Genomic DNA, 111,983 nt, shown 5'->3' with positions numbered 1-111,983 from the left:
ATGGCGGAACTCCTGGGCCTCGGCCGTGACTCGTGCCTCCAGTTCCACGGCGCCGACCCGGGCTTCCTCGGCGCCGCATGAGCCGGCGCACCGCCGGCTGGGCCGTGGGCAGTCAGGGTGGTCACGATGTCGCGAGCAGATCCCGCAGCTCGGCGGACAGGTCCGGATGGGCGGCCGTGCAAGAAGTCGTCAGTCGTTCTGCGGCCACACGGCCATGTCGTGAACGCTTGTCGGGGGGAGCGCGGGTACGACGTCCGGCGACGCGTGCCCGCGCTCACCGCGGCCTGGGAGTTACTGACTGAGGACGCTGCCCGTCCACTGGCCGGCGCGCTGCATGAAGGCGTCGTTGCTCAGGATCTGGGTGCCCGTGCCGATGTCGCCGGCCGGTGCCGTGCCGTTGTGGGAGCCGACGGTGTTGTCGTGGCCGGCGTTGAAGACGTCGTCGCCGGCGATCTGTTGGAGGTCGCCGAAGACGATCGAGTACGTGTTGTTGATCGGTGCGTAGACGGTGAAGCCGTCGTCGGCGGAGGCGGCGGACGCGCCCGCGAGGAGGATGCCGCCGGTGGCGAGGACGGTCAGGGCGCAGCGGATCGATCGCACGGGTTTCTGCCTTTCGTGGAGGGCGGGGGAGCAGTGCGAAGGTAGGCCGCGCCGCCCGGCGAACGCCCGCACCGGCCCGCGCATGGCCCGAGTCCATCCGTACGGCGCAGCCTTTCCCGGCGCGGGGGGCGGCGGAGGGGGTGCGCCGTGCCGCGACCGTCTCACGCTGGCGCGAGCCCGTCCGGCTCATCCGCACCCTCCCGGATTCCGGGACGCGCGGCTGCACCGCAGGCTGGCCCCGCAGTCACGGCTCGGCCTGGTCGACGTCGCGCACGGGGACAGCGTCGAGGCCCGGGCCCGTGCGGGCGCCGGTGCGTCCCGCTTTCACCGCGTCGGCGGCCACGGCGGCCGGCCATGCCGCCGTGCACGGTGGCTGGTACCGGACGGCGGCCCGACTCCGCGCAGGCGGAGGGTCGCAGGCGCCGGCCTGTTCCGGGGCATCGCCGCGTTCTGAGCATGAGGAGGACGCCGTGCGATGCTTGGGGCGTCAAAGGACGACTCCACCAACGGCCGTACCGGCAAAGGCTCTCCACCATGAACTCCCAGACGCGTACGGCGGCGGTCGCGGTGATCGCGGCGGCCGCGGTCCTCGCTCTCACGGCCGGCTGTGACTCCGGAACGGGCGGACCGGGCGCCCGCGCCACCAGCCGTCCGGTGGAGGAGACGAGCATCACCGCCGAGCCGGGGGAGCGCTTCACGCTCACCGTCGGCCAGAACGCCTCCACCCGCGAGTACTGGTACCTGGTCGGCCCGGAGCCCGACCGTTCCGTGCTGCTCAGCCGCGGCCAGGTCTACGCGGCGGACTCCGGCGCCGAGACGGTGGACGGTGCCGGAGGCCGGCTCACCTTCACCTTCGAGGCCAAGGGCGAGGGGACCACGCGGTTCACGCTGCTGCACTGCACGTTCACCACCTGCCAGGGCAACACCGCCTCCCGGCCCCCCGCGACGGCCGGCCCCTCGGCCCTGCCCACCGCCGCGGCGGCGCCCCCCGCGCAAGCCCCCGAGCGCATCACCTACACCGTGACCGTCGGCTGAGCCGCCGCACGGAGCCGGGGCCCGCTCAGGGCCGTTCCGGCGTACCCACCGGCGGCTCGGGGTGCTCCGAGCGGATCTCCGGCTCCAGGCCCTGCACGGGCGTGGTGCGCCGGCGTCCGACGTCCGCCCGCCAGGCTTCGAAGGCCAGGGTCGTCGCCGTCACCACGGCCAGGCCGAGCAGGCAGCCCCCCACCACGTCGCTCACCCAGTGCACGCCGAGCGCCACGCGGGTGTAGCCCACGCCGACCACCGAGACCGCCGCGAGCCCCCACGCCACCGGCCGCAGGCGCCGGGGCACCAGCGGCAGCAGCGCCAGCAGCAGCACCGCGCAGGACGTGGTCGCCGTCATCGCGTGCCCGGACGGGAAGGAGTACCCGGGAGCGTCGGCGACCGGGTCGGGCAGGTGGGGCCGGGCCCGCGCGACCACGTGCTTCACCAGCAGGCCGAGCAGGCCCCCGGCCGTCGCGGTGACGGCCGCCCACGCCGCCAGCCGCCGGGCACCCCGCAGCAGGAGCCACACCACCAGCGCCGCCACCAGCAGACGCATCGTCAACGGGTCCCAGACCACGTCCGACAGGACGCCGAGCAGCCGCACCCACGCCGGATGCTCCAGCGCGGCCGCGTGCAGCCGCTCGGCCGTGCCCCGGTCCAGCCGCGCCAGCGGCGGCCACTGCGCTTCGACCAGCACCAGGGCCAGCGCGAACGGTACGGACACCAGCGCGGTGGCCGCCACCGTCGTCAGCAGCCGCGCGCCGAACCGCGCGTCGGGCCCCGGGCGGCCGGAGAACAGCCGGGCGAGCGGACGCCGCGGGCGGGGGGAGTGTCGTGCCATGGCCGTGGTGCTTCCTCTCGGGGGTCCTTCGGTTCTTCCGCCGCGCGTCCCGCACACGCCGCCGCGCCGCGCCGTCACGCCGTCACACACCCGGGTCCTCCGTGACCGGCTCCCGCACCCCGGCCCGTACGGCCTCCAACTGCGCGGCGAAGGCCAGCCCCAGGAACAGGGCCAACGAGGTCAGGTAGGACCACAGCAGCAGCGACACGAACGCGCTGAGGGGCCCGTACACGCTGGCGAAGGAGCCGCTGGCGCCGACGTACGCGCTCAGCCCCCATGTGGCCGTCAGCCACAGCACCAGGTACACCGTCGCGCCGAAGGCCAGCCAGGTGTAGCCGGGCTGGGCGCGGCGCGGGGAGAGGCGGAAGATGGCGCTGGTGGCCAGCAGCGCCAGCAGCACCCCCACCGGCCAGCGCAGCAGGTCCCAGGCCCGGATGGTGCCCGCACCCAGGTGGTACACCTCCGCGACGGCGCGGCTCAGGTGGGCGCCGAGGACGGTGACCGCGAAGCTGAGCCCGAGGGGCAGGCCGGCCAGGACCGACATCATCAGCCCCCGGCTGTACTTGTACAGGAACGGCCGGTCGCGTTCCGTTCCGTAGATGCGGTTGGCCCCCCGCTCCACCTGGCACAGGGCGGTGGTCACGTTCACGACGGAGAACAGCAGGCCGAGCCAGAGGGCGAGCCGGCTCCCGTCCCCGGCGTGGTGACGGCTCTGCGCCAGGGCTTCGTCGACCACGTGCTGGCTCGGCCCGCTCGCGAGCCGGCGGATCGTCAGTTCGGCGACGCGGCCGATGTCCTCGGTGTGCAGCACGCTGGACAGCCCGATGACGGCGATGGCCATCGGCACGATCGACAGCACCGTCTGCAGGGCCAGCGCCCTGGAGTGGCTGAAGCCGTCGGCGTACCGGAACCGGACGAAGGAGTCCCGTACGAGGCTCCAGCCGCCGTGGCGCCGCAGCGCGGCCACCGCCTCCTCGGCGGACAGCTCCTCGCCCTCGACCTCCAGTCCGGCCGCCACGACCGCCACGTCCTTGCGCTGCGGTACCCGTGTCGCGGTTCCCATGTCCGTCACCCCCTGTCGAAGTCGTGTGCCCGAGGCCCCGGTTCAGCCGCCGACGGGGTACGCGCCCCGATCGGTGCGTCCGCGTTCCCGGCCGTGCGCGGCGGCAGCCAGATCCGCAGCGCGCCCGGCTCGACCTCCGCGGTGAGCCGGGTGCCGGAGCCGATGACGTCGCCGTCGAGTTCGCGCGGCTGCGGGCGGGCGAAGCGGATGTCGACGTGTGCGGCGCTGAAGTACTCCAGCGCCCCGCCGGCCACCGCGCCGTACTCGCCGCGGGTCTCTCCCGCCGTCCTGCCGGGCAGCATGCGCGCGCCGAGGTGGGCCGCCGCGGCGAGCCAGCCGCGGACACCGCGCGGATCGAGCAGCGCGACCTCCAGCCGACCGCTGTCGGGCCGCGCTCCGGGCAGCAGCGGCAGCCCGCCCTGGAGGGTGCCGACGTTGCCGATGACGACCATGCGGGCGCGGCGCTCCCGTGGGAGGCCGCCGTCGAGCCGGATCGACAGGCGCATCCGCGGGTCCCGCAGGTGGCGGGCGGCGGACAGGACGTACGCGGCCCAGCCGAGGCGTTCCTTCGCCCGCGCCGAGGTGCCGCCCACCATGGCGGCGTCGAAGCCGGCTCCCGCCATGACGGTGAACCGGGCGGACCCGGAACCGGACCCGGACTCGGGGCCGGGGGCCGGGCCGTCGCCCCCGACCCGGTCCACGTCGACCCGGTCCACGTCGACCCGGCCCACGTCGATCCGCGCGGTCTCCCCGGACAGGGCGGCCTCCAGCGCCCCGGCCGGATCGGCGGGCATCCGCAGGTTGCGCGCCAGCAGGTTGCCGGTGCCGCAGGGGACCACCGCGAGCGGGATCCCGGTGCCGGCCAGCACGTCGGCGCAGGCCCGTACGGTGCCGTCGCCGCCGCAGACCACCACGAGGTCGGTGTCCTCCGCGGCGATCCGCCCCGCGAGGCCGCCCGCCGCGTCCTCGGCGGTGGTCTGCGTCCACGCCTGGTCGGCGTACCCGTGGCGGCGCAGCACGCTCCGCACCCGCTCGGCCAGCTCCGCCCCGCAGCCGTGCGGGTGGCGCACCACCACGGCCCGCCGGTCCGTCCCCTCGGGCCGAGGGACCGTGTGGGCGGTGTGGGCGGTGTGGGCGGTGTTGGCGGCGCGGGCGGCGCGGGCGGTGTGGTGGTCGGTGCGGGCGCTCGGGAGGAGCCGGTACTCCGGGACCGCGCCGGATCCGGATCCGGATCCGGCGCCGGTACCCGGGAGCGGCCGGCGGGCCCTGCGCCACGGCAGCAGCAGCGCGTGCGCCACGACGAGCAGCGTGCAGGCGCCGTTGAGCAGGCCGCCGACCACGTCGGAGGGGTGGTGCATCCCCCGGTAGAGCCGGGAGAACGCCACGGCCAGGGGAAGCAGGAGCAGGGCGGTGACGACGGCGTACCGCACCCACCGGCGTGCGCCCGGCGGGCGGAGCACAGCGAGGACCGCCAGGCCGCCGAACAGGGCCACGGAGGCGCCGACGTGCCCGGAGGGGAAGCTCGAGGTCGGCGGCGCGGCGTCGAGGTGCGGCACGTGCGGACGCGACCGCTCCACCACCATGGTGACCAGGAGGAAGACCGCCGACTGCGCGGCCACCGCCACGCCGAGGAACGCCGCCTCCCGCAGCCGCCGTCCCCGCGAGAACGCCGTCAGCGCGACGAGGACCAGCAGGGTGAGGGCGATGACGCTCTGCGTACCGGCCAGCAGGGACAACCACTCCGTGAACGCGGTGAGGGGGCCGGTGCGGTGCGCGGCCAGGCCGCGGTTGACGCCCTCCTCCGCCGCCACCGGCCACCGGTGGGCCAGCGGCCCGGTGACCATCAGGCCGATCCCCGCCATCAGGACCGCCTGTACCGGCAGCAGCAACAGCAACAGCGGTCCACGAAGGCCGCCGGGTCTCAGGGCCGCGCCCCGTTCAGGTCTCATTGCCGCCGTTTAACCCGCCGCGGCCCGCTCATGCGCGCCATCGCACGGTTCGGTCCGCCCGGTGAGCGCAACGGCCCCGACGGACCGGCAGGACCGACCGGACTGGACCGACCGGACTGGACCGACAGGACTGGACCGGCAGGACCGGCCCCACGCCCCGTCAGAACCAGTGCAGGCAGTGCGGGGAACGCTCGGTCCGGAACAGGGAGTCGGCGAGGGCCGCCGCGCCCGGGTGGTGGGCCCTGACGTGACCGGCGCGCACGAGGGTGCTCGGGGCGGTGCCGCCGAGGTAGACCGAGGCCAGGTCGCTCACGTCCAGGGACAGGTCGGGCTCCCGGTCCGTCGGGACGCAGCCGGCCTTGCCGTCCCGCACGGTCAGCAGGTGGCGGCCGTGCTCGCCGAGGAACGGGTCTTCGACGTCGAGGACGATCTCGCCGTCCGCCGACCAGCCGCGCGCGGTCAGTGCCCCCGGGACGTCCAGCAGCCGCACCCAGAGCCAGTCGCCGACCCCCGTCACCTCGGCGCCGCGGAAGTCCTCGAGCTGCCAGCGCAGCGGATGGTCGGTCGGCACGTGCTTGATGGAGACCTGGCTGACCAGGTCGTGTTCGAGCAGGAACCGGGCCAGGGCCGTGTGGACGGCGTCGTCGGCGGTGACGATCTCGTCGACCTTCATCGTCCTGGTTGTCCCGGACTCGATCGTGTAGCTCGCGTACCCGTCCGGGACGCCGTCGGCGTCGCGATGGACGGCGACGTACCGCGGCGCCGGCGAGATCGGGGGCTGTCCCGCGCGCAGGGACCACCAGCGGTGCGGGCGGGACAGCGCGCCGGGCTGTGAGCGGCGGTACCGGTCGTAGACCTGCTCCAGGACCTCCCCGCAGTCGCTGCTCCGCACCACCTCGATCGCACCGCTCGGGCTGCTCGCACCGTTCGCCGCGCCCGTGACCGGCCGGCCGTTCCCCCCACGCGCCCGGGGAACGGCGAGTGCCCCACGGTGGCGCGGCACCGTCAGCCCCGCCGTGTACGTCGCCGGCCCGTAGCCGAACCTGCGGTAGATCAGGGCCTCGGAGGCCAGCAGCACGGAGAGGAACTCCCCGCGGGCGCGCAGATCGGCGAGCTGATGCCGCATCAGCGCACTGAGCGCGCCCTGGCGCCGGTGGGAGGGCAGGACGCCGACGGAGGTCACCCCGGAGACGGGTACGAGCACCTCACCGGGCAGGGTGAGCTCGAAGGAGTACGCACCGGCGGTGCCGACGCGCTTCCCGTCCGGCGCCACGGCCAACAGGCACCGGTCCATTTCGAGCGCGGACCACCACTGCCCGCCACCGTCGACCGGTGGTTCCGGGTAGAGCCCGAACGCGGCGTGCACCGTGCTGACGAAGGCGTCGAAGTCCTGGTCGGTCGCCTGACGGATCTCCACGTACGCCGCTTCCTTCCCCTGACGCCCGCCCCAAAAGCGAAAGGCAGGGAGAGCGCTCTCCCTGCCACATCCAAGCTATAGCGCACCGGGGGGCTTGCCGCAAGGCCCCTCTTCCAGCGCAGAATCATCGGCCGAAGCAACCAATTCGCGACGAATGGGGCCCACGTAGTGCGAGTGCTGCCGTTGTCGACGTACGAGCACGACCGCCCGGGAGGCATCGCGATGAACGACACGAACAACACGAACGACACGAACAACACGAACAACGCGAACAACACGGGCGACCAGTACGTGCTGGACCTCCGGGAGGCCGACGCCGCGCAGGTCGCCCTCGTCGGCGGCAAGGCCGCGCACCTGGGCGAGCTGGCCCGGATCGAGGGCGTCAGTGTCCCGGAGGGCTTCTGCGTGACGACGGACGCGTTCCGGCGGGTCCTGGCGGACGCACCCGCCGTCGAGGAGGCCATCGACCGGTTGCGGCGCGTTCCCCCGGGCGACCGGGAAGCGGTCCGCACGCTCAGCGGGGAGATCCGCCGGGCCATCGAGGGGATCCCCGTCCCGGACGGCGTCGCGGCGCGGATCACCGACGCGCTCGCCCGGTCCGGCGAACGGGCCGCCTACGCCGTGCGGTCCAGCGCGACGGCGGAGGACATGCCGTCCGCTTCCTTCGCCGGTCAGCAGGACACGTACCTCAACATCGTGGGGCCGGAGGCTGTCCTGCGGCACGTCAGCCGTTGCTGGGCCTCGCTGTTCACCGAGCGGGCCGTCGCGTACCGCCAGAGCAACGGCATCGACCACCGGACGGTCCACATGGCCGTGGTCGTGCAGCGGATGGTCCTTCCGCAGGCGGCCGGCGTCCTGTTCACGGCCGATCCCGTCACGGGCGACCGGAAGGCCGCGACCGTGGAGGCGGCCTTCGGTCTCGGTGAGGCCCTGGTGTCCGGCCTGGTGAACCCGGACGTCTTCCGGGTGCGGCACGGCGAAGTCGTGGCCAAGGCGATCGGCGCGAAGGAGCGTGCCGTCCGCGCCCTGCCCGCGGGCGGTACGCGGGAGGAGGCGGTCGACGCGCAGCTGCGGGAGCAGCCGGCGCTGACGGACGCGCAGGCCGTGGGGCTCGTCGGGCTCGGGCGGCGGATCGAAGCGTGCTTCGGGCGGCCCCAGGACATCGAATGGTGCCTGGCCGACGGCGACTTCCACATCGTCCAGAGCCGGCCGATCACGACGCTCTTCCCCGTCCCCGTCCCCGTCCCCGTCCCCGATCCCGTCCTCGATGCCGGAACCGGCGGCCACGAGACCCGGTCCCGGGTCTACGTCTCCGTCGGCCACCAGCAGATGATGACCGACGCCATGAAGCCCCTGGGGCTGTCGGTGTGGCAGCTGACCGCCATGGCGCCGATGCACGAGGCCGGCGGCCGGCTGTTCGTCGACGTCACCGGGCGCCTGGCCTCGCCCGCGAGCCGCGCGGGCCTCCTGGACATGATCGGGCGCGGCGATCCGCTGGTCAGGGACGCCCTGGAGACCCTCCTCGACCGCGACGGCTTCCTCCCGTCGCCGCCCGGGCCCCCCGAGGCGGCTCCCGGCGGGCCCCCGGCCGGCCGTGCGCCTGCGCCCGCGCCCGCCCCGCTCGACACCGATCCGGCCGTCGTCACCGAGCTGGTCGAGCGCAGTCGGCGGTCCCTCGCCGTCCTGGAGCGGGACATCCGGACGAAGACCGGACCGGAGTTGTTCGACTTCCTGTCGGACGCGTTCCAGGAGCACAAGCGGCTGCTCGCCGATCCGCTGAGCCTCCAGGTCATCATGGCGGGGATGGAGGCCACCTGGTGGCTCAACGACAACCTGCGCGCGTGGCTGGGCGAGAAGAACGCGGCCGACACGCTGACGCTGTCCGCCCCCGGCAACGTCACGTCGGAGATGGGACTGGCGCTGCTCGACGTCGCGGACGTGATCCGGCCGTGGCCGGAGGTGGTGGCGTTCCTGCGGGGCGTCGGGGGCGTCGGAGGAGTGGGGGCCGCCGGGGGCGTCGAGGACGACGGCTTCCTGGACGGACTGGCGAAGCTCCCGGGCGGGACCGAAGCGCGCGAGGCCATCGAGGACTACCTCGCCCGGTACGGCATGCGCTGCGCCGGCGAGATCGACATCACCCGGCCGCGGTGGCGCGAGCGCCCCGCCACGCTCGTACCCGTGATCCTCGACAACGTCAGGAACTTCGGGCCCGGCGCCGCCGGACAGCGCTTCGAGCAGGGGCTGCGGACGGCGCGGGAGAAGGAGCGGGAGGTGCTGTCGCGGTTGCGGGAACTGCCGGACGGGGAGCGGAAGGCCGACGAGACCAAACGGATGATCGACCGGGTCAGGACCTTCATCGGATACCGGGAGTACCCGAAGTACAACATCGTCAGCCGCTCCTTCGTCTACAAGCGGGCGCTCGTGGCGGAGGCCGAACGGCTCGTGCGGGCCGGTGTGCTCGCCGAGAAGGAGGACGCCTTCCACCTCACGTTCCAGGAGCTGCGCGAGGCCGTACGTGCGCGGCGGGTGGACGGCCGGCTCATCGAGCGGCGCAAGGAGGAGTTCCGGTCGTACCAGGCGCTCACACCGCCCCGCGTCCTCACCTCGGACGGCGAGGCCCTCAACGGCTCGTACCGGCGCGAGGACGTGCCGGCCGGCGCCCTCGTCGGCCTGCCCGTCTCCGCCGGGACCGTGGAGGGACGGGCCCGCGTCGTCCTCGACATGGCCGACGCCGACCTGGAGGCCGGGGACATCCTGGTCACGGTCTTCACGGACCCCAGCTGGTCGCCGCTGTTCGTCGGGATCACGGCCTTGGTGACGGAGGTGGGCGGGCTCATGACCCACGGCGCGGTGATCGCCCGGGAGTACGGCCTGCCGGCCGTCGTGGGCGTCGCGGGGGCCACCCGGCTGATCCGGGACGGGCAGCGGATCCGCGTGCACGGCAGCGACGGCTACGTCGAGCTCCTGGACTGACGGGCCCGACGGCGGTGCCCCGCGGAAAAATGTGCCGCGGGGGCCGTGACCTCCCCACAGGGGAATCGTTTCTCTAGGTGTCGCACGGCATGCACACCGCTCCCCCGCGGTACGCGACGCAGGGCCCGGGAAGCCGCCCCCCCGACTCCCCGGGCCCCACCGCCCGCCGGCGCCGCAGAGGGGCCGTCACTTTGAGGCGGTCCGTGCGGGGGTGGGTGTGGCGGCGAACAGCAGTGCGGCGAAGGTGAGGGGGGCGGCCGTCTGGTAGCCCATCCAGAGTTCGCCGCCGGCGCCGCTGCCGCGCCACGCCATCAGCAGCCCGGCCAGGGCCGCCAGTACCCAGCCGATGTCGTAGGCGACCATGAGCAGCGTGTACGTACGCGTCGACCGGCTGCGCACGTAGCCGATCTCGACGCCACCGCCGATCAGCAGGGCCGCCCCCGAGACGACCATCAGCCACGTCGGCGTGCCGAGCAGCCGGCCGAGCGGGGCGGCGCCCGCCATGCAGACGGCGGCGAGCAAGACCTTGAAGGCGCCATCGGCGATGGCGCCCATCCTCTGGCGGGCCGCCCGCCGTTCGACGACGACCTGCGTCATGAACGTTCCCCCTCGCATCTACAGCTCATCCCGACGTATTCCATAATGAGATTACTGTAATAATCGAGTTATGAGAATGACGAGAGCCGAGGCCAAGGAACGCAACCGCCGCGCCCTGCTGGACGCCGCGTTCGAGGTTGTGTCGCGGGACGGGTACCGGGCGAAGCTCGAAGAGATCGCCGCGCGCGCCGACCTGACCACCGGCGCCGTCTACTCGCTGTTCGGGAGCAAGAACGGCCTGGTGGTGGCCCTGGTCGCCGACCACCTGCGGCCCTACTACGAGGAGATCGAGCAGGCCGTTCCGGCCGGGCTCGATCTGCTCGAGGCCGTCGACGCCTTCGCCCGGTACTACCGGCGCGGTTGTGACGCCCCGGACGCGCTGTCCCGCATGTCACTCCAGATCACCCTGCTGGACATGGCCCTGCATGACCCGGAGCTGGGGAGCCGGCTCGCCGCGTCCGTCCGGGCGCAGGAGGAACATCTGGTCGCGCTGTTCACCGGAAGGCCGCACGGCGGGCGCTCCGTGACGCCGCGTCAGGCGCGGCGCCTGACCACCGCGCTCAGGGCGCTCTTCGTCGGCCTCAGCCAGGGCGTCACCCTCGGCCTGGCCCCCGACGCCGACGAGCAGTACTTCGCCGCCGCCGCCCGCGCCCTGGCGTCCGGCATGACCGAGGAGACCCGGGATCCGGACGGGACGACCGCCTGAGCCCGTCGCCGTCAGTCCCTGAGGAAGAACACGACGAACCCCGCCACGACCCCGACCGCCACGGCGAGCAGGGCATGGCGGGCCCGCGACTCGCGCAGCACCGGAAGGACGTGGTCGGCGGAGAAGCGGCCCGGCCCGGTCAGGGTGAGCGCGACCACGGCGGCGAACAGCACCGTCTCCAGTTCGACGCCCTTGGGAGGGAAGTACGCGTTCAGGCCCCGGACGTCGAGGACGTTGACGAAGACGCCGATGAGGGCCGCGCCCGCGAGCGGGGTGAGGAGGCCGAGGGCGAGGCCGAGCCCGCCCAGGGTCTCGGAGAGGCCCGACAGGAGGGCCATGGCCTTCCCGGCCGGGTAGCCGGCCATCGTGAAGCCCTTGGCGGTCGCGTCGAGGCCCGGCCCTCCGAACCAGCCGAAGAGCTTCATCGTCCCGTGGCCGGCCATGCTGAGCCCGACCACCAGCCGGAGCAGGAGCAGGCCGATGTCGTGGACGGGGGTGGGTGTCAGCGTCGCCGGGGCGGCTCCGAAGAGCGTCCGGTCTCCTCGTACATGCACCATCAGCGTCCGTCCGTCCGTTCGTCCGTTGGTCCCTTGGTCCGTCGCCCATGAGCGACGGCCACCCTAAGACGTCCGTCCGCGATCCCCGCCCCGCAACGGCGGCGGGTCCGGTCCTCACCCCGTTCGGCCCCGGTCCGCTCACCTGATCCGGCTCCGGCACGGCGGCGGTCATCAACCCGGAGGTGCCGCCAGCGCGCCCGCCAGCCGTCCCAGTGCGGCCTTGATCCGGTCGGGGGTGACTCCCCGTGCGCGTTGCTGGAGGAAGACCTCCGGGGCCAGGGGCGCGAGCAGGCCGTCCACGAGGGCTTCCGGGTCCGGGGTGCCGGACTCGCGCAGCAGGACGAGGACGTGGGCGCGCCAGAAGCCGTAGGCGCCGACGGTGAAGCGCTTCCCGCCGGTCTCCGCGCCCAGGACCAGATGGCCGTGGGTGTCGAGCAGGTCGACCATGGCGGCGTAGAACGCGGTGAGCCGCTCCAGCGGCGGCGCGCCGGGTCCCAGCGGGGGAGCGCCGTGCAGCAGCTCCTCCTGGAGGCGGCGTTCGTGCTCGTCGAGGAGGGCCGCGGCGATGGACGTGACGTCCGGGTAGCGGCGGTAGAGCGTGCCGCGGCCGATGCCGGCGGCCCGGGCGACGTCCTCCATGGTGACCGACCGCGCGTCCCCGGCGGCGAACAGCCCGGCGGCGGCGGAGAGCACCTTGGCCCGGTTGCGGGCGGCGTCCGCGCGTTCCCTCGTCCCCATGGTGCCCAGCCTACCGGAATAAGTGGACGCCCTGTCCGGTTGAGCCACTCGTCCGGTATAACTGGACGCCGTGTCCGTTTACTGTTCCGGCCCGGATCAGGCCGGGATCCGGCCGTACCGAGGGGGTTCCGTCATGACCACGCTGCTGCACATCGACGCCAGCGCCCGCCGCCGTTCCTTCAGCCGGGAGGCCGGCGACGCCGTCGCCGCCGCCTGGCGCGCGTCCCACCCGGGTGGCACCCACGTCCACCGCGACCTGGCCCGGACCCCGGTCCCGCAGATCGGCGAGGCCTGGACCGAGCTGTGCGACCACGTCCTGGAGCACGGGATCACCGACCCCGGCCGCTACCGGGAAGCCGTACGCACTCCCGCGCAGGAGGCGGCCTGGGCGGTGGTCGAGCCGCTGCTGTCCGAACTCCTCGCCGCCGACGTCGTGCTGATCGCCACGCCGATGTACAACTACTCGGTCCCGGCGTCCCTGAAGGCCTGGATCGACCAGGTCACCTTCCCGCGCATGTCCCTGGCCGGACGGCGGTTCGTCGTGGCGTACGCCCGCGGCGGCGCGTACGGCCCGGGCGCCCCGCGCCACCCCTACGACCACCACGAGCGCTACCTGCGCGACTTCCTCGCCGGACACTTCGCGGTGCCGGAGGGGGACATGACGTTCCTCGGCACCGAACTGGCCAACTCCCTCACCGACCCCGCCCTCGCCGGCCGACGGACGGCGCACGACGCGTCCCGGGCGGCCGCGCTGGAGGCGGCCCGCACGATCGGAGAGTCCCTGTGAACTGGCTGCTCCTCATAGCCGCCGGCCTGGTGGAGGTCGCCTGGTCGCAGAGCATCAAGCCGACGGCCGGTTTCACCCGCCCGCTGCCCACGCTGCTCTGCTTCGCGCTCGCCGCGGTCGCGGTCTACCTGCTGTCCCTGGCGATGCGGGACCTGCCCGTCGGTACGGCCTACGCCGTCTTCACGGGGATCGGCGCGGCCGGCGCCATCACCCTGGGCGTGGTGCTCCACAAGGACCCGGTCACCCCGGGCCGCCTCCTGGCCCTCGCCCTGATCATCGGCGGCGTGGCCCTGTCCCACGCGACCGCCCAGCCCCAGACCTGACGACCCGGCCGAGCCGGCGTCCGGGGGACATCCCCACCCGCGTGATCCCGCTGGCCGGAGCACCGAGAGGCCGACTGCCCGGATGGATCGGTCTCTCCCGGTCGCCGAGGCTGAGCACGTCGCACCGCTCGTCCGATCGGAGAACCAGTGTTCAGCCCGAAGTCCCCGCGCCGCGTGGTGGCGCGCACCGCGGCCGTGGCCCTGGCCGGAGCGGCGTGCGCCGCCCTGATGACCGGCAGCGCCGAAGCCATCGTCAACGGAAGGGACTCCACGCAGCGATACCCGTTCATGGTGTCGATCCCGGTGACGGGTGTGGACGACCCCACCCTCAAGGGTGCCTGCGGCGGAACGCTGATCGACTCCAAGTGGGTGCTCACCGCTGCCCACTGCGTGGACCCGGCCCTCGTCACCCTGGACGGCACCGTCCGGATCGGCAGCGAGCGGAGGGCCTCCGGGGGCACGGTCCGCTCCGTGGTCAAGTCGGTTACCCACCCGGCGTACAGGAACGGCGGGGGCAGCAGCCCCAACCACAACGACATCGCTCTGATCCGCCTGGACCACCCGGTCGCCGAGAAGCCCCTCCGCATCGCCGACGCACCGGGGCGACCCGGCACCCCGACCCGTCTCCTGGGCTTCGGCACCACCAACGACGCACCCGACCCCGCCCGGTGGGTCTTCCCCGACCGCCTCCAGGAACTCGACGCGCGCAGGGGCGCCCTCTCCGAGTGCGCGCCGGGCTACGCGGACAGCACCCGCCTGTGCACGGTCAGCCAGGTACCCGACGCGATGGCCTGCAGCGGCGACTCGGGCGGCCCCGAGCTCCAGCGGGACCGCAAGGGGCGCTGGGAACTCGTCGGCGTCACCTCGGGCCCCGGCGCCCCCGGCGTGCCCTGTAGCCAAGGCCCGGGGCTCTACACCAGCGCACCCGCCCACTCGGGCTGGATCCGTGCGGTGACCGGCCGCAGGGGAGTCCAGGGAAGCGGCGGTACCGAGGTGGGCCGGGCGGGAACCACGGACGCCGGCCGGCCCGGGCCGCACACCGTAAGGCCGGCGGCCGCCCGGACGGCGGTTCCGGGGACCGTGTAGAAAGGGACCTCGCACGACCGGCGACGACCGCCCGGTCGGTCCCACACTTCCCAGGGGGGAACCACCATGCGCACGCACGCGCTCCGAAGAACCCTCGTGTCCCTGCTCGTCGTCTCCGCCTCGGCGGCGGCCCTGGTCCCGGCCGCGGCCACCACCGCCGCGGCCGCCCCGGCCCAGTGCCGCGGACCACAGAGCGGCGTCCTCGCGACGCTCGACCCGGGCCGGCGCCTGGACCCCGGCGCCCGCCTCGTGGACAGGGTCAGCACGACCGAACTGGTCATGCAGCCTGACGGCAACCTCGTGCTCTACGCCCTCGGCACTCCGGGCGGTTACAAGCTGCCGCTGTGGTCCAGCGGCACGCACGGGAACCCCGGCGCGTACGCCACCATGCAGGCGGACGGCAACTTCGTCGTCTACAAGAAGGACGGCGGCCCCACCAAGGGCGGCGCCCTCTGGCACTCCAACACGCACGGCAGCGGCCCGGGCACGGGCGTCGTCAGGGCCTCCCTCCTCGGCGGTGAGTTCCTCGTCGAGGGCCGCAGCGCCAACCCCCGCTGGTCCACCCGCAGCACGGAGCGCCAGGGCTGGCTCTGCTCCGAGTTCGCGACGGCCGCCGAGGGGTGGTGGACGGGCAACTGGGCCCAGTCCGCGACCGTGTGGCTGGTCCTCCAGCAGGACAACAACCTCGTCATCTACCGCAAGCGGGACGGCAAGGCCATCTGGAGCAGCAACACCTACGGCGGCAGCCGCCGGGTGACCCTGCAGATGGCTCCCAAGGACCGCGGGGACCTGACGCTCGTCGAGGAAGGCCGCACCACCGCCCGCTGGCGGACGGGCACGGCGAACAACCCCGGTGCCTACGCCCTGCTCCAGGACGACGGCAACTTCGTCGTGTACAAGAAGGACGGCGGCCCGACGAAGGGCGGCGCCCTCTGGCACACCGGCACCTACAACAAGGTCTGACCGGTCCGTCCGACGCACACCAAGGGGGCGGGCGGGCCCGAGCCCGTCCGCCCCTGAGGACCGATCAAGACCTTTTCAGCCGGGTGGTGTTCCGGTGGCAGGGGCCGCGCAGGACGAGGAAGGCGCAGCCGTCCGCCTCCAGGCGGGTGGCCTGCTGCCAGCCCGAGGCCAGCAGGCCGATCTCGTCCTCGTCGAGGGCGATGCCGCGCCGGTCGGCGGGAGTGCTGGCGGCGAGGGGCGTGACCACCACGACGGCGCCGCCCTCGCGCAGGCGCTCGCCGAGCGCGTGCAGGACGCGGCCGCGGTCGCGCAGGAACGCGTAGGCAAGGCGCAGGGTGATCAGGTCGTAGCCGGCGCCGGCGCCGGTGCCGGTGTCCTTGCGGTTGCTGGTGCCGTCGAGGCCGGCCGGGTCGTCGGCTTCGATGTCCAGCTGGAGCCAGCGCACGCCCTCGACCTTCCGGTGCTCCTCGCGGGCGCGGGCGATGGCGCCGTCGGAGTAGTCGACGGCGTCCACCGCGTACCCCACGGAGGCGAGGTGCACGGCCAGTTCCCCCGTGCCGCAGCCCACGTCGAGCGCCCGCCCGCCGCCCTCGGGCACGGGGGCGTGCTGGGCGAGCAGCGCCCGCTCGGCGTCGCTCAGCCGCCGGAAGTCCTTCCCGTCGGCGTAGTACTTGGTCCAGGCCTCACGGGCGGGGCGTCCCACGATGCTGCTCCTCGACTTCTCGGGGTTGGTGGAAGGTGTGCTGTTCACGGGCGGCCGCCCGCGCGGAGTCGTGACGGGGGTCGGCGTCCGCGCTCGACGGGCTCGGGGTCGCCGCGGGTGACGCCGTACCGGGTTCCGGGGACGGGCATCCAGTGGCCGGCTCGGTGAACGCCCGTACCGGCGCGGCCGATCCGGCCGCCGCAATCGGGCCGCGTCGGCCGAGGGCGACGGGTTCCACCGCCTCGACGGACTCGATCGCCTCACCGGCCGCAGGCGCCGCACCGGGCATGTGCCGCAAGGCGCGCAGCGGAGAGCGGGCCAGGACCACGCACGGCACGACGAGCAGACAGGCACCCGCCAGCAGGGCCGGCCGTACGCCCGCCCACGTGCCGAGCCCGCCCGCCAGCAGTGCACCCACAGGCCGGGCGCCCGAGGTCAGGCAGGTGCTCACCGCCTGCATCCGGGCCTGCATCCGGCTCTCGGTGACGAGCTGCCGGATGGACCGCTGCGTGGTGCCCGCCGCCCCCGCGCAGGCCAGTTGAAGGAACAGCGCCGCGCCGATCGCGACCTCCCACCCCGCGCCCGGGGAAGCGAGCAGCAGGGGGACCTGCATGAGCGGCGGGAGGGCGAGTGCGCCGAGCATCATCGGCCCGGGCCCGCACCGCCGCGCGACGGCCGGTGCGGCCAGTGCGCCGGCGGCCGCGCCCAGGGTGCCGACGCCCAGGACCACGCCGAAGGCGGTCGCGCTCATCCCCAGGACCCGCAGCAGGTTTGTTCTCGCAGAGACCGTGTCCCTCGCAGGTCGTGTCGATTTGGGCTAGAGCCGAGCCTGTGGTGCGTGTCGCACTATGACGGAGCACGGTGTCCGATTCCCCGCTGTGGGTGTGGCGAACATCATGTCTCACCGAACTCGGCGGCCGAGGAGAACTCTACGGGCGGGAGGCGCCCGGGCGGTTCGTTTCGGGGCTGCCCGCTGACGCGTTGTCTGGTGTCAGGAGATGCGGCAGGTTTCGCAGGTGCCCTGCATCCCGGCTCGCGGCCCGTGGCCGTGGAGGCGGAAGCGGCCGGGCTTGACGCAGGTGTCGCAGGCGCGTTCGGAAGCACGCTCGCCCGTTCGGCGAACTTACCTTCGCGATCACCCTCTTGAAAGCGGCCGGCGTCTCCAGTACCAGGGCACTCCGCCATCACCCGGCTGCCCGCCCGGGGCTAACGGCTCACGAGAGGCGTCGCGCACCTGACCCCAGCCGGACGGTGACGTCCTCGGAAGTCAGGGGGGTGCTCCGCGGAGCACTGGACGGTGACGTGGACCGGGGCGCCACAGTCAGCGTGAGTTACGTCCAGGACGGGGCCCGGGCTCTCGGGGCCGACGGCGTACGTCTCGCCCCACTGGCTGAGCGCCACCATGACGGGCCACAGAACGCTCTTCCTCTACGCCAAGACCAAGGGCGAGCTCCTCCTGCTCGTCCAGAACTCCCTCGACGCCGAAGCCCTCAAGCGAGGCCGGGTGGACGCCGAGAACATCCCGGACACGCTGGACGCCGTGATGGCGATCGTCCGGCCGGTCGTCGAATGCAACCGGACCCAGGTCGACAACGGGCGCGTCTACCTGCGCGAGATGGTCTTCGGCGACCCCGCCGGGCCCCACCACGGCGAAGCCCTCGCCATCACCGGGCAGACCGAGAATGCCGTCGCCGCCGTGCTGTGCCGGGACGCACAGGTCAGCGAGGCGGACGCGGCAATGGCGGCGCGCGTCGTGTCCGCCGTCACGTTCCTCGCGATGGCAGCGAGTGTGAACGTCGCCGCGAGCGTCGACGAGAGCGTGCGCGACATCCGGGAGCAGATCGCAGTCCTGCTGACGCGTTGACGTCGGCTGCGCAACTTCCACTTCACGAGCATGCGGCCCGGGGACTGACCGCTGTCCGGCGCACGGTGAGGCCGGTGCGCCAGGCGTCGGCGGCCTTCTCCCACCGCCTCCGCCCGGCCACGGACGCCTCGTCGCCCAGTGCCGTCGATGTGCACCCGCACCGCGCCCTTGATCAGCCTGCTTCGGTCAAGGCTGCGCGCGCGGCGGCGAGGATCTCCTCGGAGAGCGGGGAGCCGTTGGTGGCCCGGGACAGGACCAGCGCTCCGAACAGGGTGCAGAGGCGGACGATGCCGTCCTGGTCGTCGGTGGCGAGGAAGTCGGCGAAGTCGGCCACCCCCTCGGTGTAGACGCGACGGGCCTCACGTCCCCCGCCTTCGCGCGCGATGTCGGAGGCGAGCGCGGCGACCGGACAGCCGTCCGCCGGGCCGTCACGGTGCTCGACGGAGAGGTAGGTGTCGATCAGCACCTGCTGGGCGGCGTCGCGCCGCCCTTCATACCGCTCAAGTCCCTCGGTGTAGCGCCGGGCGAGCTCGGCGAAGGCGTGGGCGGTGGCCTCGTCGACGAGCGCCTCCTTGGAGGCGAACTGCTTGTAGAAGGCGCCGTGGGTCAGACCGGCCGCCTTCATCAGGTCGGCGACGCTGACCTGCGTGCCCTGCTCCCGGAACAACCGGGAGGCGGTGTCCACCACCCGCCTGCGATTTTCCTGCGCCTGCGCCTGCGATACGCGGCCCATGGCCACCTCCCGTTTGGATGTCGACTGGCATCTATCGTAACTCCATGTTTAGATTGATTGCGTAATCTAATTCGTGTGGGTTGCCGTCGGCACCCGTCAGGACCAGGAGCAGGCATGGAACTCAAGAACGCGGTCGCGGTCGTCACCGGCGCAAACCGGGGGCTCGGGCGGCACCTGGCAGCCCAGCTCGTCGAGCGTGGCGCGAAGGTGTACGGCGCGGCCCGACGCCCCGAGGCGGTTGACGTGCCCGGCGTCATCCCGCTGCGGCTGGACGTCACGGACGAGGCGTCGATACAGGAGGCCGCCCGCGTGGCGTCCGACGCGACACTGCTGATCAACAACGCGGGCATCTCCACCGGCGTGACGCTGATCGGAGGCGACGTGGCTGAGGTGCGCCGGGAGATGGAGACCAACTTCTTCGGCCCGCTCGCGGCGACCCGCGCATTCGCCCCCGTCATCGAGGGCAACGGCGGCGGCGCCGTACTCAACGTCCTGTCCGCCCTGTCCTGGTTCCACCCGGCCGGCCTCGGCTCCTACGCGGCCTCCAAGGCCGCCGCCTGGGCGCTGAGCGACGCGACCCGTGAGGAGCTGGCACCGCGCGGGATCACCGTCTCGGCGCTGCACGTCGGTTACATGGACACCGACATGGCCGCCGGCGTGCCTGCCGATCAGAAGGTCGCCGCCCCCGACGTCGCGGCCCAGGCCCTGTCCGGCATCGAGACCGGCCTGCCCGAGATCCTCGCCGACGAGACCAGCCGGTACGTCAAGCAGACCCTGTCCGCGGCACCCCAGCCGAACGCGGGCTGACGCTCACCCCTCCACCCCGGCGCGGCCGCCTTCCCACCCCTCAGGCAAGGACATCTCATGCGTTACACGACCTTCGGACACCGGACCGGACTGCGCGTCTCTGAGTACACGCTTGGCACCGCGAACTTCGGCACCGGCTGGGGCGCAGGCGCCGAGCCGGACGAGGCACGCCGGATCTTCGACCGGTTCGCCAAAGCAGGCGGCACCTTCCTCGACAGCGCGGACGGCTACCAGTTCGGCGAGTCGGAGGAACTGACCGGAAAGCTGATCTCCGCCGACCGCGACCACTTCGTCCTGGCCACGAAGTTCACCCTCGGCGCCGCCCCGCAGCCGGACATCTCCAGGACCGGCAACAGCCGCAAGAACATGGTCGCCTCGGTGGAGGCCAGCCTGAAGCGCCTGGGCACCGACTACATCGACCTGCTGTGGGTGCACTTTCCCGACGAGCTCACTCCGATGGAGGAGCTCCTGCGCGGACTCGACGACCTGGTGAGCGCCGGCAAGATCCACCACGCCGCGCTGTCCAACTTCCCCGCCTGGCGCGTCTCGCGCGCGGTAACCCTCGCGGACCAGAAGGACTGGGCTCCGATCGTGGGCATCCAGCACGAGTACAGCCTCGTCGAACGCACCGCCGACCGCGAACTCCTGCCCATGGCCGAGAGCCTCGGCCTGGGCGCCGCCCTGTGGTCCCCGCTCGGCGGCGGACTGCTCACCGGCAAATACCGCAGCTCCGCCGAGGGGCGCCTGAGCGACCTGGGCATGGTCATCCACACCGAGAGCACCGGCCAGAAGACCGCCGTCGTCGACACCGTCCTGGCCATCGCCGAGGAGACCGGCGTGACACCCGCCCAGGTGGCGGTCGCCTGGGTGCGCGAGCGCGCCACCCGCTCCGTGGCCACCCTCGTCCCGATCATCGGCCCGCGCAACCTCTCCCAGCTCGACAGCTACCTCGGCGCCCTCGACGTCCAGCTGACCGACGAGCAATACACCCGCCTGACCGAGGTCAGCGCGGTGCCGCTCGGCGTGCCCCACGAGGGGATCACCGCCTCCCTGGACCGCCTCCAGGGAGGCACCGCCGACCGCGTCATCGCCCCAGCCGTGCCGGTCGCCTGATGAGTGAACGCGGCTGAGGACGCAACGCGCCCGCGCCGCAGCCAGAAAGACAACACAAACTATTTCAAAAAGTACGGCGGCCATTCGGGATGCGCCCGCCGCCGAGATACCCGCCCCCCCAGAAACGCTTTGCTTAGGAGTGCTCCGTGAAGGCCTTCGTCCTCGAGAGGTACGGCTCCCCCTTGCGGGAGGTCGAGATGCCCGTACCGGTCCCCGCCCCCCATGAGGTGCTCGTGCGCATGGTCGCGTCGGGCGTCAACCATGCCGACGAGCGGCTCCGCTCCGGCGAGTTCAAGGCAATCTTCCCGTTCCGGCTACCCAAAGTCATGGGCGGTGAGCTCTCCGGCGAGGTCGTTGAGGCCGGCTCCGCGGTACGAGACGTCGCCGTGGGCGACCATGTGTACGGCTATGTCGACTTGGCGGCCACAGGCACCTTCTCCGAGTTCGTCGCGGTCGACGCCGCCACGATGGCACCCGTACCCCGGTCTGTGAGCCTGGTCGAGGCCGCGGGGCTTCCAGTCGTCGCGCTCACGGCCTGGCAGGCCCTCGTCGAGATGGGCAAGGTGAAGAAGGGCCAGACCGTCCTCATCCACGGCGGGACCGGTGGCGTGGGATCGGTCGCGATCCAGCTCGCCAAGCACCTGGGCTGCACCGTCGCCACCACCGTCTCGACGGCGAACATCGCAGCCGCCCGAGAGCTTGGTGCCGACATCGTCATCGACTACCGCCACGACGACCTCGCGCAGAGCCTCGCCGGCACGCCCGTCGACCTCGTCCTCGACACCCAGGGCGGAGCCACGCTGCAGGCTTCCCTCGGTGTGCTGCGCCCCGGCGGCACCGTCATCGGCATCACGGGCCCGCCCGACCCGGCCTTCGCGCGGCGCGTCGGCGTCAACCCCGTCGTCCGGCTCGCCATCCGGGCCCTGAGCGCCCGTACTCGCCGCCGGGCACGCGCGCTCGGGGTCACCTACCGCTTCCTGTTCATCACACCCGATAGCGCCGCGCTGCGCCAGGTCGCCGGGCTGGTCGACGCCGGGGTGCTGCGCCCGATCATCGACCGGGCGCTCCCATTCGACCAGACCCCGCGAGCTCTCGACGAGGCGCTCGCCGGCGGCACACGCGGCAAGGTCCTGGTCACCACCGACCCGAAGGCGGTGACCAACCGTGGCTGAGTCCAACGTCCGTCCCCGCCCGACCACGTGGGCCACGGCGCCCAACCGCCGCATCGTCGTAGGTTCGAACACGCTCGTATACCGCGACCTCGGCCCCGAGAACGGCGTCCCGCTGGTCCTGCTCACTCACCTGGGCGCCACGCTCGACGAGTGGGATCCCCGATTTGTCGACGCGCTCGCCCGCGACCGCCGCATCGTCGCGCTCGACCTCCCCGGGGTCGGCGGATCCACCGGCCGTGTCCCAGGCACCGTCGCCGCGATGGCGCGTGCGGCGGAGGGGTTCGTAGCCGCCCTCGGCCTGACCCAGATGGACCTGCTCGGATTCTCGCTCGGCGGCTTCGTCGCCCAGCAGGTGGCCCTCGATGCGCCGGGGCTCGTGCGCCGCCTCGTCCTGGCCGGAACCGGCCCCGCCGGGGGCACTGGCATCGACCGTCCGACAGGTGGAGCCTACGTCTACTGGGACATGGCTCGTGCCGCGATGGCCCGCACCGATGCCAAGGAGTTCCTGTTCTTTCCCCGCACTCCAGCGGGCAAGGCGGCAGCCAAGGCTTACCTCGCGCGCTTGCGCGAGCGCGTGATGGACCGTGACACCCCCATTACACTGTCGTCCTTTCACCGCCAGATCACCACCATCCGGGGCTGGGGCCGGGCTGAGCCGCAGGACCTCTCCCGCATCGGCGCCCCGACGCTCATCGCCAACGGCGACCACGACCGCATGGTCCCCACCGAGCTGTCCCACGACATGCACGCCCGCATTCCCGGCAGCACGCTGATCATCTACCCAGGGGCCGGGCACGGCGGCGTCTTCCAACACGTCGACGAGTTCGTCGACGCCGTGCGAGCCCACCTCCACACCGACAGCTGACATCGGCTCCTCCGCCCGCACCCTCGGCCTGGCCGACCTCGCCCTCCGCCGGGCCGGGGTGGGCCTGTACGACGGCGGCCACCCGACAGCAGCAAACGGCTCGGCCAGATCAACGACCTCCTGCGGCGTTGGAGCCAGGAGAGGCGGCTGGTGACGACCTGGACGCGGTAGGCGGCAGCGCGCGTCCTCGTGCAGACGAGTAGATTCCCAGAGCACACCAGAGGCGGTTGCCCGGCATACATCGGCCAGGCAGCCGCCCCCTGCATACCATTACGCTCAGCTACACGATCCGTACGGTGCATTCGCACCTGAACTGTTCGGCAGAGCACGAACATTCGACGGCGTGGCCAAGACATCGCGAAGCCGCTCGATCTCCATCCGCTGGGCGGCGATCTGCGACAGAGCCCGCTCCCTGAAGTCAGCGAGCCCCTCGATCTGCGCGTCACTCGCGGCGAGGCGTTCCTTCAGTCCGGATACCTGTTCCTTGAGGCGCTCGATCTGTGCAGCCCGCGGGTCCGGAATCACGCCCGTTTCCCGAAGCTCGGTCAACCGGCGTTCGAACTCCTCCGCCAGGTGTTGGTAGGGGCCAGGCCGCGGCGAGCCGTCTCGGTTCTTCATGTGAATGGGCCGTCGACGCGGACCTCCACTGGGGCCGGAACACGCGGTCGGCCGCTGCCACCGAGCCGGAGCTTCGGCAGGCAGGCGACCGGGTGATCATGTGCGGCCGCCTCCACCTGACCGAGGACGGCGCCGCCTGCCTCCAGATGGGCCACTGGTCCGTGCTGTTCGACCTGGCTTCGCCCATCCCCGGCAGCATGGACGAGTCCTGGGTGGAGATCAGCGCCGAGACGGAGCGCGTCGCGCTTTACCCCTGTCGAACCTGACCGCCATCAGGTTCTCGGCTCGGTCACCTGAACAGCAGGCCGGCGAGCGACCGGAACACCTCCTCGGGGTCCTGGGCGTCCACCGGGCCGCTCAGGTTCCGGCTCAGCAGCAGCGTGGCGAAGCCGTGGGCCAGGCTCCAGGCCGCGACCCCCGCCAGCCGGGCGTCGTCACCCCGTCCCGCGTCCGGCAACCGGGACACCCCCATGCGCAGTTGCTCGCCGGCGCGCTGCCTGGCGGCCGTCAGGTCGGGGTCGTCCTCGCGCAGCAGTTCCGGCTGGAACATCACCTGGAAGTGAGCCGGATGCGTCATCGCGAACCGTACGTAGCGCACGCCCCGTTCGCGCAGCGCCGGGGCGTCCGCGTCCGCGAGGGCTTCGGCGAGCAGGTCGTAGCCCTCCGCCGCGATGGCGGTGAGCAGGCCGGTGCGGTCCTTGAAGTGGTGGGCCGGCGCGGCGTGCGAGACGCCGGCCCGGCGGGCGAGGTCGCGCAGGCTCAGGGCGCCGGGGCCCTCGGCGGCGATGACCTCGAGGGCCGCGGTCAGGACGGCGTGGCGCAGATCGCCGTGGTGGTAGGTGCGCTGGCTGGTCACGGCGAACAGACTACGCCGGATCTAGTCGTTGACAAGTTAGGGCGGTGCGAGCAATCTTGTCACCGTCAAGTTCGGACCGGACCGGACCCGTCGGTGGACCTGTTGAGGAGACGTCATGTCGGACGAGAACCCCGTTCCGGCCGCGATCGAGCCCCGTCGCGTACGCCACTTGTGGCAGCTGCTGGAGCCCCTGCACGCCCTGCTCTACTTCGCCCCCGAGTCCCTCGACGAGGCGGCCGCCCTGGGCTTCGACACCACGGAGCGGTGGCCGGGCTACTTCGCCTGGCGGGCCGCACCGCTGGGCGCGGCCGGGCCCGGCCAGGTGGGGTCCGCGTTCTACAGCTTCAGCCCGGAGATGGTCGGGCGGTACGTTCCCGCCGCCTGGGACGTGGCGTCCCCCGAAGCCGTGCTCGCCGCCCGTGAGCGCGCCGTCGACCGTGCCTACCGTGCGCTCCTGGGGGACCGCGTCGACAGCCCCGAGCTCGCGGAGGCCGCCGGCCTGGCCCGCCGTGCGGCCGAGGCCGCCGACGTCGAGGGCCGCCCGCTGGCCGCCGCCAACGCGGCCCTGCCCTGGCCGAGTGCCCCGCACCTCGTGCTGTGGCAGGCCGCGACGATCCTGCGCGAGCACCGCGGGGACGGCCACGTCGCGGCGCTCCGTGCCGCGGGGCTCGACCCGGTGGAGGCGCTCGTGTCCTTCGCCGCGATCGGGGCGGCGCCGGAGGAGACCTTCCAGAGCCGGCAGTGGAGCGCACCGGACTGGGCCGCCGCGCGGGAACGCCTCGTACGACGGGGCCTGCTGGAGCCCGACGGCCCCGCGACGGCGACCGCGGCGGGGCGCGCGCTGCGCGCGAAGGTCGAGAGCCACACCGACGAGCTCGCCGCAGGGCCCTGCGAGGCGCTGGGCTCCGCGGACCTGGAACGGCTCGCGGCACTGCTCGGCGACTTCTGGGTCGCGGCGATCGGCTCGGGGCTGCTGCCCATGACCACGACGTTGGGGATGGGAAAGGTCTGACCGCCTCCGGGTCCGCGTCGTGCGCACCCCGCGCATCTCGGACGGCGGCCGGTCCAGGTGCTCGCGTCAGAGCGCCGAGATGGAGGCTGGTGCGCGTTCGGCGCGGCTGAGTGCGCGCAGGACGCTGGTGGCGCCGTGCCGGCGCAGGGCGATCCGTGACAGCAGGTCCACGACGGTCTCGACGGCAGCGGCCGGGAACTGCGGGGTCGGCAACCCGACGCTGTGCGCGAGGTCGTCGCAGTGGACGACGAGCTCCAGCATCCGGCTGGCGATGAAGTCGTCGAGACCGATCGACCACGGCCCCCACGTGGGCCGACGCACCGGGCGGTCCGGCGCGGTGGGCAGGATGCCGCGCAGTTCCCCGACGCACGCGGCGACCCGCGCGGCCAGCGCGGCCGGACCGTCAGCGGCCTCGTCCTCGCCGCCGGACCGAATGGCCTGGTTGAACGGAGTGTCAAGGTCCGAGCCGATCCAGCTGACGCGCGCGTAGTACTCGTGGATCGAGATGGCGGGCTCGGTGGGTACCGGCTCTGCCAGCACCGTGGGGATGAAGAAGACCTGCCCGGCCAGGTGACCCGCCAGCCCCTGGACGCTGAGCTTCGCCAGTGCGGAGGGCTGGTGCCAGTCGTCCGCGACCTCCGGTGCGGCCAACAGCTCCGCCGCCGTGTCCGCCACACCCAGGTAAAGCTCCCTCACCTGTGTCACCTTGCTGTTCCCCTGTCGCCGTCGGTGGGTGTCCGTGTCCGCCCGGTCAACCTCGCGGCAGGACGACGCATTCCCCGTGCGGGGGAGCCGGGCCGCGCACCTTTTTTCCTCGTAGGAAAGAAGGTGGTACTTTCCTCATGAGAAAGTAGTACGCGGAAGAACGACGACCAGGGACGCCCCCATGACTCCTCACGACGCCCAGACCGCCCTCGACGCCATACGCCACCGTCAGGAGCAGACGCTCAACGCGTACGTGCGCCACGCCTACGCGCGTCCCTACCTGGTCGTTTCGGCCCTGGGTCTGTTCACCGTGTGCTCGTCCTTCGACCTGCCGAGCCCGTGGAACACCGCCGCCGTCCTGGCGGGGAACGCCCTGGCCCTGGGCGGGCTGTTCGTGCACCAGCGCCGGGCCCCGGTCCGCCGCAAGGCCGCCGGCTCGGAGGTGCTGTTCTACGGGGTCGCCGGGGTCCTGCTCCTCGTGCTCTTCTGGACGGCGGCGGTCGCCGCCTACTTCCTCGGCCTGCCGGCGCGGCACACGCTCGCCGCGGCCGTCACCGCCCTGGCGGCCGTGGTCGCCTCGTACGCGCTGCGCCCGTTCGTCGAGTCCGTCATCCGAAGGAACGGCCACTGCTGATGGATCCCGACTTCGACGAGTTCCTGCACGTTCCGGCGCGACTGTCGGTCGTCGCACTCCTGGCTCCGGCCGACTGGGTGGAGTTCGGCTTCGTCCGGGACACGGTGGACACCAGCGACTCGGCCCTGTCGAAGCAGGTCTCCGCGTTGGCGGACGCCGGGTACGTCGAGGTCCGCAAGACCCGCGACCGTACGGGACGCCACACCCACCTCCGCCTCACCCCGCACGGGCGCCAGGCGTTCCAGCGGCACGCGTCGGCGCTGGAGAGGATCGTGGCGGCGGCACGGATGCAGTCGCAGTAGCCGCAAGCGCAGCTCCGCGCCGCCGCCCCCGCACCCCTACGGCGACTCGGGCGCCACGCCGGGGCGTTCGCGCCAGAAGGCTCCGGACCAGGCGCGCCGCAGCAGCATCAGCACCACTCCGGCGCCGGCCAGGAACAGCGCGATGACCAGCGGCGCGCCCAGCCCGAACCAGGCGGTCGAACTGGAGGCGTTGGCCGGATCGGCCATGTCGGCGACGGACTCGGCCAGCAGCCAGAGCAGCATGGCCGCGCCGAGCAGCGGGCCCGCGCCGAGCAGCAGGAAGGGGCCCGGCCCCCGCAGCAGCCGCCGCCGGTACCAGACGGCGCAGGCGATGCCGGTGAGGGCGTAGTAGAAGGCGATGAGCAGCGACAGGGCCGTCAGGGAGTCCGCGAGGGCGTTCTCGCTGATCCGGTGGATGACGACGTACCAGACGATCGCCGTGCCGGTGACCCACCACGTGCTGGTGCCCGGCGTACCGCGGCGGGCGTCGATGCGGGCGAACCCGGCGGGCAGTGCCTTGCGGCGGGCCATGGACAGGGCGGTGCGGGAGGCCGGGATGATGGTCGTCTGGGTCGAGGCGAGCGCGGAGGTGGCGACGGCGAGGAGCAGGATCCAGTCCCAGCCGCCGAGCACCTCCCGCGCGAGCGAGGCGAAGACGTCCTCCTCCGCGTCGGCCTGTCCGGCGAGGTACGCGGTGCCGGCGTAGGCGACGACCGCGAAGGCCACGGCAACGTAGGTCGCCAGCAGGACCACCGTCGACCAGATGCCCGCCCGGCCGGGGGCGTCGGCGGAGTCCTTGGTCTCCTCGGTCAGGTTGACGGCGGATTCCCAGCCCCAGTACGCGAACACGCCGAGCAGCAGGCCGCCGGTGAGCGACGAGCCCCCGGCCCCGAAGGGGTCGAGCCAGTCGGCGGCCGGGCGGACGGCGTCGAGGGATCCCGTGCCGGCGTACACGCGCCACATGGCCACGGCCGCGAACACGACCAGGCACAGGACCTGGACCAGCACGAGCGCGTTCTGGAAGCGGGCCGACACCTCGGTGCCGCGTACGCAGAGCCAGGACATGAGGAGGATCAGCAGGACGGTGAGGGCCTCGCGGACCAGGGAGTCGGCGGCCAGGCCGTCGGCGCCGACGGCGAGCAGGCCGAAGCCGACGGCGACGTCGGCGAGTGAACCGACGACGAGCACCCCCGTCATCGCGATGGCCCAGCCGCCCAGCCACCCGGTGGTGGGGCCGAGGGCGCGGGTGACCCAGGAGAAGGTCGTGCCGCAGTCGGGGTCGGCCCGGTTGAGGAAGTGGAAGGCGGAGGCGATCAGCAGCATGGGGACGAACGACGCGAGCATCACGCCGGGGGCGTGTACGCCGACCAGGGCGACGAGGGGGCCGATGACGGCGGCCAGCGAGTACGCGGGGGAGGTGGCGTTGAGGCCGATGGCGAGGGAGTCGAGGAAGCCGATCGCGTCGGGTTTGAGGGCGCCGGCCTGGGCCTGATGCGTCGTCGGTGCGGCGTTCCCGTCCGGTATCGGGGGCGCGACGGTGGCCGTGGCGGCCCGGGGGGTGGTTTCCGGCGGGGTGTCTGCGGCCATCGTCCCTCGCTGTACTGGTGCGGTGTGCGGGCCGCGCCGGGGCGGGCGCGGTGTGAACGGGGGGTGAACTGCGAAGAGGAAACCCGCGCGGGCGGGAAGGGGTCAATGGTGTTGGCATAAGGAACCCGCGCGGGGCCGGGGCCGGCCCGCGCACGGCCCCCGGGCGCGGCGGCCGGCTCAGCCGATTCAGCCCGTCTCAGCCCGCCCGCAAGGCCTGGAGCCGGGACTCCGCGCTCGCGAGCAGCATGTCCAGGGCGACCGGGTAGACGCTGTGGTTCATGCGGGCGGCGAGCAGTCGCCTGGTGGCGCTGATGTGCGGGTACTTGTCGGCCGGCAGCCGGGCGTACGTGGACTCCCACTGGCCCTCGTCGGAGGTCCGGGAAGGTTCGGACAGGGCGAGGGAGCCGGCGTCCAGGGCGGCGAAGGCCAGGCTCTGGTCGATGAAGGCGTGGTAGATCCGGACCGCCTCCGGGTCGGGGAAGCCCGCCGTGCGCAGGATGCCGAGGACCGCCTCGTCGGCGTCGATCTCCCGGGGGCGGCCGGTCACCCGGCCCGCGGTCAGTACGGCCGCCTGCGGGTGCTCCAGGTAGGCGCCGTGGATGCGGAGGCCGAGTTCCCGCAGGTCGTGACGCCATTGGCCGGTCGCGGTCCAGCCGTCGAGGGCCCGCCCGATGAGCTCCTCGCCGATGGCGAGGGTGAGGGCGTCCATGCCGTTGAAGTACCGGTAGAGGGTGCTGGGATCCGCTCCGAGGGCGGCGCCGAGCCGGCGGGCGGACAGGCCGGCGCTGCCGTGCTCGCGCAGCATGCGCAGGGCGGTCTCGACGATCAGCCGCTCGGACAGGACCACGCCCTGCCGGGTGGGGCGCCGCCGCCGGCGGGCTTCCTCGGGAACCACGGGCTTCGCCATCGGACACCTTCCCTCTCCTTGCCCCACCTTATGCCAACACCATTGACCTTGTCTTGGGGCCCCGGCTTTCATCCCTCCCACGAGGCGCGGATCTCCGCGTACCTCACCGAGAGAGGGTTTCGTCATGCGTGTTCTGCTTGTGGGCGCCGGTGGCGTCGGTACCGCGATCACCCGGATCGCGGCCCGCCGGGACTTCTTCGACCACTTCGTGGTCTGCGACTACGACCTGTCCCGCGCCGAGGCGGCCGTGACCGCGCTCGGCGAAGCCGGCGGCCGGTTCCACGCGCGCCGCGTCGACGCCTCGGACCGGGCGGCGGTGGCCGCGCTCCTCACCGAGGAGCGGTGCGACGTACTGCTGAACGCCACGGATCCGCGGTTCGTGATGCCCCTGTTCGAGGCGGCCCTCGCGGCGGACAGCCACTACGTGGACATGGCCATGTCCCTGTCCCGGCCGCACCCCGGCAATCCCTACGCGGAGTGCGGGGTCAAGCTCGGCGACGAGCAGTTCGAGCGGGCCGGGGCCTGGGAGAAGTCGGGTCGGCTGGCCCTGGTCGGGATGGGCGTGGAGCCGGGCCTGTCGGACGTCTTCGCCCGGTACGCCGCCGACGAACTCTTCGACGAGATCGAGGAGATCGGCATCCGCGACGGGGCGAACCTGACGGTCGAGGGCCACGACTTCGCCCCGTCCTTCAACATCTGGACGACGATCGAGGAGTGCCTGAACCCGCCGGTGGTCTACGAGCGGGACCGCGGATGGTACACCACCGAGCCGTTCAGCGAGCCGGAGGTCTTCGACTTCCCGGAGGGCATCGGCCCGGTCGAGTGCGTCAACGTCGAGCACGAGGAGGTGCTGCTGGTCCCGCGCTGGGTGGACGCGCGCCGGGTCACCTTCAAGTACGGCCTGGGCGAGGACTTCATCGGCAAGCTGAAGATCCTGCACGCGCTGGGCCTGGACTCGACCGAGCCGGTCACGGTCCGCGGCGCGGACGGCACCCCGGTACGGGTCTCCCCGCGCGACGTGGTGGCGGCGTGCCTGCCCGACCCGGCCACGCTGGGGGAGCGGATGTCGGGCAAGACCTGCGCGGGGACCTGGGTGAAGGGCACCAAGGACGGCCGGCCGCGCGAGGTGTACCTCTACCACGTGGTGGACAACCAGTGGTCGATGCGCGAGTACGGCTCCCAGGCCGTGGTGTGGCAGACCGCGGTCAACCCGGTCGTGGCGCTCGAACTCATCGCCGCCGGGGTGTGGGCGCAGTCGGGCGTACTGGGCCCGGAGGCCCTCCCGCCGCACCCGTTCCTGGACCTGCTGACCGCGTACGGCTCCCCGTGGGGAATCCGCGAAGAGGCCTGACCCCGGGCCCCGCCGCCGCCCGTGGCGCCGCCGCGCCGGGGCGGGATCAGGGCCCCGTCAGCCGGGCCGTCAGGCCGTCGAAGTAGCTGCGGTGGAGGGCGACCAGGTCGATCCGGTCGGGGTCGAGGAGCCAGAGCAGGTGGGCTCCCTCCAGGAAGGCGGCGACCTCGGCGGCCAGGGTCCGCGCGTCGAGGCCGGGGTGCGCGGTGCCGTCAGCCTCGGCGCGGGTGAAGAGCGAGACGAGGTGGTCCCGCAGGGCACGCCCGCGGTCGCGGAACCAGACGTGCAGGGCGGAGCCGGGGTCCAGGTTCTCGGCGGTCAGGGCCGTGTGGAGGGCGGCCAGTTCCCGTTCCGCGGCGGCGGTGTGCTCGGCGTCCCGTACGAACCAGTCGATCGCCTGCGCCAGAGAGGGCTCGGCGTCCGCGGTGATGGCGAGGCGTTCGAGGGCCCGCCGGTCGGCCTCCTGGAGCACGGCCCGGACCAGCGCGTCCTTGCTGCCGAAGTGGTGGATCAGGGCCGAGGGCGTGACGCCGGCCCGCGCGGCGACCGCGGCCACGCCGGTGCCGCGCACGCCCTGCTGCGCGAAGAGCCCGATCGCGGCGTCGACCATCGCGCGGCGGCGCTCGACGCCCCGCTTCTGCACCTGTCCCCTGACTCCTGCCATGGGGTTCAGGGTGCCCGCCGGCGGGCGGGGACGTCCAGCCGCGCCCCCCGGTGCCGCAAACCGCTGGTGGCGGGGGACCGCAGCCATTAACCTGCACGACCATGCAGGAAAATAACGAGAAGATGATCGATGCGGGCGCCGGTCTCACGCTCTGGGCGCAGGAGTTCGGGGCGCCCGAAGACCCGACGGTGCTGCTGGTGATGGGCGCGCAGGCCCAGGGCGTCCAGTGGAACGACGGCCTCGTGCGGCGCCTGGTCGAGGGCGGCCGCCACGTCATCCGCTACGACCACCGCGACACCGGCCGCTCCTCCCGGGTGGACTTCGCGGCCCACCCGTACACCGTCGCCGACCTCGCCTCCGACGCGCTAGCCGTCCTCGACGCCTTCGCCGTGGAGCGCGCCCACCTGGTCGGGGCCTCCCTCGGCGGGATCATCGCCCAGCGGCTCGCCCTCACCGATCCGCACCGGGTGCTGACCCTGACCAGCCTCTCCTCCCAGCCGCTGGGTACGGACACCGCCGGCGCGATCCAGCGGGCCATGGCCGGCCTCGCCCCCTCGCCCGGTCAGCTCCCGCCCCCGGCAGCCGAGTTGCTCGCCGTCCTCACGACCTCCTTCCCCGAGCCGGGCGCGGGCCTTGAGGGGTACCTCGCCGCGCGGCTGCCGATGTGGCGGGTGCTGCACGGTCCGGAGCTCCCCTTCGACGAGGACGAGTACCGCGCCATGGAGGAACGCGTCCACGGGCGAGCCGCGGACATCGGGGCCGCGCTGAACCACACGCTGGCCGGAGCCGCGGGGGACTCCTTCACCACGGCCGACCTGGCCTCGGTCGCCGCTCCCACGCTCGTGCTGCACGGCACGCGCGACCCGATGTTCCCGCCGCCGCACGCCGAGGCCACGGCCGCCGCCGTCCCCGGCGCACGCCTGGTCATGCTCGAAGGGATGGGCCACACCCTGCCCCTGGCCGTGGACGGGCGCCTGGCCGCGGAGATCCTCGCCCACACCGGGGGGTGAAGGGCCCCGCCGCCACGACGGGCATCAGGAAGCGTCGGAGGCGGTGTCCAGGACCGCGCGGGCCCGGCGCAGGGCCGCGGCGTCGACGAGGCCGCCGTTCGCGTCGAGCCATGCCCCCGCGCCGCCCGCCCCGGCCCGCTCCACGCTCTCCACGAGGCGCCGCGCGGCGTCGACCTCCCCGGCCCGGGGAGTGAACACGGAGTTGACCACCGCCACTTGGGCGGGGTGGACCACCGAGCGGCCGAAGAAGCCGCGCTCCCGTCCGCGTACGCAGTCCACCGCCAGCCCGTCGAGGTCCCGTACGGCGGGGAAGACGCTCAGCGGCGGCCGGGGCAGGCGGGCCGCGGCGGCGGCGAGCAGGACGCGGTGGGCGGCCGCGTCCAGCACGTCGCGGTGCCCGGTGCCCAGCTCGGCCGCGAGGTCGGCCTCCCCGAAGGCGAGGCCGGACACCATGGCGTGGCCGGTGGCGAGGGCGTGGGCGTGCTCGATGCCCAGCGCCGTCTCCAGAAGCGGTACGAGCGGCACCCCCGGCAGGAGCCGCGCGGCCTCGGCGACCTGCGCGGGCCGCTCGCACTTGGGGATGCGCACGCCCGAGACCCGGGTGCCGCGCAGGGCGGTCAGGTCCTCCTCGCCGCCCCCTCCCGGCGGGTTGACGCGTACGTACACCGGGCGCCGGTGGCCCCGGTCCAGGAAACCGGCGACGGCGTCGCGTGCGGCCGCCTTCCGGACCGGAGCCACCGCGTCCTCCAGGTCGATGACCACCGCGTCGGCCCCGCAGGCGAGGGCCTTGCCGAAGCGCTCGGGGCGGTCTCCCGGGACGTAGAGCCAGGTACGGACCACCGGGCGCGGGCGGCGGTCGCCGCCGAAGCCCGCGCCGCCCGGGCCCGGGGTGGAGACCCCCATCAGATGACCCCCGCCCCGCGCAGTTCCGCGCGGCGCCGCGCACCGATCCCCAGCCGCTCGAAGACCTCGGCGTTGTCCGCGCCCAGCGCCCGGCCCGCCCAGCGGACCCGCCCCGGAGTGTCGGACAGGCGGGCCGGGACGCCCTGCATGGCCAGGGAGCCGAGTTCGGGGTCGTCGACGTGCACGACCGTACCGAGGGCGGCGAACTGCGGGTCGGCGGCGATGTCCGCGGCGCTGTACACCGGCGCGACCGCCGCCTCGGCCTCCTCGAAGGCCGCGACGACCTCGTCCGCGCCGCGCGCCGCGATCCAGCCGCCGACGGCGGCGTCGAGCTCCTCGACGTGCTCGGCGCGCCCCGATCCGGTGGCGAACCACGGCTCCTCGATCAGGTGGGCACGGCCCACCAGCCGCATCACGCGCTCGGCGACGGACTGCGTGCTGGTGGAGACGGCGACCCAGCGTCCGTCGCGGCAGCGGTAGGTGTTGCGGGGGGCGTTGTGCGGCGAGCGGTTGCCCGAGCGCTCCTGGACGATGCCGAGTTGCTGGTGGGCGGAGATCTGCGGGCCGAGCAGGTGCAGGATCGGCTCGATGAGCGCCGTGTCCACGACCTGGCCGCGGCCGGTCGTGGCGCGCGCGTGCAGGGCCACCATGGTCGCGTACGCCGCCGTGACCGCGGCGACGCCGTCGGCGAGACCGAACGGGGGCAGGGTCGGGGGTCCGTCCGGCGTGCCCGTGCAGTGGGCGAAGCCGCTCATCGCCTCGGCGAGGGTGCCGAAGCCCGCGCGGTGCCGCATGGGGCCGACCCGGCCGAAGCCGCTCACGCGGAGCATGACCAGCCGCGGGTTCAGCTCGCGGAGCCGTTCGTAGCCGAGGCCCCACCGCTCGAAGGTGCCCGGCCGGAAGTTCTCCACCAGCACGTCCGCGTCGCGCACGAGCGCCCTGCAGATCTCCTGGCCCTCGGCGCGGCTCAGATCGAGCGTGACCGTGCGCTTGTTCCGGGCGACAAGCTTCCACCACAAGCTCTCGCCGCGGACCTGCGCGCCGTGGCGCCGGGCCGGATCGCCCCTCGGATGCTCGATCTTGATGACGTCCGCCCCGAAGTCACCCAGGAGCGTCGCCGCGCCGGGCCCCGCGAACAGGGTGGCGGCGTCCAGCACCCTCGTGCCCGCTAAAGGGAGGTCTGTCGTCGCGTCCACAGCACATCACTCCAGTCCAGTCCAGCCCAGTCCGGTCCCGCAGGCATTTCCGTAAGCCTTACGGTAACGGTCACCGTAAAATGGCCCGCGGTGGTCCGCAAGAGCGGCCTCCGGCCACGGCCGGCCAACGGGCCGGTGAGGGGGGAACGATGGCGAAGGATCCGCGGAACACGGCGCCCGCAGCGGCTCGCAGACGGCGCCGCGGCTCGCTGTCCCGGCCGCAGGTCGTGGCGGCGGCGCTGGAGCTGGCGCGCGAGGAGGGGCTGGCGGCGGTCAGCATGCCGCGGCTCGCACAGGAGCTGGAGTGCGGGGTGATGTCGCTCTACGGCCATGTGGAGAGCAAGGAGCACCTGCTCGAACTGCTGGCCGCGGCCGTGCTGGAGGACTTCCCGCTGGAGCTGGCGGACGACACCCCGTGGCAGCCGGCCCTGGAGCGGTTCTCCGCGTCCCTGCGGCGCAGGATGCTGGAGAACGGGGCCCTCGCTGAGCTCCTGATCACCCGTCGCATGTGGAGCGCGGGCCTGGCCGAGGTGTTCGAGTGGCTGCTGGGCAGGATGACGGAGGGCGGCTGGCCGCTGCGTGAGGCGGTCCGGGCGTACCACTCGGTGCAGACCTACACCCTCGGCTTCGTCCTGTACGAGATCCGCCGGACCACGCCCGCGCACGAGGAGGAACACCGCGCGTGGTGGCGCCACACCCTCGCGGACCTGCCGCCGGCGTCGTTCCCCCTGCTGCACGCCGCGGCCGGGTTCGCGCCGGAGGGGGCGGGGGAGGAGCAGTTCGCCTGGGGCCTGGAACGGCTGCTGCACGGCCTGGCGGCAGAGCTCGCCGACCGCACGCAGCCGTCCGGTTGACGGGCCGGGGCGACGGGCCGGGGCCATGGGCCCCGGCCCGCGTCATCAGCTCTGGAACAGCCGGAACCGCTCCTCGCCCACGCGGGCGCGTGCCTGCGCGTCGGTCACGCCCAGCCCGGCCCGCGGTGCGAGGCCGAGCACGCCGACCTTGCCGAGGTGCTCGTTCACCTGCACGCTGCGCGCCGCCTCAGCGGCGTCGTCCAGGGCGTAGGTGGCGGACAGGGCCGGAAGGACCTTGCCCATCTCGATGAGCCGGTTGGTCTCCCACTGCTCGTTGAGGTTGGCGCCGTGGCTGCCGATGATGTTCTTCAGCTTCATCCACAGGTAGCGGTTGTCGTACTGGTGGTCGTAGCCGGTGCTGGACCCGCAGGTGACCACGGTGCCGCCGCGGCGGGCCAGGAACACCGAGGCGCCGAAGGTCGCCTTGCCGACGTGCTCGAAGACGATGTGCGGGTCCTCGCCGACCGCGTCGCGGATCGCCTTGCCCAGCTTCTTCCACCCCTCGGGCCGCTGGAGCATGGTGCGGTCGCCCTGTTCGATCGCCGAGCGGTCGATGACCGCCTCGCAGCCGAGCTTGCGCAGGACCTCCGCCTTCTCCGCCGAACTGACGACGCCCACGGGGATGCCGCCGCCGTTGCGCACCAGCTGGACGGCGTACGCGCCCAGCCCGCCGGTCGCGCCCCAGATCAGGACCACGTCCCCCTGCTTCATGCGGGCACCGCGGTCGCTGACGAGCATCCGGTACGCGGTGCCCGCGCACAGCGGGTTGGACGCGGCCTCCTCCCAGGTGAGCAGCGCGGGCTTGGGCAGGAGCTGGCTGGCGCGTACGACGGTGTACTGCGCCAGGCCCCCGAAGTTGGTCTCGAACCCCCAGGCGCGCTGGTCCTCGCCGAGCATGCCGTCGCTGTGGGTGGCGGGGTCCTGCTCGTCGACGTAGGCCGTCCCGACGACGACGTGGTCGCCCGCGTTCCAGCGGCGCACGGCCGAGCCGGTCCGCACGACCACGCCCGAGGCGTCGGAGCCGAGGATGTGGTACGGCAGGTCGTGGCGGGCGTCCCAGCCGCCGCGCCGGCCCATCTGCTCCAGGAAGCGGAAGGTGGGTACCGGTTCGAAGGTGGCGGACCACACGGTGTTGAAGTTGATAGCGGCCGCCATCACCGCGACCAGCACCTCGTCGGGGGCCAGTTCGGGCATGGGGACGTCTTCCACGTGCATCGACTTGCGGACGTCCTTGTCCGCGACGCCGTCGAACATCCCCGTCTGGTCCTTGTGGACCGTCACGGCCTTCATGTGGCCGGGCAGGGGCAGGCTCAGCAGCTCTTCACCGCTGCGGCCTTCGATCACGGCGTCTGCGAGGGGGGTACTCATGGGATCTCCATAGGTGTCGTACGGTTCGGGACGGCCGGAGGTGTACGTCAGGGCGGGCGGGCGCCGGCACGGGCGCGTGCGGGCGGGACCGCCTCAGGCCCGTACGGCCATGAGCGCCGCGAGGACGGCGTCGGTGGTGTCGACGCGGGCGATCAGCGGCAGGATCCTCGTGGCCGCGAACTCCTGGTGCTCGGCGGAGAACGTGCTCGTCGCGTCCTCCGCGACGACCACGTGGTAGCCGTGCTCGTAGGCGGAGCGGGCGGTGGACTCCACGGCGAGGTTGGTGGCGATGCCGGTGAGGACGAGCTCCTCGATGCCGCGGCGGCGCATCTGGAGGTCCAGTTCGGTGCCGGTGAAGGCGCCCCACTGGCGCTTGGTGATGAGGAGGTCGTCGGGGTGCGCCGCGAGTTCGGGGGAGAGCCGGGAGTACTCGGGGTGCAGGGCCGGGGGGTTGTGCGGCACGTCGGCGCGGGGCTGGAGCGCGGCGCCGCCGTCGGGGCCGTGGGCCACGTTGACGAGGACGACGGGCAGGCCGGCCGCGCGGAACGCGTGGGCCAGGCGGGCGCTGTTGCCGACGACCTGGGCGGCCGGGTGGGGCTGCAGGGGCAGTCCGAGGATGCCCTCCTGGACGTCGAGCACGACGAGGGCGGCCTTGGGGCTGAGTTCCACGACGGGCATGGGTGGTTCCTTTCGGAGGGGTGCGGAGTACGGAGTACGGGAGGCGCGGCTCAGCCGTGGTCGGCGGTGCCGCGCAGGTGCCGGGTGAGGGCGGCGTTGAGGAGGAGTACGAGGCTGATCCCCGTGATCACGGCGGCCAGCAGGTGGAGCCCGGAGTCGCCGGCCTGCCGGCCGACGGCGATGCCGACCAGGGCCGAGGCGAGGTTGGCGCCGATGTACTGGGAGGTGCGCAGGAGCCCGGAGGCGGTGCCGATCTGTTCGGCCGGCGCGGTGCGGTACATCAGCGTCTGGTTGCCCAGGCTGTTGAACCCGTTGGGCAGGCCCAGCACCGCGGCGATGACGAGGATCTGCCACAGCGGCACGCTCGACCCGAACAGGGCCAGTGCGGCGCTGCCCACGCAGAGGGCGGCGGATCCGGTGACGAGGACGGTGCGCAGGCCGCGGCCGACGAGCCGGGTGGCCCACATGGTGGTGACGACTCCGAGGCCGGCCATGGGCAGCATGACCAGGCCCGACTCGGCCTCGGACAGGCCGCGCCCCTGCTGGAGCCACTGGGGGAGGGCGTAGGTGATGGAGTAGAAGACGACGTAGGTCGCCATGCAGCGTACATAGGTCGCGGCGAGCGGACGGTTGCGGGCGATCATGCGGAGGTCCACGAAGGGCCGGTGCGCGCGCAGTTCGCGCCAAACCAGCGCGGCGGTCAGGACCACGAAGGCGGCGAGCGCCCACCACCGCGGGTGGTCGGGCAGCGAGAGCAGGAACAGCATCAGCCCGCACAGCTCGCCGGTGAACAGCGCCATCCCCGGCAGGTCCAGTTCGCGCAGGGTGACGCGGGCGCGGCGCGCCGCGTCGTCGGCGGGCAACCAGAGCAGGGCCATGGCCAGGGCGGTGAGGGCGAGGGGGACGTTGACCCAGAAGATGGCCCGCCAGTCGACGAGCTGGACGAGCAGGCCGCCGAGGGGCGGCCCGAAGGCCACGGCGGCCTGGGAGGCGGCGGAGATCGCCCCGAGCCCGCCGGCGGGTGCGCTGCCCCCGGCCGGGAGGGCGTCGGCCCGTTGGCGGATCATCGACATGCCGGCCGGGTACGCGGCCGAGGTGCCGATGCCCAGGACCACGCGGGCGGCGATCAGCCAGCCGAGGGTGGGGGCGAAGGGGGCCGCGGCGGCCGAGGCCAGGACCAGGAGGAGCCCGATGCCGAATATCCGGCGGGGGCCGAACGCGTCGGCCAGGCGGCCCATCGTGGGCTGGGCGACCGCGGTCGCCAGGTAGAGGCCGGAGACCAGCCAGACGACCGCGGCTCCGGCGTCGAACGCCTCCTGGATGGAGAGCAGGGCCACCGCCAGCATCGACGAGTTGAGGGCGTTGAGCATGGTGCCCAGGACGATCGGGGTGAGGAAGCCGAGCGGCAGGCGGGCGGGGGCGGGGGGAACCGGTTCTCTCGCGGTCCGTGCGGTGCGTAATGCCACGGTTCCCCCTTGGGGACTGTCTAGGTTTCGGACAAGAGGTCGAGGAGCTTGTTCGCGGCGCTGAGGACTTCCCGCTCGACCGGGGTCAGGCGGGTGGCGATGGCCCGTGCGAGCCAGGTGTCGCGCGACTGCCGGTCGGCCGCCACCAGGCGGCTGCCCGCGTCGGTGATCTCCATCAGGACCTGGCGGCCGTCGCGGTCGTGGGGCCGACGGGTGATCAGGCCGCGCTCCTCCAGGGCGGAGAGCTGGCGGGTGAGCGACTGGGGCTGGACGCCCTCGTGGGCCGCTAGTTCCTTGGGGCTGAGGGCCCCGACGCGGTCCAGCCGGCTCAGGACGGAGGCGCTGGTGAGTCCGAGGCCGTGCGGGGGGCGTTCCTGGCGCATGCGCCGACTGAGCGCGGACACGCTGTCGCGGGTCTGTCTGGCCAGATCGATGGTGTCTTGATTGTCTTCCACGAACGAAGCCTAGCTTATAAGCATGGCTTGGTATTTCGTCAACCTGGCTCATCACCTCACCTCGCTTCAACTCCCATGAAATCTGCAAGAAAAGGCAAAGCATGGCCGGAAAACGGGGCTCGGATCGGGGTGTGACGCTGCTCGCATTTACTTCGTTGCACTGAGCATGTTGTCTAGGAGTCATGATCAATCGCTCCGGCCCCGATCCCCATGAACACCCAGGGCCCACCGGCGCCCCGCCCCCACTCGCCGGCCTGAAGGTCATCGACACCGCCACCCTCTTCGCAGGCCCCTTCGCCGCCACCCTGCTCGGGGACTACGGCGCGGAGGTCGTGAAGATCGAACACCCGGACGGCGACCCCGCCCGCCGCTACGGCGCCCAGGCCGACGGCGTCCCCGTGTGGTGGAAGGTCGTGGCCCGCAACAAGCGCTCCGCCACCCTGGACCTCCACACGGACGAGGGCCGGCTGCTCTTCCGGCGTCTGGCGGCCGACGCCGACCTCGTCGTGGAGAACTTCCGCCCCGGCACCCTGGAACGCTGGGGCCTGGACTACGCCACCCTCAGCGAGCACAACCCCCGCCTGGTGCTCCTGCGCATGACCGGCTTCGGCCAGACCGGCCCCTACGCCCACCGCCCCGGCTTCGGCACCGTCGGAGAGGCCATGAGCGGGCTCGCCCACCTCACCGGCAACCCCGACGGACCGCCCACCCTCCCCTCCTTCCCCCTCGCCGACGCCATCGCCGGACTCACCGCGGCCTTCGCCGCGCTCACCGCGCTGCGCGCCCGCGAGCTCACCGGCCGCGGACAGGTCGTCGACCTCTCCATCGTCGAGTCGATGCTCGGCGTCCTCGCCGGACCCCTCACCACCTACGACCTGACCGGCGTCATGCCCACCCGGCAGGGCAACCGCTCGCCCAACAACGCGCCGCGCAACGTCTACCGCACCAAGGACGGCCACTGGGTGGCCGTCGCCGCCACGACCGTCTCCGTCGCCGAACGCGTCGTACGCCTGGTGGGCCGCCCCGAACTCGCCGACGAGCCCTGGTTCGCCACCGGAGCCGGCCGCGCCGCCCACACCGGCGAACTCGACGCGGCCGTCGGCGGCTGGATCGCCGAGCGCACCCGCGACGAGGTCGTGGACGCCTTCGACCGGGCCCAGGCGGCGATCGGCGCCGTCTACGACTTCGCCGACGTCCTCCAGGACCCGCACCTCACCGCCCGCCGCTCCCTCGTCTCCGTACCCGACCCGGAACTGGACGCGATCCGCATGCCGGACGTCGCCTTCAGGCTCTCCGACACCCCCGGCTCCGTGCGCTGGGCCGGCCCCCGCCTGGGCGAGCACACCGCCGAGATCCTCGGCGAACTCGGCGTCGGCAGCGAGGAGTTATCCGCGCTCGCAGAAAGGGGAGTCATATGACCGCCGCGCTGCACCGCAGCTACCTGTACGTTCCCGCGCACAAGGCCCGCCTGGTGGACAAGGCGTACGCGAGCGAGGCGGACGCCGTCGTCCTCGACCTGGAGGACGCCGTACCGCCGGCCGGCAAGGAGGCTGCCCGCCGTGCCGCCGCCGAGATCCTGTCCACCACCCCGCCCAAACCCACGTACGTACGGGTCAACTCCCCCACCAGCGGCCTCGCCCGCGACGACGTACGGGCCGTCGCGCTGCCCGGCCTCGCAGCCGTCCGGCTGCCCAAGGTCGAGCACCCCCAGCAGATCCGCGACGCGGCCCGGTGGCTGGAGGAGGCCCACAGCGACGCGGGCCTGCAGATCCTCGTCGAATCCGCGCTCGGCGTCGAAGCCCTGAGCGAGCTCGCCCGCTCCACGCCGCGCCTGGAACGCATCGGCCTCGGCGAGAACGACCTGCGCGCCGACCTGCGCACCGACTTCGACGGGCCCACCATGGACGCCGCCCGGGTCCGCTGCGTGTTCGTCTCCCGGGCGGCCGGGCTCGTCAGCCCGGCCATGAGCGTCCACCCGCGCCTGGACGACCCCGAGGGGCTGCGGCGCTCCTGCCGGGACGGGCTCGGCATGGGCTACCTCGGACGCTTCGCCGTCCACCCCGCCCAGCTCCCCGTCATCAACGAGGTGTTCACGCCCTCCGAGCGGGAGGCCGACGACGCCCGCGCCGTGCTGGCGGCCGCCGCCTCCCGGCCGGACGCCGGATCGTCCGTGTTCGTCACCGAGGACGGCCGGACCGTCGCCCCGCCCCTGCTCGCCCAGGCCCGCGCCGTCCTGGCGATGGCCGAAGCCCTCTCGGCCGGCACCCGCCCCTCCTGACCCTGGCCGCGTACCCCGCGTACCCCGCGTACCCCGCGTACCCCGCGTACCCCGCGTACCCCGCGTACCCCGGCGGGCCCGCCCGCCGCGCCGTGCCCAGCCCGCCCGCCCGTGAAAGGCAACCGATGACCGACGCCCCTCCCGTCGTCCCCACCACCGCGATCGACCCCCTGCTGACGGCCATCGCCGCCGGGACCACCGTCCACGACCTCGCCCAGCCCCTGGAGAACGGCATGCCGTGCTCCCCCAACCACCCGGGCTTCCGCATGGCGCTCCTGCGCCGCCACGGCGACGGGACCCGGCCGGACGGCAGCTCGGCCGCCAACGAACTCATCGTCACCGGCGGCCACGTCGGCACCCACATCGACGCGCTGTCCCACGCCTCCCACCACGGCCGGCTCTTCGGCGGCCACGACGCCGCCGCGGCCCAGCAGGGCGGACGCTTCGCCGTCCACGGCATCGACACCGTCCCGCCCATGGTCTGCCGCGGCGTCCTCCTCGACGTCGCCGCGGCCCACGGCACCGACGTCCTCGACGCCGGATACGGCATCACCGCCGACGACCTGGCCCACGCCGCCGCCCGCGCCGGCGTCCTCCCCGCAGAACAGGACGTGTGCCTCGTACGCACCGGCTGGGCCCGGCGGTGGAACGACGCCGAGGCGTACATCGGCCAGGAGACCGGCGTCCCCGGCCTCACCGAGTCCGCCGCCGACTGGCTCGCCGACCGCGGGGTACGCGCCATCGGCGCCGACACCACCGCCGTCGAACGGATCCCGCCCGGCCGGGGACACGCCGTACTGCCCGTCCACCGCACCCTGCTCGTGGACCGCGGCGTCCACCTCATCGAGCACATGAACCTGGAGACACTGGCCGCCGCCGGAGCCGCCGAGTTCCTGTTCGTCCTCAGCCCACTGAAGATCACCGGCGGCACCGGTTCCCCGGTCCGGCCCCTCGCCGTCCTCACCGCCGGCGCCGGCACCGCACAGGAGTCCCGATGACGACGACCACCCGGTCCTCCGGGCCCGCCGCCGAGCCCCTGGTCCACCACCTCGCCGCCTTCGCCGCCGGGGCCCGAGACCGGGGCCTGCCCGCCCGGCTGCGCGCCGAAGCGGCGGAACGCGTCCTCGACTGCCTGGGCAACAGCCTCCTCGCACGCGACGAAACCGCCCCGCGGGCCGTCCTGGCCGTCGCCCGCGACTGGGGCGGCACCGGCCCCGCACACGTCATCGGCTCGCACGAGAAACTGGCCGTGCCGGCGGCCGCCCTCGTCAACGGCACCCTGGCCCACGCCATGGACTTCGACGACTCCCACATGCTGTCCGTCCTGCACCCCAGCGCCGCCGTGATCCCCGCCGCGCTCGCCGTCGCCGAGGCCACCGGCGCCTCCGGGCCGCAGCTGCTCGACGCCGTCACCGTCGGCACCGAGGTGTGCATCCGGCTCGGCATCGCCGGCTACGACCCGGACCTCGGGAACTCGCTGTTCTTCGAGCGCGGCCAGCACGCCACCTCCATCTGCGGCACCCTCGGCGCGGCGGTCGCGGCCGCCATGCTCCTCGGCGCGGACGAGGACACCATCGGCGCCGCCCTGGGGATCGCCGCGAGCACCGGCGCCGGCCTGCTGGAAGCCAACCGCACCGGCGGCACCGTCAAACGCGTCCACTGCGGCTGGGCGGCCCACGCCGGCGTGGCCGCCGCCCAGTTGGCCCGGGCCGGCATCACCGGCCCGCCGACGGTCCTGGAGGGCCGGTTCGGCTTCTTCCAGGCGTGGTGCGGCGACCGGGCCCGCCCGGAGGCGGTCCTCGACGGCCTGGGCGAACGCTGGGAGACCAGCGAGATCATCGTCAAGCCGTACCCGTGCAACCACTTCACGCACCCCGGCATCGACGCCGCACTGCGGCTGAGGGCGCTCGGCGTCCGCGGCGAGGACGTCGTCCACGCCGAGCTGCGCGTCCCCACGGCCATGCACCGCACGATCGGCGAACCCGGCCCCGCCAAGGCCACCCCCGCCACCGGCTACGCGGCGGCCTTCTCCGGCCCCTTCACCGTCGCCACCGCCCTCCTCGGCGGCGGCGGACTCGGCGTCTGGTTCGACGACTTCACCGACGCCGCCGCCCACGACCCGGCCCGGCGCACCCTCGCGGGCCTGATCCGCTGCGTACCCGACCCCGCCCTCGACCCCCTGTTCCCCACCCGGCTCCCGGCCGTACTGCGGGTCGGCACGCGCGACGGACAGACGCACGAGATCCAGGTCGAAACCAGCAAGGGCGGCCCGGACGCACCCCTGACCACCGCCGAGAAGGAACGCAAGTTCCGCCTGTCGGCCGGCACCGCGCTCCCCCCACGGCGCGCCGACGCGGTGCTGCGCGCCGTACGCGCCCTGCCCGAGGGCGGCAGCGCCGCGAGCGTCCTCGCACTCTGCTCCCCGGAAGCCGCGCCGGAACCGTCGCACCCATCGGCGGCGTGACCGGCCGTCACGACCGAAGCACACCCCCACCCATCCCCCGCACACCTGTGATCCGGAAAAGGACCCGACCCGCCATGTCACCCAGCACCTCGAAGCGCCTCCGCACACGACTGAACCGCCTCGCCGTGGGCGGCGCGGCCGCCCTGTGCGCCACCGTCCTCGCCGCCGGCCCCGCCCTCGCCGCCCCCACCGTGCGCACCGCCGCCGCACTGCCGGGCTTCGGCCTCTACCCGGAGAGCCTCACCCAGGACCCCACGACCGGCGACCTGTTCGTCTCCGCCTACGGCGACGGCTCCGTCCTGCGCGTGCCGGCCGGCGGAACGCAGGCATCCGTCTTCCTCCCGTCCGGCACGGACGGCAGGACCCACGCGGCGGGAGTCAAGGCCGACCGCTCCGGCCGGCTGTGGGTCTCCGGCGGCACCGACCGCTCGGTCACCGTCTACGACGACACCACCGGCATACGCGTGGCCCGGTTCCACATCCCCTTCGCCTCCGGCGGCGTCAACGACCTCACCTTCGGCCCCGACGGCACCGCCTACCTCACGGACTCGTTCAACCCCGCCGTCTACAGAGTCACCCCCCAGCAGCTGGCGGCGGCCCGCACGCAGGGCGCCGACACCCCGCTCGACGCCTGGCGCGACCTCACCGGCACCCCCGCCGACTACACGCAGCACTCCGGCATCAATCTCAACGGCATCGCGTACGTCGACGGCGGAGCCCTGCTCACGGCCAACACCACCACCGGCGCCCTGTACAGGATCGCCACCGACACGGGTGAGGTCACCGCCGTCCCCGGCATCTCCCTGCCCGGCGCCGACGGCCTCGCCTACCGGGACGGCAAGCTCTGGGCAGCCCTCAACCGCACCAACACCCTGGTACGCCTGACCGTGACGCCCGCCGCGCGGTCCGTCGGGCAGGACGCCGTCCTCAGCAGCACCGCGCTGCAGATCCCGACGTCCGTGCTCCGCTCGGGCGACCACCTGCTGGTCACCCGCTCCCAGTACGACAAGGGCGGCCCCTTCGGCGCGGGAACGCCCGTCCCCTTCACACTGGCCGAGGTCGACGGCTTCTGAGCCCCCGGCGTCAGTCGATCGTCTCGATCCGTCGGCCGTTGACGAGGTACGCCGGCAGGTACGGCAGTGCCGGCCCGACCGGGAAGCCGCGGTCGTGGGCGAGGCAGGCCATGGCGAGCGGCCCGAGTGCCACCCGGGCCCGCGGCGCCGTGGAAGCGCCCCAGTAGGCGGCGTGTTCCGTCAGGGCCTCGGCGAGGGCCTTGCCGAAGGCTTCGTGGTCCCCCGTGACGAGGCGGTGGAAGAGCGCGACGGGCTGGTAGTCGATCCGGTTCACGAAGTCGTCCGGCGCGTGGGTCAGGGCCTCCGGCATCGACGACTCCATGGTCGCGACCAGTTTCTCCACGACCGCGTCCATGGAGCCGTCTGCGCAGAAGTAGGCCCGCAGGGTCTCGACCCAGTGCAGTACGTAGGCGTCGACGGACTCGTCCTGCCGCAGCCTCTCCAGGGGCACCCGGCACAGCCGGGCGACGCGGTCGTGCGCACGGCACACGATCGCGAGGTACAGGGCGTCGAGCCAGGCGCGGGCGTCCGCGGGCGGATCGGCGGGAGTGGCGGGAAGCTCCGCGACCTGGCCCTCGCCGAGCCGGCACTCCGTGGGCGCGGCGCCCGTGAACAGCGAGCTGCCCAGCTGCAAGGACGTGGCCCACGCGTCCCACGCGTCGAGCCCGTCCGCGTCCGGATCGGCGGCGCAGCGGGCGTGGGCGAGTGCCAGGGCGGAGGCGAAGGCGTCGCCGAGCCCCGACGGGTCCTGCGGCAGTCGGGCCAGCGCACCGGCCGTGGCGTCCATGAGCCCGGCGACGTCGGGTGCCCCGCCACCTCGCTCCGGGGCCCGGCCCGCGAGCCGGCCGGCCCGGTCGAGCCGCACCAGGCCCTTCATCATGCCGAGCAGCCGCGGCGGCGGCTGAAGCGACAGCGTCCGCGTTCCCTCGTCGAAGACCGTGACCGAGGTCAGGCCGCCCCCGTGCCACCAGTACACCCGCGGGGACAGCGGCCCCGGTCCGTCCTCGTACGCGCCGAGGGCGTAGGAGGCGAGGTCGTTGACGGCGTGGACCACCGAACCGTCGGCGACCGGATGGAAGGCCAGCAGGTGCCGGGTGGGGACGACGACGAGGGCACCGGCCCGGGGGAGCGGTTCGCCGGTCACCTGCCGGGCCAGGTCCGGCAGGTGCAGCACCTTGCTCGCGACGAAGTGGGAGTCGCCGTAGACGGAGTGCAGGGTGCCCCGCCCCTCCATGGGCACCTCCGCGTACGTGACGGGTACCTCCGTCAGGTTCGAGTGCGCCACCCGCTCGAGGTCCTGCAGCCCGTCGCGCGCCAGGTCGCGGTCGGTGAGGATCCGCACGCTGGCGGGCCCGTCATAGGCATAGGTGAGGACGAGGTCCTCGGCGACGACGCGCGCGTACCGCAGGCCGGCGGCGATGTCGGGCGTGAGGGCCTCGGGCGGCAGCAGCCGGACCCGGGTCCCGTGCAGCAGTTGCCCGGTGGTCTCGTTGCCGTGGTCGGTCCACGTCAGACGCGGATCGGGCGTGGTCCCGGAGAAGTCGTCTCGATTCACCGCGTCAACCCTACGAGGCGACCGTCCGGGTTCCGCCGCCGGGGCCGCCGTCCTCAGGCCGCCCGGGTCTGGAGGGTGCGCAGCAGCTCGAACGCGGGTCCGTCGACGGCGTGCTGAGTGTTGCTCAGGACGATCACGCCCGTCCTGGTCTCCGGATCGAACCCGACGAAGGACGCGAAGCCGCCGGTGCCGCCGTTGTGCCAGATCTGGACGTGGGCGCCCTGGCGGGGGTGCAGGCGGTGCCCCCTCCAGCCGAGGTGCATCCAGGCGAAGCCGTTGGCGCGGTGCTCGACCTCCCGGGTGAGGCGGATCGCCTTCGCGAGCTCGGCGGGGCCGCCGCCGTCCAACTGGGCCCGTACGTAGGTCACGAGGTCGGCCGCGGACGACCGCAGGGCGCCCGCCCCGGCGAGATCGGCCAGGTTCCACGCCGGGGTGGGCCGTCGCCTGCTGTCGTGCCCCTGGGCGAGCAGGCCGGGCGGGGCGGCGTCCGCCGCGACGACGGTCGCGGACATGCCGAGCGGGGCGCACACCTGGCCGGTGACGAGCCGTTCGTACGTGGTGCCCGCGCGACGGGCGAGGGCCAGCCCGAGGATCCCGGCGCCGAGGTTGGAGTACCGGACCCGCCGGCCCGGGGTGGAGCCGAGGCGGGTGCGGGCCAGCCCGGACAGCAGCACGTCCGCGGTGCAGCCGGCGTACGGGTCGGGGGTGCGGGGACGCAACAGGGCCCGCAGCATCATGCCCTTGGGCAGCCGGGGCAGCCCGGACGTGTGGGTGGCCAGGTGCCGCAGGGTGATCTCCTGGCCGTCCCGCGACGGCACGGAGGTGCCCTCGGGCAGGAGCCGCGCCAGCGGCTCGTCGAGCTCCACCGTGCCGGCGACCGCCATCCGGGCCAGGGCCAGCGCGGTGAAGGTCTTGGTCACCGAGCCGATCTCGAAGAGCGTGTCGGCGCCGGGCGTCCCGCCGTCGGCCCTTCCGGTGGTGCCCGCCGCCGCGTATCCGTCCCGTCCGCCGGCCACGACGGCGACGGCGACGCCGACGTGCCGGCGGGCGAGCCGCTCCGCGGTCGCGTGGGCGAGTGTGCCGAGGTCCTGAGCTGTGTCCATGTCCGGATCATGCGGGCGCGAGGACCCCCGCCGACAGCGCCCGGAGGCTGATTCCCCGACCGCGGCCGTGCGCCCAGAGGAGGAGGAAGCCCGAGACGAAAGAGACTTGGCTGCGGCTCGCGGCTCGCGGCTCGCGCCCCCGCGTGAACGGCCGGACGCGGTCCGGCGCCATCCGGTCAGCCGGCCCCCGCCCCCGGCCGGCACAGCCGGCGCCGCAGCACGCCGGTGAACGGGGCCAGACCCGCGAGCCCCAGCGCGAGGCCGCCGCCGGCGAAGACGACGGGGTTGACCCAGCCCGGCACCTGCTCGGTGGCACCGGGGTCCCCGGGGTACTTCTCGCACACGACCGACACCGGGACCACCGACCGGGTGACGAGCCGGCTCTCGGGCACCGACGGATCCCGGAACATCCGGCTCACCCGGCCGTTGCAGAGCGACGAGGGATCGGTGGGGTCGAAGCCGGTCGTGTGCCCGGACAGGAACGCGAGACCCGCGCAGAACAGCGGGGTGACGGCGGCCTGGACGAACACCCAGGGGTGCAGGAGGGGTTCGGCCGAGCGCGACCGCACCGCGGCCGCCAGGTGTACGCCGAGCGTCACCATGGAGGTGAGCCCCACCACCAGCACCGCCAGCCCAATGAAAACGATCATGAAAGGCAGGGACGCGGGACCACCCCACCGCGGTTCCCGCGACCCCGGCGCTCACGCACGCCGCTCGCTCACCAGGCCACGGGGAGCCGGACGATGCCCTGGATGGTGTCGCCCGGTTTGAACGGGATCTCCCGCGCGGGCGCGTCCAGCCGGAGCCCGGGAAGCCGGGTGATCAGGGTGCCCAGGGCGATCTCCATCTCCGCACGGGCCAGGTTCTGCCCGAGGCACTGGTGGATGCCGTGGCCGAAGCCGACGTGGTGGCGCGCCGAGCGCCGCCAGTCGAGCACGTCGGGCCGGGGGTAGACGCTCTCGTCGCGGTTGACGAGGGAGAGGGAGAAGACCACGCCGTCGTCCTTGCGGATCGTCTCCCCCGCGATCTCGATGTCCTCGACGGCGACGCGCAGCATGCCCTCGACGATGGACAGGTACCTCATCAGCTCCTCGACGGCCGCCGGTACGAGCGAGGGGTCCGCCCGCAGCTCGGCCAGCCGCTCGGGGTGCTCCAGCAGGGTGTAGACGCCCAGCGAGACCATGTTGGCCGTCGTCTCGTGGCCGGCGACGAGCAGGATGAACGCCAGCCCCGCCAGTTCCCCGGCGTCCAACTCGCCCACGGCGGCCCGCTCGCGGATGATGTCGTCGAGCATCCCCTCGCCCGGCTCCGCCTGCCTGGCCTCGATCAGCGCCCGCAGGTAGTCCTCCAGCCGGTCCCTCGCGTCCTCCACGTCGGACAGCCCGGGGCCGCGCAGCAGCCGGCGCGACTGCTCCTCGAAGAACGCGTGGTCCGCGTACGGCACGCCGAGCATCGTGCAGATCACCTTCGACGGCATCGGCAGGGCGAAGTCGTCCACCAGCTCCGCCTTCGGGCCCTTGGCGACCATGTCGTCGATCAGCTGGTCGACGACCTCCTGGATCCGCGGACGCATCGCGTGGGTGCGCCTGAGCGTGAAGCCCGGGATCAGGAGCCGGCGCTGGCGGTTGTGCTCCGGATCGTCGACGCCCAGCAGCGGGGTGCGCCGGCGCAGCAGCCCCGCGTACCGCTCGGAGGGCACGGGGAACGCCTCGTTCTCGCTGTCGCTGGACAGCCGCGCGTCTGCCAGCAGCGCCCGCGCGGCGGCGTGTCCGGTCACCGCCCACACCGAGCGGCCGTCGAAGAACGTCACCCGCTTGAGCGGGGCGCCGCCCCGGAGAGGGTCGTAGGCGGCCGGCGGGTGGTAGGGGCAGGTGCGGTCCTCGGGGAACGCGACGGGCTCGGTCATCGGGCATCCTCACGCAGACGGTCGGCGGGCGGGCACCCGCCGCCCGCAGCGTGACCGGCAGCGGCTGCGCGGCGCTGAAGCGGGACGGCTGGACGTACCGGCCGGGCCGCGCCGCGAGCCCCGCGGACCGGGCCGCCGGCGTGCCGACGGACGCACGCGGCGGCCACGGGCACGGTGTGGTCCCTCCGGTCACCGCCCGCCGCGGCCGGGAGCGAGGCGCTCGACCGCGACGAGTGCCGCGTCGTCGCCGAGGTGGCCGCCCGCGTACGACCGCAGGTCCGCGCGCAGACGGTCGAGCAGGGTCGGCGGGTCGTCCCGGGCCCAGGCCGTGAGCCGCTCGGCCAGGGGGTAGAAGGCGCGCGAGTCGTCGCGGGCCTCGACCACCCCGTCCGTGTAGAGCAGGAGCACGTCACCGACGTCGAAGGGGAACGTCGCCACCGTCGCGTCGGCGGTCACGACGTCCGCCAGCCCCAGCGGCGGCCTCGCCTCGGCCGTGTCGAGGGGGATCACCCGTCCCTGTCGCAGGAGCAGCGGCGGCGGGTGCCCGCAGTTCACGAGCCGTACCACCGGCTCGCGGTCGGGGATGTCCAGCACCAGCGCGGTGACGAAGGCCTCGTCCGTGCCGTCCGCCGCCCCGTCGGCGCCGGGTTCCGCGTCCGCGGCGCCCTGCGGCTCCTCGACCGAGCCGACGCCCTCCTCCAGGTGCACGACCAGTTCCGGCAGCTCCTGCTCGCGGCGCGCGGTGACCCGGAAGGCGCCCAGCACCAGTGACGCCTCGCTGATGGCGTCGAGCCCCTTGCCCCTGGCGTCCCCGATCAGCAGCCGGGTCCCGGAGGCCGTACGGGCCGCCGCGTACAGGTCGCCCCCCATCTGCGCCTCCTCCTCCGCTGCCAGGTAGACGGAGGCGATGTGCAGCGGTCCCGCCCGGTGGGGGAGGGGGCGCAGGACGACGCTCTGGGCCGCGTGGGCGATGGTGCGCAGCCGCGCCACCCTGCTCTCGCCGCGCTCCCGCAGATGGGCGAAGAAGGTGACGATGACCGAGATCAGAACGAGCGCGATGATCTGGTAGGTGTGGTTGAGGTCGGTGAGGCTCGTCCGCGCGACCGCCACCACCGACTGGGCCAGCACCGCGACCGCGCCCACGAAGGCCGTCATGCGCGGCCCCGCGAACGAGGCCGCCAGCGCGGGCGCGGCGACCAGGAACGGCCCCAGGTGCACGTCGGGCGGCGCCAGGACGTCCACCGTGGTGACGGCCGCGATCAGTGCGAAGGGCACGACGAGCAGCAGTCGCCCGCCGCGCCGGGGGGAGAAGGGGGCGAGGGGCCGCGGGCGGGCATCCATGCGAAAGGCATACCTCACGCGACGGCCGAAGTCCTGGCGCCGGGCCGTGCGTCACCTCGGGCCGGTGGCGGCGCGGGCCCGGGCGGCGGCCCCGGCGCCCCCGGCCGCCCACCGGCGTCGTGGCCGCCCACCGGCGTCGTGGCCGCGCGCCGGAAGCCGGTCAGTCGAGGACCGCGGTGGCCTCGACCTCGACCAGGTGTTCGGGAACGTCCAGCGCGGCCACACCGATCAGCGTGCCCGGCGGCACCGGCGTGACGCCCAGCCGCGCTGCCGCCCGCGCGATCCCGTCCAGGAGGGCGGGCATCTTCCCGGGGGTCCAGTCGACGACGTAGAGGGTCAGCTTCGCCACGTCGTGGAAGGTCCCGCCGGCCGCCGCGAGGGCGGTGGCGACGTTGAGGTAGCACCGCTCGACCTGGGCGGCCAGGTCGCCCTCGCCGACGACCGCCCCGTCGGCGTCCCAGGCCACCTGCCCGGCGATGAAGAGCATCCTGGAGCCGGACGCGATCGCGACGTGCCGGTAGGCGTCGACGGCGGGCAGCCCCTCGGGGTTCACCAGGGTGATGGCCATGTTCGTGCTCCTCGTGGTCTCTTGTGGTTACCCGGGAACCGTAGGAGAGTGGCTGCTGATCTGGAAGAACGCACTTTCAAGTGACTGGGGAACCTCGTGGTGACCAAGCAGCTCAAGGACTCGGGCACGGCCGTGGACGAGGCCGACGTGACACGGGCGGACTCCCTGGCGCGGGAGATCTTCTCCGACATCGCCAACAAGTGGGCGCTGCTGATCATCGAAGCGGTGGGCGACCGCACCCTGAGGTTCACCGAACTGCGCGACGAGGTCGAGGGCATCAGCCACAAGATGCTCACCCAGAACCTGCGCCTGCTGGAGCGCAACGGCCTCGTCAGCCGCACGGTCCACCCCACCGTGCCACCACGCGTCGAGTACACCCTCACCGACCCGGGCCGGGCCCTGCGGGCGACGGTCGACGCCATGTGCGACTGGACCCACCGCTACCTCGCGGACATCGAGACCGCCCGCCACCGCTTCGACACCCCCTGACGGCCCGTCGTCAGACGGCGTCCGAGGGCAGCCGGCCCTGGTGCGGGGTCAGTTCCAGTCGGGGCCCGGGGCGCGGTGGAGGGTGATCAGGAGGCGCCAGACGCGTCCCGTGATCTCGGCGGGGGTGGCTTCGATGAGGCCGTGCAGCCAGTCGGCGAGGATCCCCGCGAAGGTCGCCGCGACGGCGGAGGCGATCAGGTCGGGCTCCGGGGCGCCGGCCAGGGTGCGTTCGGCGCGGCTGCGGGCGCGCAGGTCCTGGTGGAGGACGAGGCCGAGCGGTCCGCCGCCGCCGGGGCGCAGCAACTCCCGGTAGAGGCCGCCGTGCTGGGGGAGCGCCTCGAAGAAGGCGGTCAGGGCCGGCGGCGGGACGGCGGGGTCGGGGACGCCGCGCCAGGCGTGCAGGGCGTCCACGGCCTCGCGGACGATCTCGGCGCAGGCGTCGACGGACAGCGCCTCCAGGTCGGCGTAGTGCAGGTAGAACGTGGCCCGGCCGACCCCGGCCCGGCGGACCAGGGCCGCGACGCTGACCGCCTCCAGCGGGCGGCTCGCGCACTCCTCCAGCAGGGCCGTCCGCAGCTTGGCCCGGGTCCGTTCCGTACGGGGGTCTTCCGGCATGCGGCCTACCCTGCCAGCAGGACGGCGCCGAGCGCCAACGCGCCGGGCAGCGCCTGGGCGAGCAGGATGCGCCGGTTGGCCGTGAGGCCCCCGTACACCCCGGCGACCAGCACGCAGCCGAGGAAGAACACCCGGACCTGGAACCCCGTCGGGTCGGGGGCGAGCAGGCCCCAGAGGAGCCCGGCGGCCAGGAAGCCGTTGTACAGGCCCTGGTTCGCCGCGAGCGGCGCGGTGGCACGGGCCAGTTCCGCGTCGAACCCGGAGAGCCCGCGGCCGGGTGCCCGCTCCCACAGGAACATCTCCAGCACCAGGATGTACGCGTGCAGTGCGGCCACCAGGCCCACCAGTACGGTCGCGGTCGTCTCCATGGGTCCCATGGGTGTAGCCCCTTCCTGAGGAGTCGGGCACTGATGGACAGGTGTCCATTAATGGACAGGCGTCCAGGATACATGGACAGATGTCTGTTTACGTGGCGGCCGCCGTCAGGCCGGCCGCCGTCAGGCCGGGGGGACCAGGCGGTTCTGGTGGGCGAAGACCACGGCCTGGATCCGGTCGCGGAGGCCCAGCTTGAGCAGGACCCGCCCCAGGTGGGACTTCACGGTCGCCTCCGCGAGGGACAGGGCGGCCGCGACCTCCGCGTTGGACAGGCCCCGGCCGACCTCGACGAGCACCTCCCGCTCCCGGACGCTGAGCCGGTCCAGCCGCTCGTCGCGGGCCGCGACGGCGGCGCCCCCCTCGGCCAGCCGCGGACGGAAGTCCTCCAGCAGGCGCCGGGTGATCCGCGGGGAGAGCACCGCGTCACCCGCCGCGACGCTGCGGATCGCGGTGAGCAGCTCCTCGGGCCGGGTGTTCTTCAGCAGGAACCCCGAGGCCCCGGCGCCGAGCGCGGCGAAGGCGTACGCGTCCAGGTCGAAGGTGGTCAGGATCAGCACCCTGCTCCCCGGCGACACCTCGACGACCTGCCGGGTCGCCTCGATCCCGTCCGTCCCGGGCATCCGGACGTCCATCAGCACGACGTCGGGCCGCAGCTCCCGCGCGAGGCGGACGGCCTCGGCGCCGTCCGCGGCCTCTCCGACCGGCGCCATGTCGGGCTGGGCCTCCAGCACCATGCCGAAGGCCATCCGCAGCAGCGCCTCGTCGTCCGCGATCACGATGCGGATCGTCATGCGGCACCCGCCCCGCCGCCGCCCAGCAGGAGCCGGGTCCGCACCCCCCACCCGCCGCCCGGGAGCGGCCCGGCCCGCAGCGTCCCCCCGTAGGCGGCCGCGCGCTCGCGCATGCCGGGGATGCCGTGGCCGGAGGACGGTCCGGCGGCGCAGAGGGCAGCCGGCCGGGGGCCGTCGTCGGTGACCTCCACCCCGACGCTCCCGGCCGAGCACTCGACCAGGACCGTCGCACGGGTGCCGGCGGGGGCGTGCTTGAGGGTGTTCGTCAACGCCTCCTGCACCAGGCGGTAGACGGTGAGCTGCGCGGAGGCCGGCACACCGGCGTGTCCCCCTCGGACCTCCAGGCCCGTCGGCAGCCCGGCGGCGGCCATCTGGCCGGCGAGCGCCGCCAGCTGGGCGATGCCGGGCAGCGGGTGGCGCTCGGCGTCCGGCTCGTCGGCCCGCAGGACGCCCAGCGAACGCCGCATGTCGGTGAGGGCCTGCCGGCCCGTCTCGGAGATCTGCACCATCGCGGCGGTCGCCCGGTCCGGGGACCGCTGCTGCGCGTAGACGGCGGCGTCGGTCAGCGCGACCATGACGGACAGGTTGTGGGTGACGATGTCGTGCATCTCGCGGGCGATCCGGGCCCGCTCCTGCGCGACGGCCAGCAGCGCCCGCTGCTCCTGGTGCAGCGCCAGCCTCTCGGCCCGCTCCTGCACGGCGGCGAGGCAGGCCCGGCCGGTCCGCACGTTCACCCCGAGGACGGCCGCGGCGACCACCGACGCGGAAAGCGCGGCGAACGGGGCCGCGAACGCGCCGTCGGACGCCCAGCGCAGGCAGGCCAGCACCGAACCGCCCTCCACCACGGCGGCGGCGAGCAGCGTGCCGCGCCGGCCCGTGTGCGCGGCCGCCGTGTACAGGGCCACCAGCAGGGCGACGTCCGCGGGCAGGGGGACACCCACCAGCCACTGGACGAACGCCGCGGCCACCACGGCCGCGAACACCGCGAGCGGCGCCCGGCGCCGCCACACCAGGGGCAGCGCCAGGGCCGCGGTGAGCGCCGCCGCCACCGGCAGCTCCCGGGCCGGGTACGCGGTCACGACGTGGAGCAGGAGCAGCGCCGGCAGCACCGAGTCCCACACCGGGGGCGGTACCCGGTCCCGGTGTCGCACCGTCACACCTCCACACCTCTCGGCCGTTCGGCCGTCGTGGCGGCCCGGCCGGGGCCGCGCCGCGTACAGCCGCAGCCTAGGCCGCGCCTCCGCGCCGCACATGAGCCCGGCGTCGGAGCCGCACCGGGCGGGGGTACGACCACAGGAGGAGACCGCCACCTCCCGCGGTCGCAGCCCGGCCCCCGGTCCGGGCCGCCCGGTTGCCACCCGGGTCGCACCGCGGCCCGCCCCGGTTGCCCTCCCGGTCGCAGCCGGCGGCGACCCGGGGCCGATGCGGCGGCGCCGGCCCGGCGCCGAGCATGGCCGGGTGACCGAAACCATCCCGGGGCCGTCCCCGTCCCCGTCCCTGTACCTTTCCTCCTCCCTGTTCCCGTCCCCCTTCCTGTCCCTTCCGGAAGTCCTCGTCCTGCTGGGCGCCTTCGCACTGCTGGTGGCGCGCTGGCTCCCCCCGGCCGCCCGCCGGCCGGGCACCCTCGCCGCCGGCGCGGTCCTCCTGCCGTCGGCGGTCGTGCTGGGCGTCGCGGGGATCCGCTGGCAGATGCTGCCGGCCCTGGCCGGGGCCGCCGTCGCCTCGGCGTTCGCCCTCCCGCCCCTGCTTCGGCGCCGTACCGGCCGGCCGGCCCGGCGGGCCCGCTGGTGGCAGGCCCTGCCGGGATCGCTGGCCTGCACCGCCCTGATCGCCACCGGACCGGTGGCCGCCTGGGCCTTCCCCGTGCCCGACTTCCCCGAGCCGACGGGCGACTTCGCGGTCGGCACCCGGGTGCTCCAGTGGACCGACCCGCTCCGCCCCGAGAGCTTCACCGCCGACCCGGACGACCGGCGCACGGTCGTGGTCCAGCTCTGGTACCCGGCCCGCAAGAGCCCCGCGGGCGTCCCCCGGGCCCAGTACCTGGGACGCACCCAGGACGAGGCGCGGACCGTCTCCGGGGCCCTCGCCGACGGCGTCGGCCTGCCCGGCTTCCTGGTCGACGGCCTCGCGAGGGCCCGCAGCCGCGCGGTCGCCGACGCCCCGGTGGCCCACGGGGGAGAGCGGTTCCCGGTCGTCCTCTTCTCCCCGGGGTCGGGCGGGGTGCGGACCCAGAACACCGCCTGGGCCGAGGAGCTGGCCGCCCACGGCTACCTGGTCGCCGCGCTCGACCACCCGTACGACTCCAGCGTCGTCGTCCTCGCCGACGGCCGTACGGTCCGTGCCACCACCGCCTCCACCGGGGACCGCGGCAGGGACGAGGAACTCGCCGCCGGCTGGACCGCCGTCCGGGCCGCCGACCTCGGCTTCGTCCTCACCCGGCTGGAGCGGCTGGACCGCGGTGAGACGGGAGGGACCCCCGACCCGCTGACCGGACGCCTGGACACCGGCCGCGCCGCCGTCACCGGCCACTCCCTGGGCGGAGCCGCCGCCCTGCAGGCGGCCCGGCAGGACCGCCGGTTCGGCGCCGTCGTCGACTTGGACGGCTACCCCCACGGCCCCACCGCGCCCGCCCTCGCGCAGCCGGCGCTCGCCCTCACCCAGGAGATCACCGCCGGCACCGACCCGCGCTACCTGCCCAGGCTCACCGAGGCCCTCGCGCAGAACTCCGCGACGAGCTACCGGCTTACCGTCCCCGGCGCCGGGCACCTCACCTTCACGGACGGCCCGCTCTACCTGCCGCCGGTGCCCTCCATCGTCGGCACCCTGGGCCGCACCGGGAGCCCGCGCCTCGTCGCCGCCGCCACCCGCGCCTTCCTGGACGCCACCTTGCGGGGCCGCCCCGGCGACCCGGCCGACACCCTGCGGGCCTACGGCACGCTCTCGGCGTCCGGGGCCCGGGGAACCGCGACGCCCGCCCCGTGAGGAGCGCTCCCGCCGGGCTGGGCTGCGCGGGTCAGCCCGTGGCCGGGGCGAACGGGCCGTCGTTCCCGAAGACGAGCCGGGCGAAGTTCTCGCCGATGCGGCGGTGGCCCTCGGGGCACGGGTGGATCCCGTCCGGCAGGGGGAACTCCTCGTGGTCGCCCTCGCCGTAGAGGTCGAGTCCGTCGAGGTAGTGGAGGCCGGGGTCCTCGGCGGACCGCTGCCCGACGATGCCGGCCAGGACCTCGCGGATGATCGTGAGCGTCAGCCGCCCGGCGGCGGTCTCGGCCGGATCACCGGTGGCCCTGAACTTCAGGACGCCGCCGGAGAGGTCCGGCATGAGGGGCCCGGGGGTGTTCTCGTGGGTCGGGCACAGGACGGGGGAGAGCAGGAGCAGGGGGGTGGTGGGGTGGCCCTCGCGGATGGTGTCGAGGAAGCCGTGGACGGCGGGGGCGAAGGCGCGCAGGCGCATGACGTCGCCGTTGACGACGTTGATGCCGAGCTTGAGGCTGATCAGGTCCGCGGGAGCGTCGCGGATCGCGCGGGCGGTGAACGGGTCGAGCAGCGCGCTCCCGCCGAATCCGAGGTTGACCAGCTCGACACCGCCCGCGGAGGCGGCCAGGGCGGGCCAGATGGTGCTGGGGGAGACCGCGTTGGAGCCGTGGCTGATGGAGCTGCCGTGGTGCAGCCACACCCGGCGCCCGGTCCGCGGGGCCGGCTCGACGGGGGCGTCGGTGCGCAGCGCGATGACCTCGGTGACCTCCGCGTGCGGCAGCCAGATCTCGATGTCCTTCTCACCGGCGGGCAGGCCGGTGAAGTAGGCCGTTCCGGCGGGGCCCGGGGTGAAGTCCGAGGTCTGGGCGCGCATGTCGGTGACGGTGCGCAGGTTTCCGCCCGCCACGGTGGCCCGGGCGGTGAGCCGGCCGTTGACCAGGAGGTCGTAGACCCCGTCGGGCGGGGGCGGGAATCCCGCGTAGACGCGCTTGGTCGGCAGGGTCTCCAGGCCGATGGTGGTGGCACGCGTACGGAAGGCCAGCCGGACGCCCGAGGGCTGGGCCTCGGCCACGGCCAGCTGGTCGTCGGGGATCTGGCGGCGCGCCCGGGCGGGCAGCCGGTGCGGCAGCAGGCCGTGGGCGGTCTCCTCCACGTCGAGGTGTCCGCGCAGGAAGTCCGCGGTGACGGGGGTGCTGACCAGGTTCTGCTCGGTGCTCATGACCTCAAGCCTCTTGATTGCGGTACGGGGAGGCCGTCGCCGGTGACGCGGCCCCGTCAGAGGGTGGACCGGCTGCGCAACGCGGTGTCGAGGCAGTCCAGGGTCCAGGCCCAGGACTGCTGCGCGGCGACGTCCGTGTGGTCGAAGGCGCCGGCCGCCTCCAGCGAGGCGTAGCCGTGGAAGACGCTGCCCAGCATGCGGACCGCGTGCGTCTGGTCCGGCTCCGCCAGGCCGTAGCCGCGCAGGACCGCGCGGGTCATCTGCGCGTGCCGGACGCCGGCGCTGGCCGCGGCGGTCTGCGGGTCGAGCCGGTACCGGGCCGCCTCGTACCGGCCGGGGTGCGCCCGGGCGTAGTCCCGGTAGGCGTTCGCGAAGGCCGCCAGGGCGTCCTTGCCCGCGCGCCCGGCGACGGCGTCGGCGACCCGGTCGGCGAGCTCCTCCAGTGCGAGCAGCGCGATCCGGGTCTTGAGCTCGTGGGAGTTCTTCACGTGCGCGTACGTGCTCGCCGGCTTCACGCCGAACCGCCGGGCGAGCGCGGACAGGGTCACCTGGCCGAAGCCGGCCTCGTCGGCGAGTTCCGCCCCGGCGAGCGTCAGCCGCTCCGGGCTCAGTCCTGCCCGCACCACAACCATCACCTACTCCCGAAATGCCTACGACGACTATACATCTACCTATGGCCTATAGGCGGAGTGGGCGGGTGGGAGTCGGCGCAGGGGACACAGGTGGTGGCCGCGGGGCGGATCTCCAGGCGTTCGGGCGGAATGGTCCCGCCGCAGCCTTCGCAGCATCCGTACCGACCTGCTTCGAGCCGTTCCAGGGCCCGGTCCAGTTCGGCCAGGTGCTCGCGTGCCTGCGCGATCAAGGAGGCCACGTGGGCCCGCTCGAAGGCGGTGGTGCCCCCCTCGGGGTCGTGTTCGTCGTCGACGGCGACCAGGGCGTTCGCCGCCACGATCCCCTCGAAGTCGCGGCTCAGCGAGGCCACCCGCGCGAGGGTGTCGGCCCGGTCGGCCGCGAGGCGTGCGCGGACGGCCGACGAGGGGGACGGTCCGGGCACGTGGGGGCCGGACTCGGATACCTGGCCCATGCCGTGACAACGCCGATCGGCGAGGCCCGATTCCCGGCCGCGGGCACGAGGGCGGGGGCGTGCGCGCACCGGCGCACCGGCCGCCCGCCCGCCGTGCGGCCGGGGCGGCCGGCGATCGTCCGCCGGTGGCGGTGGCCCCCGCCCGGACGGTCAGGGCCGGCGTCCGGCCCAGGCCACCAGCCGGTCGATCGCCCGGGCCCCGGGGGCCAGGGCCACCGCGTCGGCGAACGGGATCCGCCCGCCGCGGGGTTCGGCCGGGAGGGCGTGACGGACGACGCCGATCACCCGCTCGATGAGGGCCGGGTCCCAGTCCGGGTCCTGTCCGGTCGCCTTCGCCAGGTCCCAGGTGTGCACCGTCAGTTCGTGCGTGTAGACGGCCGCGGCGGCCGCGCCCGGCAGGACGCCCATCGGCAGGTGCAGCTGCCGGCCGAGGATGTCCGGGTCCGCCCACACCCGCGCGACCTCGCGGGCCCCGGGCTCCCAGGCCGCCGCCCATCCGCCGTCGGCGACCTCGTCGGCGAAGGACGGCACGCTGAACGGGTCCTCGCCGCGCCCGATCACCGAGATCCGGCGCACCACGGCGACGAGGTGGCTCGACAGCCGCCGTACGTCGAACTCCTCGCAAGGGGTGGGGGCGTCGTACTGCTCGGGCCGGACGGCGGCCAGCGTACGGCCCGCCAGCTCGACGGCGGCGGCGAGGTCGGCCCGCGGATCGACGGAGGAAGGGGCGGAAGAGGAAGAAGGGAAGGAAGGGGAGGAGGAGGTAACGGAGTACGGGGTCTCGACGCGCTGCTCGGTCTTGTTGATGTCCATGGCTCCATCCTGCGAGCCAAAGTGGCCACCTGCTGACCGCTTTTCCGAGGAGAATGAAAACCGCCGACGAAGACACCCGAGCAGGAGGAACCAGGCACGTGAGAGCCGACCGGCTGGTGGCGACCCTGCTCTTCCTCCAGGAACGCGGCCGCGTCACCGTCCCCGAAGTGGCCGCCGAACTGGAGGTGTCCGAGCGCACCGCGCGCCGGGACCTGGAGGCCCTGGCCGCGTCCGGCATCCCCGTCTACTCCCAACGCGGCCGCGGCGGCGGCTGGTCGCTCGTCGGCGGCGCCCGTACGAACCTCACCGGGCTGACCGCCGAGGAGATCCGGGCGCTGTTCCTCGTCACCGGCCCCCTGTCGGCCACCCCCGAGCTGCGCACCACCCTGCGCAAACTGGTCCGGGCCCTGCCGCCGCCCCTGCGGGAGCAGGCCCACGCCGCGACCCGCGCCGGGGTCGTCGACGCCACGGACTGGTCCTCGAACGCCGTCACCGCCGACGCCGCCCACCGCTCCGCCCTCCAGGGCGCCGTCCTGGACGGGATCCGGGTCCGCCTCGGCTACGCCGGTATCGGCAAGCCGGCCGGCGAGCGCACCGTCGACCCCCTCGGGCTCGTGGCCAAGGCGGGGGTGGACTACCTCGTCGCCGCCACCGAGAAGGGCCTGCGCACCTTCCGGCTCAGCCGGGTCACCTCCGTCGAGCCGACCGGCGAACCGGTCGTACGGCCGCCCGACTTCGACCTCGCCACGCAGTGGCGGGCCCTGTCCGGGGCCTTCCGGGACGGCATGCACGCGGTGACCGCCCGGGCCCGCGTCCGCCCCGACGCGCTGGCCCTGCTGCAACGGTTCCTCGGCGGCCGCGTGCGCGTCGGCGGTCCGCTGCCGGACGGATGGACCGAGGTGTGGGTCGACGGCCCCGCCCCGAAGGCCCTGGCGGGGCACCTCGCCGGGCTGGGCGCGCGGGTCGAGGTGCTCGAGCCGCCGGAGGTACGGCAGTGGCTGGCCCGCATCGGCGCCGAACTCACGGGGACGTACGCGGCGGACGTACCCGCGGCGGACTGACCGCACGCCCCGCACGCCCCGCCCGGCCCGCACGCCCCGCCCGGCCGGCGCCCGGGGCGCCGGCCCGCCAAGGCCCGCCCCGGTTGTGCAAGCCGGTGGCAAGTGCCCGGCAACCGGCCTCCGAAGACTGGAGGACATGACCACGCACCACGCTTCCGACCCCACCGCCCACCCCTACACCCGCGAGATGGCGATGATCCACCGGGTGTTCCGCCGCGAGTCGCGGCTCCTGGCCGAACTCGTCCAGGACGTCCGGCCCGCCGACACGGCACGCGCCCGTACCCTCTCCGAGCACTGGCGGCAGTACACCGTCGGGCTGCACGCCCACCACACCGGCGAGGACGAGCTGCTCTGGCCCGCCCTCCTGCCCCACCTGGACCTCGATGCCGAGCAGGTCCTGGCGATGGAGGCGCAGCACCGCGAGCTCACCGCCGGGATCGAGGAAGTGCGGGTGCTGATGGACCGGTGGCGGGAACGGGCCCTGGCCGAGGACCGCGACGAGCTGGCCGAGGCGCTGCGCAGGCACCACCGGCAGCTGTGCGCCCACCTCGACGAGGAGGAGCGGCAGGTCATGCCGCTGGTCGCGCTCCACGTGAACGAGGAGCAGTGGCGGGCCGTCGGCGAGCGGGGCCTCGCCGAAACGCCCAGGGACCGGCTGATGATCGCCCTGGGCGCCATCCTGGAGGACGGTTCGCCCGAGGAGCGCCGGGAGTTCCTCACCCGCCTGCCGGTCCCGGCCCGCGTGCTGTGGAAGCTCCTCGGCCGGCGCCAGTACCGCCGTGAGACCGCCCGCGTCCGCGGCCGTGGCGCGACCGTGTGAGAAGGCGCCCGCCTCCACGGGGCCGGACCGCCCCCGCCCGTACCGATCGAGGAGCGCTCACCGATGCGCATCGGATTCTCCGTCCCGCAGTTCGGCCCCTTCGCCGACCCCCACCGCTCCGCGGCCATGTGCACGGCCCTGGAGGCACTGGGGTGCGACAGCCTCTGGGTGGCCGACCGGCTCCTGTCCCCGCTCGTCCCGCCCGACGGGTACGCGGGCGGGAAGCCGATGCCCTCGCGGTACGGCACCCATCTCGACCCGCTGCTCGCGCTGGGCGCGGCGGCCGCCGCGACCGGGCGCGTACGCCTGGGCAGCAGCACCCTCAACGCCCTGTGGCAGCCGCCCCTGGTCCTCGCGAGGTCCCTGACGACCCTCGACCTGATCAGCCGCGGTCGCCTGGACGTGGGCATCGGGCTGGGCTGGATGCGGGAGGAGTACGAGGCCGCCGGCGTGCCGTGGCGGGGACGCGGCGCCCGGCTGGAGGAGACCCTGGACGTCCTGGAGGCCGTCTGGCGGTCCGGGACGGTCGTGCACGACGGCCGCCTGTGGAGGATCGCCGAGTCGACCGTCCTGCCCCAGCCGCTCCAGAGGCCGAGGCCGCCCGTCCTGCTGGGCGGCTTCACCCCGTTCGCCCTGGAGCGGATCGGCCGGCGGGCGGACGGATGGCTCGGGGCCGCGATGCCGGTGCCGCACCTGCGCGGGCTGTGGGCGGTGGCCGTCGAGGCCGCCGAGCGGGCGGGACGGGACCCGGCCGTACTGCGCCGCGTGTTCCGCGTGAACGCCGAGGTCACCACGGCGGAGGCCGCAGCCGGGGAGACCCACCGCCGTGGGACGGTGCGTCAGATCTGCGACCACCTGCGGCTGATGTGCACGGCGGACACCGACGAGGTGCTGGTGGACCTCCAGCTCACCACGGACTCCGCCGAGGAGTTCCTCGCCCTGGCGGCGGAGTTCGTGACCGAGCTGAACGAAGCCGCGCCCGGCCGGGCGGAAGCTGACCGCGCGGCGGCCTACGCCGACGACGCGTCCGACGCCGACTCCGGCACCAGCGTGGCCAGGCCCGCCCGGGCGGCCTCCGCCCAGTGCGGCGAGTCCCACGCCTCGGCCACCCGTACGGCCTCCAGGTAGTGAGCCCGGGCCCGGTCCGGCCGGCCCAGGAACGCGGCGAGTTCACCCAGGGTCTGCGCGACGGGCCGGAAGACGAGGCTGAGACTGCTCGCGCCGCCCGCCAGCCCCCGCAGCGGCAGCAGGTCCCGGTACACCTCGCCGGCGGTCTCCCGGTCGCCGAAGGCCATCGCGGCCGTGCCGCGCAGGGCGGCCAGGATGCCGAAGGCGAAGTCCGGCAGGAGCGGGGCGCGCTGGGCGAAGACCTCCCGGGCCTCCTCCGGCCGGCCGGCGGCGAGCAGCGCCAGCGCGGTCAGGGCCTCGTTGTGCGGCCGGTACTGCTCCCACACGGCGAGCAGGACCGGCAGGACCTCGGCGAGCCGGCCCTGCTGCAGGCGGACGCACCCCACGGCCAGGCCCGCCAGCCCGCTGAGGTCCACCGCCCCGCGCGCCCGCAGTTCCGCGACCGCCGCCCCGAGCTCCCGCTCGGCCTCCTCGAAGCGCCCCCGGGCCAGTGCCAGCATGGGGTGGCGCAGCCTGGCCACGGCGAACGCGCCCTGGAGTTCGTAGGTGCGGGCGATCCCGTCGGCGCGCCGGAGGCACTCCTCCATGCCCGCCGGGTCGTTGCGGGCGGCCGCGAGACGGGCGGCGGTGTAGGCGCTCATCCAGGAGTACTCGGGGCCGTCCTGGGAGGTGGCCACCTCGGTGAGCTCCTCGTGCAGCTCCAGGTAGGCCCCGGGCGCGAGTTCGCAGTCGGTCCGGCGCAGCAGCGAGGTGAGCGTCAGGCCTCGCAGCCGGGGATCGCCCGTGGCCCGGGCGGCCTCCACGGCCTGCCGCGCGACGGCCACGGCCCGCGGGTCCGTGTCGTCGAGCGCGTCGGCGAGCTGGTCGAGCAGCAGGCACCGCTGCCGGTCGGCCGGTTCACCGGACTCCAGCAGCCTCCCGAGCTCCTCGACGGCCTCGGGGTCGCACTCCGCGTACGCGCGGACGCGCCAGGGCGTCGGTTCGGTCCAGGTCGTGTAGGCGGCCGTCAGCAGGTCGGCCCGGCCCGACGCACGGGCCACCCGTACGGCCTCCTGCTGCGCCTCCCGGGCCGGGACGACCGCGCCCATCCGGATCCGGCAGTCCACCAGCTGACCCAGCAGCAGCACCCGCAGCAGGGCCGGGTCCTGGCCGGCGAAGGCGGCCGGATGGTCCGCCAGCAGGCCCAGGGCCGCGCCCAGGAGGGCCTCGGCGTTCTGCGGAGCGTAGCGGCGTACGGCCTGCTCGCACGCGAGCCGGGCGTGGTGGACGGCCGCCCCGGCGTCGGCGGTCACCACCGTGGCCGCCCGCAGCAGGTGGTGGGCGGTGGCGGCGACGTCGTCGGAGCCCAGGGCGATCAGGCCCCTGCCGAGCCGCGAGTGCATCCGGGCCAGCCGCAGCCCGGTGAGGTCGGCCTCCAGCGCGTCCCTGACCAGGGCGTGGCTGAAGCGGACCGTTCCGGGACGGGGCTCGGTGAGCAGTCCCGCGGCCACGCCCGCCTCCAGGGCGTCGAGGAGCTGATCGGCACCGCAGTCCGCTGCGTGGACCAGGAGGGCGACCGGTGCCTCGCGTCCGGCCACGGCGGCCAGGCGCAGTCCGGCCGTGGTGGTGGGCGCGAGCAGGGCCAGCCGGCGCCGCAGCACGTCCTGGACCCCCTGCGGAATGCGGGCCAGGGCCTGCTGTTCGCCCTCACCGGCCAGCAGCAGGGAACTCTCCCGCAGGTAGAAGGGGTTTCCGCCGGCCCGCTCGGCCAGAGCGGTCGCGGCCCGGTCGCTCATACCGGTCGCGACGCGGCGCATCAGCGCCTTCGCCTCGGCGTCCGCGAGCCCGCCGAGGGCCAGCCGTACGGGGGAGCGGGCGGCCAGGCGCGACAGCGCACCGGTGAGGTCCCCCTCGCCGGTGCGGTACGAGCCCACCAGGAGCAGCGGCACGTCGCGCAGCCGTTCGGCGCACAGCAGGAACAGCTCGAGGCTCTCCTGGTCGCCCCGGTGCAGGTCGTCCAGGACGATCGCCAGCGGCTGCCGCAGGGCGGTGTCACGGAGCCAGCCGAGCAGGGCGCTGTGCAGGCGGAAGCGCCGTGCCGGACTGCCGTCCGTCTGCCCCGGGTCGGGGGCGGTCCCCGGCGCCAGGAGCGGAGCGAGTTCGTCGCCGTACGCTCCCGGCGGGGCGGCCCGCGCGAGAGCGGGCAGCATGTCGAACCAGGCCCGGCCGGGCGGAGCCCCCTCGGTCTCGGGGCACTGCCCGGAGCCGACCAGCCAGCCCTGCGCGGGCAGTTGCCGCTGGACGGCCTCCAGGAGGCTCGACTTGCCGATGCCGGCCTCGCCGGAGACGAGGACCACCTGCGCCCGGCTGGCCCGCGCCCGGTCCACCGCGGCGGCGAACCCCAGCAGCTCCCCGTCACGGCCCAGCAGCCGCCCGGCCGAGAACACCGCCGCCGCGCCCGGCCCCCCGGGCCCGCCCGCCGACTTTCCGGCCCGCCCGGCCCCCAACTCACCGGCGCCCACAGCTGCCGACTCCCCTGCGCGTCCTGCCTCCGGCTCCCCTACGCCTGCGGCCGCCAGTTCCCAGGCGCGCCCCGCCTCCGGCTCCCCGGCGCGCCCGCCCGCCAGTTCCCCCGCGCGCACGCCCGTCGGCTCCCCGGTCGGCGGAGCGGTGGCCGTGCCGGGGCGGACGGCGACGGAGACGGCGGGTGCCGGCGCCGCCCGGTGGAGCACCTCGACGCGCTGGTGCAGCAGGGCGTCCTCCAGCTCCAGCAGGGCCGGCCCGGGCTCGACGCCGAGTTCCTCGCCGAGGACCCGCCGGGCCCTGCGCAGCGCGGCCAGGGCGTCCCCCTGGCGGTCACGGGCCCACAGCCCCAGGGCCAGCAGCCGCCAGCCCTCCTCGTGGAGCGGCTGTTCCGTGGTCAGGACCCCGGCCTCGGCGACGGCCTGCGCGGCCTGCCCGCCCGCCAGCCGCGCCGCCGCCAGCCGTTCGCGGGCGCCGCGGCGCAGCTCCTCCAGGCGGGTGCGTTCCCCCGCGGTCCACGGCTCGTCCGCGAATTCCGCGTACGGCCGTCCACCCCAGGTGGCGAGGGCCCGCGCCAGGTGCTCGGCGGTGAGGTGCGGGGGCGTGCCCGGCGTCGGGCAGGCCGCCACCCGGTCCTCGAACGCCCAGGCGTCCACCGCCGTACGGTCCAGGACGAGGGAGTAGCCGTAGGGGGCGCTGACCAGGACCCGCGCGGGGGCCCGTGGCGCCCGTTCCGGTTCGAGGGCGCGCCGCAGCCGTGCGACGTACGCGTGCAGCGAGGTCTGCGCGCTCGGCGGGACGCGCGTCGGCCAGAGCCTCTCGATGATCCGCTCGGTGGGTACGACCGAGCCGTGGGCGAGCAGCAGCTGGACCAGGAGCATCCGTCCGAGCCGGCCGCGCGCGTCGACCGGGCGGCCGTCCACCTCGGCCCGGAACGGCCCGAGCACCTTCACTGTGATCATGACAAGAACATCGTAGGGGGTGGAGGGAGCACGACTCGCCGGCGATGATCAGTGGTGCGGAGCCCCCTTCACCGGCGTGCGCCCGCCCCGTCCGGCCGGGGCCGCCTCCCTCCCCGGTTCCGCGAGGGCCCGGAACCGGTCCCACTGCACCTTCGGCCGGCGCAGGCCGCGCCGCGCCAGGTAGCGGTCGGTGGACCGCCACGTCCGGCGCAGCACCCGCAGGGCGTCGCTCGCGCGGCCGGAGCCCATCGGTTCGACCACCGAGGACGGCACCATCACCCAGCCGGCGGCCGTTTGGCGCAGGTCGCCGCGGACCAGCGCGTTGTACATGTGGTCGAGCCGTTCGTCGTGCCGGTGCACCAGCAGACTGGCCGGCCCCGGCTCGACGGGACAGTCCCGCGGCACCTCGACCAGGTAGCCCGCCGCCGTCGGCCGCGGCCGGGTACGGGCGAGCACCGGCGCGCCCGACGCGTCGCGCGCCGCGAGGACCGCCGTGGGCAGGCCGGCCAGCTGCGCGGCCCCGGGCAGAGCCCCCGCCGCGGCGGGCGGCTCCGACTCCGGCTCCGGGCGGGCCGGCAGCTCGGCCAGCGGAGGCCGTACGACCACCAGCTCCGGTTCGACCGTGATCAGCAGGCGCAGGTAGTACCAGGACATCACCGGCCTCATGGGGCGCAGGAGGTACGCGCGGCTGTGCGGCTGCCGCTCGAAGAGCCTGCGCCAGTACTCCTCCGCCCCTCGCGGACCCGCCATCACCCTGTCGGGGCACTGCGCGCGGCCGCCGACGAAGACCTGCGGGGCGAAGTCGAGGCCGCTCCCGGTCGGGTCCGAGAACAGCAGCCCGACCCGGCCGTCGCGCCGGATGTTCACCGCCTTCTGCGCGAACGCGAGCGAGGTGGTCAGCAGGAGGGTCCCGTCGTCGCGGCGTGCGACGGCCGTGGGCCAGGCCAGCGGGGTCCCGTCCTTGCCCAGGGTGACGAACTCGCAGGTCCGGTAGGCGTCCAGGACGTCGAGGGGAGCGGAGCCGAGCACCGTCATCGCGGTGAGGGGGCTGGGGGAACTACTGCTGGGGGACACGTCCGGACACTCCTGGATCGCTCGCCGACAACGGACACGCAGACGCTGCCCGCACCCCCTTGGCACCCGCTTGCCGCCGACTTGCCGCCCCCGCCCGGGACCCCGTGGCGGCCGCACCCCTCCCCACCGCCGGACGCGGGGTCCCGCGGGTGGCCGTCGCGGGCGCCGCGCATTTCATCCGCCGTACATGGAACCCGGGTTCCGCTGCCCCTACGCTCGTCGCCATGGCAGCAGGAACCCTCACCTCGCGCCGCCAGGCCGACCAGGGCCTCGTGGCCGGCGCCCTGTGTACGGACGCCCCGGCGCGCTGAGCGCGCCCCTTCCCCCACGGGACCCCCACCCGGCGCCCCCGCCCGGCTCCCGTCTCTTCCCTCGCACCGCGGCCCCGTCCCGCCGCCGTGCGCCCACGCCCCCGCGCGCCCACGCACCCGTGCGCCGCAGCACCCAGGAGGAACGGACACATGAGCGAGACCAGACGACACCCGGTGAGCCGCCGCGGCTTCCTCGGCGGCGCCGCCGCCGTCGCGGCCACCACGGCCCTGCCCGCCACCACCGCGCACGCCGCTGCCGCCGCGGGCCGCCCGAACATCCTGCTGATCGTCACCGACGACCAGCCCAAGCACACCGAATGGGCCCTGCCCAAGACGGTGGCCTGGCTCGCCGGCCAGGGCGTGAAGTTCACCAACGGGCACGTCACCACCCCGCTGTGTTCTCCCTCGCGCTCCAGCGTCTTCTCCGGCCGGCACGCCCACAACCACGGCGTGCGCAACAACAAGGCCTCGCACGCGCTCGACCAGAACACGACCGTGCAGAACTACCTCGCGCAGGCGGGCTACCGCACGGGCCTGTTCGGCAAGTACCTCAACTCCTGGACCCTGGCGGACAATCCGCCGCACTTCGAGGAGTTCGCCCTCCTCCAGCCCGGGTACGTCGACGCGCAGTGGAACGTCAACGGAACCGTCCAGACGATCAACGGCTACACCACCACCGTCATCAAGAACCGCACCCTGAAGTTCCTCGACAAGGCCGCCACCGACACCCGGCCCTGGTTCGCCTACGTCACCCCGTACGCCTCCCACGGCCCGCGCACCCCCGAGGCGAAGTACGCGGGCACCGCCGTCCCCGCCTGGGACGGCCGCCCCTCGGTCCCCGAAGCGGACCGCAGCGACAAGCCGGCCTACATCAGGAACGCCACCGGCACCCTCGCCGACGGCCAGGCCATCCGCGCCGAGCAGCTGCGCACCCTGCTCTCCGTGGACGACGCGGTCCAGGCCTTCAAGGACCGGCTCCAGGCACTCGGCCAGCTCGACAACACCCTCGTCGTCTACATCGGCGACAACGGGTTCAGCTGGGGCGACCACGGCTGGACCGCCAAGTCCGTGCCCTACCGCCCGGCGCACGAGGTGCCGTTCTACCTCTCCTGGCCGGCCGGGGGCCTCGGGGCGGGCACCCAGGACGACCGGATCGTCGCCAACATCGACATCGCCCCGACCATCCTGGACGCGGCCGGCATCACCCCGGCCGCACCCCAGGACGGCCGCTCCCTGCTCTCCTCCCACAGCCGCGACCACCTGCTGGTGGAGTGGTGGAAGCAGGGCGCCGCCGCCGGAGGGGCCCCGACCTGGTCCTCGTACGTCGCCAAGGACAAGCAGTACACCGAGTACTACGACCTGACCACCGACGCGAACGGCACCGTCTCGGGCACCGGACAGGTCACCTTCCGCGAGTACTACGACCTCGTGGACGACCCGTTCCAGCTCACCAACAAGCTGTACCAGGCCACCCCGGCGCAGGAGCAGGCCCTGGGCGTCCCCGCCCTGGCCGCCCGGCTCCACGCCGACCGCACGGCCTGACCGGCACCGCCCGACCCGTACCAGCCGTACCGCCCGACCCCTGCCGCCCCAGCCGCAAACCCCCACCGCACCGCCGGCCGGCCGGGCACCCCGCCACCAGGGCGGGGTGCCCGGCCGCCCCTCGTCACCACGGAGCCGACATGCCCGCCTGCTGCACCCCCGGCCACGACCACGCCCCGGCGCTCACCCTCGCCCCGCCGCCCCCCGCGGCCCCGCCGTCGCGGGTGGCCCGGCAGCTGCTCGCCCTCCCCGGCGGGCGGTTCCTCATGGGCACCGACGACCCCGACGGCTTCCCCGCCGACGCCGAGGGACCGGTGCGGGAGGTGGCCGTGGAGCCCTTCCGCATCGCGGCCACGACCGTGACGAACGCCCAGTTCGCCACCTTCGTCAAGGCCACCGGGCACCTCACCGAGGCCGAGCGCTTCGGCTTCTCCTTCACCTTCGGCGCGTTCCTCGCCGACGAGGTCGCCGCCGTGTCCCGCCCGGTACGGGGCGTTCCGTGGTGGCGGGCGGTGGAAGGGGCGTCCTGGCGCAGCCCCGAAGGGCCCGGCTCCCACGTGACCGACCGGCAGAACCACCCCGTCGTCCACGTCTCCTGGAACGACGCCCGGGCCTACTGCGCCTGGTCCGGCACCCGACTGCCCACCGAGGCCGAATGGGAGTACGCCGCACGCGGCGGACTGGAGCAGCGCCGCTACCCGTGGGGGGACGAACTGACGCCCGGCGGCCGGCACATGTGCAACATCTGGCAGGGCGAGTTCCCGGGGCTCAACACCGGTGCCGACGGACACGTGTCCACCGCCCCCGTGAAGTCCTTCCGGCCCAACGGCTTCGGCCTCTACAACACGGTCGGCAACGTCTGGGAGTGGTGCGCCGACTGGTTCACCCCCGGCGAGGAGACCGCGCGGGCGATGCGCGGGGGCTCGTACCTCTGCCACGACTCCTACTGCAACCGCTACCGGGTCGCCGCCCGCAGCTCGAACACGCCGGACAGCTCGACCGGGAACATCGGGTTCCGGGTGGCCGCCGGTCCGGCGTAGGCCACCCGGAACGCCCGGTCCGGGCCCCGGTCCGGGCCCGTCGTCGGGTCCAGGACCGGGCCCGTCGTCGGGTCCAGGACCGGGCCCGGGCTCAGGAGACCGTGACGCGGGCCAGGGCCCAGGAGGTGTGGTCGAAGGACGTGCGGTCGTTGGCGTCCTCGACCACCAGCCGCAGGACCCGTACGCCGCGCACGTCCAGGTCGACCGCCGCGGGACCGCCCGCGGCCGTGAGGACCGGGGTGGTCAGCAGCAGGCGGCCGTCACCGTAGACCTTGGCCCGGGTCGCGCCGGCCGTGCTCTGCTTCGCGGAGAAGTCGTCGATGCCGACCAGCGAGGTGAACCGTACGGCGGCCCCGCCCAGGTGGTAGGCGATGTCGCTCGGCGCGTGGACCCCGAGGCCCTTGGCGTAGACGGTGCCCCCGAAGGAGATCGGCGTGCCGTCCCCGGCGGCGTTCTTGCCGTTCGAGGTGTCGCGCTCCACCGGCCCCCAGCCGTTCGCGGCGCTGATCCAGGCGAGGTCGGAGAGGTACGAGTCGCGCGTGGGGGCCGGCGGCGGGGTCGCCGTGGTTCCCGTCGCCGCGTACCGGACCGGGCCTTGCGGGGCGGTGGCGGTGCCCTCGGCGGTGAGGGGCCACGCCGTCGCGGGGGCGGCGTTCGCGGGCGGGGTGACCTGCCAGGACGCGGTGAGCCGGCCGCCGGCGGCGAGCTGCTCGGCGGCCGCGGGGGACGCGGGGGCCACCGTCCACCCGGCGGGGGCGCGCAGGGCGAGCGCGGCGGAGGTCCAGGGCCGCGAGGAGCCGTTGTCGAGGGTGGCGGTCACGGTGAACGCCTCGCCCGGGACGGCCAGGGCGGGCGGCGACAGGCGCACGCCGAACGGGACGCGCGGATACGGGTCCTTCCAGGAGGACCGCATCAGCGCCACCAGCTCCGCGGCCCGGGCCGGGTAGGTGCCGGCGAGGTCGCGGCCCTCGCCGGGGTCGGCGGCCAGGTCGTACAGCTCGACCTGCCACTTCGCGTCCGGGAGGGCGTGGTCGCGTTCGGGTGCGAAGCGCACCGCCTTCCAGTTCTCCCGGCGGACCGCCTCGGCGAGCCAGGTGCCGCGCTTGGCGTCCTGGGCGTTGGCCCGGCTGGTCACGCCCAGCTCGTCGCGGAACCAGTACAGGTGCCCGTGGCGGGCCGAGTCGGGGCTCCCGGCGAGCAGGGGCGCGGCGGACAGCCCGTCCACGTCGGTGGGGGCGGGGGCGCCGCCGAGCTCGGCCAGGGTGGGCAGGACGTCGGTCAGCGGGGTGGGACGGTCGCTGGTGCCCTGCCGGACCCGGCCGGGGCCCCAGGCGATGAGGGGCACGCGCACGCCGCCCTCGTAGAGGTTGCGCTTGTAGCCGCGCAGCGGCCCGTTGGCGTCGAACAGGTCGGGGTTGACCCCGCCCTCCTCGTGGGGGCCGTTGTCGCTGGTGACGAGGAGGACGGTGTCCTGCTCCAGGCCGAGGGCGCGCAGCCGGTCGACGACCTTGCCGACCAGGGCGTCGAACCAGCTCACCTGGGCGGCGTGCCCCTTGTTGGCGGCCGTCCAGGAACGGTCGGCGTACGCGCTGGTGTCGGGGATGTCGCTGGGGGCGTGCGGGACGTTCGGGGTGAGCAGGAGCAGGAACGGTTCCGCGGCGTGCTCCCCGATGAACTCCAGGGCCCGCCGCTCCAGCAGCTCCGGGGCGTACACGGCCTTCGCACCGCCCGCGTTGGCCGGGATCGGCTCCTTGACGTCGTTGTGCCAGAGGTACTCGGGGTAGTACTGATGCGCGTGGCTGTGGTCGATGTAGCCGTAGAACTCCTCGAAGCCGCGCGCGGCCGGGTGGCTGTCCTGGCCGGCGGCCTCCGGCCCGAAGCCCCACTTGCCGATCACGGCGGTCCGGTAGCCACGGGCCCGCAGCACCTGGGCGAAGGTGGTGTCGGTGGCCGTCAGGGAACCCTGGCCCCCGGAGGAGGGGTTGGCGCGGACGGTGGCGTGGCCGGTGTGGAGCCCGGTGAGCAGGGAACCGCGCGAGGGCGCGCAGACGGCGGCGGTGGAGTAGGCGTCGGTGAACCGGAGGCCCTCGGCCGCGAGCCGGTCCAGCCGGGGCGTGGCGATCAGCTTCTGTCCGTACGCGCCGAGTTCCCCGTAGCCGAGGTCGTCGGCGAGGACGACGACCAGGTTCGGCAGCCGGCCGCCGGCCGCGGCGGCCGGCTGCGGGGCCGTCACCGAGGGCGCGGCGTGGGCCGCGGTGGCGGCGAGGCCGAGCGCGGCGGTCGAACCGGCCAGGAACGTACGGCGGCTGGACATGACGGGGTGCTCCTCGGGTACGCGGACCGGTCGTTGTGCGCCGATCATGGGCGCCGGACGCCGCCGGAACCATGCACAGCACATGAAGAGCTTGTGACGTCGGGGCCTGTCAGAGGACCGTGCGACGATCGCGGGTGTGATCGTCTCTCTGGAATCCCTGCTGCCCTCCGGTGGTGCGCACACCTCGACCACCTACGCCGACTGGGCCGCCGCCCACGACCCGGGCGCGGCCCCGGCCGCGCGCGACCTGGTCGAGTTCATGACCACCGAACTCCGCCGGTCCCACCACAAGCCCGGCGGTTTCGTGGACACGATGGCGTACCGGGCGCGGCAGCTGCCCCCGGCCCACCTGCCCTGGTTCTGGGACACGGTGGGCCACCGCCTGATCGGGTACGGGAGCCGGCCGGGCGGGCGGGCCTACGCCGCGGCGCGGACGGCCGAGGCGGAGCACGGGCTGCCGGTGGACCCCGGCTACCGCCGGGCGAACGCACTGCTGTTCGCGGCGGGCGGGGCCGTGCCGGCCAAGGAGTTCGGCGCCCACCAGCGCTTCCTCACCGCGACGCTGGAGCCCGCCGACGCCCACAAGGAACTGGAGCGGTTCCTCACGGCGTGGGCCGGCTCGCGGGCCGACCTGCCGGCGGACCTGGTGCGGCGGGTCCGCGCCTCCGCCAAGGCCGCCGGGCACGGGGACGAGGAGGTCGCGCGGATGACCGGCTCGATCCTGTCGGCCACCCGGAGGAAGTCCGTGCCGGACGCCCTGCTGGACGCGGCGTGCTCCGCCCTGACCAGCCGTCCGCCGACGGACGCGGTGTCCGCCGGGCTGGTGGAGGTGTTCCCCGAAGGAGCGACCGACGGCGGGGCGTGGCTGCGGCTGCTGATCGGCTGCGGCGCGGCCGCGGCGATGGCCGACGGGCGGATCGTGCCGGACGGCGGACTGCACCGCTGGGTGGGGCACTTCGTGCACATGTACCAGTACACCCGGGCCGCCGGCGGCGGTGTCACGCGCCAGCCGCTGCCCGACGGGTTCCTCGACCTGATCGGCGAGCTGGGGCCGCGGCTGCGGGCGCAGGGAAGCCCGGTGACCGCGCACACCACCCGGCACCACTACCACGGCTTCGACGCGGACGTGCTGGACGCCCTGCTGGCGGCGGGGGTGGCGGTCGTCGACCCGGGGCCGGAGACACGGATGCGGTTCTGGGGCGAGCGGTCCCGGCGCGACCTGACCGCCCTCGCCGCCGACCCGGTGTTCGGCCCCCGGCTGGAGGGCACCGTGCACGAGCACCTGCTCCCGAACCGGCCGCTGGCGCGGGGCCGCCGGGCCGGAACGGCCATCACCCTGCTGCCGGGCAACGAGGGCATCGCCCAGGAGGTCGCGGCGCGCGTCGCAAAGCTCGTCGACACCGTCGGCGGCGGGGGCATGGCCGGCGCCGAGGAGTCCCTGGCGGAGCTGGAGACCCTGCTGGACCGGCCCACGGTGACGGCACTCGGCGGGATCGCCGACGCCCTGGCCGGAGCGGGCGCGGCCGGCGCGCTGCGGCGGGCACTGACCGCGGGCCTGCCGGAGGAACTGGCCTGGCCCGAACTGGAAGCGGTCTACGCCGACTTCGCGTCGGCCGCGGAACCCGGCCCCGAGCAGGCCGCGGGACCCCTGCCGGGGGTCGAGGGGGTCACCTCCACCTGGCCGGTGCTGACGGTCTTCGGACGGGACCGGGCCGTGGCCGTCGCCCCGGACGGGGTGCGCGGCACCTGCCGCTTCACGGTGCCCGACGGGGCGACCATGTTCGCGGTCCACTACGTCGGCGGCTCGTTCCTCGTCAGCTGGACCCTCAAGCCGAGCCCGTACTTCTGCGACACCGCCGTGTGGGCCGACCGGCCCGACGAGCCCTTCACCCCGGAGCAGCAGCGCGGCCTGGTGCCCTTCGGCGGCTCCCTGGACGGGGCGTACGGCTTCCAGTTCGAGACCGCCGACGGGGGCGGGCGCCACGGCGGGCAGCGGGCCCTGCGCCCGGGCGGCCGCGAGGGCATCGACGGCCACGAGCTCCAGCTCGGCGACGGGACGCGGATCTGGGTCAACGGCGTCTTCGACGACCAGGCGTGGGAGGCGGTGGACCCGGCCTCCGGCGAGCGGCGGGGCCCGGTGCCCCTGCCGGACTTCCCGGGCCGCCCGGCCGGCTCCGATCCCGCCGCCGAGCCGTCCGAGGCCGGGATGAGCGTCGCCCGGGAGGCCCTGCAACTGGCGCCGCTGCCCGCCGCTGTGACCGGCTCCCCGCTGGGCAGCCGGGACGGCCTGGCCGGCACCCGGATCCTGTTCCGCACCCGGCACCGCGACCACGCACCCGACCACTACCTCGTCGAGAGCATCGATGGCCGCAAGGCCCTGTTCGACATCGACCGGCCGGGGCAGGAACCGTGGGGCCTGTGGGCACCGCCGGAGGGAGCGGCCCAGGACGTGGTGCTCGCCGAGGCGCAGACCTGGACGGGCGTGCGCGCCTACGCGGCGGACGGCGTCCTGCTGTGGGAGCTCGACGGGCACGCCTCGCCCCGGCACCCGCGGGTCAAGCCCGTCCGGCAGGCCACCGCCTCGGGTGGCGTGGCCCTGCCGCCCGCGTTCTGGTACCTGCTGCGGACCCGGGACGCGGCCGGGTCCCGGGCGCTGCGCGCCGTCAGCCGGGAGACCGCGCAGGCGCTGCTGGCGGCCGCCCGCACCGGGGCGGAGGGGCTGCGGGCCGCCGTGGCCCGTGAGCTGCCCGCCGTCACCGACCCGGTGCTCGCCGGGGCCGTCGCGGCCGTCGCCGCCCGGGCCCTGCGGGTGGAGGAGCGCCGGCTCGCCCTGCACCGCCGGGTGACCCTCCTCGCACAGGCGCCGCCGGTCCTGCCGCGCCGGTCCGTGCCGGACGGCGAGCTGATGCCCGCGCTGTGCGGGCTGGTGGCGTACGAGCGGCAGGACGCCTGGCGGCGCACCGCGGACGTGGCGCTGCCCGCCACGCTGAGCGCCCTGGTGGCCGACGGCGCCTGCCTGGCCGGGACCATCGTGGAGGAGGTGCGCCGGCTGTCGCCGCCGGCGCCGCCGCAGGACTGGTCGCAGCTGCTCGGCGCGATCGACGCGGTGGCCTGGCGGGCGGCGGTCGCACCGACCCCGGAGGGGGAACGGGCCGCGCTGACCGCCCTGCTGGACACCTGGGCCGACCAGCCGTTCGCCCGGCCGGGCGGCCGCTGGTGGACCGGGCGCGCGGCCGCCGACGTCCTGGACGGGCTACGCAGGGCCGGCACCGCGGTCGCGTCCGCCGCGGTACGGCCCGGGAGTGCGCAGTGCTGGTTCGTGGCGGCCGCCGCCGACGGCGCGGACGACCCGGTGCCGGCGGCCGTTCCGGAGGCCCGGCCGGTCCGGGTGGAACGGGACGACGCGGCCCGGCTGCGGGCGCTGATCGCCGCCGTCGAGGAGCACGGCCCGCTCCCGGTGCCCGAGCCGGCGGCCGCCCGGTTCGCCGCGCTGACCGGCGTGCGGCGGGCGGTGGCCCGGCTCGTGGTGGCCGGCCTCGTCGGCCGGCCCGACCGCGAGGAGCAGCGCACCCTGGTGGGCAAGGCCCCGTACAAGGCGACGCCGCTGACGGCGCGGGCATACGAGGCGCTGCGCGCCCGGCTCGGCGGCCCGGGCCGCAGGGCCGTCCTCGCGGCCGCCCTGCCCGATGACCCGGCCGAGCTGTGGCGGCCCGGCGGCGTCGAGGCCGCGGTGGAGCGGATGGCCGCGGTGTGGCGGGAGCTCGTGGGCGTGCTGCCCGCCGTCCACGACGAGGCGGCGGACGCCCTGGAGGACGCGCTCGGGCTGTCCGAGGTGTGGGCGCGGCGGCTCGCCGGCGGGTACGGGGCGGCCGCGGACGACACCGTGGAGGCCGCCGGCTGGGAACTGGCGGCCACCCCGCACGGCATCGGGGTGGAAGTCCGCCCCGTCCCCCCGGCCGGCCCGAAGCCGCCGCACCGCACCCCGGTGGGCCTCGACCTCGGGCAGATCGCGAGCGCGCTGGTGTGGGCGTGGACGGACCGTCCCGCGGGAGATCCCGCGGTGGCGGGGGCGACGGCCCTGTACGAACGGCTGCGGGCGGAACTGGGCCGCCCGGAACTGCTGCTGCCCCTGGGTGGCGGACGCGTCCGGAAGACCTCCGCCGACATCGCGCAACGGTTCGGGCCCGGACGGCTCCCGGTGGCGATGGACTCCCGCGAGGAGGAGGGGCCCGTCCCGGTGACCGCGTTCGACTCGGGACCCCTGGTGGTGTGCGCGCCCGGCGGAGCCTCCTTCCTGCGGCCGGCGGCCGTCGCCGACCCCGAGGTGTGGGACCGGGTGCGGGAACTCACCGATCTGACCGAGGAACTGGACCGGGTCGCCCCGCTGCTGCCCGGCGGCGGCCTGGAGCGCATGATGCGCCGGGCCGCCTCCGGGGCGGTGCCGGCCGGCGCGTACGAAGCGGACCCGCGGCAGTCCTGCCCCGACCTGGTGGCCCGCGCCGCGGAGCGACTGGGCACGGGCCCGGACGCGGCCGCGCTCTACCTCCAGCTGGCGACCCTGGCGGCCCCCACCGACCGGAACGTACGCCGGTGGAACGGCTGGACGGCCAGACGGCACACCGAGGTCCGGACGGAACTCCTCGCCACGGGCGCGGTGGTGGAGGCCAAACGGGCCCGAGCCGGCCGCACCCTGTTCCTGCCCGGGGAGTGGACGGAGCTCAAGTTGCCGCACCTGCCCCTGGAGACGGCCAAACTGGCCCCGCACGAGGTCCGCCCGCTGTGGGGCAACAGCATCCGCTCCCCGTTCGGCCGGATCCTGCCGCCCGCTCCGCTGCACGAGATGTTCGCCGCCGCCTGGACCCGCCTCCACCCGGAGGCCGACGCCGCCCACCCCTGACCCCGCCCGCGCGCCCGGATCACCCCCGGTGACCCGGGCGCGACCGGCTCGCGGTCTTCCAGGACCGCCGTGCCTACCGGCCCAGGGCGCCGCGCAGGGTGATCCCGTACCGGGTGCGCAGCCGGCGCAGCTCCCAGACGGACAGGGCGGTCACCGACAGCGGCGCACCGGCCAGGAAGAGGAACCACACGCCCTGAGGGGCGTTGACCGGTGCTCCGTCGACCGCCTGGAGGACCGACATCGCCACGACGACGACCGGCGACAGCAGCGGCGGCAGCACCTCGTGGACGTCGGCGGTCCGGAAGGAGTGGTGGACGCACAGCACGGAGGAGGCCAGCACGAAGGGCAGCAGGAACAGCGCGGTCAGCCCGAGGAGCAGGCTCAGGACGAAGCCGACGTCCCCGATCCCCCCGAACAGCCGGTCGTGCAGGTCGCGCCTGAAGGCGAAGGCCAGCAGGGCAGCCGCGCCGAAGAGCACGCCGAACGCCGTCAGCGGCCCCGGCAGCCGTCGGCGGTACAGGCCGCGCAGCCGCGGCCGGGCCGCGACCACGAAGGCGCCGACCACCAGCGGTCCCACGACCATCAGCACGGCGGCGGCGAGCAGCATCTCGGTGAGCTTGTCGTCGATCACGTCCTTGGCCCCCTGGCGCAACGAGTACGCGTAGAACAGCCAGGCCGTGGCACCTAGGCCGATGCACGTACGGGCCACCTGGGCGCGGGACATGGCGGGGTCGGCCAGCCGGTCCTCGCGTCCCGGGCGCTGGAAACGGGCGGCCGCGACGAAGGGGGCCATCAGGGCCGTCACACAGCCGTGGCGCCGCCTCCGCTCCCGCTCCGCCGGCGGCGCCCCGTACGGCGGGGCGCCGGTCCGCCCCGCCGGAGCCCACCCGCCCGGCAGGCCCCCCTGCCCGCCGTACCCGTCCCGCTGTGCCATCCCACGCCCCGTCCCCCGAGTTGATCAAGATCGAAGGGGGACTGTACCGGCAGCGTTGCGGCCCACGGGCGCCGGGTTCGCTATCGTTCGGCCGGGACGAAACGGCCGCAACGGACGGCCGCAACGGACGGCCGCAACGGACGGCCGCAACGAGGCTTCTCGGGGGTGGGGTGTGGCGACGGTCGCGGTCACCGGGCACACGCGCATCGACCCGGCGAGGTCGGCCGTCATCGCCGACTCCCTGCGCGCCGTCCTCGCGCGCTCCTGCGCCGACGGGCTGACCGGCCTCTCCTGCCTGGCCGAGGGTGCCGACGCCCTGTTCGCGGGCCTCGTCCTGGAAGCCGGCGGCCGGCTGGAGGTCGTCCTCCCGTCGCACGACTACCGCGCGAGGATGGTCGCCCCGCACTACGCGGCACACTTCGACCGTCTGCACGACGCCGCGGCCGCGGTGACGGTCCTGCCGTACCGGCAGGCCTCCGCGCGGGCCTACGGCGCCGCCAGCCGCGTGCTCCTGGGCCGGGCCGACCTGCTGGTGGCGGTGTGGAACGGCCTGCCGGGCCGCCCGGGCGGCACCGCGGACACGGTCGCCGCGGCACGGGCCGCCGGGCTCCCCGTCGAGGTCGTACCGGCCTGACCCGCCGAGCGGACCGCCGTGGACGCCGTACGCCCCCACCCCGACCGGGTCCGCCACCGGTTCGGACGGGCCCGGGGTGCCGGACCGGCCGGGAGTCCGCACAGTGGACCCCGAGGACGCCCGGCCGCCCGGATCGCGCCGGTGCCCCCGGCGCAGCGCCCGGGCGCGGACGAGTGAGGACGAGTGAGGCCCCCATGACCCAGCCGCCCGTCCAGCCTCCCCAAGCCCTCCCCTCCGACGGGGACGACGGACCCCCCGCGGACCACGTCATCGTGCTGTTCGGCGCCACCGGCGACCTCGCGCGGCGCAAGCTGCTGCCCGGGCTGTTCCACCTGGCACGGGCCGGGCTGATGCCCCCGCGCTACCGGATCGTCGGCACGGCCCCGGCCGCCGGGGCCCCCACCGACGCCGAGTTCCGCGCCCACGCGCGGCGGGCCGTCGCGGAGTTCGGCCGCTCCCGGCCCGAGGGCCCGCAGTGGGAGGCGTTCGAAGCCGCCCTGTCCTTCGGCGCGGCCGACACGGGAGCCGCGGAGCCCCTCCTCGCGGCGGTGCGGGAGGCCGAGACCGCCCTCGGGGGCCGCCCCCGCCGGCTCTTCCACCTCGCCGTGCCCCCCGTCGCGTTCCGCTCCGTCATCGCCCTGCTCGGCGACACGGGGCTCGCCGAGGGGGGCCGGGTCATCGTCGAGAAGCCCTTCGGCACCGACCTCGCCTCCGCCCGCGCCCTCAACGCCGCCATCCACGCCGTCTTCGACGAGTCACGGGTGTTCCGGATCGACCACTTCCTCGGCAAGGAGGCCGTCGACAACGTCCTCGCGCTCCGCTTCGCCAACGGCCTCTTCGAACCGCTGTGGAACCGCGAGCACATCAGCCACGTACAGATCGACGTGCCCGAGCACATCGACATCCAGGGCCGCGCCCGCTTCTTCGAGGGCACCGGCACCTTCCGCGACATGGTCGTCACCCACCTGTTCCAGCTGCTCGGCTTCATCGCCATGGAACCCCCCGTCGCCCTGGAAGGTGACGCGCTGCGCGACGAACAGGCCAAGGTCTTCCACAGCATGCGCCCCCTGGACCCCGCCCACGTCGTCCGGGGCCAGTACACCGGCTACCGCCAGGAGCAGGGCGTCGACCCGGCCTCGGACACCGAGACCTTCGTGGCGCTGCGCGTCGGCATCGACAACTGGCGCTGGGCGGGGGTCCCCTTCCACCTCCGCACGGGCAAGGCCCTCGCCGAAGGCCGGCACGTGGTGACGCTCGGCCTGCGCGAGCCGGTCCTGCGGATGTTCCCGCTGGACGCCCGGGCCACCGCCGACGGCCGGAACAACGCGCTGGTCATCGACTTCGGCGACCCCGGCTCGATCACCGCCCGCTTCCTCGCCAAGGAACCCGGGCCGTCGATGCGGCTCGCCGACGCCGCCATGGTGTTCGACTACCGCACCTCGTTCGCCGCGCAGAACTCCCTGGAGGGGTACGAGCACCTCCTCCTGGAGGCCATGCGGGGCGACCAGGCCCTGTTCACCCGGTCCGACGGCGTCGAACGCCTCTGGGAGGTCGCCGCCCCGCTGCTCGAGGCGCCCCCGCCGGTCGAACCGTACGCCCCCGGCAGCTGGGGCCCGGACGGCATCGGGGTCCTCGTCGCCCCCTACCGCTGGTACCTGCCCGACCGGGGCCTCGGCGGTCAGTCCCGGTAGACGAGGACGAACTCCCCGTACGGGTGGGCGCCGTGGCCGTCCGCGGTCTCGTCGAGGGCCCTGCGCAGGGCGCGCAGGTGGTCCACGGTGAGCTGGAGCGGCGGCTCGTCCGGCTGGTGCACGGTGCCGCGCGGGTAGTCCTCGCCCGCCGTGGTGGTCATCTCGATGTGGCAGCCGAGCACATGGCGGACGGGCCGGGTGGCGCAGAAGCCGAGCAGCCGGTCGACGGTGGCCGAGTAGGCCGCCCGGTCCTCGATGTAGAGGCGCCCGGGGTAGAGGGAGTCGCCGGTCAGCAGGAGGCCGGTGTGCCGGTCGTGGAAGACCAGCGCCGCCCGCTGGTGGCCGGGGCCGGGGATCAGATCGAGGATCCGCCCGCCCAGGTCCACCGTCCCGGCGCGGTGCGGCCAGTCGGCGAGACCGAAGGCGGCCGTGACCTCCTCCAGCCCCGGGCCCACGACCGTGGTGTCGGGCCGGTCCGCGAACTGCCCGTCCGCCGCGACGTGGTCGCCGTGCCCGTGGGTGTGGGCGACCAGCAGCGCGTACGCGGGCCTCGGATGGCGCTCCAGCCACTGCGCGACGAGCCGGTCGACCGTCTCCCGCAGGGGGAAGTGGGCCGGGTCGGCGGACGCGCCGGTGTCGAGGAGCAGAGCCCGGTCGTTGCCGAAGAGCAGGAAGAGGAACGGGGCTTCGAAGTGCACGGACATGTTCTGGCGCAGCAGCACCGTGTGCTCGGAGTAGGCGTGGACCTGGATCTCCGGGGCGGGGTCGTGCTTGGGGGAAGGCCAGCCGGCGTGCCACACGACGTCAAGGCTGCCTTCGACCGGAGCATCCCGAACAAAGTCGATCACAGCCCCAACCTACCCCCGTAACCGGGGCGTCGGCGGTTCGGTGTCCGACTCGCCGGAGCCGATTCCGGGCCGTGACCGCTCAAGATCATTAATATGACAACAAGCTCCGAACGTGGGCGTTCGGAACCAACGGAGGGATTTCCGTGTTCAAGAGCATCACCCCGCGCGGCACCGCGGCCGCCGCCGTCGCGCTCGCCGGCGCGACCCTGCTGGCCGCAGCGGGCCCCGCGGCCGCCGCCGGCAACGGCCAGCAGATCGCCTTCAGGGACAACTCCTACTCGGCCCACTCGATCCAGATCGAGGGCCACAACCAGAACGGCTACCACGTCAGCCAGTGCTTCACGGTCTCCCCCGGAGGCTCGACCCAGATATCCGGCTGGTGGTGGAAGGGCACCGTCCGGGTGAAGTCCTTCAACAACGGCGGCTGCACCGGCACCACCTTCCGCTGGTCCCAGGACAAGTACATCCCCGAGCAGCAGTCCGGTGACTGGGTCTGGTTCACCGGCTACTAGGATCCGCCGGCCCCGGAGCCCCCGGTCCTGCCTGACGAGTGGTCGCCCCGGTCCCGTCCGAGGCCGCGTACTCGGCAGCCGCCGGCGTCGACCGCCCCGGCGCGGAGCGGGTGGCTCCACGGGGCCCGCCGGAGGCGGTCACGCCGGGCGGTGAGTTCGTACCCGACGCCGCCGCTCCAGGTGAACCCCGGATCACCGGCCGATCGAGCCGTCCAGACGCTCGCGCAGGATGTCGGCGTGGCCGGCGTGCCGGGCCGTCTCCTCGATCATGTGGACCAGTACCCACCGCATCGAGGGCGGCGGCGTCTCGCGCAGTGAGCGGGCGCCCGGGCGGTCCAGATCGGGGCAGGCCAGGGCGACTTCGTTGGCACGGGCGACCGCGCGCCGGTAGGCGTCCACCAGGCCCGTCACGGTGTCGTCGGCGGCGACCGCCGCCTCGTCATCCCACGGCTGCGGCCCGGAGCCGGCGTAGGCCCAGACGAACCAGTTGAGCTCGACGGCCGTCAGGTGCTTGAGCAGGCCGAGCAGGCTGGTCCCGGACGGGACACCAGCCGTGCGGACCGCAGGCTCCGGGACGCCTGCCGCCTTCGCCACGACGGACTCGCGGAGATAGTCCAGGAAGGCCAGCAGGGTGGTCTTCTCGTCGGCGTTCAGGCTCGGGGGCCGGAGATCGGGCCGGGGCTCCGCGTTCGTCATACCGGACACCGTAGTTGACGGGTTCACGCCGCGAGCAGCCGTACGCGGTCGGCCGGCTTCACGGCGGGACTCAGACCCACGTGTAGTTCGCGTCGGTGACGGCGTCCAGGGCCGCGTCGGTGACGGCGGCACGGGGACTGGCGAGGGCGGCGAGGGCGGGACCGATGGGAGGGAAGATCGGCAGCTCGGCGGCCTTGCGGTAGTCGATCCACTCGATCACGCCCACCTCGAAACTGCCGTCGGGGAGCTCGTCCCGTTCCTGTTCGGCGAGGGTCGCCCGCAGGCCGGGGCTGATGTGGAAGCGGTAGATCAGGTGGAGCTTGCGCGGGGGCGGAGTGGGGCCGGGGCGGGTGACGCGCTGGTCGACCGTCCACATCAGGTCACCGCCCTCGGCCCGTGCGGTGTCGAGGCCCAGTTCCTCGGCGAGCTCGCGGGAGAGGGCGGCGGTGAGGTCTTCGCCGTCTTCGACGGGCGGGGTGTAGTGGGTGGAGTCGGCGCGGTCGCGGCGGATGAGGGCGACGTCGTCGCCGCAGAACACCAGCGCCCCGGTCCGGATCTTGATCCGTGAGAACGGGGCGGGTGTGGCAGGGGTGTGCGTCATGGCGGCCAGTATCCCGGCGCGCCCCTCGGCTTCGCACGCACGGGCGGCTTCGAAAACGAGGCGATCGTGCCCGCTCTGAGCGTGATCCACAGGCCCGGCTAGGATTCGGGCATGACTCACTCGGGGGACAGGCCGCAGACCATCACCACGCGCGGTCAACTGACCGCACTGGCCCTCCTGCTGGCCGGCGTAGCCGTACTGGCGAAGTGGCACGACGGCCCGGTCTTCTGGTGCGGCGCCCTCCTCGGCCTCGCCGGCGTCGGCGGCTACTTCACCCGCTTCGACAGCCCCCGCGGCGCAGCCCAGTGGCTCCTCGCCGCCGTCGGCTTCTGCCTGGTCGCCCTGTTCACCGTCCAGTTCCTGATCGGCGTCCTGTCCTGACCGCACACGGCCCTGGACGCCGACAGGGGGGCACGCGGCCGTTTCCGCGGCACCCCTCCTGACGGCAGGTCACTCGGCCGGCCCTTCTGAGACACCCTTGAGGCGCTCGGGCCCACGCTCGCGCTCACGCTCCACTGCGCGCCGCTCCCACTCGCGGCCGATGCCGCGGATCAGCGCCGGGTAGACCCCGAGGTAGCGGAAGGGCTTGATGCCCAGCATGTAGAGCGCGCCGAGACGTCCGTTCGGCTTGACCAGGACGGCCATCTGGCCGCGGTGGCCGCCGGATCCGTCCGGGACCCAGCCGATGTGCATCACTCCGTGCATGGTCCGGTTGGCCATCTCCGCGGCCCACTCGTCGTGGGTCAGGAAGACGGAGGTGAACGGAACCGACGTGGTGTCCGGGCCCCGGGGGCCCTCGCGGAGGTCCGCCGGTAGCCGGTCGCGCAACGTCGGCACCCGGGCGCCGATGCCGTCGGAGGGCTTGTCCCAGCCGAACAGGGCGCCGAGCTTCCAGCGGAGCGCGAAGAGAGCACGGCCCACAGGAGACGGAGCGGGATCGCCCGCGCCGTTCGCGAACTGCTCCACGAGCAGGGCCAGATCGTCCGCTCCGCCCGGTGTCGGCAGTGCCCAGACGTCCTCGACATGGAAGTCGCCTGCGATCTCGTGGATCCGCCAGGGGCGGGAGGTGTGCGCGGATTTCGGGAGTCTCACGAGCAAGCTCCTGTCTATACGATGCCGTATAGAAGAAGGCTAGCACCCGTCTATACGGCACCGTATAGACGGGTGCCGCATGAGGGGAGACACCGTGGGCGTGACCCGCACACCGCGCGGCAAGTGGATCGACGAAGGCTTGCGGGCGCTCGCCGCGGGCGGACCCGAGGCCGTCCGCATCGAGGCGCTCGCGCAGGCGCTCGGCGTCAGCAAGGGCGGTTTCTACGGCTACTTCCGCAACCGCGGCGCACTCCTCGACGAGATGCTCGACACCTGGGAACGGTCGGTCACCGAGGCGGTGATCGAGCAGGTCGAGAGCGGCGGCGGGGACGCCAGGGCCCGGCTGCAGCGGCTCTTCACGCTCGTCGCCGAAATCGAGGACGGGCCGGCCACCGGCGTGGCGCTCGACCTCGCGATCCGCGACTGGTCGCGACGCGACGGGGCCGTCGCGGAGCGGCTGCGCCGCGTCGACAACCGGCGCATGGAATACCTGCGTTCGCTGTTCCGGGAGTTCTGCACCGACGAGGACGACGTCGAGGTGCGCTGCATGCTCACCTTCTCGGTGCGGCTGGGCAGCTACGCCGTCGCCGCCGACCACGGCGCCCACAGCCGCGCACAGGTCATGGACCTGACCAGGAAGTGGCTCCTGCGCTGAAGGCCGTCCGCAAACGACCCGCTGCGGGGTCGTGCCGGGGCCGAAGGGGCGGTGGGAATGCCCCATGCGGGCGACTGGCGTGGTGTCGCCCCGGCCCCCTCTGAGTAGATATACATATTTTGCGAACCATGCTCAAGGTCAAGCTCACCGCCCTCGTGGGCGCCGCCGGGGCCCTGGCGACGCTGGTCGCCCTGCCCACCCCCGCCCAGGCGCACATCCAGCTGTTCGTCCCCTGCAGCGCGACAGCCCTGCGCACCGCCGTCAACCAGGCCAACACCCTCCCCGGCCCGGACACCCTCTTCCTCGCCCCGGGCTGCACCTACACCCTCACGGCCGCCGACAACCCCGGCAACGGCCTGCCCAAGGTCATCAGCGACATCAACGTCATCGGCAACGGCAGCACGATCCGCCGCCAGTCCGCCACCGACTTCCGCATCCTCGAAGTCAGCGGGCCCGGCGGCCGGCTGACGCTGAACAACGTCACCGTCAGCGAGGGCCGCTCGGCATTGGGCGCAGGTGGCGGCATCGTGGCCTACGCCGGCACCACCCTCACCCTCAACTCCACCACCGTCACCAAGAACAGGGGCGGTGCCGGAGTCGACGGCGGAGGAGTTTTCAGCGGAGGCACGCTCATCGTCCGCAACAGCACCGTGACCTACAACTACTCTTCGGAAAACGGAGGCGGCATCGCCGCCTCCAACGGCACAGCCACCATCTCCGGTTCCACCATCGCCGGGAACGCCGCCCGATCGGACGGTGGTGGCATCGACGGCACCAATGCAACCCTGACCGTGACCAACAGCAACATCACCGACAACGCGGCCCAATACGATGCCGGGGGCATCGCCGCCTACAACACCACCGGCACCGTCACCGACACCCTCATCCGTGGCAACGTCTCCGCCGACGGCATCGGCGGCGGCGCCACGACGCGCGGCGGCAGCAACCTCACCCTGCTGCGTACCAACGTCTTCGCCAACCGCTCCTTCGGCGACGGGGGCGGCGGCCTCGCCAACCGCGGCTCCACCCTGACCGTCCGCGACAGCCCGGTGACCCGCAACTCCGCGGGAGTCAGCACCCCCGGCGGCATCTTCAACGAAAGCGGCACCGTCAACCTCACCGGCACCACCACCGTCACCGAGAACATCTTCACCAACTGCGCCCCGACGCCGATCGGCACCTGCACCGACTGACCACGCGAATCCGCCTGCCCCCCCGACCGACCGGACACCGCTGGCGACCGTGCCTACCGCCCGGCGACGCGAAGGGCGGCAGGAGGAAGTTGTCCGGTTCTCCTGACCACGCGGCCGCGGTGCGCCATGGTCGAGGCAGTGGTCCCCGCCATGGTGGCCCGCATACGGAAACGGGAGGGCACGATGGAGGACGACCGGGAGACCTGGACCACGGAAGAGTTCGGCCGCTCCCACGCGGGCTCGGTCGGAGTCCTCCTGCCCGACGGCAGCGTTCCGCCGCCGGCGCTCTTCGACACCGGCTCCGGCCCGGACGTGCACCAGAGCTCCCACTGGTCCGTCTACGACGGCCGCTTCCCCCACGTCCCCCGCGCGGCAGCGCTGCGCGGGGTGTGCTCGTGTGGGTGGACGGGCCCGGAGCACGCCCTGGACTGGGAGGTCATCGGCGGGCAGGACCTGGAGGACGCCGCCGACGAGCAGGCGGACGCGTGCTGCCAGGACTGGGACGACCACACCACCGACGTCGAAGCCGCCACCATTCCGCTGCCGGAGACCGTCACCAGCCTCCTGACCCAGCTGGAAGCCGAGATCGGCAAACTCGCCGAAACCTCGCCGCTCGCCGCGGTCCGCGCGGTGCGCCGGATCGAGACCACCGCCCGCAGGGCCGGGTACTGGGCATCCCGGTACACCCAGCAGGACTCGACCCCGGCGCGGGCCGCGGCCGCGCTCGGGCTGACCGAGGCCGCCGCCCGCAGCGAACTCGCACGCCTGCTCCGGGGGACCCCCTAGGCCGTGTCCGCAATGTCGTTCAGTCGTTACTCCGTTCGTGGTGCGACGTCATGAACTGACTGATCAGGCCTGGGATGTCATTGGACCGTTGCTGGCTCCGCCCCGGATGGGCCGTCCGGTGCGGGACCGGCGGCAGGTCCTCAACGGGATCCTGTGGAAGCTGTCCACGGGTGCGGCCTGGCGGGACCTGCCCGAGCGGTACGGGCCGTGGAAGACCGTCTACGAACGATTCCGCCGCTGGTCGGCCGACGGAACCTGGGACCGCCTCCTGGCCCACGTCCAGCAGCACTCGGACGCGATCGGCGAGGTCGACTGGTCGGTCGTCTGCGTCGACTCGACGATCGTGCGGGCCCACCAGCACGCAGCCGGAGCGCGAAAAGGGGGCCCTGGACGGGTGAGGCACTCGGCCGGTCCCGCGGCGGACTGAGCACGAAGATCCACCTCGCCTGCGACGGACAGGGCCGGCCGCTCGCGTTCACGCTCACCGGCGGGAACGTGAACGACTGCACGCAGTTCGAGCCTGTCATGGCCCGCATCCGCATCACACGGTGCGGGCCGGGCCGGCCCCGCACCCGGCCGCTGCGGGTGGTCGGTGACAAGGGCTACTCGTCCCGCAAGATCCGCTCCTACCTGCGTAAACGCGGCATCGCCTGCACCATCCCCGAACGCGTCGACCAGATCAGCGGACGCCTGCGACGAGGCGAGAGCCTGTGCCGTCTCGACCGTGAGGTCTACCGGCGCCGCAACGTCGTCGAACGCTGCTTCAACCGGCTCAAGCAGAACAAGGCCCTCGCCACCCGCTACGACAAACGAGCCCGCCACTACCAAGCCCTGGTCACCCTCGCCTGCCTGCGACTATGGCTCCCCACCTGACATTGCGGACACGCCCTAGGACGGTTCCGGGTCAGTCCCGGACCGGTGGGTTACCTCGTTGGGGCGACTCCCGTGGGTCGTCCCTCCGGCTGGCTGCTTCCCCCGCTATCAAGGGCGAGCTCTGTACCGACCGCGAACGGACCCCCTCCATGATCTCCACCGCTCTGCCCGGCGTGGCCGGCGCCGCGCTCCTCGCCGGCTCCTCGCCGTGGCTCCGGCGTCCCACTCGGCGCCCGTCTCGAGCACCGCGCCCGCCGCCGCACCCCCTGCGGCACCCTCCTCGCCCACCGCCCGGCGCGGCGCGTGCGTGTTCTCGCCCAGCACGGGGCCGGCCGTGAAGGACGTGGGAACACCACCCGCCCAGCCGCCGTACACCAGCACGGTGAAGGCCACCCTCACGACCGGCCTGGGCGACATCGGGCTCGGCCTGGACGGAAGGGCGGCTCCCTGCACCGTCGACTCCTTCGCCTACCTGGCCACCAAGGACTTCTTCGACAGGACGAGCTGCCACCGGCTCACCACCGGGGCACTCAAGGTGATCCAGTGCGGAGACCCGACCGCGACGGGCTCCGGCGGGCCGGGCTACCGGTACGACGAGGAGAACCTGCCGAAGGCCGACCCCGGCAAGGAGACGGCCACGTACCACAAGGGCACCCTGGCCATGGCCAACGCGGGCCCCGGCACCAACGGAAGCCAGTTCTTCATGGTCTACGGCGACTCCGAGCTGCCGCCGAACTACACCGTCTTCGGCGAGATCACCAGCGGCATGGACATCCTGGAGCAGGTCGCGCGGGCCGGAACGGACAACGCGAACGGCGAAGGCGACGGCGCGCCCAAGAAGAGGCTCACCCTCCAGGACGTGACGATCGCCGGGAGTCAGGCCAAACGGCTCTGATGCGACGGGCTCAGGGACTCGCCGCCGGCGAGCGGACCCGCGTACGAGCCCTCACGGGCGGACCGTGAGGCCGTCCAGGGTGAGGTCGAGCAGGCGCTCCGCTTGCTGTCGGTGTTCCGCACCCGCCGAGGTGAGGGCGATGCCCTCCAGGGCAGCGCCGCTGTTGGTGGGTTGGATATCGGTGCGGATCGCCCCGGCGGCCGTGCAAGCGTCCATGAGCGAGGTGATGGCGGCCTGGATCATCTCCCGGCTGTGCCCGTAAGGATTGCTTCCCGTCGCGGCGATGGCGCGCAGGGCGTCGATCATGCCGTACTTGGCGGTGACGTAGTCCAGGAACAGGCGTGTCCACGCGCGCAGCGCCTCTACCGGCGGCTTCTGCGTCAGCAGAACGGCGGCGGCATCGCACAGGTGGGCCACCTCGTTGCGGTAGAGCGGATGCGCCCCCACTTAGGCTGAACCAACTGGGGACACCTCCGGTTTCACTGTAGGTCAGGTCACGGCACTGACCTGCGCGCACCCCCCAGAAGGGAAGTCGACCATGGCGGGCATCCAGGGCAAGGTCATCGCGATCACAGGTGCCAGCAGCGGCATCGGTGAGGCAACCGCGGCCTACCTCGCCGAGAAGGGCGCCAGACTCGTGCTCGGAGCCCGGCGCGAGGACCGGCTGAATGCCGTCGTGGACGGCATCACGGCGAAGGGCGGCACCGCCACCGGCGTCGTCGTCGACGTCACGCGCCGCGAAGACCTCCAGCGCCTGACGGACACCGCCCTCAACCAGTACGGCCGACTCGACGTCCTCGTCTCCAACGCGGGCACGATGGCCGTCTCACCGTTCGACGACCTGCGCCAGGATGACTGGGACGCCATGGTCTCCACCCACATCACCGGCCTGCTCAACGGCATCGGGGCGGCTCTGCCCGTCTTCCGCCGGCAGCACTCCGGCCAGTTCGTCAACGTCGGCTCCACCGCGGCCTACGTCGTGTACGCGGCCACCAAAACGGCGGTGAAGGTGCTGACCGAGGGCCTGCGCCAGGAGGCGGGGCCCGACCTGCGCGTCACCCTCGTCTCACCCGGCTTCACCCACACCGAAGGCATCGGCAAGGGAGTCGGCCCCGAAGCCGCGGCCGCGATGACCCGGCAGCGGGACGAGATCGCCATGCCGCCCTCGGCGATCGCCTCCGCCATCGGCTACGCCATCGAACAACCCGACGGCGTCGACGTCAGCGAGATCGTCGTACGCCCCACCGCGCAGGCCTGACAGCAGGAGCCCGGTCGCGCTCGGCCGCCCTGTGATCCAGCACACATCGACGGGAGCGATGACTTCGCTCCCTCCCGTCAGTCATATGAGCGACACCACCGAAACGAGGAAGGCTTCGCCATGACCGACACGCTCACCGCTCCCCGCCGGCCCGTCTCCGCTGCGACCGGGAGGCGATCGGCGGTGCGGTGGACCGCGGCCGGCGCCGTGGTGGCGGGGCCGCTGTTCCTGGGGGCCGGGCTGGCCCAGGGCTTCGCGCGGGACGGCTTCGACTTCACGCGGAACGCGATCAGCCAGCTCGCCCTCGGCGAGGCCGGCTGGATCCAGACGGCGAGCTTCGTGCTCACCGGTGCGCTGCTGATCGCCGGCGCGGCCGGCCTGCGGCGAGCCCTGCGCGGGGGCCCCGGCGGCACGTGGGGACCCGCCCTGGTCGGGGTCTTCGGCGTCTCCTTCTGGCTCGCGGCCGCCTTCCCGGCCGACCCGGGGGCGGGTTTCCCCGCGGGGGCGCCCGAGGTGACCGTGATGAGCGGCCACGGCGCCGTCCACATGTTCGGCGGCATGGTCGGCTACCTCGCCCTGTGCGCCGCGTTCCTCGTTCTGGCCCGTCCGCTCGCGGCCCGGGGTCTGCGAGGCTGGGCCGTGGCGTCCCGCGTCGCCCCCGTGGCCGTTCTCGCCGGATTCGCCGCCTCGGCCGCGTCCGTCCTGGCGTTCACCGCCGGGGCCGGCCTCGGCCTGCTGTGGCTGAGCGCGGTGACGGCCCGCCTGCTGGCCGGCGCTCCGGCCGGCCGCTGACGAGTGATCAGGCCGGGACGCCGAGGTCCGACTCGGCGCCCAGCCGATCCGGCAGGCCGAACAGGGGGAAGAGCCGCGCGGTGTCACGGTACGCCGTGATGCTCGCGATCCGGTCCCCGGAGAACTCGACGACCTGAAGCGCCCACGGCTCGTAGCCGGTTCCGCCCGCAAGGGGCCGGTACTGGCCGAAGGCGGGAGAGCCGTTCGCCACGGTGGGGACGAGCCGGGACCCGCGACAGCCCACGGCCGGGCCGGTGAGCCATGCACCGATGTCGCCCACCCCGCGCATCCACTTCGCGTACGGCGGCAGGGACAAGGTGGCGTCGACGTGCAGCAGGAGGCTCAGCTCCTCCATGTCGTACCGGGAGAACGCCGCCGCGTACCGCTCGGCCAGGATCCGCCGGACGCCCTCGGGCGCCGGCTCGGCCGGGCCGCCGACTCCCGCCCTGCGGGCGGCGAGGGTGGCACGGGCCCGCTGGAGGGCGCTGTTGACGGAGGCGACGGTAGAGCCGTGCAGGTCAGCGACCTCGCGGGCCGAGAAACCCAGCACCTCCCGAAGGATCAGCGTCGCCCGCTGCCTGGGCGGCAGATGCTGAAGCGCGGCGACGAACGCCAGCCGCACCGACTCGCCGGCCTCCGCCGCGTACCCCGGGTCCGTCCCGGGCAGGGGACCGACCCACATCACGTCGGCCTCCGGGAGGCCCGGCGGCGTGGCACCGTCCGCCGGCCCGTACAGGTCCACCGGCAACGCCCGCCGCTTCCCGGCGGCGAGCGCGTCCAGGCACACGTTGGTGGCGATGCGGTACACCCACGAGCGGAGCGACGACCTGCCCTCGAACCCGTCACCGCTCCGCCACGCCCGGACCAGCGCCTCCTGCACGGCGTCCTCGGCCTCCGCGTACGACCCCAGCATCCGATAGCAGTAGCGGATCAGCTCTCCCCGGAACGCCTCCAGTTCCCCCACGCCGTACCCCCGTCCGTCCTCAGCCCCCAGCGCACAGGGAAGGATACGTTCCCCAGCCGAGCTACAGAGCGAGCAGCACCACGGCCGTCGCACCCGCGGCGTCGACGACACCGCACCACTCGGACCAGGCTCGCGGCACCACGGCCCCCGAGCGGTGGTGGAAGAAGTCCCAGGCGGCGTGCGCGTACCACCCCGCGGCCAGAACCCACGGTGCCCACCCGGCATCCACGACCGGAGCCGGCAGCGCCAGCAGCGCCACGGCGCTGAAGCCCGCCAGACCGGCCAGCTGGAGGCCCAGCGCCCCTCTGCCGCGGAGCTCCGCGCCTCCTTGGAACGCACCACCGGACCGCTCGACACGCTGATCGTCTCCGGAGGCCTGGGCGTCGAACGGGCCGCCGCCGACCACCGCCTCGTGGGACACGTCAGAAGGCTGGCCGGGGAAAGCCGCCGGGTGGCCTCGGTGTGCACCGGGGCGGGCATCCTCGCCGCGGCCGGGATCCTCGCCGGCCGACGGGCCACCACGCACTGGGAGTTCGCACCCCAGCTGGCCGCACGGCACCCGGACATCTCGGTGGACCCGGTGCCGCTGTGGACCCGGGACGGGAACGTGTACACCGCGGCCGGCATCACGAGCGCGCTGGACCTCACCCTGGCCTTCGTCGAGGAGGACCACGGCGCCGAACTGGCCCGACGGCTCGCCCGTCATCTGGTCGTGTACCTGCAACGGCCCGGCAACCAGGCCCAGATGAGCCTCTTCACCGCGGCTCCGGCGCCACGGGACGACACGGTCCGCGAACTCGTCGAGCACATCGCCACCCACCCGGCCGACGACCTCGCCACCACGACCCTCGCGGCACGCGCGGGCATGACCCCGCGGCACCTCACCAGGCTGTTCACCCGACACCTCGGCCAGGCCCCGGGCCGCTACGTCCGAGTGGTCCGCACCGAGACCGCCGCCCGGCTCCTCTCCTCCACGACACTGCCCGTCGCGGCAGTGGCGGCGCGCTGCGGCCTGGGAACCCCCGAAGCCCTGCGCAAGGCCTTCACCGCCCACTACGGCATCAGCCCCTCCCACTACCGCGCCACCATGCGCCCCTCCCAACCCCTCACTGCCGGCCCCCCGCCACCCCCCAACGGCCCGGCCCCCTGACCGCGACCCGGTGTCCCAGCCGAAGGCCGCCCGGACCGCCGGAGTGCCAGTCGGCGGGCGCTCGGCCTGGATACCAAAAGTGGTCCGCCGGGAGCGGTGACCCCCCGCCGGTACGGGCGTTGGTCTCTTGTGTTCGCGCATGACGCCGCGGCCGGCCGTCGCGCGGGGCGCAGGCGGCGTGTCGTGTGCGCGGCGTCGAGCCTGCCTTCCCGTTCTGTATGGAGAGCCCGTGTATTCGTCACCTGGTTCCGTTCCTCCTTCTCCGCCCGCGGCGGGCCGGTGGCATCCTCTGCTGGCGGTGCCGGCCGTCATCGTCGCGACGCTGGTCGTCCCTCCGCTGGGGGCGGCGCTGGCGTTCATGGCCCGATGGGGGAAGACCGGCAAGGTCCTCACGGTGGTCCTGGCGTCGGTCTGGTTCGTGGTCCTGGTCGCGGCTGACGGCGACACGCGGGCCCCTGAGGACGCCAAGGCAGGCCCGGCCCCGGTCGCCACGGTCACCGCCACCGCCACCGCCACGGCCACCGTCACTGCCACGCCGCCCGCGGCCTCGGCAGCGCCGTCCCCAGCCGCGACCGCAACGGCCTCGCCGACGTCACCCCGGGCGGCCACGTCCCCCTCCGCCCCCGAGCGGGTTCCCACCGCGGCCCGGCCCCGCCTGCCCGAGCCGCCTCCGGCCCCGCCGGCGGACAGGAACGGCCCTGTCCAGGATCCCGACGACGCCCCTGCGGGCCCTCCGCCCTCCGGCGGCGGCTCAGTCCGAGAGGACAGCGGTGCCGTCTCCTACCGGAACTGCACTGCCGTGCGGGAGGCCGGCGCCGCCCCGATCCGCCGCGGCGATCCCGGCTACGGCCGCCATCTGGACCGCGACGGCGACGGTGTCGGCTGCGAGTGATCCCTCCGGACATCAGACGGAGGCCGCCCCCATGCCCGGCGAAGCCGGACGGCTGTGAACCGGAATCCGGGCACGGACCGTTGACCTCCGCGGCGGTCCCGCACGCACGCACGGCCGACCAAAGGACCGTTGAGATACTCCGGCCGTGGAGACGAGTACGAGCACGAGTACGAGTACGGATGAGATACGGCCGGTTGGGGTTCCGGCGCCCCGGGCTGGTGCGCGGCTTGCCGTGGCATGGGCGCTGCGCTCCGCCGAGCCCGCCGACGTCGAGGAGATCGCGGAGCTGCGGGCAGCGGTGATGCGGCCGGACCTGGAGCGGCTGGGGCGGTACGACGAGCATCGGGTCCGGCAGCGGCTGCGGGACTCCTTCTCCCCCCGGCACACCTCGGTCATCACGGCCGACGGCGACTTCGCGGGCTGCGTCACCGTGCGCCCGGCCGAGGAGGGGTGGTGGCTGGAACACTTCTACCTCGCCCCGGCCCTGCAGGGGCGGGGACTCGGCTCGGCCGTGCTGCGACGGCTGCTGGAAGCGATCGACGCCGATCCCGCGCCCGTCCGTCTGAACGTCCTCCGGGGCAGCGCCGCCCAGCGGCTGTACGAGCGCCACGGGTTCACCGTGGAAGTCCAGGATCCGGTCGACGTCTTCATGGTGCGACGGCCGCATACGGGCGGTCCCCCCGCCGCCTCCCCGTGAGAGCGACGCGCGAGGGGCTCTCCCTGCGGTGCGACCGCCCCGGCTCACGGGCGCCCGGCCGGGTCGTCCGGGGGCCGCTGGCCGCCGTAGTGGACGAACACCGGGGTCTGGCGGGTCCGGCCGCGCCCGCGTTGCCGCGCGACGCGCTCGCGCAACGTCTCGTACAGCGCTGACGGCGCGTCCGCGTCCCAGGGCCTGACCTCGCGCAGCGCCTCGATCAGCTGAAGGGAGAACAGGCCGCCCCTGCCCGCCTCCTCGACCGCGTCGTTCTCCGGCCCGCTCGCCATGTAGACGTACTGACGGCGAAGCGGGTGCGGGCGCGAGGAGAGGTCCCGGGGAGGGAGGGGGTCAGGGAGGACCGCCGCCGCCTCCTCCGCCTCCTCCTCGACCGCAGGCCATACGGTGGCGCAGGCGTCGATGAACCAGAACTGCTCCTCGCACGTGCTGACCTCCGGGGAGCGGAAGCGGCGGAGCAGGTCCGTGAGCGAGACGCCCGGCCCGGAGGTGTCATCGGCGGTCAGCAGGTACTGCGCGCCGTTCGCGTCCGTCGTGCCGTGCCCGCTCCAGAAGACCAGCAGGAGGTCCGCGTCGGCGCGCGCGGCCGTCTCCCGGAGCAGGGCCCTCCGCACGTTGGCGGCGGTGGCTTCGCGGGTGGGGACACCCAGCCCCTCCGTCACCTCGCGGTTGTCCTCCACGGGGGAGACGAGCGCCGTGATGTGGTCCGCCGGCACGCCCTCGGCGAGGAGCCACTCGGTGATGCCCCGGACGTCGTGCGCGGGACCGTTCAGATCCATGCGGTGGTCCTCGGCGGCGTACGCCTCGACCCCGACGACGACCGCGTACGTGCGGGCGCGGGGCAGTGGCTCGGGTTCACGCACCGCGGACACGGCGGCCGTCCGCCCCTCCAGCGCCGGGTCGTTCCAGACCAGGGCGAGGGGGGCGAGCGCCCCCGACTCCAGCCATGCCCTCCGGTGGAGGGCCGACAGGCTCTCGGGCAGGCTCGTTTCCATGGCGAACAGGAGCTCCACGCACTCCCGGAAGCGCGCCCCGTCCCCTTCCTCACGGCTCCACACCACGACGGGGATCCCCTCCGCCTGGGCGATCCGGAACTGCTCGTCGTAGAACGGGTCGCTGGTCGGCGGGCCGTCGAGCACGAGGCACAGGACCCGGCCGTCGGCCCGCAGGGTGCTCACGAGCCCCGACGACGTGAACCCGTCGCCGGGCCAGTACACCTGGTCGCGGCGCACCCGCCCGCCCGCCGTGAGCAGGCGGTCCCAGCGGTCGTGCCCGGCGTGCCGCTCGGGGTCCTGCCAGAAGCACCGGAACACGACGGGGTGGAGCACTCCGTGCGGCTCGTTCCCGGGGCCGGTCCACGTGTCGAAGGGCGTGTCCAGCAGTTCCCAGGGCAGGTCGATCGTGATCATGTTCCCCGGTGCCTCCGGGGCGAGCGCCGCCCAGCCGTCGTCCATGGCGCTCGTCACCCGGCTTTGCAGCTCGCCGACTCCCGTCACCTGGTCCGAGGCGATCAGGCGCCGATCCCCGAGGGTCCACGCCTCCAGGGTGTAGGCGCTCGGGTCCGCCTCGTTCCTGCCGATCCGGATCCACAGTCCGTCCTGCGGGACCGGACGGGCCGTCACCGCGTCCGTCGGGGCGGCCTCCGGGCCCGCACCCAGCAGCCGCAGTACGGCCCTGCTCGCCGCCGCGAACGGCGCCAGCCCCTCCGGGACGCGGGCCGTACCCCGCCCGTCGGCCACCGCGACCGGGTGGCCCGTGCCCCGCGCGGCCTCCGCGTCGGCGAAGCGGCTGAGGGCGAAGAAGACCTGCCAGGCGTCCTCCGCCGACAGGGACGTACGCAGCTCCTCGCGCACCCCGGGCCGGAACCGCAGCCGCAGCTCCCCGGACTCCGTACCGGGGACGTGCTCGAAGAGGTCGCTCACCACCAGCTCGGCGAGGACGTCCACCCCCGAGCCGGGCTCCATCGCCGCTTGCACCGCGCGCAGGACGGGCAGCGACAGCTCGGTCTGGGGGCTGCACAGGACGGCCAGCCGGCGGGCCTGCGGCGACGAGACCCGGCGGAAGGCATCCACCAGCAGCTCCGCTTCCGCGACCGGGAGCACCGCGTCCGGGTCGGGGTACGCGTACGGCGAGGCGTACGGGTACGCGTACGGGTCGTCCTCGTCCTCGTCCTGCGGGTCGGGCGGGCGGCCGCCCGGGGGGATCAGCACCCCCTCGCAGGCGGCCACCCCCACGGCCATCAGCGTCCCGGCCCAAGATCGCGCCGCCGGGGCCGAGATGCCCGCCACCGGGCACGGCAGCCACGGGCCCGTCACCTCCGGGTAGGCGGCCGCGAGGAGCCGCCGCAGGCCGTCGGGGACACCGGCGGCCAGATCGGCGGAGCGGGCGCCGCGGCCGCGGGCCGCGAGGGGCACCACGGGCCCGTCCAGGCCGGTGTGCGGCCACAGCGTCCGCGGGAGGGGGTTGAGCAGGACCGTGGCCGTGGACCGGGTCCAGTCGCGCAGCATCCGCCAGGTGCCCGGTGCGTGCCAGCCGTCCGCGACGCAGTCGGAGAGCACGAGCAGCAGCGCCCGGCCCCGCGCGTCCTGGAGCAGCCCGTGCGGTACGGGCCCGCCGGCCGGGCCGTGGAGGACGGGTGCGCCGTCCGGGCCGGGGCGCAGGGTCCAGCGGCGGACGGTGCTGAAGGCGCCCAGGCGGCGCAGCAGGTCGTGCAGGTCGTCGGCCGTGTCCCGCCAGACCTGCATGGAGGGCGAGGCGTCCACCACCAGGTCGAGCCGGAACCAGCGTTCGGGCAGGGCGGTGAACACCGGGGTCAGCTCATCGGTACGGGCGTACAGGGCGACGGTGGCGTCGACGTCCAGCCCGCGTTCCCGGCCGCCGGGCCGGCGCCGTCTGAGCGGGCGCAGGGCCCGGGCGACGGCGGGGCCGTCGGGCAGGGCGCTCCCGCGCCGTACGCGGCCGGTGACGGCGGCGAGGGTGCCGGGGCCGTCGGGGACGCCGCCCGTGTCGTAGGTGCCGGGTTCCGGCCGGGAGGGGTGGGCGGTGAGGGGGTCCGGCGTTCCCTCCTGGCCGGCGGGGTCCTCGTACGGCTCCTGGCCGGGGCCCGGTCCGGCCGGGCCGCCGGACGGGTCCGGGGTGCCGTCCCCGGCCGCGTCCCCCATGGCGCGGGCCAGCCAGAGCGCGTCGGCGAGGGCGACGACGTCGACGTCGGCACCGACTCGGTGAAGTCCGCGGATGAGGGATTCGAGCATGTCAGGGGGCATTGAGGTCGTGGAGGAGGAGCTCGACCAGGGCGGCCCGGAGCGGGTCGTCGGGGCCGAGCTCCCTGGTGACGAGGTGGACGGCGTTGAGGAGCTGGTCGGTGGCCAGGCTCTCGCGGCGCGCGATCCGCGCCTCGAACTCGGACAGCACGCCGTCGGCCTGCCGGGCGGCGTCCGCGCCCAGGTGGGCTTCGAGGATCCTGACGAGCTCGCCGTGGTCGGGGTCGGGCATCCGGAAGCGGATGCAGCGGCGCAGGAACGGGGCCGGGAAGGTGCGTTCGCCGTTGCTGGTCATGACGATGAACGGGAACTCGGTGCAGGTGACGCCGCCCTTGCGGGCGGTCGCGGTGGCATCCGACTCCCACAGCCGGACCTCGACCTCGGGTTCCGAGTGCCGGGTGAGCTCGGGGATCTCGAAGCTGCCGGACTCGATGACGTTGAGGAGGTCGCTGGGCAGGTCGATGTCACTCTTGTCGATCTCGTCGACGAGGAGCATCCGGGGGCGGTCGGCCGGCGCCAGGGCGGTGCCGAGCGGCCCGAGCCGCAGGAACCGTTCGATGCCGTCGTCCTCGTTGCGGCGGGTGGCTTCCAGGCGGCCGAGGGCGTCGTAGCGGTAGAGGGCTTCGGTGAGGGTGCTGTGCGAGGTGACGTGCCAGTTGAGGACGGGGCCGAGGGTCAGTTCGTGGGCGACGGCCGAGGCGACGGTGGACTTCCCGGTTCCGGGCGAGCCGGTCAGCAGCAGGGGGCGGCGCAGGAGCAGGGCGGCGTTGACGGCCTCCGGAAGCCCGTCCGGGGGCCGGAAGGTGGCGGCGGCGGTGGCCTGCGGGGCCAGCCGCCAGGCCGGAGGGCCGGGCAGCTCGTCTTCGCGAGCCGTGCCGTCCCCGCGGTAGTACGGGCTCCAGTTCATCGTCGTCCTCTCGTACGGCTCGTACGGCGGCCGCCGGCGGCCGTGCCGATGCCGGCCGTGTGCGTGCTGGTGGTGTGGCAGAACGCGAGCCAGTGCCCGTCGTCCCAGACCGCGCGGAGCCGCGCCAGCGGGGGCCCCGCGTCCTCGGCGCAGGCCCAGGCCGTGCGGTAGGCGTGGGTGAATCCGCCGGGCAGGGTCACCCAGTGGTCGCGTACGTCCTCCTCGACGGCCGGCCAGGCGGTCACGGCACGGCCTGGCCACAGGAGGATCGGGAACCGGGCGAGGAGCGCCTCGAACTGGTGGTCCGGGTCGGGGTCGGCGGGTGCGAAGCGCAGGCCGAGGGCGCCGGGGTAGTCGTTCCTGCCGAGGCGCTCCTCGAAGTCCTCCCGGTTCCCGGCGGTCGCGGGGTCCACCCAGTCGACGCTGCCGTACACGGTGTCGCCGTCGTCCTCGACGTGGCGCAGCCGGTACGCGGCCTGGCGGGAGAGCCGGCGCAGATGGCCGGGCGGGTGGATGCGGGCGCCCCAGTGCAGGACGACCAGGTGGTGGGCGCCGAGCCGGATGCCCACGTCGGCCTCCTCGGGGCGCCACTGCAGGAGGGTCGGGGCGGGCAGGGCGATGTCCACCCGGTGGAGCAGGGTGGTGCCGAGGATGCCGTCCGCCCAGTCGAGGATGTCGGCGAGGGTGTCGGCGAGGCCCTCGGGGTCGGGCCGGCAGGGTGTGGTGGGGCGGGTGTGGGTGGGGCGGCCCCGCTCGTCGAGGAGCCAGGCGTCGGCGGAGGCGGGCAGGTCCTCGGCCGGTGTGGTGCCGCGCAGGTGCACGACGAGCCGCCGGCGGGCGTCGGCGGTCAGGTTCCGGAACTTCCGGTGCAGCAGTTCGGCGGTGGCGAGGTCGTGGCCGGCGCGCCGGCACCAGTCGGTGAAGGCTGCTTCCCCGGTGTCGAGTCCGGCGGTGGCCGCGAGGCGGACGACGAAACGGAGCAGTGTCGCGCGCCCGTCGGGGTCGTCGACGGGCCGGTGCAGGACGGCGGCGTCGAGGTGTTCGGCGAGTCCGCTGGGCCGCAGTCCGGGGGTGTCGGCGACGCAGTCGAGGAGGGCGCGGCGCAGCGCGGCCGGGTGGGCGGCCTGGGGCATCCAGGCGGCGATGAAGGCGTGGGCGTCCAGGGCCAGGGCGAGGGCCGCGGCGACCTCGCGCAGCCGCAGGGCCTCCGGGGTGGCGGGTGCCGTGCCGGCGGCGTCGAGGACGCGGACCAGTGCCGCGGGGGAGTGGCGGGCCGCGTCGAGCCCGGCCGCGAGGGCGGGATGGACCGCGGCGGCCCGGCGCAGGGCGGTGTCCAGGGCCTGCTCTCCGAGCGCGCTGGGGCGTTCGGGGCCGGCCGGGACCGGGCCTGCCGGGTCGGGGGCTGCCGGGTCCGGCGGCCCGGGCGCCGGGGCCCCGGGCGCCGGGGGCGGGGCGGGGATGGCGTAGGGCGGGTAGAGCTTGCCGTGCTGGTGGAAGGCGACGTCGACGAGGTCGACCAGGCGCCCCCGTCCGGTGCGCTCCAGTCCTTCGGCGACCGCTTCCTCGAAGGTGCGGCGCAGCGAGCGCGTCCCCGGCTCCTCCTCGGCCGCGACACCGGTGCACTCGACCAGGAGGTAGGTCCCGTCGGCGACTTGTTCCGTCAGGGTGGTCCGTACGGCCGTGGAGCCGGCCGCCTTGTTGATCAGGCCCTGGTCCATGATGAGGTGGTCGTTCACCGCGGTTCGGCCCCGCGTCCACAGGGTGTCGAGGTCGCCGCCGAGCCAGACGGCCGCCAGGGCGTGGTCCTCCAGCAGGACGACGAGGGCGCGCAGTTTGCTTGCCATGCACAGGCCCACGAACAGCAGGGTCAGTTCCAGGCAGTTGCCGCCCTGCCCGGCGATCTCGGCGGGCGTCCGGACGACCTGCTCGGCGGGGTGGAAGTGACGGAAGTCGATCGCGGCGGTCGCGTAGCGCAGCCCCTGCGCGGCGAGCCCCTCGTAGACCGTCCCGACGGCGGCGCGCAGGTCCGCCGCGCGCTGGAGGTACGTCGGGCCGGGTGAGGATCCCGCGTACAGGCGGGCGATCTCCTCGGGGTCCACGTAGCAGGCGAGCCGGGCCGGTTCGGTCTTCTTCCACTTCTCCCACCGGCCGGGCGTCGGCGTCGGCGCGGTCACCAGACCTCGAAGAAGTCGCTCACCGCACGCCCCGCGAAGGACACCGTGACCTCGTGGGTGCCGGGGGCGAGGCCGGTGACGGTCCAGCGTGCCGCGCCCTCGTCTTCGTCCAGGGTGACGCGGTCGGGCGGGCAGGGCGGCGAGAGGGTGAGCGTGGGCGGGTGCGGGCCCGCGGTGACGCCGTGGCCGCGGCAGGTCACGACGACGGGTCGGCCCGCCGCGTGGACGTCGTCGACTTCGAGCCCGAGGGCGTGGGGGTCGGGCGCCAGGGGGAAGACGCCGCGCACGCCGTCGGTGCCCGGCGCCGGGTCCCCGGGCGCCTGGAGGTCCGCGAGTACGTTCCCGCCGAAGGCGAGCAGGCGCAGCAGCCGCGCCAGTACGTCGTCGGTGGCGTGGATCGTGGAGTGCGTGGCGTTCTCCCAGCCCCAGGTGGAGCGTTCCGACAGTTCGACGGGGATCGCGGCCACGGCCGGGACGCTCCGGTCGCCGGTGGCGAACTGCCGCCGGTCGGCGCCCAGGGCGGCGGGGTCCGTCGTGATCCGCAGCCGTGTCCCGTCGAACACGGCCGTCTGCGCGGTGCGGTGGCCGTACCCCACGACGGGCAGCAGCGGGGCGGCCGGGCCGGGCGAGTGCGTGTCCATGCGGCGGTGGAAGTCCTGGTACGCGGCGGTCGCGCGGGCGGGGTCGAGCGTGCCGAGGCGGACCGGGGAGAGGTGGACGTGGCCGGGGCGCTGCCCCGGCGGTGTGCCGGGGCGCTGGTCGAGGAGGACGGGGTAGCGCGGGAGGAGCTGGTGGACGGAGGTGAAGGCGCCGAGGACGTCGGAGACGGCGTTCAGACGGGTGCCGAGGACGCGCACGCCGTTGGCGAGGAAGTCGAGGGCGGGGAGCGAGCCGCGGAAGGGGGTGCCGAAGGTGATCAGGGCGCGGCAGTGCTCCCAGCCGCCGAGGACGTCGAGGTAGTACTTGGCGACGAGGCCGCCCATGCTGTGGCACACGAGGACGGTCTTGGGGCGGCCGTAGGGCAGGGTCCGTGCCCATTTGGGCAGTTCGCGGTCGAGGAAGGTCTTGAGGCGGAGCGCGGAGACCCGGTTGTCGCGCCGCCAGTCGTAGGCGAACTCGAAGTAGTTGGCCGGGGGCCCGTCGACGGCGCAGTCGCCCGGGGCGAGGTCGAAGCGCTCGCGCAGGGCGCGGCGCAGCCGGCCGTACTGGTTGAGCTTGGCGAGGCCCGGGATGGCGACGGGGAGTCCGATGAGGCCCGAGGCGACGATGCCGTCGTCGTGCTCGGGGTCGTCGAGCAGGCCCGGCTCCCCGGCCAGCGCTTCCAGTGCCCGCCCGGAACGGCGCAGGGGGCCGCCCAGGGCCAGCGGCGGCTTCCACACGGGAACGCCTCCGCGATGGAGCGTGCTGCCGCCGATCCCGGGCAGCACCACGACGAGGTCGTCGAAGCGTAAGCGGCCGTACACGGTTCCCCCCTGGTACTCCTGCCGGCCCCCATCATGCCGTGCCGGATGACGCGAGCGGAGGCCCTCGACGCATCCCACCCACCGGTACGCCTCCCCGCCCGCCACGGGCCGCGTGGCACCCCGTCCGGACAGCCCCGGAGGGGGTGCCAGACGAGGTCACAGACGGGGACTTCCACGATCGTCACCGGTCCGTGCGCGCGGAGCCGGACAATGAGACGGGCGGTCGCCGGCTCAACGAGATGTTCACCCTCCACCGCGTCATCGGCGGCGACCCCTTCTGCGGGGGAAGCTCACCCCCTGACCTACGACGGAGCTGGGCTGCTGATGCCTCTTCTTGCCGACTACAGCACCGCCGCCAGGCCGGACCGCGGAATCGTCGAGGTGTACGACTCCGACGCTTACATGGGTGACGACGAAGCCCTGCGGCAGTCGCGGACCGAGGTAGTCGCCGGAAACGGCTACCACCTCTACCTCCACAGTCTCCAGCCCGACATCCCGGTCGAGGTCGTCATCAGGATCTGGGACACTCCGCAGCAGCCCCCGGCAGACGCCGAAGGCACCACCGCGGTGACCCTGGAAGCCGAGACGGGCCTGCTCGTCGTCAACCAGCTCACCTACGGGCCGGCCGGCGAGATGAACCTGCCCCGCCCCGGCGTCTACGAGGGGCACGCCGCATGGAACGGGCGGCACGAAACCGCCGCCTACCACGCGTCGACGATCCGGCGTGCGGCCGAAGAACGATGGAGCCCAGAGCAGATCGGGATGTCCTGGGAGCAATGTCCATCGGCGGAGCAGTACACCCTCGACCTGTGGTTCGTCAGGGGCGAACCCGGCACGGCGATGCGCTGACGTGAAGCCATGAATGTCATGCCTCGGACGGCGTACCGCTCTCATCCCGCTGCCGCCGGCGGTGTTTGCGCATGGACACCTGGGAGCCGCAGCCGGTACTGCAGTACAGCCCGCCCCCGTTGCGGGTGCGGTCGAGGAACCCGAAATGGCATGGGGGGTTCCGGCACGCCTTGATGCGCCCCCAGTCGCCGGTCTGCGCGAACGTCGTCACCGCGGCCAGTACCGTTCCGATGACGCGCGGCACTCCCGCCTGCGGCGAGGTCAGTTCTGCGCCGCCGGCCGTGACCACCGTCGCCAGCGGGTAGAGGGCCCCCACGCGCCGCAGGTGCCGTTCGGCACGGAGCAGCGGCTCGCCCAGGCTCTCCTCGTCGCCCGAGTGGGCGAGCAGCAGGGTCACCAGCGCGTCGCGCAGCTCGCGCGCGACCGCGGCGTCGGCGTCGGTCACCAGGGTCTCGCCGCCGAACTCGTCATGCTCCGCCAGCCACGCCGCGAACGAGTCCCCGTCCTCGAACAGCTCTTGGCGACCCGATCCGTCCGCGCGCGTGTTCACGAACGCGAGGACGGTCTCCACCGTCGGCGTGACGGTACGCGGGCCGGATGTCGGGGATCCGGATGGCGCATTGCTCATAACTCCCACAGTACATCAACCTCACAGGTGCTAACCCGACTAGTCGGCAACCCCCTCCCCCTCCTCAGGTTGACTGGTTGCGACCTAACGCCTTACGGTCGCAACATGACAACCAATCACCAGACCTCCCCCCGCACATGGCTGATCACCGGCGCGACGTCCGGCATCGGGCGCGAACTGACGCTGCAGGCACTGGAGAACGGCGACTCGGTCTCGGCCCTCGCCCGCGACACCTCCCCCCTGGACGAACTGGCCCAGGCGCACGGCGAGCGCCTGCTCCTCCTCCGGGCGGACGTACGTGACGAGAAGGCCGTCCGGGACGCGGTCGACGGCACGCTCGCACGGTTCGGCCGCATCGACGTCGTCGCCAACAACGCGGGATACGGACTGTTCGGAGCCGTCGAGGAGGCGTCCGACGCCCAGGCCCGCGCCGTGTTCGACACCAACGTCTTCGGAGTGCTCAACGTGCTCCGCGCGACGCTGCCGGTGCTCCGCGCCCAGCGGTCCGGGCACGTCCTGCAGGGCTCGTCGGTCTACGGGCAGTCCGCCCATCCCGGCGTCGGCCTGCTGGCCGCCACCAAGTACGCGGTCGAGGGACTGTCGGACGCGCTGGTGGCCGAGGTCGCACCGCTCGGCATCAAGGTCACGCTCATCCAGCCCGGGATGACCGCGACCCCCTTCCTCGCCAACCTCGACGTCGCGGCCGGCCTGGGCGACTACGACCAGACCGTGCGCGAGGTCCACAAGAGCATCGGGGAGCTGCCGCCGTCCGCGTTCTCCGCCGCCGCGCGGATCGCCGCCGGCATCCGGACCGCGGTCGACAGCCCCAACCCTCCCCTGCGCCTGGCCCTCGGCGCCTCCAGCGCGACGGCCACGCGCTCCGCGTTGGAGGCACGCATCGCCGACCTGGACGCCTGGAAGGGCGTGACCCACGCCGTCGACAGGCCGTAGCCGACGCCGACGGCCGGGGTGATGGGTGAGCCGGCCCAGGGCGGATCAGCGCGCCGGGACGCCGCTGCCCGCCTCCGCCTGCCGCACCCGGCCAGGTGCGGACCGTTGCCGCATCAGCAGGGCAGTGCACCGGTCATGACCGGTGCACTGCCCTGTTCACGATTCGCGACGGACCGGCCTCGTCCGCCCCGAAGCCCGCCGACTGGTCGAGGTGGAATGGTGAGCCGGGGCTCTCGGGCGTCCAGCCGTCGCGGAGAGCGGTGCGGATGCTGTCAGCCACCCGGCCAGGCAGGATCGGGCGGCCTTGTGTTCCGAGCCAGTTGCTCGGGTGCGGGCGGTTGGTAGTGACCACCAGTGTGGTGCCGGGAGTGCCGGCGTGTGCGACCGCGTAGGTGAGGGGCGACCAGACCAGGCCCCGGTCGTAGGTCGGCCGTCCGCGAAGGCGCCACCGGTAGGTGGTGCCGTCGACGGTGATGAGCCGCGATCCCTTTTTGACCAGTGCCATGTCCACCTCCTGTCCCATGTGAACAGTAGTGATGCCGACGGATAACGTCTTGCTGATTCCCGTCGGACGGTGTCAGCTTCTGCGCAGGGGGATCACGTCCCGACTTGGTCCGCCGCCCCGCGCCCGGCCGCCGCTCCCCACCCGCATCCGGCCCCACCAGGTGGTCCGGCACGGCGCGTGCGCCCCCCGTCAGGTGGTCACGGTGTCGGCATGGCGGTGGGCGACTCGCCATGCGCCGTCTTCCCTGCGGTACACCTGGGTGGCGCGCAGGGTGTAGGTACGGGCCTGCCCGTCCACGGAGGCGGACGTGTGCTCCAGGCCGACGGTGTAGGCCATGTCGCCACCGACGTCACAGGCCAGCACCTCGAACGCGTACGACGTGCAGTCGGAGAACGTCTCCGCGAGGCCGGTGAAGAGGTCGTCCAGCTCGTCGCGTCCCACGGCGCTGCGCCACGCTCCCAGGACGGTCACCGGCTCGGTGCGCGACCAGAGTGCACGCCGGGGAGCCGCGTCGCCGTTGTGCAGCGCGACCTCCGCCTCATACAACGAGGTCCTGACCCACGCCAGGAAGTCTTCGCGCTCGGACATGCCTTCATCATGACCGATCGCCGTGCCTGCGGCCTGCGGCCTGCGGCCTGCGGCTCGCGGCCCGCGCTGCGTGAGGACGGGTCGCTACGCGGCGGACGCCGGCATGCCGGCCGCGCCCGCGCGCAGCGAGAGGGAGGCGGAGTAGCGCCGCAGGAGGAGGACGGCGGTGGTGGCCAGGCCGGTCAGGAGGCCGAGCCAGATGCCGAGGACGTCGAGGCCGAGCGCGTAGGCGAGGAGCCAGGAGGCGGGCAGTCCCACGGCCCAGTAGCCGACGAGGGTGATGCGGAAGCCGCTCTTGGTGTCGTCGAGGCCCCGCAGGAGCCCGACGCCGATGTTCTGGGCGCAGTCGAAGAACTGGAGGAAGGCGGTGACGACGAGGAGCTGGGTGGCGATCGTCAGGGCGTGCCCGGAGCCCGATCCGGAATCGAGGAAGGGAGCCAGGATCAGCTGCGGGAGGGCCAGGTAGAGGGCGCCTATGACGGTCATGACGGCGGCTGCGCAGGTGAGCGCGGTGTTCTTGATGCGGCGGGCGTCGTCGACGCGGCCGAGGGCCAGTTCGCGGCTGACGTTGATCGAGGCGGCGTGGGAGAGGCCGACGGCGACCTGGAAGACGACGTAGACGAGCTGGTTGACGGCTGTGTGGGCGGCGAGGGCGTCCGGGCCGAAGGAGCCGGCCATCAGCGCGGTGACGGAGAAGAATCCGGCTTCCGAGCCGTAGGTGGCGGCGATGGGGACGCCCAGCGCGACGAGGCGTTTGAGGGTGGCGGGGTCGGCCTTGGCGATGTTCAGGGTGAGCAGCGGTGCCAGCTCGCTGTCCTTCCTGGCCGAGAGGTAGAGGGCGAGGAAGGACAGCAGGTAGACGGTGGAGGTGGCGATGCCGATGCCGGTCAGGCCGAGGCGGGGCACGCCCCAGGTGCCGTGGACGAGGATCCAGTTCAGGCCCGCGTTGACGGCCACGGAGGCGATGGTGATCCGGAGCAGGGCCTGGGGGCGGCGCATGCCGACGGTGAACTGCCGGATGGCCTGGAACCACAGGCAGGGCAGCAGGCCGGGGGCCAGGGCCAGGAGCATCGTCTGCGTGCGCTCGACGACCGCCGCGTCCTGGCCGAGCCAGATCAGGGCCTGGCCCGTGAGGATCATGAGGACGGCTCCCGCGATGCCGGCGAGCGTGGCGACGGCCAGGCTCGCGCGGACTGTCCCGCGGACTTCCTCGTACGCCTGCCCTCCCCTGCCTGCGGCGTCCTTCTCGGCCCTCGCGGCCGCGGCGGCTATCTGGTTGCCGACGGAGGTGACCAGGCCGACGCCCATGGTGCGGAGCTGATTGAAGATGACGATGGCGAGGCCGCCCGCGGCGAGTTCCCCGGTCCCGAGGAAACCCATCATCACGGTGTCGGTGGTCGTCAGCGCGACCTGCGCGAGATGGGTGAGGACGAGCGGCACGGCGAGGGTGGCCAGGGCGCGGCTGTCGCGGAGGAGGGTGGTCAGCATGGGTTACCGGTTCCTGCGGAGTTTGGTGAGGAGTTCGTCGATCTCGCGCTCCACCTCGACGTCGAGGAGGTCGCGTTCCTGCATCCACTCGTCGTTGAAGACGGTGTCCATGTACTTCTCCCCGCCGTCGTTGACGAGGGCGACCACAGTCGTGCCGGGAGGCAGCGAGGACAGGCGCGTCAGGGCCTCGTACACGACCCCGCCGGCCGATCCGCCGATGAGCAGTCCCGTACGGGCGACGGCCCGGCAGGTCGCGAACGCCTCGACGTCGCCCACCTTGACGCCCTCGTCGAGCAGGTCGAAGTCGACGAGCGCGCCGAGCTCCGCGCCTTCGGGGGTGCCGGTGCCGGACTGGTGGTAGTCGTGGGCCGGGCCGCCGAACGCGATGGACCCCTTGGGCTCCACACCGATGACGGTGAAGCCGGATATCAGCTCGTTCAGCTCCCGGCTGGTGCCGAAGAGGGCGCCGCCGGTGCCCACGGCGCCGATCAGGACGTCGATCTTCCCGTCGAGGGCCTCGTGCAGTTCGTGGGCCACGGGGAAGTAGCCGACGCCGTTGGCGGGGTTGTTGTGCTGCTCGGTGAAGACGGTGTTGTCCTGGCCGCGGGCCATCTCCTCGGCGAGTTCCTCGCGGGCGGCGGTGGCCAGCTCTCCGCCGCCGTCGTCGACGACGTAGACGAGTTCGGTGCCCAGGGCCTTCATGCCGCGGAGCTTGTCCGCGCACGCGTGGTGGTCGACCACGGCGGTGAACGTGTAGCCGCGCTCGGCGGCGATGACCGAGAGGCCGAGGCCCGTGTTGCCGGAGGTGGACTCGACGATCCGGCCGCCGGGACGCAGCTCGCCGGCCGCCTCGGCGGCGTCGACCATGGCGCGGGCCATGCGGATCTTGGCGGTGCCGGTCGGGTTGAACATCTCCAGCTTCAGCAGCAGGCGGCTGCCGGTCTCGGTGGCGGCGAGTTCCAGCAACGGGGTGCAGCCGATGAGGTCGGACACGCGGGAGACCACGGCGGGGCGCTGAAGTGCTCCGGGCATCGAAAGCTCCTGTGAGGGGTCGGTCGGGCTGGGTGGGCCTGGCTCAGGTGAAGTGACGGTCCAGGCGCCAGCGCGGGCGGCGGCGGTCGGTGTGGTCGATGACGACCTTGGGCGGCAGGGCCAGGTCGTGGAACGGGGACTCGTTGGAGTCCATCTGGTACCCGGCGGTGTTGGGGTAGACGAGGAGGTCGCCGGTGCGGGGGCGCCGGGTGAAGCCGACCTTGCGCCAGGTGAGCATGTCGGATTCCAGGCAGGTGGCCGCCCCGACGCTCGCCGGGAACAGGCCGGCGGGGGAGTCGGGCTCCTGTGGCAGCAGGTGGGGGTCGGGCAGGTATTCGCTGTTGAACCACTGCTCGGACAGGCTCAGGCTGGTGCCGTCCACGGTCAGCAGCTGGTAGCCGTCGCGGTCCTTCACGCCCTGGACGCGCAAGACGGTGGCCCCGGCCCGGTCGAGGAGGGCTCGGCCCGGTTCGAGGAGCAGGATCACGCCGGCGTCCTTCAGGAGGTCGGCGAGCGGGCGGCCGTGGCCTTCGGGGCGGGTCGTGAGCAGTGCCGCCAGCGCCCGCGGGCCCGCGTTCGGCGAGTGGTACGGGTAGAAGTCACCGGTCCGGAACGTCTTGCCCGCGTGGTAGTGGCGGCTGTGGTGCCGGGTGAGGAAGGTGTGCCAGCTGTCCGCATCCGTGTAGCTGATGGGCAGACCGCCGCCGATGCTGATCCGGCTGGCCTCGAGGCCTTGCGTACGGGCCTTGAGGCACAGGTCGGTCAGGTGGGCGGCGAGGTCGGCGCGCGGCTGGAGGGCGTAACCGGACAGGTGGAAGCTGAAGCCCTCCATCCGGATCGCGTCGCCGGCCTGGACACAGCGGTCCGTCGCGGTGGCCAGTTCGGCTTCGGTCATCCCGAAGCGGCTGTGGGGCTGCTGCGGGGGAAGGCAGCGCAGCAGTACCCGAGCCGGGCGCACCCGCCCGGTCAGCGCGATGCCGAGGAGGGCGTCGAGCTCGTCCAGGGCGTCGACCGCGATGAGGGCGCCCTGCTGGACCGCCAGCCGGAGCAGGGCCGTGTCCTTGGCCGGTCCGGTGACGACGAGGTGCTCCCCGCGGACGCCGTGGCCCAGGGCCTCGCGCAGCTCGCCCGCGGAGGCGACGTCCACCCCGGCGCCGCCCGCCGCGGCCCGCTCGACGAACACGGCGGCCTTGTTGGCCTTCTTCGCGAAGTACACGAAGCCGTCCACGCCCGCCGAGGTCAGCGCGTCCTGCATGGCGCGCAGGTTGGCGTCGAAGGCGTCGGGCAGCAGGAAGTGGAACGGGCCGCCGAAGGCGTGGGCGAGTTCGGGCAGCAGTGGGCCCGCCAGTACCGCGTCCGTCGCCGGGTCGGGGAGGGAGGGCAGGGCCGGCCAGGGGCCGGTGCCGGCGGTCACTGCCACAGCGGCACCTCGGTGCCCAGGCCCTGGGCGATGGCCAGCTCGGCGAAGCGGTGGCCCAGGGCGATGTCGGTGACGACCAGGCCGCTGTTGTACGCGAAGATCCGCTCGGTGTCGCTCCGGCGGCCTGCAAAGACACCGGCCAGGACGGCCGGGAACTCGGCTTCGACGGCGGGGAGTTTGCCGTCGGCGTCGGCCATGTCGGTGCCGGTGACGTTCATCTGCGCTTCGCTGGTGGCGATGACCCGGTCGGCCTGGTGCAGGGTCGAGGGAGCCAGGCCGTGGCCGACGAGGATGGAGAGCGCGCCGGGCCGCAGCCAGTCCGTCTCGACGGCGGCCGGGGTGTGGGCCCCCGCGGTCGCGACGATGACGTCGGCCTCCGCCGCCGCCGACCGTACGTCGGCGACGACCTCCACCTCCCGGTCGGGGAAGTGGGCGTGCAGCTGCTCGCGGACGGCCTCGATGCCCTCGGCGTGGGTGCCGAACACCATCAGCCGGTCCAGGTCGGGGAGCGTCGTCAGCAGGAACGGCAGGGCGAGGCGGCCTTGTGTCCCGGTCCCGATGACCAGCGCGGACCGGGCACCGGGGGCGGCGCACTCCCGGGCGATCAGGGCGGAGACGGCCGGAGTGCGCAGCGAGCCGATGCGGGAGCAGTCCATCATCGCCACCGGCAGCCCGGTGACGTCGTCGTAGAGGGTCAGCGCGGTGTAGTAGTGCTGCTCCGCGCGGCCCTTGTCCAGGCCGTGCTTGTAGGAGGTCTTGACGGCCACGACGTTGCGCGAGCCGTCGCGGCCCAGCATGGCGTAGGAGACGGAGTGTCCGTCCCGCGGCTTGACGGTCAGTTTCCGGGGGTTGTCCGACTGGCCGGCGTGGAGGGTGCGGTAGGCGCCCTCCACGGTCGCGACCACGTCGGACAGGGATATGTCGATCCCGGCCAGGTCGGTGGTCGAGAGGATGCGCAGGTGCGTGTCGTCGCCGGATGCCGGGGTGCCGACGGGGGCGGCCGGGGTGTCCGTCATGGTGGATCGTTCCTCCGGTACGGGGGCGGGTGTTCAGCTCGCGTGTGCTTCGAGGGCGGCCTGGCCGTAACCGTGCTCGCCGGCTTCGGCCGGGGGGCGGGTCCGGCGTCCGGCGACCCGGACCGAGGCGCGCTTGAGCCAGCGGTCGGTGCCGTCGTAGCGGGCCTGGAAGGGCACGCGGCCGTGGACGACCAGGTCGTTGTCCACGACGAGGACCTCACCGGGGCGCAGGCTGACGGCGACGGAGACCCGGGCCAGTTCGTCCGAAAGGCGGCCGTACGCGGCGCGGTACTCCGCGTCGGCGCGGTCCAGCGGGGTGTAGGCGGGGTCGTAGCGCAGGGTGATGCCGTCCTCGGTGGCGAAGAGCGCCGGTACGGCGGGCGGGGCCTGGTCGGTGTACCCCTGGGCGGCTTTGTAGGCGTCGTCGGGGAGGATCGGCAGGACGGCCGTGGTCAGCAGGTCGACGTCGGCGTCGGTGAGGCGGGTCTTGCGGATGCTGGCGGCGGTGGTGGCGATGCCGTCGTGGTTGCGCATGCAGCCGAGGATCAGCAGGTGGGCGCGGCCGGGGTGGAAGGCGTCCTCGGTGTGCGGGCTGAGGAGGACCTTGCTGGAGGCACCCGTCTGTTCGGTCTCGTGCCCTGGGGACGGGACGATGTTGTGCACGAAGCGGCCGTTCTGCTGGCCCTCCCAGGCGATGGGGTTGCCCATGACGGTGGACAGCAGGAGCAGTACCAGGTCGTGGATCGCGCCGCTGTCACCGGCGGTGGCCCAGCTGCC

At 74.0% G+C, this 111,983-nt stretch carries 106 protein-coding genes and 3 pseudogenes (2 of these 109 only partly in view); 49 read left to right on the top strand and 60 right to left on the bottom strand.

Translation table 11 applies throughout. The features are described from left to right. Window positions 1–81 carry the end of a DUF2625 domain-containing protein gene (locus tag D1J60_RS34650; protein ID WP_125824485.1) on the top strand. It extends 648 nt beyond the left edge of the window, so 81 of the gene's 729 nt are visible here — the last part of the coding sequence; its start codon lies beyond the left edge, outside the window; its stop codon occupies window positions 79–81. Between the two features lie 210 nt (window positions 82–291). On the opposite strand, the gene D1J60_RS34645 is transcribed toward D1J60_RS34650, so the two are convergent. Further along, the gene (locus D1J60_RS34645) at window positions 292–600 is read right to left on the bottom strand and encodes a hypothetical protein (protein WP_125824484.1); all 309 of its coding nucleotides are present in this window, start codon (window positions 598–600) and stop codon (window positions 292–294) included. Window positions 601–1,134: 534 nt separating this feature from the next. Here D1J60_RS34645 and D1J60_RS34635 point away from each other — a divergent pair. Further along, entirely contained in the window at window positions 1,135–1,635 is a 501-nt protein-coding gene (locus tag D1J60_RS34635) for a protease inhibitor I42 family protein (RefSeq protein WP_125824483.1), read from the top strand. 25 nt (window positions 1,636–1,660) lie between these two features. On the opposite strand, the gene D1J60_RS34630 is transcribed toward D1J60_RS34635, so the two are convergent. The 4 genes from D1J60_RS34630 to D1J60_RS34615 form a co-directional block, all read right to left on the bottom strand. Beyond that, window positions 1,661–2,467, bottom strand: coding sequence for a phosphatase PAP2 family protein (locus D1J60_RS34630; protein WP_125824482.1), 807 nt, complete (start codon window positions 2,465–2,467; stop codon window positions 1,661–1,663). Window positions 2,468–2,549: 82 nt separating this feature from the next. Then, window positions 2,550–3,530, bottom strand: coding sequence for a YihY/virulence factor BrkB family protein (locus D1J60_RS34625; RefSeq protein WP_125603741.1), 981 nt, complete (start codon window positions 3,528–3,530; stop codon window positions 2,550–2,552). A gap of 5 nt (window positions 3,531–3,535) precedes the next feature. Beyond that, window positions 3,536–5,479, bottom strand: a complete 1,944-nt coding sequence (locus D1J60_RS34620) for a diacylglycerol kinase family protein (RefSeq protein ID WP_125824481.1) — start codon at window positions 5,477–5,479, stop codon at window positions 3,536–3,538. Between the two features lie 160 nt (window positions 5,480–5,639). Then, window positions 5,640–6,896, bottom strand: a complete 1,257-nt coding sequence (locus D1J60_RS34615; protein WP_125824480.1) for a GNAT family N-acetyltransferase — start codon at window positions 6,894–6,896, stop codon at window positions 5,640–5,642. 222 nt (window positions 6,897–7,118) lie between these two features. Here D1J60_RS34615 and rph point away from each other — a divergent pair, with 222 nt between their 5' ends. Then, window positions 7,119–9,869 (top strand): rifamycin-inactivating phosphotransferase, encoded by a 2,751-nt coding sequence (gene rph, locus D1J60_RS34610; protein WP_125824479.1) that lies wholly within the window; start codon window positions 7,119–7,121, stop codon window positions 9,867–9,869. Between the two features lie 186 nt (window positions 9,870–10,055). Here rph and D1J60_RS34605 read toward each other — a convergent pair whose 3' ends face one another. Beyond that, window positions 10,056–10,466, bottom strand: a complete 411-nt coding sequence (locus D1J60_RS34605) for a hypothetical protein (protein WP_125824478.1) — start codon at window positions 10,464–10,466, stop codon at window positions 10,056–10,058. 76 nt (window positions 10,467–10,542) lie between these two features. Here D1J60_RS34605 and D1J60_RS34600 point away from each other — a divergent pair, with 76 nt between their 5' ends. After that, the gene (locus D1J60_RS34600; RefSeq protein ID WP_125824730.1) at window positions 10,543–11,172 is read left to right on the top strand and encodes a TetR/AcrR family transcriptional regulator; all 630 of its coding nucleotides are present in this window, start codon (window positions 10,543–10,545) and stop codon (window positions 11,170–11,172) included. 11 nt (window positions 11,173–11,183) lie between these two features. On the opposite strand, the gene D1J60_RS34595 is transcribed toward D1J60_RS34600, so the two are convergent. Together D1J60_RS34595 and D1J60_RS34590 are read right to left on the bottom strand one after the other, a co-directional pair. Then, window positions 11,184–11,729 (bottom strand): DoxX family membrane protein, encoded by a 546-nt coding sequence (locus tag D1J60_RS34595; protein WP_164721106.1) that lies wholly within the window; start codon window positions 11,727–11,729, stop codon window positions 11,184–11,186. Between the two features lie 171 nt (window positions 11,730–11,900). Further along, entirely contained in the window at window positions 11,901–12,467 is a 567-nt protein-coding gene (locus D1J60_RS34590) for a TetR/AcrR family transcriptional regulator (protein ID WP_125824476.1), read from the bottom strand. A gap of 133 nt (window positions 12,468–12,600) precedes the next feature. Here D1J60_RS34590 and D1J60_RS34585 point away from each other — a divergent pair, with 133 nt between their 5' ends. The 4 genes from D1J60_RS34585 to D1J60_RS34570 all read left to right on the top strand — a co-directional run bounded on the left by D1J60_RS34585 (window position 12,601) and on the right by D1J60_RS34570 (window position 15,626). Beyond that, window positions 12,601–13,254: an NAD(P)H-dependent oxidoreductase gene (locus tag D1J60_RS34585; RefSeq protein ID WP_125824475.1), complete on the top strand. Its 654-nt coding sequence runs from the start codon at window positions 12,601–12,603 to the stop codon at window positions 13,252–13,254. Beyond that, on the top strand, window positions 13,251–13,577 hold the full coding sequence (locus D1J60_RS34580) for a multidrug efflux SMR transporter (RefSeq protein WP_125824474.1): 327 nt from the start codon (window positions 13,251–13,253) through the stop codon (window positions 13,575–13,577). Before D1J60_RS34585 ends, D1J60_RS34580 begins: the two co-directional genes overlap by 4 nt. Window positions 13,578–13,724: 147 nt before the next feature. Further along, the gene (locus tag D1J60_RS34575; protein WP_125824473.1) at window positions 13,725–14,663 is read left to right on the top strand and encodes a serine protease; all 939 of its coding nucleotides are present in this window, start codon (window positions 13,725–13,727) and stop codon (window positions 14,661–14,663) included. A 66-nt stretch (window positions 14,664–14,729) separates the two neighbouring features. Further along, window positions 14,730–15,626, top strand: a complete 897-nt coding sequence (locus D1J60_RS34570) for a hypothetical protein (protein ID WP_125824472.1) — start codon at window positions 14,730–14,732, stop codon at window positions 15,624–15,626. A gap of 64 nt (window positions 15,627–15,690) precedes the next feature. Here the strand turns inward: D1J60_RS34570 and D1J60_RS34565 are convergent, their stop codons facing one another. Beyond that, a complete protein-coding gene (locus tag D1J60_RS34565) occupies window positions 15,691–16,329 on the bottom strand; it encodes a class I SAM-dependent methyltransferase (protein WP_125824471.1) in 639 nt (212 codons plus the stop codon). Continuing rightward, a complete protein-coding gene (locus tag D1J60_RS38395) occupies window positions 16,310–17,080 on the bottom strand; it encodes an MFS transporter (RefSeq protein ID WP_125824470.1) in 771 nt (256 codons plus the stop codon). The genes D1J60_RS34565 and D1J60_RS38395 overlap by 20 nt, the downstream gene beginning before the upstream one ends. Window positions 17,081–17,746: 666 nt before the next feature. Between D1J60_RS38395 and D1J60_RS34550 the strand changes: the two are divergent. Next, window positions 17,747–18,193 (top strand): annotated as a pseudogene (locus tag D1J60_RS34550) (TetR/AcrR family transcriptional regulator); the annotation flags it as partial. Window positions 18,194–18,365: 172 nt separating this feature from the next. Here the strand turns inward: D1J60_RS34550 and D1J60_RS34545 are convergent. Then, window positions 18,366–18,926, bottom strand: a complete 561-nt coding sequence (locus tag D1J60_RS34545; protein ID WP_030817653.1) for a TetR family transcriptional regulator — start codon at window positions 18,924–18,926, stop codon at window positions 18,366–18,368. A gap of 114 nt (window positions 18,927–19,040) precedes the next feature. Between D1J60_RS34545 and D1J60_RS34540 the strand changes: the two genes are divergently transcribed. The 4 genes from D1J60_RS34540 to D1J60_RS34525 all read left to right on the top strand — a co-directional run bounded on the left by D1J60_RS34540 (window position 19,041) and on the right by D1J60_RS34525 (window position 22,883). Beyond that, a complete protein-coding gene (locus D1J60_RS34540; RefSeq protein ID WP_030817655.1) occupies window positions 19,041–19,733 on the top strand; it encodes an SDR family oxidoreductase in 693 nt (230 codons plus the stop codon). 57 nt (window positions 19,734–19,790) lie between these two features. Next, window positions 19,791–20,846: an aldo/keto reductase gene (locus D1J60_RS34535; RefSeq protein WP_125824469.1), complete on the top strand. Its 1,056-nt coding sequence runs from the start codon at window positions 19,791–19,793 to the stop codon at window positions 20,844–20,846. A gap of 146 nt (window positions 20,847–20,992) precedes the next feature. Further along, window positions 20,993–22,018 (top strand): NADP-dependent oxidoreductase, encoded by a 1,026-nt coding sequence (locus D1J60_RS34530; protein ID WP_125824468.1) that lies wholly within the window; start codon window positions 20,993–20,995, stop codon window positions 22,016–22,018. Next, a complete protein-coding gene (locus D1J60_RS34525; RefSeq protein WP_030895920.1) occupies window positions 22,011–22,883 on the top strand; it encodes an alpha/beta hydrolase in 873 nt (290 codons plus the stop codon). The genes D1J60_RS34530 and D1J60_RS34525 overlap by 8 nt, the downstream gene beginning before the upstream one ends. A gap of 276 nt (window positions 22,884–23,159) precedes the next feature. Here D1J60_RS34525 and D1J60_RS34520 read toward each other — a convergent pair whose 3' ends face one another. Then, window positions 23,160–23,501 carry an Atg14 domain-containing protein gene (locus D1J60_RS34520; protein WP_241253663.1) on the bottom strand — a complete coding sequence of 114 codons (342 nt, stop codon included), beginning with the start codon at window positions 23,499–23,501 and terminating at the stop codon, window positions 23,160–23,162. Window positions 23,502–23,599: 98 nt separating this feature from the next. On the opposite strand from D1J60_RS34520, the gene D1J60_RS37575 reads away from it, so the two are divergent. Continuing rightward, window positions 23,600–23,767 carry a hypothetical protein gene (locus D1J60_RS37575; protein WP_164721105.1) on the top strand — a complete coding sequence of 56 codons (168 nt, stop codon included), beginning with the start codon at window positions 23,600–23,602 and terminating at the stop codon, window positions 23,765–23,767. A 23-nt stretch (window positions 23,768–23,790) separates the two neighbouring features. Here D1J60_RS37575 and D1J60_RS34515 read toward each other — a convergent pair whose 3' ends face one another. Beyond that, window positions 23,791–24,357 carry a TetR/AcrR family transcriptional regulator gene (locus tag D1J60_RS34515; protein WP_125824467.1) on the bottom strand — a complete coding sequence of 189 codons (567 nt, stop codon included), beginning with the start codon at window positions 24,355–24,357 and terminating at the stop codon, window positions 23,791–23,793. A gap of 115 nt (window positions 24,358–24,472) precedes the next feature. Here D1J60_RS34515 and D1J60_RS34510 point away from each other — a divergent pair, with 115 nt between their 5' ends. Continuing rightward, on the top strand, window positions 24,473–25,369 hold the full coding sequence (locus D1J60_RS34510) for a hypothetical protein (protein ID WP_125824466.1): 897 nt from the start codon (window positions 24,473–24,475) through the stop codon (window positions 25,367–25,369). Window positions 25,370–25,435: 66 nt separating this feature from the next. Here the strand turns inward: D1J60_RS34510 and D1J60_RS34505 are convergent, their stop codons facing one another. Continuing rightward, window positions 25,436–26,074: a maleylpyruvate isomerase N-terminal domain-containing protein gene (locus D1J60_RS34505; RefSeq protein WP_125824465.1), complete on the bottom strand. Its 639-nt coding sequence runs from the start codon at window positions 26,072–26,074 to the stop codon at window positions 25,436–25,438. Between the two features lie 181 nt (window positions 26,075–26,255). Between D1J60_RS34505 and D1J60_RS34500 the strand changes: the two genes are divergently transcribed. Beyond that, window positions 26,256–26,708, top strand: a complete 453-nt coding sequence (locus D1J60_RS34500) for a hypothetical protein (protein WP_125824464.1) — start codon at window positions 26,256–26,258, stop codon at window positions 26,706–26,708. After that, a complete protein-coding gene (locus tag D1J60_RS34495) occupies window positions 26,708–27,010 on the top strand; it encodes a transcriptional regulator (protein ID WP_125824463.1) in 303 nt (100 codons plus the stop codon). Before D1J60_RS34500 ends, D1J60_RS34495 begins: the two co-directional genes overlap by 1 nt. Window positions 27,011–27,046: 36 nt before the next feature. Here D1J60_RS34495 and D1J60_RS34490 read toward each other — a convergent pair whose 3' ends face one another. Then, entirely contained in the window at window positions 27,047–28,597 is a 1,551-nt protein-coding gene (locus D1J60_RS34490; RefSeq protein ID WP_241253662.1) for an APC family permease, read from the bottom strand. Window positions 28,598–28,793: 196 nt separating this feature from the next. Beyond that, window positions 28,794–29,504 (bottom strand): TetR/AcrR family transcriptional regulator, encoded by a 711-nt coding sequence (locus D1J60_RS34485; RefSeq protein ID WP_125824462.1) that lies wholly within the window; start codon window positions 29,502–29,504, stop codon window positions 28,794–28,796. Between the two features lie 124 nt (window positions 29,505–29,628). On the opposite strand from D1J60_RS34485, the gene D1J60_RS34480 reads away from it, so the two are divergent. Beyond that, entirely contained in the window at window positions 29,629–30,855 is a 1,227-nt protein-coding gene (locus D1J60_RS34480) for a saccharopine dehydrogenase C-terminal domain-containing protein (RefSeq protein WP_125824461.1), read from the top strand. 46 nt (window positions 30,856–30,901) lie between these two features. Here D1J60_RS34480 and D1J60_RS34475 read toward each other — a convergent pair whose 3' ends face one another. Then, the gene (locus D1J60_RS34475; protein ID WP_125824460.1) at window positions 30,902–31,519 is read right to left on the bottom strand and encodes a TetR/AcrR family transcriptional regulator; all 618 of its coding nucleotides are present in this window, start codon (window positions 31,517–31,519) and stop codon (window positions 30,902–30,904) included. Between the two features lie 101 nt (window positions 31,520–31,620). Between D1J60_RS34475 and D1J60_RS34470 the strand changes: the two genes are divergently transcribed. Beyond that, window positions 31,621–32,529 (top strand): alpha/beta fold hydrolase, encoded by a 909-nt coding sequence (locus tag D1J60_RS34470; RefSeq protein ID WP_241253661.1) that lies wholly within the window; start codon window positions 31,621–31,623, stop codon window positions 32,527–32,529. Between the two features lie 24 nt (window positions 32,530–32,553). Here the strand turns inward: D1J60_RS34470 and D1J60_RS34465 are convergent, their stop codons facing one another. Together D1J60_RS34465 and D1J60_RS34460 are read right to left on the bottom strand one after the other, a co-directional pair. Continuing rightward, window positions 32,554–33,432: a CoA ester lyase gene (locus tag D1J60_RS34465; RefSeq protein WP_125824459.1), complete on the bottom strand. Its 879-nt coding sequence runs from the start codon at window positions 33,430–33,432 to the stop codon at window positions 32,554–32,556. Next, on the bottom strand, window positions 33,432–34,628 hold the full coding sequence (locus D1J60_RS34460; RefSeq protein ID WP_125824458.1) for a CoA transferase: 1,197 nt from the start codon (window positions 34,626–34,628) through the stop codon (window positions 33,432–33,434). The genes D1J60_RS34465 and D1J60_RS34460 overlap by 1 nt, the downstream gene beginning before the upstream one ends. A 149-nt stretch (window positions 34,629–34,777) precedes the next feature. Between D1J60_RS34460 and D1J60_RS34455 the strand changes: the two genes are divergently transcribed. Further along, the gene (locus D1J60_RS34455; RefSeq protein WP_164721104.1) at window positions 34,778–35,482 is read left to right on the top strand and encodes a TetR/AcrR family transcriptional regulator C-terminal domain-containing protein; all 705 of its coding nucleotides are present in this window, start codon (window positions 34,778–34,780) and stop codon (window positions 35,480–35,482) included. A gap of 45 nt (window positions 35,483–35,527) precedes the next feature. Here D1J60_RS34455 and ccrA read toward each other — a convergent pair whose 3' ends face one another. The 4 genes from ccrA to D1J60_RS34435 form a co-directional block, all read right to left on the bottom strand. Further along, the gene (ccrA, locus tag D1J60_RS34450) at window positions 35,528–36,850 is read right to left on the bottom strand and encodes a crotonyl-CoA carboxylase/reductase (RefSeq protein ID WP_125824456.1); all 1,323 of its coding nucleotides are present in this window, start codon (window positions 36,848–36,850) and stop codon (window positions 35,528–35,530) included. A 93-nt stretch (window positions 36,851–36,943) separates the two neighbouring features. Further along, window positions 36,944–37,528 carry a hydrolase gene (locus tag D1J60_RS34445; protein ID WP_125824455.1) on the bottom strand — a complete coding sequence of 195 codons (585 nt, stop codon included), beginning with the start codon at window positions 37,526–37,528 and terminating at the stop codon, window positions 36,944–36,946. A gap of 50 nt (window positions 37,529–37,578) precedes the next feature. Next, entirely contained in the window at window positions 37,579–38,994 is a 1,416-nt protein-coding gene (locus tag D1J60_RS34440) for an MFS transporter (protein WP_241253659.1), read from the bottom strand. Window positions 38,995–39,014: 20 nt separating this feature from the next. After that, window positions 39,015–39,449 (bottom strand): MarR family transcriptional regulator, encoded by a 435-nt coding sequence (locus D1J60_RS34435; protein WP_125824454.1) that lies wholly within the window; start codon window positions 39,447–39,449, stop codon window positions 39,015–39,017. Between the two features lie 182 nt (window positions 39,450–39,631). Here D1J60_RS34435 and D1J60_RS34430 point away from each other — a divergent pair, with 182 nt between their 5' ends. From D1J60_RS34430 to D1J60_RS34410, 5 genes are all read left to right on the top strand, one after another. Next, window positions 39,632–40,867 (top strand): CoA transferase, encoded by a 1,236-nt coding sequence (locus D1J60_RS34430; RefSeq protein WP_125824453.1) that lies wholly within the window; start codon window positions 39,632–39,634, stop codon window positions 40,865–40,867. Beyond that, window positions 40,864–41,727 (top strand): CoA ester lyase, encoded by an 864-nt coding sequence (locus tag D1J60_RS34425; protein WP_125824452.1) that lies wholly within the window; start codon window positions 40,864–40,866, stop codon window positions 41,725–41,727. The genes D1J60_RS34430 and D1J60_RS34425 overlap by 4 nt, the downstream gene beginning before the upstream one ends. Window positions 41,728–41,852: 125 nt before the next feature. Beyond that, window positions 41,853–42,725 (top strand): cyclase family protein, encoded by an 873-nt coding sequence (locus tag D1J60_RS34420; protein WP_125824451.1) that lies wholly within the window; start codon window positions 41,853–41,855, stop codon window positions 42,723–42,725. Then, window positions 42,722–44,191: an MmgE/PrpD family protein gene (locus D1J60_RS34415; protein WP_125824450.1), complete on the top strand. Its 1,470-nt coding sequence runs from the start codon at window positions 42,722–42,724 to the stop codon at window positions 44,189–44,191. Before D1J60_RS34420 ends, D1J60_RS34415 begins: the two co-directional genes overlap by 4 nt. 74 nt (window positions 44,192–44,265) lie before the next feature. Continuing rightward, window positions 44,266–45,264 (top strand): superoxide dismutase, encoded by a 999-nt coding sequence (locus tag D1J60_RS34410; protein ID WP_125824449.1) that lies wholly within the window; start codon window positions 44,266–44,268, stop codon window positions 45,262–45,264. Window positions 45,265–45,274: 10 nt separating this feature from the next. Here the strand turns inward: D1J60_RS34410 and D1J60_RS34405 are convergent, their stop codons facing one another. The 6 genes from D1J60_RS34405 to D1J60_RS34380 form a co-directional block, all read right to left on the bottom strand. Further along, a complete protein-coding gene (locus D1J60_RS34405; protein WP_125824448.1) occupies window positions 45,275–46,819 on the bottom strand; it encodes an immunity 49 family protein in 1,545 nt (514 codons plus the stop codon). Window positions 46,820–46,872: 53 nt separating this feature from the next. Continuing rightward, window positions 46,873–47,922, bottom strand: a complete 1,050-nt coding sequence (locus tag D1J60_RS34400) for a serine hydrolase domain-containing protein (RefSeq protein WP_125824447.1) — start codon at window positions 47,920–47,922, stop codon at window positions 46,873–46,875. A 176-nt stretch (window positions 47,923–48,098) separates the two neighbouring features. Beyond that, a complete protein-coding gene (locus D1J60_RS34395; protein WP_125824446.1) occupies window positions 48,099–48,572 on the bottom strand; it encodes a hypothetical protein in 474 nt (157 codons plus the stop codon). Window positions 48,573–48,640: 68 nt separating this feature from the next. Beyond that, complete coding sequence (locus D1J60_RS34390; RefSeq protein ID WP_125824445.1) at window positions 48,641–49,828, bottom strand: cytochrome P450; 1,188 nt, start codon at window positions 49,826–49,828, stop codon at window positions 48,641–48,643. 189 nt (window positions 49,829–50,017) lie between these two features. After that, window positions 50,018–51,169 carry a PP2C family protein-serine/threonine phosphatase gene (locus D1J60_RS34385; protein ID WP_125824444.1) on the bottom strand — a complete coding sequence of 384 codons (1,152 nt, stop codon included), beginning with the start codon at window positions 51,167–51,169 and terminating at the stop codon, window positions 50,018–50,020. A 160-nt stretch (window positions 51,170–51,329) separates the two neighbouring features. Further along, complete coding sequence (locus tag D1J60_RS34380) at window positions 51,330–51,737, bottom strand: RidA family protein (RefSeq protein WP_125824443.1); 408 nt, start codon at window positions 51,735–51,737, stop codon at window positions 51,330–51,332. A 96-nt stretch (window positions 51,738–51,833) separates the two neighbouring features. Between D1J60_RS34380 and D1J60_RS34375 the strand changes: the two genes are divergently transcribed. Beyond that, window positions 51,834–52,226: a helix-turn-helix domain-containing protein gene (locus D1J60_RS34375; protein WP_125824442.1), complete on the top strand. Its 393-nt coding sequence runs from the start codon at window positions 51,834–51,836 to the stop codon at window positions 52,224–52,226. 48 nt (window positions 52,227–52,274) lie between these two features. Here D1J60_RS34375 and D1J60_RS34370 read toward each other — a convergent pair whose 3' ends face one another. From D1J60_RS34370 to D1J60_RS34355, 4 genes are all read right to left on the bottom strand, one after another. Further along, the gene (locus D1J60_RS34370; protein ID WP_125824441.1) at window positions 52,275–52,841 is read right to left on the bottom strand and encodes a TetR/AcrR family transcriptional regulator; all 567 of its coding nucleotides are present in this window, start codon (window positions 52,839–52,841) and stop codon (window positions 52,275–52,277) included. Between the two features lie 5 nt (window positions 52,842–52,846). After that, window positions 52,847–53,209, bottom strand: coding sequence for a DUF1304 domain-containing protein (locus tag D1J60_RS34365; protein ID WP_125824726.1), 363 nt, complete (start codon window positions 53,207–53,209; stop codon window positions 52,847–52,849). Window positions 53,210–53,338: 129 nt separating this feature from the next. Continuing rightward, window positions 53,339–54,007 carry a response regulator transcription factor gene (locus D1J60_RS34360; protein WP_125824440.1) on the bottom strand — a complete coding sequence of 223 codons (669 nt, stop codon included), beginning with the start codon at window positions 54,005–54,007 and terminating at the stop codon, window positions 53,339–53,341. Continuing rightward, window positions 54,004–55,164, bottom strand: coding sequence for a histidine kinase (locus D1J60_RS34355; RefSeq protein ID WP_125824439.1), 1,161 nt, complete (start codon window positions 55,162–55,164; stop codon window positions 54,004–54,006). The genes D1J60_RS34360 and D1J60_RS34355 overlap by 4 nt, the downstream gene beginning before the upstream one ends. 265 nt (window positions 55,165–55,429) lie before the next feature. Between D1J60_RS34355 and D1J60_RS34350 the strand changes: the two genes are divergently transcribed. Next, the gene (locus D1J60_RS34350) at window positions 55,430–56,989 is read left to right on the top strand and encodes a hypothetical protein (RefSeq protein ID WP_125824438.1); all 1,560 of its coding nucleotides are present in this window, start codon (window positions 55,430–55,432) and stop codon (window positions 56,987–56,989) included. Window positions 56,990–57,020: 31 nt separating this feature from the next. Here the strand turns inward: D1J60_RS34350 and D1J60_RS34345 are convergent, their stop codons facing one another. The 4 genes from D1J60_RS34345 to D1J60_RS34330 all read right to left on the bottom strand — a co-directional run bounded on the left by D1J60_RS34345 (window position 57,021) and on the right by D1J60_RS34330 (window position 60,096). Continuing rightward, a complete protein-coding gene (locus D1J60_RS34345; RefSeq protein ID WP_125824437.1) occupies window positions 57,021–58,199 on the bottom strand; it encodes a GDSL-type esterase/lipase family protein in 1,179 nt (392 codons plus the stop codon). A 56-nt stretch (window positions 58,200–58,255) separates the two neighbouring features. Then, window positions 58,256–58,825 carry a TetR/AcrR family transcriptional regulator gene (locus D1J60_RS34340; protein ID WP_125824436.1) on the bottom strand — a complete coding sequence of 190 codons (570 nt, stop codon included), beginning with the start codon at window positions 58,823–58,825 and terminating at the stop codon, window positions 58,256–58,258. A 41-nt stretch (window positions 58,826–58,866) separates the two neighbouring features. Continuing rightward, complete coding sequence (locus D1J60_RS34335; protein WP_125824435.1) at window positions 58,867–59,283, bottom strand: TraR/DksA C4-type zinc finger protein; 417 nt, start codon at window positions 59,281–59,283, stop codon at window positions 58,867–58,869. A 150-nt stretch (window positions 59,284–59,433) separates the two neighbouring features. Beyond that, window positions 59,434–60,096, bottom strand: coding sequence for a TIGR03086 family metal-binding protein (locus tag D1J60_RS34330; protein ID WP_125824434.1), 663 nt, complete (start codon window positions 60,094–60,096; stop codon window positions 59,434–59,436). Window positions 60,097–60,194: 98 nt separating this feature from the next. Between D1J60_RS34330 and D1J60_RS34325 the strand changes: the two genes are divergently transcribed. The 3 genes from D1J60_RS34325 (at window position 60,195) to D1J60_RS34315 (ending at window position 63,105) form a co-directional block, all read left to right on the top strand. Next, window positions 60,195–61,157, top strand: a complete 963-nt coding sequence (locus D1J60_RS34325; protein WP_125824433.1) for a WYL domain-containing protein — start codon at window positions 60,195–60,197, stop codon at window positions 61,155–61,157. Between the two features lie 136 nt (window positions 61,158–61,293). Beyond that, window positions 61,294–61,977 (top strand): hemerythrin domain-containing protein, encoded by a 684-nt coding sequence (locus tag D1J60_RS34320; RefSeq protein ID WP_125824432.1) that lies wholly within the window; start codon window positions 61,294–61,296, stop codon window positions 61,975–61,977. A 63-nt stretch (window positions 61,978–62,040) separates the two neighbouring features. Then, entirely contained in the window at window positions 62,041–63,105 is a 1,065-nt protein-coding gene (locus D1J60_RS34315; protein WP_241253658.1) for a TIGR03619 family F420-dependent LLM class oxidoreductase, read from the top strand. Here the strand turns inward: D1J60_RS34315 and D1J60_RS34310 are convergent. Both D1J60_RS34310 and D1J60_RS34305 read right to left on the bottom strand, forming a co-directional pair. Further along, entirely contained in the window at window positions 62,988–66,569 is a 3,582-nt protein-coding gene (locus D1J60_RS34310; protein ID WP_125824431.1) for a BTAD domain-containing putative transcriptional regulator, read from the bottom strand. The genes D1J60_RS34315 and D1J60_RS34310 overlap by 118 nt on opposite strands. 48 nt (window positions 66,570–66,617) lie before the next feature. Then, a complete protein-coding gene (locus D1J60_RS34305; protein ID WP_241253657.1) occupies window positions 66,618–67,643 on the bottom strand; it encodes a pyridoxamine 5'-phosphate oxidase family protein in 1,026 nt (341 codons plus the stop codon). 461 nt (window positions 67,644–68,104) lie between these two features. On the opposite strand from D1J60_RS34305, the gene D1J60_RS34300 reads away from it, so the two are divergent. Both D1J60_RS34300 and D1J60_RS34295 read left to right on the top strand, forming a co-directional pair. Continuing rightward, window positions 68,105–69,496 carry a sulfatase gene (locus tag D1J60_RS34300; RefSeq protein ID WP_125824430.1) on the top strand — a complete coding sequence of 464 codons (1,392 nt, stop codon included), beginning with the start codon at window positions 68,105–68,107 and terminating at the stop codon, window positions 69,494–69,496. Window positions 69,497–69,636: 140 nt separating this feature from the next. After that, window positions 69,637–70,536 carry a formylglycine-generating enzyme family protein gene (locus D1J60_RS34295; RefSeq protein ID WP_125824429.1) on the top strand — a complete coding sequence of 300 codons (900 nt, stop codon included), beginning with the start codon at window positions 69,637–69,639 and terminating at the stop codon, window positions 70,534–70,536. Between the two features lie 91 nt (window positions 70,537–70,627). On the opposite strand, the gene D1J60_RS34290 is transcribed toward D1J60_RS34295, so the two are convergent. Beyond that, window positions 70,628–72,850 carry a sulfatase-like hydrolase/transferase gene (locus D1J60_RS34290; RefSeq protein WP_125824428.1) on the bottom strand — a complete coding sequence of 741 codons (2,223 nt, stop codon included), beginning with the start codon at window positions 72,848–72,850 and terminating at the stop codon, window positions 70,628–70,630. A 136-nt stretch (window positions 72,851–72,986) separates the two neighbouring features. On the opposite strand from D1J60_RS34290, the gene D1J60_RS34285 reads away from it, so the two are divergent. Continuing rightward, window positions 72,987–77,747, top strand: a complete 4,761-nt coding sequence (locus D1J60_RS34285) for a hypothetical protein (RefSeq protein WP_125824427.1) — start codon at window positions 72,987–72,989, stop codon at window positions 77,745–77,747. Window positions 77,748–77,820: 73 nt separating this feature from the next. On the opposite strand, the gene D1J60_RS34280 is transcribed toward D1J60_RS34285, so the two are convergent. Next, window positions 77,821–78,681 (bottom strand): hypothetical protein, encoded by an 861-nt coding sequence (locus tag D1J60_RS34280; RefSeq protein ID WP_125824426.1) that lies wholly within the window; start codon window positions 78,679–78,681, stop codon window positions 77,821–77,823. 172 nt (window positions 78,682–78,853) lie between these two features. Between D1J60_RS34280 and D1J60_RS34275 the strand changes: the two genes are divergently transcribed. Together D1J60_RS34275 and zwf are read left to right on the top strand one after the other, a co-directional pair. Next, a complete protein-coding gene (locus tag D1J60_RS34275) occupies window positions 78,854–79,315 on the top strand; it encodes a hypothetical protein (protein WP_125824425.1) in 462 nt (153 codons plus the stop codon). A 194-nt stretch (window positions 79,316–79,509) separates the two neighbouring features. After that, window positions 79,510–81,006: a glucose-6-phosphate dehydrogenase gene (zwf, locus tag D1J60_RS34270; RefSeq protein ID WP_125824424.1), complete on the top strand. Its 1,497-nt coding sequence runs from the start codon at window positions 79,510–79,512 to the stop codon at window positions 81,004–81,006. On the opposite strand, the gene D1J60_RS34265 is transcribed toward zwf, so the two are convergent. Next, entirely contained in the window at window positions 80,994–81,854 is an 861-nt protein-coding gene (locus tag D1J60_RS34265) for an MBL fold metallo-hydrolase (RefSeq protein WP_125824423.1), read from the bottom strand. The two genes, zwf and D1J60_RS34265, sit on opposite strands and share 13 nt — an antisense overlap. A gap of 143 nt (window positions 81,855–81,997) precedes the next feature. Between D1J60_RS34265 and D1J60_RS34260 the strand changes: the two genes are divergently transcribed. Further along, window positions 81,998–82,366, top strand: a complete 369-nt coding sequence (locus D1J60_RS34260) for a hypothetical protein (protein WP_125596998.1) — start codon at window positions 81,998–82,000, stop codon at window positions 82,364–82,366. A 192-nt stretch (window positions 82,367–82,558) separates the two neighbouring features. Here D1J60_RS34260 and D1J60_RS34255 read toward each other — a convergent pair whose 3' ends face one another. Both D1J60_RS34255 and D1J60_RS34250 read right to left on the bottom strand, forming a co-directional pair. Further along, window positions 82,559–83,062, bottom strand: coding sequence for a DinB family protein (locus D1J60_RS34255; RefSeq protein WP_125597001.1), 504 nt, complete (start codon window positions 83,060–83,062; stop codon window positions 82,559–82,561). Between the two features lie 70 nt (window positions 83,063–83,132). After that, entirely contained in the window at window positions 83,133–83,663 is a 531-nt protein-coding gene (locus tag D1J60_RS34250) for an NUDIX domain-containing protein (RefSeq protein ID WP_125824422.1), read from the bottom strand. Window positions 83,664–83,774: 111 nt separating this feature from the next. Between D1J60_RS34250 and D1J60_RS34245 the strand changes: the two genes are divergently transcribed. Then, window positions 83,775–84,044 (top strand): hypothetical protein, encoded by a 270-nt coding sequence (locus D1J60_RS34245; protein ID WP_125824421.1) that lies wholly within the window; start codon window positions 83,775–83,777, stop codon window positions 84,042–84,044. A gap of 69 nt (window positions 84,045–84,113) precedes the next feature. Here D1J60_RS34245 and D1J60_RS34240 read toward each other — a convergent pair whose 3' ends face one another. Beyond that, complete coding sequence (locus D1J60_RS34240) at window positions 84,114–84,755, bottom strand: DUF2867 domain-containing protein (RefSeq protein ID WP_125824420.1); 642 nt, start codon at window positions 84,753–84,755, stop codon at window positions 84,114–84,116. A 94-nt stretch (window positions 84,756–84,849) separates the two neighbouring features. Between D1J60_RS34240 and D1J60_RS34235 the strand changes: the two genes are divergently transcribed. The 5 genes and pseudogenes from D1J60_RS34235 (at window position 84,850) to D1J60_RS34215 (ending at window position 89,157) form a co-directional block, all read left to right on the top strand. Beyond that, window positions 84,850–85,410, top strand: coding sequence for a TetR/AcrR family transcriptional regulator (locus D1J60_RS34235; protein ID WP_125824724.1), 561 nt, complete (start codon window positions 84,850–84,852; stop codon window positions 85,408–85,410). A gap of 128 nt (window positions 85,411–85,538) precedes the next feature. Next, on the top strand, window positions 85,539–86,603 hold the full coding sequence (locus D1J60_RS34230; protein ID WP_125824419.1) for a hypothetical protein: 1,065 nt from the start codon (window positions 85,539–85,541) through the stop codon (window positions 86,601–86,603). A gap of 126 nt (window positions 86,604–86,729) precedes the next feature. After that, window positions 86,730–87,389 (top strand): hypothetical protein, encoded by a 660-nt coding sequence (locus D1J60_RS34225; protein WP_241253656.1) that lies wholly within the window; start codon window positions 86,730–86,732, stop codon window positions 87,387–87,389. 40 nt (window positions 87,390–87,429) lie between these two features. Next, window positions 87,430–88,262, top strand: a pseudogene (locus D1J60_RS34220) (IS5 family transposase). A 334-nt stretch (window positions 88,263–88,596) separates the two neighbouring features. Next, complete coding sequence (locus tag D1J60_RS34215) at window positions 88,597–89,157, top strand: peptidylprolyl isomerase (protein WP_241253655.1); 561 nt, start codon at window positions 88,597–88,599, stop codon at window positions 89,155–89,157. A gap of 51 nt (window positions 89,158–89,208) precedes the next feature. Here the strand turns inward: D1J60_RS34215 and D1J60_RS34210 are convergent, their stop codons facing one another. Further along, the gene (locus D1J60_RS34210; protein WP_125824418.1) at window positions 89,209–89,604 is read right to left on the bottom strand and encodes a TetR/AcrR family transcriptional regulator; all 396 of its coding nucleotides are present in this window, start codon (window positions 89,602–89,604) and stop codon (window positions 89,209–89,211) included. Window positions 89,605–89,695: 91 nt separating this feature from the next. On the opposite strand from D1J60_RS34210, the gene D1J60_RS34205 reads away from it, so the two are divergent. Continuing rightward, entirely contained in the window at window positions 89,696–90,415 is a 720-nt protein-coding gene (locus tag D1J60_RS34205) for an SDR family oxidoreductase (RefSeq protein ID WP_125824417.1), read from the top strand. Window positions 90,416–90,535: 120 nt separating this feature from the next. Then, entirely contained in the window at window positions 90,536–91,207 is a 672-nt protein-coding gene (locus D1J60_RS34200) for a DUF998 domain-containing protein (RefSeq protein ID WP_125824416.1), read from the top strand. 7 nt (window positions 91,208–91,214) lie between these two features. Here the strand turns inward: D1J60_RS34200 and D1J60_RS34195 are convergent, their stop codons facing one another. Then, a complete protein-coding gene (locus tag D1J60_RS34195) occupies window positions 91,215–92,171 on the bottom strand; it encodes a sigma-70 family RNA polymerase sigma factor (RefSeq protein WP_125824415.1) in 957 nt (318 codons plus the stop codon). 61 nt (window positions 92,172–92,232) lie between these two features. Continuing rightward, window positions 92,233–92,592 carry a hypothetical protein gene (locus tag D1J60_RS38385; protein WP_241253654.1) on the bottom strand — a complete coding sequence of 120 codons (360 nt, stop codon included), beginning with the start codon at window positions 92,590–92,592 and terminating at the stop codon, window positions 92,233–92,235. On the opposite strand from D1J60_RS38385, the pseudogene D1J60_RS34190 reads away from it, so the two are divergent. The 3 genes and pseudogenes from D1J60_RS34190 to D1J60_RS34170 form a co-directional block, all read left to right on the top strand. Next, window positions 92,500–93,321, top strand: a pseudogene (locus D1J60_RS34190) (helix-turn-helix domain-containing protein); the annotation flags it as partial. The gene D1J60_RS38385 and the pseudogene D1J60_RS34190 overlap by 93 nt on opposite strands. A 298-nt stretch (window positions 93,322–93,619) precedes the next feature. Continuing rightward, a complete protein-coding gene (locus D1J60_RS37570; RefSeq protein WP_241253653.1) occupies window positions 93,620–94,213 on the top strand; it encodes an excalibur calcium-binding domain-containing protein in 594 nt (197 codons plus the stop codon). Between the two features lie 301 nt (window positions 94,214–94,514). After that, a complete protein-coding gene (locus D1J60_RS34170; RefSeq protein ID WP_347147219.1) occupies window positions 94,515–94,910 on the top strand; it encodes a GNAT family N-acetyltransferase in 396 nt (131 codons plus the stop codon). A gap of 44 nt (window positions 94,911–94,954) precedes the next feature. On the opposite strand, the gene D1J60_RS34165 is transcribed toward D1J60_RS34170, so the two are convergent. The 4 genes from D1J60_RS34165 to D1J60_RS34150 are packed head-to-tail and all read right to left on the bottom strand — an operon-like array spanning window position 94,955 to window position 102,729. Further along, window positions 94,955–98,176: an SAV_2336 N-terminal domain-related protein gene (locus D1J60_RS34165; protein ID WP_125824413.1), complete on the bottom strand. Its 3,222-nt coding sequence runs from the start codon at window positions 98,174–98,176 to the stop codon at window positions 94,955–94,957. Between the two features lies 1 nt (window position 98,177). Continuing rightward, a complete protein-coding gene (locus tag D1J60_RS34160) occupies window positions 98,178–99,092 on the bottom strand; it encodes a MoxR family ATPase (protein ID WP_125597047.1) in 915 nt (304 codons plus the stop codon). After that, entirely contained in the window at window positions 99,089–101,266 is a 2,178-nt protein-coding gene (locus D1J60_RS34155) for a hypothetical protein (RefSeq protein WP_125824412.1), read from the bottom strand. Before D1J60_RS34155 ends, D1J60_RS34160 begins: the two co-directional genes overlap by 4 nt. Beyond that, window positions 101,263–102,729, bottom strand: a complete 1,467-nt coding sequence (locus D1J60_RS34150; protein ID WP_125824411.1) for a hypothetical protein — start codon at window positions 102,727–102,729, stop codon at window positions 101,263–101,265. Before D1J60_RS34150 ends, D1J60_RS34155 begins: the two co-directional genes overlap by 4 nt. A gap of 324 nt (window positions 102,730–103,053) precedes the next feature. On the opposite strand from D1J60_RS34150, the gene D1J60_RS34145 reads away from it, so the two are divergent. Continuing rightward, window positions 103,054–103,578 carry a hypothetical protein gene (locus D1J60_RS34145; protein WP_125824410.1) on the top strand — a complete coding sequence of 175 codons (525 nt, stop codon included), beginning with the start codon at window positions 103,054–103,056 and terminating at the stop codon, window positions 103,576–103,578. Window positions 103,579–103,594: 16 nt separating this feature from the next. Here the strand turns inward: D1J60_RS34145 and D1J60_RS34140 are convergent, their stop codons facing one another. Then, window positions 103,595–104,206, bottom strand: a complete 612-nt coding sequence (locus D1J60_RS34140) for a CGNR zinc finger domain-containing protein (protein ID WP_125824409.1) — start codon at window positions 104,204–104,206, stop codon at window positions 103,595–103,597. Window positions 104,207–104,311: 105 nt separating this feature from the next. On the opposite strand from D1J60_RS34140, the gene D1J60_RS34135 reads away from it, so the two are divergent. After that, window positions 104,312–105,157, top strand: coding sequence for an SDR family NAD(P)-dependent oxidoreductase (locus D1J60_RS34135; protein ID WP_125824408.1), 846 nt, complete (start codon window positions 104,312–104,314; stop codon window positions 105,155–105,157). Between the two features lie 133 nt (window positions 105,158–105,290). Here the strand turns inward: D1J60_RS34135 and D1J60_RS34130 are convergent, their stop codons facing one another. The 7 genes from D1J60_RS34130 to D1J60_RS34100 form a co-directional block, all read right to left on the bottom strand. Beyond that, window positions 105,291–105,662 carry a hypothetical protein gene (locus tag D1J60_RS34130; RefSeq protein WP_125824407.1) on the bottom strand — a complete coding sequence of 124 codons (372 nt, stop codon included), beginning with the start codon at window positions 105,660–105,662 and terminating at the stop codon, window positions 105,291–105,293. Window positions 105,663–105,851: 189 nt separating this feature from the next. Then, window positions 105,852–106,250: a nuclear transport factor 2 family protein gene (locus D1J60_RS34125; protein ID WP_125824406.1), complete on the bottom strand. Its 399-nt coding sequence runs from the start codon at window positions 106,248–106,250 to the stop codon at window positions 105,852–105,854. 84 nt (window positions 106,251–106,334) lie between these two features. After that, window positions 106,335–107,738 carry an MATE family efflux transporter gene (locus tag D1J60_RS34120; RefSeq protein WP_125824405.1) on the bottom strand — a complete coding sequence of 468 codons (1,404 nt, stop codon included), beginning with the start codon at window positions 107,736–107,738 and terminating at the stop codon, window positions 106,335–106,337. Between the two features lie 3 nt (window positions 107,739–107,741). Continuing rightward, entirely contained in the window at window positions 107,742–108,770 is a 1,029-nt protein-coding gene (locus tag D1J60_RS34115; protein ID WP_125824404.1) for a cysteine synthase family protein, read from the bottom strand. Between the two features lie 43 nt (window positions 108,771–108,813). After that, window positions 108,814–110,184 carry a Y4yA family PLP-dependent enzyme gene (locus D1J60_RS34110; RefSeq protein ID WP_125824720.1) on the bottom strand — a complete coding sequence of 457 codons (1,371 nt, stop codon included), beginning with the start codon at window positions 110,182–110,184 and terminating at the stop codon, window positions 108,814–108,816. Further along, window positions 110,181–111,206 carry an ornithine cyclodeaminase family protein gene (locus tag D1J60_RS34105; RefSeq protein WP_125824403.1) on the bottom strand — a complete coding sequence of 342 codons (1,026 nt, stop codon included), beginning with the start codon at window positions 111,204–111,206 and terminating at the stop codon, window positions 110,181–110,183. The genes D1J60_RS34110 and D1J60_RS34105 overlap by 4 nt, the downstream gene beginning before the upstream one ends. A gap of 33 nt (window positions 111,207–111,239) precedes the next feature. Continuing rightward, window positions 111,240–111,983 carry the 3' portion of a TauD/TfdA family dioxygenase gene (locus D1J60_RS34100; protein ID WP_125824402.1) on the bottom strand. It continues 252 nt past the right edge of the window, so 744 of the gene's 996 nt are visible here — the last part of the coding sequence; its start codon lies off the right edge, out of view; it ends in the stop codon at window positions 111,240–111,242.

The sequence above is a fragment of the Streptomyces sp. W1SF4 genome (genome assembly GCF_003950035.1).
Classification (GTDB): Bacteria; Actinomycetota; Actinomycetes; order Streptomycetales; family Streptomycetaceae; genus Streptomyces; species Streptomyces racemochromogenes.
Note: the sequence above shows the minus strand (reverse complement) of the source record. Positions and strands in the feature narration are given on the sequence as shown.

Bases quoted from the DNA above. Each gene is read 5' to 3' on its own strand.
- D1J60_RS34385 (WP_125824444.1), bottom strand. From the start codon at position 51,169: ATGGATGCCCGCCCGCGGCCCCTCGCCCCCTTCTCCCCCCGGCGCGGC.
- D1J60_RS34585 (WP_125824475.1), top strand. From the start codon at position 12,601: ATGACCACGCTGCTGCACATCGACGCCAGCGCCCGCCGCCGTTCCTTC.
- D1J60_RS34380 (WP_125824443.1), bottom strand. From the start codon at position 51,737: ATGGCCATCACCCTGGTGAACCCCGAGGGGCTGCCCGCCGTCGACGCC.
- D1J60_RS34105 (WP_125824403.1), bottom strand. From the start codon at position 111,206: ATGACGGACACCCCGGCCGCCCCCGTCGGCACCCCGGCATCCGGCGAC.
- D1J60_RS34295 (WP_125824429.1), top strand. From the start codon at position 69,637: ATGCCCGCCTGCTGCACCCCCGGCCACGACCACGCCCCGGCGCTCACC.
- D1J60_RS34410 (WP_125824449.1), top strand. From the start codon at position 44,266: ATGTCACCCAGCACCTCGAAGCGCCTCCGCACACGACTGAACCGCCTC.
- D1J60_RS34120 (WP_125824405.1), bottom strand. From the start codon at position 107,738: ATGCTGACCACCCTCCTCCGCGACAGCCGCGCCCTGGCCACCCTCGCC.
- D1J60_RS34135 (WP_125824408.1), top strand. From the start codon at position 104,312: ATGACAACCAATCACCAGACCTCCCCCCGCACATGGCTGATCACCGGC.
- D1J60_RS34495 (WP_125824463.1), top strand. From the start codon at position 26,708: ATGGATCCCGACTTCGACGAGTTCCTGCACGTTCCGGCGCGACTGTCG.
- D1J60_RS34205 (WP_125824417.1), top strand. From the start codon at position 89,696: ATGGCGGGCATCCAGGGCAAGGTCATCGCGATCACAGGTGCCAGCAGC.
- D1J60_RS34420 (WP_125824451.1), top strand. From the start codon at position 41,853: ATGACCGACGCCCCTCCCGTCGTCCCCACCACCGCGATCGACCCCCTG.
- D1J60_RS34490 (WP_241253662.1), bottom strand. From the start codon at position 28,597: ATGGCCGCAGACACCCCGCCGGAAACCACCCCCCGGGCCGCCACGGCC.
- D1J60_RS34595 (WP_164721106.1), bottom strand. From the start codon at position 11,729: ATGGTGCATGTACGAGGAGACCGGACGCTCTTCGGAGCCGCCCCGGCG.
- D1J60_RS34130 (WP_125824407.1), bottom strand. From the start codon at position 105,662: ATGGCACTGGTCAAAAAGGGATCGCGGCTCATCACCGTCGACGGCACC.
- ccrA (WP_125824456.1), bottom strand. From the start codon at position 36,850: ATGAGTACCCCCCTCGCAGACGCCGTGATCGAAGGCCGCAGCGGTGAA.
- D1J60_RS34415 (WP_125824450.1), top strand. From the start codon at position 42,722: ATGACGACGACCACCCGGTCCTCCGGGCCCGCCGCCGAGCCCCTGGTC.
- zwf (WP_125824424.1), top strand. From the start codon at position 79,510: ATGACCCAGCCGCCCGTCCAGCCTCCCCAAGCCCTCCCCTCCGACGGG.
- D1J60_RS34170 (WP_347147219.1), top strand. From the start codon at position 94,515: ATGCGGCCGGACCTGGAGCGGCTGGGGCGGTACGACGAGCATCGGGTC.
- D1J60_RS34290 (WP_125824428.1), bottom strand. From the start codon at position 72,850: ATGTCCAGCCGCCGTACGTTCCTGGCCGGTTCGACCGCCGCGCTCGGC.
- D1J60_RS34315 (WP_241253658.1), top strand. From the start codon at position 62,041: ATGCGCATCGGATTCTCCGTCCCGCAGTTCGGCCCCTTCGCCGACCCC.
- D1J60_RS37575 (WP_164721105.1), top strand. From the start codon at position 23,600: ATGTGCGGCCGCCTCCACCTGACCGAGGACGGCGCCGCCTGCCTCCAG.
- D1J60_RS34455 (WP_164721104.1), top strand. From the start codon at position 34,778: ATGGCGAAGGATCCGCGGAACACGGCGCCCGCAGCGGCTCGCAGACGG.
- D1J60_RS34425 (WP_125824452.1), top strand. From the start codon at position 40,864: ATGACCGCCGCGCTGCACCGCAGCTACCTGTACGTTCCCGCGCACAAG.
- D1J60_RS34485 (WP_125824462.1), bottom strand. From the start codon at position 29,504: ATGGCGAAGCCCGTGGTTCCCGAGGAAGCCCGCCGGCGGCGGCGCCCC.
- D1J60_RS34350 (WP_125824438.1), top strand. From the start codon at position 55,430: ATGCGGCGGCGCCGGCCCGGCGCCGAGCATGGCCGGGTGACCGAAACC.
- D1J60_RS34165 (WP_125824413.1), bottom strand. From the start codon at position 98,176: ATGCTCGAATCCCTCATCCGCGGACTTCACCGAGTCGGTGCCGACGTC.
- D1J60_RS34160 (WP_125597047.1), bottom strand. From the start codon at position 99,092: ATGAACTGGAGCCCGTACTACCGCGGGGACGGCACGGCTCGCGAAGAC.
- D1J60_RS34300 (WP_125824430.1), top strand. From the start codon at position 68,105: ATGAGCGAGACCAGACGACACCCGGTGAGCCGCCGCGGCTTCCTCGGC.
- D1J60_RS34365 (WP_125824726.1), bottom strand. From the start codon at position 53,209: ATGGAGACGACCGCGACCGTACTGGTGGGCCTGGTGGCCGCACTGCAC.
- D1J60_RS34540 (WP_030817655.1), top strand. From the start codon at position 19,041: ATGGAACTCAAGAACGCGGTCGCGGTCGTCACCGGCGCAAACCGGGGG.
- D1J60_RS34470 (WP_241253661.1), top strand. From the start codon at position 31,621: ATGCAGGAAAATAACGAGAAGATGATCGATGCGGGCGCCGGTCTCACG.
- D1J60_RS34535 (WP_125824469.1), top strand. From the start codon at position 19,791: ATGCGTTACACGACCTTCGGACACCGGACCGGACTGCGCGTCTCTGAG.
- D1J60_RS34320 (WP_125824432.1), top strand. From the start codon at position 61,294: ATGACCACGCACCACGCTTCCGACCCCACCGCCCACCCCTACACCCGC.
- D1J60_RS34545 (WP_030817653.1), bottom strand. From the start codon at position 18,926: ATGGGCCGCGTATCGCAGGCGCAGGCGCAGGAAAATCGCAGGCGGGTG.
- D1J60_RS34630 (WP_125824482.1), bottom strand. From the start codon at position 2,467: ATGGCACGACACTCCCCCCGCCCGCGGCGTCCGCTCGCCCGGCTGTTC.
- D1J60_RS34445 (WP_125824455.1), bottom strand. From the start codon at position 37,528: ATGCCCGTCGTGGAACTCAGCCCCAAGGCCGCCCTCGTCGTGCTCGAC.
- D1J60_RS34590 (WP_125824476.1), bottom strand. From the start codon at position 12,467: ATGGGGACGAGGGAACGCGCGGACGCCGCCCGCAACCGGGCCAAGGTG.
- D1J60_RS34570 (WP_125824472.1), top strand. From the start codon at position 14,730: ATGCGCACGCACGCGCTCCGAAGAACCCTCGTGTCCCTGCTCGTCGTC.
- D1J60_RS34345 (WP_125824437.1), bottom strand. From the start codon at position 58,199: ATGAGCACCGAGCAGAACCTGGTCAGCACCCCCGTCACCGCGGACTTC.
- D1J60_RS34395 (WP_125824446.1), bottom strand. From the start codon at position 48,572: ATGATCGTTTTCATTGGGCTGGCGGTGCTGGTGGTGGGGCTCACCTCC.
- rph (WP_125824479.1), top strand. From the start codon at position 7,119: ATGAACGACACGAACAACACGAACGACACGAACAACACGAACAACGCG.
- D1J60_RS34250 (WP_125824422.1), bottom strand. From the start codon at position 83,663: ATGACGCACACCCCTGCCACACCCGCCCCGTTCTCACGGATCAAGATC.
- D1J60_RS34200 (WP_125824416.1), top strand. From the start codon at position 90,536: ATGACCGACACGCTCACCGCTCCCCGCCGGCCCGTCTCCGCTGCGACC.
- D1J60_RS34255 (WP_125597001.1), bottom strand. From the start codon at position 83,062: ATGACGAACGCGGAGCCCCGGCCCGATCTCCGGCCCCCGAGCCTGAAC.
- D1J60_RS34635 (WP_125824483.1), top strand. From the start codon at position 1,135: ATGAACTCCCAGACGCGTACGGCGGCGGTCGCGGTGATCGCGGCGGCC.
- D1J60_RS34600 (WP_125824730.1), top strand. From the start codon at position 10,543: ATGACGAGAGCCGAGGCCAAGGAACGCAACCGCCGCGCCCTGCTGGAC.
- D1J60_RS34125 (WP_125824406.1), bottom strand. From the start codon at position 106,250: ATGTCCGAGCGCGAAGACTTCCTGGCGTGGGTCAGGACCTCGTTGTAT.
- D1J60_RS34225 (WP_241253656.1), top strand. From the start codon at position 86,730: ATGGTCGAGGCAGTGGTCCCCGCCATGGTGGCCCGCATACGGAAACGG.
- D1J60_RS34230 (WP_125824419.1), top strand. From the start codon at position 85,539: ATGCTCAAGGTCAAGCTCACCGCCCTCGTGGGCGCCGCCGGGGCCCTG.
- D1J60_RS34400 (WP_125824447.1), bottom strand. From the start codon at position 47,922: ATGGACACAGCTCAGGACCTCGGCACACTCGCCCACGCGACCGCGGAG.
- D1J60_RS34480 (WP_125824461.1), top strand. From the start codon at position 29,629: ATGCGTGTTCTGCTTGTGGGCGCCGGTGGCGTCGGTACCGCGATCACC.
- D1J60_RS34605 (WP_125824478.1), bottom strand. From the start codon at position 10,466: ATGACGCAGGTCGTCGTCGAACGGCGGGCGGCCCGCCAGAGGATGGGC.
- D1J60_RS34620 (WP_125824481.1), bottom strand. From the start codon at position 5,479: ATGAGACCTGAACGGGGCGCGGCCCTGAGACCCGGCGGCCTTCGTGGA.
- D1J60_RS34360 (WP_125824440.1), bottom strand. From the start codon at position 54,007: ATGACGATCCGCATCGTGATCGCGGACGACGAGGCGCTGCTGCGGATG.
- D1J60_RS34310 (WP_125824431.1), bottom strand. From the start codon at position 66,569: ATGATCACAGTGAAGGTGCTCGGGCCGTTCCGGGCCGAGGTGGACGGC.
- D1J60_RS34140 (WP_125824409.1), bottom strand. From the start codon at position 104,206: ATGAGCAATGCGCCATCCGGATCCCCGACATCCGGCCCGCGTACCGTC.
- D1J60_RS34330 (WP_125824434.1), bottom strand. From the start codon at position 60,096: ATGGACATCAACAAGACCGAGCAGCGCGTCGAGACCCCGTACTCCGTT.
- D1J60_RS34280 (WP_125824426.1), bottom strand. From the start codon at position 78,681: ATGGCACAGCGGGACGGGTACGGCGGGCAGGGGGGCCTGCCGGGCGGG.
- D1J60_RS34500 (WP_125824464.1), top strand. From the start codon at position 26,256: ATGACTCCTCACGACGCCCAGACCGCCCTCGACGCCATACGCCACCGT.
- D1J60_RS34510 (WP_125824466.1), top strand. From the start codon at position 24,473: ATGTCGGACGAGAACCCCGTTCCGGCCGCGATCGAGCCCCGTCGCGTA.
- D1J60_RS34625 (WP_125603741.1), bottom strand. From the start codon at position 3,530: ATGGGAACCGCGACACGGGTACCGCAGCGCAAGGACGTGGCGGTCGTG.
- D1J60_RS34245 (WP_125824421.1), top strand. From the start codon at position 83,775: ATGACTCACTCGGGGGACAGGCCGCAGACCATCACCACGCGCGGTCAA.
- D1J60_RS34475 (WP_125824460.1), bottom strand. From the start codon at position 31,519: ATGGCAGGAGTCAGGGGACAGGTGCAGAAGCGGGGCGTCGAGCGCCGC.
- D1J60_RS34465 (WP_125824459.1), bottom strand. From the start codon at position 33,432: ATGGGGGTCTCCACCCCGGGCCCGGGCGGCGCGGGCTTCGGCGGCGAC.
- D1J60_RS34335 (WP_125824435.1), bottom strand. From the start codon at position 59,283: ATGGGCCAGGTATCCGAGTCCGGCCCCCACGTGCCCGGACCGTCCCCC.
- D1J60_RS34390 (WP_125824445.1), bottom strand. From the start codon at position 49,828: ATGACCGAGCCCGTCGCGTTCCCCGAGGACCGCACCTGCCCCTACCAC.
- D1J60_RS34370 (WP_125824441.1), bottom strand. From the start codon at position 52,841: ATGCCGGAAGACCCCCGTACGGAACGGACCCGGGCCAAGCTGCGGACG.
- D1J60_RS38395 (WP_125824470.1), bottom strand. From the start codon at position 17,080: ATGAGCGCGACCGCCTTCGGCGTGGTCCTGGGCGTCGGCACCCTGGGC.
- D1J60_RS34520 (WP_241253663.1), bottom strand. From the start codon at position 23,501: ATGAAGAACCGAGACGGCTCGCCGCGGCCTGGCCCCTACCAACACCTG.
- D1J60_RS34145 (WP_125824410.1), top strand. From the start codon at position 103,054: ATGCCTCTTCTTGCCGACTACAGCACCGCCGCCAGGCCGGACCGCGGA.
- D1J60_RS34115 (WP_125824404.1), bottom strand. From the start codon at position 108,770: ATGCCCGGAGCACTTCAGCGCCCCGCCGTGGTCTCCCGCGTGTCCGAC.
- D1J60_RS34430 (WP_125824453.1), top strand. From the start codon at position 39,632: ATGATCAATCGCTCCGGCCCCGATCCCCATGAACACCCAGGGCCCACC.